A 111389-nucleotide genomic window follows, 5' to 3' on the forward strand; every position below is an offset into this window, starting at 1 on the left:
GTCCCACGACGTGGGCCTCGAACCCACCGCGCAGAAGTACTTCGTCATCGCCGCGCACGCGGCCCGCGAGGGCGGCGACCGGCCGCGCGCCGGCGAGGCGCTCTCCCGGGCGGCCCGCCAGATGGTCCACCTCGGCAAGCCGAACGAGGCCCTGGACCTGATGAAGCTGGCCCAGTCCGGCTCCGGTGAGCAGACCCTGCCGCGCACCCGCGCCATGCTGCACACCATCGAGGCCTGGGCGCAGGCCGCCATGGGCAAGGGCCAGGCCATGCGGCGCACCCTGGGCGAGGCGGAGGAGCTGTTCGTCTCCGACAAGGGCGATGTCCCGCCGCCGAGTTGGATGCAGCACTTCGACGAGGCGGACCTGCACGGCATGCAGGCGCTCGCGTACCGGACCCTCGCCGACCACGACGCCACGGCGGCGCCCGTCGCGGCCCGCCACGCCAGGGAGGCCCTGCGGCTGCGCGGCGACGGCTACCAGCGTTCGCAGATCTTCGACTACATCTCCATGGCCTCGGCCTGCTTCATCGCCGACGACCCGGAACAGGCGGACCGTTACGCCCGCCTGGCCCTCGTGTCCATGAACGAGACCTCCTCGCACCGGACATGGGACCGGCTGCGCGAGATGTACCGGCTCACCGGCCAGTACGCGGGCTACGCGCGCATCGAGGACCTGCGCGAGGAGATCAAGCTGGCCCTGCCCGACAGCCCCGCGCCACGGGCACGGGGTACGGCCGTCTGAGCCGCCCGACCGGCCGGCCCGCCCCGCGGGTGCGCCTCCACGGCACGGACCGGCGCCCCGCCGCACGAACACGGGAAAGGCCGCGCCCAGTGGCGCGGCCCTTGGCCCCCGACCGATCGGACTCCGGTCACCGTCCCGAGGGACGCGACCTCGATCTCACCCGCCGACCCGTGCGACCAGCACGCACGCGTCGTCCTCGCGCTCGCTCTCCCCGAACTCCTCGATGACCATTCGTACGCAGTCCTGCGCCGACCGCGCCGCCGAGAACCGCGGCGCCAGCGCCAGCAGCCGCTCGGTTCCGTCCGCGCGGCTGAACTCGATGCTGCGCGGCGTCAGTCCGTCCGTGTGCAGGACGAGTACGTCACCCACTTCGAGCCGTTCCTCGGCCTGCCCGTACGAGGCCCCGGAGGTGGCGCCCAGCAGCACGCCCTCCGGCGGCAGCAGGGAGCGCCCGGATCCGCGGCGGAACAGCAGGGGGGCCGGGTGTCCGGCCTGCGCCCAGGACAGGACCCGGCGCGCGGGATCGTAACGGCAGCACACGGCCGAGCCGAGCGCGGGCTGTACGGAGGTCTCCAACAGCTGGTTGAGCCAGCCCATCAACGGGCCCGGTTCGATGCCGGCCATGGCCATGCCGCGCAGGGCGCCGAGCATCATCGCCATCCCGGAGGTGGCGGTCACCCCGTGACCGGTCAGGTCGCCGACCGTCAGCATCGAGCGGCCGTCGGGGAGTTCGAGCGCGTCGTACCAGTCGCCGCCGATCAGCGCGCTGGTGGCGGACGGCAGGTAGTGCGCGGCCAGGTCCAGGGTGCCGGTGCTGCCGTGCGGGAACCGCAGGGAGCCGCGCCACGGGGGGAGCACGGCTTCCTGCAGCTCGACCGCCAGCCGGTGCTCGGTCTGCGCGATCTCCCGCTGGCGCTGCAGCGAGTCACGGGACTCGCGGACCGCCCGCTGGCTCCGGCGCAGTTCACTCACGTCCCGCAGCACGGCCCACATCGAGGCCGTGCAACCGTCGGAGTCGAGTACCGGCTCGCCCCTCATGTGCAAGGTCCGGACCCGGCCGTCGGCCCGGACGATGCGGAACTCGCCGTCGATCGCCTTGCCGTCCACCAGGCAGGCGGTGACCCAGGCGGTGAGCAGCGGCTGGTCCTCGGAGAACAGGGTCGAGCCCAGTTCGTCGAGCGGGAGCGCGCCCGCCTCGGGGGACCGGCCGAAGATCTGGAACAGCTCGTCGGACCAGCTGACCTCGTCGGTCAGCAGGTTCCATTCGGCGCTGCCGACGCGCGTCTGTGCCTCGGGTCCGGCCTCGGGGGCCGCCTGGGGCAGCTCGATGGCCTCGGGCGCCGGCGGCAGCCCTTCCTTGAGCTGGCCCAGGTGTTCGCGGAGGTCGTCGAGGTGGTGCACGGCGAGATCGCACAGCGCGCGCTGCCAGCGGCCCTGGGCGTCGTCGTCGTCCACGACGGTGTCGCGGCGGACCGCGTCCACTTCTCCCCGCAGCCGGCGGGTCTGCGAGATCAGCGCGTCCACCGACCCTGGCTCTGGAGGCTGCGCGGGACGGTCCGCGAACAGGTGGGACGGCATGAGAACTCCGATACAGGCGCGGCACGGCCAAGTCTGAAGGAAGGACCGGTTACGACTGTTGCACAGGCGGCGACGGCGTGTAAGGCGTTTGGCAACATCCGTAACGGTCTTGCTTCTGGCATATGCCGCAGGCCTCCAGGCCTCCCTTCCATGTGCGAATGAATCCGGTCAGCGGCTGTAACTACACGCTGAGCGGCACCGGGTGGATCTCGTCCGCCGGGTGTCCGGTGCGCTCGTGGATGCGCCGCACCGCGTCCGCGGACGGCCCGGTCGACAGGCAGTAGACCGTACCCGCCTCGGGGTCGGCCCATGCCTTCTCGAAGTGCACGCCCTCGTCGGCCTCGATTGCCAGGTCGGCGCGGTGCGCTTCCATCAGCTGTTCGGCCGTGATGCCTTTCATGCCCGTGTGGACATCCATGAAGGTGGCCATCAAGGCGCCTCCTTCCGTTTCCTCCATCGTCCGCCCGCGGCCGGAAACCGGCCTTTCGGCGGAGCCGGATCGATCGTACGGCCGAGGTGTACGAGGCGTCCCCGCCGCTGTACTCGCGTAAAGGCCGAATCAAGGCGGCGCCCTCCGGTACCCCCGAACGAAGGACCCACGCTCTCGTCTGACGGCATGTCGGCCAACCGGCGGCCGTCCGCGGGCTTCCCAGGTCACCCCCTGATCGCTACTCTACGTGCCGGTAACGAGCCGGGGGAGGTCCGCACGAGCGCGGGCCCGCGCAGGGTGGGGACACGACGACATGACCGGGCAGCACCACCCGGAGGGGCACAGCCGCCGCTCCTTCCTCACCTACCTCGTCGCGGCGCCGACCCTCGCCCTGGTCACCCGCGCCGGCGCGGACGTGCTGACCCCGCAGCCCGCCCACGCCGTGGTGCCGACGCTGCCCGCCATCGCCGACGTGATCGACCTCGGCGACCTGTTCATCCTGGCCGGCGCGCCCACCTCGGCCCTGCTGGCCCTCGCCGTCGAGGCGGACGGCACGATCCGCTTCCGGCTGCCGCGCGAGGAGGTCGGCCAGGGCCTCACCACCGCCGTGGCCATGCTGGTCGCGGAGGAGCTCGACGCACCGCTGGCCGATGTACGGGTGGAACTGGACGACGCGCGCCCCGAGCTGCTCTTCAACCAGCTCACCGGATCCTCCAACTCCATCCGCTCCCTCTACGGGCCGGTCCGGCAGTGCGCCGCCACCGCCCGGGCCCGCCTCGTCGCGGCCGCCGCCGCCCGCTGGGGCCTCTCCCCGGCCACGCTGACCACCGCCGACGGGGCCGTCCGCGCCCCCGACGGCCGCACCGCCGACTACGGAGGCCTCTCCGCGGCCGCCGCCGACCCGGGCCTCGTCGTGCTCGGCGCCGCCCCCAAGAAGACGGCCAAGCACACCCTCGTGGGGAAGCCGACCAGCCGCGTCGACGCACGGGCCATGGTCACCGGCGCCCAGCGCTACACCCTCGACCTCGACGTGCCCGGAGCCAAGCCCTGCGTGGTGCGCCGCCCGCCCACCCTCGGCGGCGGCGTCCGCACCGTCGCCAACCTCGCCGCCGTCAAGGCCATGCCGGGCGTCCTGCACGTGGTGACCGTCCCGACCGGGGTCGCCGTCGTCGCCGAGACCTTCGGGCAGGCCCTCGACGCCAAGGCGGCCCTCCAGGTCACCTGGGGCCCCGGCCCCGCCGACCAGCTCTCCGACGCGCAGATCCGTACAAAACTGCGCGCCGCCACCCCGCCGCTGCTCGTGCCGCCGCTGCTGACCCCGTACGTGGACGCCGAATTCGACTTCGCCTTCGTCAGCCACGCCCCGATGGAGACCAACTCGGCCATCGCCGACGTACGGGACGACCGCGCCGAGATCTGGTCCGGCCTCAAGTCCCCGATCGTCGCCCGCGAGACCATCGCCGCCGACCTCGGCCTGCCGCTGGACAAGGTGAAGGTGCACGTGGTCCAGGCCGGCGGCTCCTTCGGCCGCCGGCTCTTCTTCGACGCCGCCCTGGAAGCGGCCCGGATCTCCAAGGCCTGCCGCCGCCCGGTCCGGCTGATGTGGACCCGCGTCGACGACACCCGGCACGGCCGGATGCGCCCCGCCACCCACCACAAGATCCGGGCCACGCACCTCCTCGGCGAGGTCCTCAGCTTCGAGCACCGGGTCGCCGCCGCCGAGACCGACTTCCGGCACGGCCTCGGCGAGATCATCACCGCCACCGCGGCGCACCTGCCGCTCGGCATCGGCAACGCGACCCTCGCCCAGACCCTGTTCCTGACCACGGTCAAGTCCCCGTACCACTTCGGCCTCACCACCCAGGCCCTCACCGAGGTGCCGACCGGCATCCCCACCGGCTCCTGGCGCTCGGTGTACTCCGCCAACACGCGCGGCGCCGAGGAGATCGTCGTCGACGAACTCGCCGCCGCGACCGGCAAGGACCCGTACCGCTTCCGGCGCACCTTCCTGAAGACGGACGCGCAGCGCGCCGTACTCGACAAGGTGGCGCAGGAAGGCGAGTGGGGGCGGCCGATGCAGCCGGGGTGCGCGCAGGGCATCGCCTTCCACGAGGAGTACAAGTCCCGTACCGCGTGCCTGGTCGAGATCGACACCCGCGATCCGGAGCACGTCCGCGTGACCAAGGCCGTCATCGCCGTGGACGTGGGTCTGCCCGTCAACCCGCGCGGGCTGGAGGCCCAGATGATCGGCGGCCTCACCGACGCCATCTCCACCACCCTGCGCGCCGGCATCCACATCGACAAGGGACTGCCGATGGAGGGCAGTTACAGCCAGTTCCACTGGGCGAAGCAGCGGGACACGCCGCGCGACGTACGGGTCTTCGTGCTGCCGGCCACCGGCGAGGAGCCCGGAGGCGCGGGCGAGCTGGGCGTCCCCGCGGCGGTCGGCGCGATCGCCAACGCCTGGGCCCGGGCGACCGGCTCCAAACCCCGCAGCTTCCCGCTCGACTTCGACGTCGACTTCACCCCCTACCCCCGATAGTCCGAACCGGATCCAGGAGTACGCCGTGCCCTCGCACACCTTCACCGTCAACGGGCAGAGCGTTACCGTGGACGCCCCCGACGACCTGCCCCTGCTGTGGGTGCTCCGCGACATGCTCGGGGTCCGCGGCCCCAAGTACGGCTGTGGCGTGGACGTCTGCAAGGCCTGTACCAGCCACCTCGACGGTTCCGACATCCGGCCGTGCGTGGTGCCCGTCTCCGCCTGCGCGGGCAAGGCGGTGACCACCATCGAGGGGCTGGCGAACGGGGACGACCTGCACCCGGTGCAGGAGGCCTGGCTCGAACAGGACGTGGCCCAGTGCGGTTTCTGCCAGCCCGGTCAGATCATGGCGGCCGTGGCCCTGCTGCGGCGCACGAGCGAGCCCACCGACGAGGACATCGACGCCATCGCCAACATCTGCCGTTGCGGAACCTACTTCCGCATCCGCGAGGCCATCCGCAGCGCGGCGGCGAAGATGTAGCGGAGGCGGGTCCGCCGCGTTGCCGGAGCGCTGGTCGGGGTCGGCGGGGAGATGCGCCCGCGGGCCGCGCCGAACGGCATGCCCCGTTCGGGGGCCCCGAGCCGGAGCCCGCCGCCCACGGGGTCGGCACCGGCTGGGCCCGGGCGGCGGGCCGAGGGGTTCGCCGGGTGACACAGCCGCCAAAAGGGGCGAATCACGTAAAGCGTGCACGATCATGCCTGGATGAGGCGTATCAATGTGAAACGCGTGCTGGTCGGTGAACCTCTCGACACCGCCAGGATGGGCGAGACCCTGCTGCCCAAACGGCTCGCCCTGCCGATCTTCTGCAGCGACCCGCTCTCCTCGGTGGCATACGCCACCGAGGAGATCCTGCTGATCCTCGCCCTCGGCGGTGTCACGCTGCTCCACCTCGCCTGGTACGCGGCCGCCGCCATCGTCTTCCTGCTCGTGGTGGTCATCGCCTCCTACCGGCAGACCTGCCACGCCTACCCCAGCGGCGGCGGCGCGTACGTCGTGAGCAAGGAGAACCTCGGACCGACCGCCGCGCTGACCGCCGCCAGCGCCCTGCTCGTCGACTACGTGATGACGGTCGCCGTCTCCGTCGTCTCCGGCGTCTCCGCCATCACCTCCGCCATCCCCGCGCTGAGCGACCACGAAGTGGCCCTGTCCGTCGGCTTCGTGGTGCTGCTGACCGTGATGAACCTGCGCGGCGTCCGCGAGTCGGGCCGGATCTTCGCCATTCCCACCTACGGGTTCGTCCTCGTCATCTACCTCATGTTCGCCTTCGCCGCCGTACGGCTGGCGACCGGCGAGACCATCCGCGCCGAGTCCGCCGACCTGCCGATCACCGAGGCCGGCACCTACACCGGAATCGCCCTCGTCTTCCTCGCGCTGCGCGCCTTCGCCTCCGGCTGTACGGCCCTCACCGGCGTCGAGGCGATCAGCAACGGCGTCCCCGCCTTCCAGAAGCCCAAGGCCAAGAACGCGGCGACCACCCTCGCCGCGATGGGCGTGCTCTCGGTGACCATGTTCGTGGGCATCACCGCCCTCGCCATGACGTACAAGGTGCACGTCGCGGAAGACCCCACCGAACTGGGCCTGGCCCCCGGCACCCCGATGTCCACGGCCCTCGCCCAGATCGGCCGCGCCAGCTTCGGCGACTGGCACGTCCTCTTCTACCTGCTCCAGGCCGTGACCGCCGGCGTGCTGGTCCTCGCCGCCAACACCGCCTTCAACGGCTTCCCGATGCTCGCCTCGATCCTGGCCAAGGACCGGTACGCGCCCCGCCAGCTCTTCAACCGGGGCGACCGGCTCGTCTACTCCAACGGCGTCGTGCTCCTCGCACTCGTCGCGATCGGCCTCATCGTCGCCTTCGACGCCAACCTGACCCGCCTCATCCAGCTCTACATCATCGGCGTCTTCGTGTCCTTCACCCTCTCCCAGGCGGGCATGGTCCAGCACTGGCGCAGGGAGCTCGCCTCACCCGCCACCCCGCAGGAGGAGCGCGTCCACATCCACCGCCGGCTGGCCATCAACGCGGTCGGCGCCGTCATGACCGCCCTGGTCCTGGTCATCGTCCTCATCACCAAGTTCACGCACGGGGCCTGGCTGGTCGTCATCGCGATGCCGCTGCTGTTCCTCGGGATGAAGGGGGTGCGCCGCCACTACGACCAGGTGGCGCAGCAGGTCGCCATCGCCCCCGACGCGAAGCCGCGCAAGCCCGCCCGCCACCACGTCCTCGTCCTGGTCGCCAATGTGCACGCCCCCACGATGAAGGCCCTGGGCTATGCGCAGGGCCTGCGCCCCGACACCCTGACCGCCGTCACCGTCGCGGCCGACGAGGAGGAGGCGGACCGGCTGCGCGAGGCCTGGACGGAGCACGACCCGGGGATCCCCCTGAAGATCCTGCACTCCCCGTACCGCGAGGTGGTGGCCCCGATCCTGGCCCACGTGGAAGAACTGGCCGGCGACTCCTCGACGGACGTGCTGTCGGTGGTCATCCCGGAGTACGTCGTGGGCAACTGGTGGGAGCAGCCGCTGCACAACCAGAACGCGCTGCGGCTCAAGGCGCGGCTGCTGTTCACCCCCGGGGTCGCGGTGATCGACGTACCGTACCTGCTGGAGTCGGCGGGCAAGGAGGGGTAGGGGACTGCGCCGCGGCGCCCTGGACCACCGCGGCGTGAGCCAGCGTCAGCTCCACCACGTGCCGCGGGTCGGCGAGGGAGCGGCCGGTGAGCTGTTCCAGGCGGCGCATCCGGTTGGAGACGGTGTTGCGGTGGCAGTACAGCCGCTGCGCGGCGGACGTCGTGGAGCCGCGGCAGTCCAGCCAGGTGCCCAGGGTGGTCAGCAGCAGCCGGCGGTCCTCCGGGGGCAGCGCCAGTACGGGCCCCAGCACCACCCTACGCAGCCGGCCCGCGAGTTCGGCCTGGGCCGCGACCAGCGCCGCGGGCAGCCCCTCGTCGAGCAGCGCGGTGCGCGGGCCGCCGGACGCGGGGGCGGTGCGCAGCGCCAGGGCCGCCAGCCGGTGCGCCCCGGCCAGCTGGTCCGGCGCCTCCACGACGGGGCTGACCCCCGCTCGGACTGCGAGCGGCGCGAGCAGGTCCCGTACGGATTCCAGCGGATGGTGGCCCAGCACCACCAGGCCGGTCTCCCCGTCGGCGCGGACCCGCCACAGCACGCGCGGCGCGCCGGTGGCCCCGGGTCTCTCCGCGGGCCGGGAAGGATCGTCCGGGGCGGCCACCACGACCACCGCGAAGCGGCCCCGCTCGGGCAGCCCCAGCCGCGCCGCGGCCTCGGAGGCGGTGGGCCCGTCGGTCGCGGCCGCGCCGTCCAGCAGGGCGTCGAGCAGGGCCGCGCGGCGCTCCCGGTCGCGGTCGGCGCGCGCGGCCTCCGTACGCCGGTAGGACTCGGACACCGCGTCCGTCATCTGGTCCAGTACGTCCCACAGTACGGGCGCGCCCGGCAGCAGCCGGGGCAGCGCCGCCCGGTCGTAGGAGGCCACCGCCTCGGTGAGGGTCTGCCAGAGCAGCCGCCCGCCGCGGCGGTAGGCGCGCAGCAGCGAGGTGAGCGGCAGCCCCTGCTCGGCCCGCAGGGTGCCGGTGGCCCGGGCGTCGGCGAGGTCCACGGGCAGCCCGCGGGAGGTGCGGACCAGGCCCTCGACCCCCTGGCGGAGGGCGTGGTGGATCCGCTCGCGCAGTTCTGTGCGGCCGAGCAGGGCGGCGTACGCGGGATCCTCGGCCAGCGTCCGGTCGGCGAGCCGGTCCGCCGCCACGGCGATCCGGCGGGTCAGGTCCTCGCGTATCTCCTCGATGATCCGCTCCATGACGGGCAGCGTGACACGGGGGAGGGCACGGTGGGGAGGGCCCGGAGCGGGCGCATCCGTTACCGTAGACGAAGCACTGCACCTGTAGTGCTTCGTCGTGTGCAGTACTCACCTCCGATCCCCAGGGGCCCGCCCATGCGCCAGAACCCGCAGCGCCGCGCCGCGCTGCTCGACGCCGCGATCGAAGTCCTCGCGCGCGAGGGCTCGCGCGGCCTGACGCTGCGCGCGGTGGACGCGGAGGCGGCCGTCCCGACGGGCACCGCCTCGAACTACTTCGCCAACCGGGCCCAGCTGCTCGTCCAGATCCTGCACCGCACCAGGGAGCGACTGACCCCGGACCCCGCCGACCTGGCCGGCCCGCTGGACACCAAGGTGCTCCTCGGCCGGCTGCTGGAGCGGATGCGGCGCGAGCGCAGCGTGCACATCGCGATGCTGGAACTCCGACTGGAGGCCACCCGGCGCCCCGAACTCCAGGCGGAGCTGGCGGGCTTCCAGCGCGCGGAGCTCGACGCGAACGTCGCCTGGCACCTGGAGGCGGGCCTGCCGGGCGACCCCCAGGGCGTGGTCCTGCTCTACCTCGCGATGCTGGGCCTGATCGTGGACGACCTGACCGCGCCGACCATGCTCGACGGCTACCCGGAGGAGACCCTCATCGACGCCATGGTCGAACGCCTCCTCCCGCACCGCCCCACCCCCTGACGCCGCGCCCGCCGCTCAGCCGGCCAGGTCGCGGATCACCCGGCGGGCCAGGGAGGTGCGCGCCGGGGCCAGTTCCGCTGCGATCGCGGCGGCCCGGGGGCCTTCGTAGACGACCTGTGCCGGATGCGATCCGCCCGAGGCGGCGACGCGGCGGCGCAGGTGGGTCGGCGGGTGGGTGCTGTCCACGCTGTGCCCCCGCCGGGCGGCGACCCGGCGCAGCCGCTCGTACTCGTGCTCCGGCACGGCGCCGGCATGCAGGGCGAGCCGCTCCCACAGCCCCTCCTCAGCCCGGTCGCGCGCCTCGCGGCCGCCGCGTCCGCCCAGCATCTGCGCCGCCACCGACTCCCGCCGCAGCTCCGCCTCCACTGAGCCCAGGATCAGCAGCCGGTCCATCAGACCGACGGCCGCCTCCGTGGACCCGGCCCGGGCCGCGCTCGCGTCCGCCAGGTACTCGGCACGCTGCGAAGCGCGCAGGGTGAGCCGGTCGAGCAGCAGGAGCAGCCCGTACACGGCCCAACGGGGCACGAAGGTCGCCGCGTTCACGAACCGGTCCAACAGCCGCACCGCGGGCATCGGCGCCAGCACGTGGAGCCAGACCGACAGGGAGTGGAGCGCCCCGTGCGTGAGCCGGGCGCGCCGGATGTCGCCGTGGGCGAAGTGGCCGAGCTCGTGCCCGAGGAGCGCCACCCGCTGCTGCGGCGGCAGGATCTCCCAGAGCCCGAGCCCCAGGAGCAGCATCCGCCGCCCTCGCAGGCCGTAGCCGGTCACGGCCGCGTTGGCGTCCGGCGCCACCACCACGGCGTCCACGCCGGTGGTCCCGATCGCGGCCCCGACCTCGTCGATCAGCTCGAACAGCCGGGGCGCGTCCGCCCGGTACAGCACCGGCGCGTCCTTCGGCAGCCGCACCGGCCGAGGCCGCAGCACCGACGCGGTCCCGAGTAGCAGGACGCCGATCACCGGCTGCACCCCGGTCTCCCAGCCGAGGACGACCAACAGCACGCCGGTCACCACCAGGAGCGCGGTCATCCCGTGCACCAACAGCGAGATGCCAGAGGCCAGCACGGTCGCCGTGTCCCGCGCCGGCGGCCCCCCGCCGTCCGCCGCCCGCTCCATCTCGGCTGCCAGCTGATCCCCGTACTCCTGAGCGAGGCGCCGTCGCGCGGCCGCGATCCGCCCGGGCTCCGGGTCGGCCGCGCCCGGGTCCACGTTCCAGTCGCAGGCCGAGCACCAATCGGCGTACCGCTCGTCCACGGGTACGGCGCTTCCGCACTCCGGGCACTTCCGCGTCTCCGGCGCGGCCACCCCACTGCTGATCTCCACGATCCCCTGCCGCCGCGGTCCTCGTGGATCCGCGGTCCGGGAAGGATAGGCGGCGCCCCGGCACCCGTCACGCTTGGGCGAGGTCCGGTGATCTTATGCTCAGGTTTACGCGAGTCAGCTGGTTTTGCGGCCGGTGAGCGACTTTGATGGGTTTGTCAGGACTCGTACCGGAGCAGGGGGACTACTCATGGGCAGCGGCGACAGTCAGAAGGACAGCACACCCACCCTGATCGGTTCCGTGCAGCGCGCGCTGCGTCTCGTGGAAGCGATGTACGCCGAGGGAGGGGCGACCGCCAAGCGGCTCGCCCGGCTCACCGGGATTCCGCTGCCCACCGTCTACCACCTGCTGCGCACCCTCAGCCACGAGGGCTACGTCCAGCGCGAGGGCGGGTCGTTCCGGCTCGCGGACGATCTTCCGCTCGCTTCGTGATCAAAAGTCGACGGGTTCCGGCCAAGGAGCCGCGTTGTTCCGTGCATGTTCCAGCGGAAAATGCCAGAACGCCCTTCCGCACTGTGGAAGTTGAGTAAGTTCCCTCCTGTCGCGCCGTACGACCGTGCACTCAGCACGTCCGGCCGGGAGGGGAGCCCGCGTGCCCGGGATCGACGAATGCCTGCTCGAAGCCATGGCCCTGCCTGGTGCGCGGGGGGCCGCGCTGGTCGACTGGAGCAGCGGACTGGCCCTCGGCACCGCGGGGGACTCGCCCGTCGGGGACCACGAGACCACCGCCGCCGAGACCGCCGAGCTGGCCCGCGCGGCCGCCGAGTACGAGTCCTTCGCCCCGGCGGACGACGCCCCCTTGCGGGGTGACGCCGGCCCGCCCGTCGAGGACCTGATCGTCACCACCCGCACCGGCTACCACGTCCTCCGCTTCGTCGAGACGAGCTTCGACAGCAGCGTCTTCCTCCATCTCTGGCTCGACCGCGCCGACGGCAACCTCGCCCTCGCCCGTCACAAACTCCGGGCCCTCGCCGAAGGGCTGGTGCTCAGATGACCGGCCCTGTCGCCGCCACCGCCGTCTCCCCCCTCCTCACCCGGCTCGCCGCCGAGCGCGCCACCGGCGCCCTGCTGCGCGACCGGGGCACCCTCTTCCTCGAGGACGGCCGCATCGTGCACGCGGAGAGCCCGGCCACCCCCGGCCTCGACGTCCTGCTCACCACCGGCGGCGCCCTCGCCCCCGAGCGCTGGCGCGAGGCCGTGGACCGGGCCGGAGCCCGCCGCCAGGTGGCCCGCTTCCTCGTGGACAGCGGCGGCCTCGCGGGCGGCGAGCTGGAGATCTGCCACCTCGCCGCGATCTTCGACGCCGCCTTCTTCGCCCTGTCCCCGGGCAGCGGCCCCTCCCGCTTCCGCCGCGGCGCCACCCACTGGATCGGCTCCGTCCGCTCCGTCCCGGCCGCCGCCGTGGAACGGGAGACCCGCCGCCGCCGGGAACTGCTCGACGCGGTCTGGCCGTACCCGCGGCTCGACACCGCCCCGGTGGTGCCGCGGCCCGCCGCGCCCGGCCAGACGGTCACCGCCCGGCAGCGGATCCTGCTGCGCCAGGCGGACGGCGTCCGCACCCCCGCGGACCTCGCGTGGGTCCTGGGCCGCCCCGCCTTCCACACACTGCTCGACGTACGGCGCCTGGCAGCGGCCGGACTGGTCGAGACCCCGCACGCTCCGGCCCCGCAGCCGGCCGCGGAACCCCTGCCCGACTGGATGACCCAGACCCAATCCCCGGACGTGGCGCTGCTCCGCCGGTTACGCGACGCACTGGAGGCAAGCCTGTGAGGCTCCCGCTGCGACCGGCCCTGCGCGCCGACCGCTCCGAGCGGAGGCAGCCCGAAAGGAGAAAGGCCGACATGAGCACGGTGCCCGCCGAGGCCGAAGCCGAGATACTCGCCGAGCTCCGCAGGCTGCGGGCCCGGGTACCCCAGCTCACCGGCGCCCTCGCCGCCAGCGCCGACGGCCTGGTGCTCGCCCAGGACAGCGCCGCCTCCGAAGCCGAGACGGTCGCCGCACTGACCGCGGCCGCCCTCGGGGTCGCCCAGCGGCTCAGCGACAGCACGGGCCAGGGCGGATTCCGGGAGCTGCTGGTGCGCGGAGAGCACGGATACGTCGCCACCTACGCCGCCGGCGAGACGGCCGTCCTGACGCTGACGGCGGAGCCGCGCGTCAACGTGGGGCGCCTCCACCTGGAGGCCCGGCGCTCCAGTCTGCGCATAGCCGAACTCATCGACCACACCCTCGGGCGCCGGGGCGCAGATGTCCCGCCCGCCTGAACCCCGTACAGCCAACCCCGCAGGACCGAACCCGAACCGAAAGAAAGAGGGACTCCTCATGGCAAACGTCGAGACCGCGCTGAAGGAAACCATGACCACCATCGAGGGTGCGCTCGGTGCCGCCCTGGTCGACTACGGCAGCGGCATGGCCCTCGGAACCGTCGGCGGCAGCAAGGACCTCGACCTCACCGTCGCCGCCGCCGGCAACACGGACGTGGTGCGCTCCAAGGTCCGCACGATGGAGCTGCTCGGGCTCAAGGACGAGATCGAGGACATCCTCATCACCCTCGGCAGCCAGTACCACCTGATCCGCCTGCTGCGGGGCCGGGGTGCCTCGGGCTTCTTCCTCTACCTGGCCCTCGACAAGAAGCGGGCCAACCTCGCGATGGCCCGCCACCAGTTGATGAAGATCGAATCGGAGCTGGAGGTCTGACCGGGAATCGCGTGGGTGGCGGGCGGCTTAATTCTTTGCCGTCCGCCCCGGCGATCAGCCGCTGTATGTCCGAAATGAGGGGAATTCATGGTTCCGTTACGGAGTAAGATGCTCCGAGTAGCTGATCATCGATAAAGCATAAAACGCTGGAGAACCCGCCACCCATGCCCCCGCGCCTGAGCATCGTCGTCCCCGTCTACAACGTCGAGCTCTACCTCGACGAGTGCCTGGAATCCATCGCAGCTCAGACCTTCGACGACTTCGAAGCCATCCTCGTGGACGACGGCTCCACGGACACCAGTGCCGTCATCGCGAAGGCCTTCGCGGCGCGGGACAAGCGCTTCCGGGTCGTCCTGCAGGAGAACGCCGGCCTCGGCGCGGCCCGCAACGTGGGTGCCCGCCATGCCAACCCGGACAGCGAGTACCTGGCCTTCGTCGACAGCGACGACACCATGCCGGACTACGCCTACGAGCGACTCATCGCCGCGCTCGACGAGACCGGCTCGGACTTCGCCGGCGGCAACGTGAAGCGGTTCCGCTCCGTCGGCATGCAGCAGTCCTGGGGACACCGGGCGGCCTTCGCCAAGACCCAGCTGAAGACCCACATCTCCAAGTTCCCGGCGCTGGTCACCGACCGCACCGCGTGGAACAAGGTCTACCGGCGCACCTTCTGGGACGAGCACGGCTTCCAGTACCCGGAGGGCATCCTCTACGAGGACGCCCCGGTCAGCATCCCCGCGCACTACTTCGCCTCCAGCGTCGACATCATCAGCGACTGCGTCTACCACTGGCGCGTCCGCGAGACCGGCGAGCGCTCCATCACCCAGCGCTCCACCGACCCGGTCTCCGTCATCGACCGCGTGCAGTCCGTACGCCTGGTCCGCGAGTCCCTCAAGGCCAAGCAGGGCGCCAAGTACGCCCGCTACCTGCGCGACTACGACCACAACGTACTGAGCGAGGAACTCCCCCTCATCTACAAGTACGTCGGCGAGGGCGGCCCCGACTTCCGCGCCGCCTTCGTCAAGGAGGTCGGCGGCCTCATCCGGGAGATCGGCACCGGCCCCTGGTCCGGCCTGACCGTCGCCGACCGCCTCAAGGCGTACCTGGCGAGCGAAGGCCGCGTCGAGGACTTCATCGCCCTCCTGCACCACCAGCGCGACTACCAGTACAGCGTGCCGGTCAAGGGGCTCGCCCGCCCGCAGGCCGACTACCCCTTCCTGCAGGGCCGCCCGCCGGTCCCCGCCAAGATCCTCACCCTCGGCCCGCGCGAGCGCCGCGTCGTCAGCCGCCTGGAGCAGGCGGCCTGGGCCGACGGCAAGCTGCTCCTGCGCGGCTACGCCCTGCCCGGCCACCTCGGCGCGGAGAGCCGCCTCGGCTCCCGCAAGATGCTGGTCTTCCGCGAGGGCGGCAAGCGCCGTCGCTCCGTCGTCGGCACCCGTACGGTCGCCTCCCCGATGGCCACCGTGAAGTCCCCGCACCTCGCGCTGCGGCACGCCGACTGGGCCGGCTTCACCGCCGTCGTCGACCCGACGATCTTCCAGTCGGGCGGCAAGTGGCGCGATGGAATATGGACCACCTCCATCGCCGTCACCGGGGCCGGCGGCCTGCACCGGGCCCGCCTCAAGGGCGGCGAGCACGACACCGGCCAGAACCCGCCCGCGCACTGGGTGGCCCCGGACGTCCGGGTCATCCCGGCCGTCAACGGCGCCCTCACCGTCCAGGTGGAGATCGTCCGGGCCCGCGCCCTGGACGTCCGGCCCGCCGACGACGACACCGTCGAGATCAGCGGTGAACTCTCCGCCGAGGCCGGCAGCGCCGCCGCCACGCTGAACGCCGTGCACCTCAGCACCGGAACCATCGTCAACGTCCCGCTGCAGACCGGCGCCGCCGCGGCCGGCGGCCGGATCCCGTTCACCGCCAGCGTCCCGCTGGCCGACCTGGCCGCCGTACCGGACGCCCCCTGCGAGCCCGGCGAGTGGACCCCCGAGCCGTGGAGCCTGTCCGTGCTCGGCGCCGACGGCACCGAACACCGCCTGGTCCACGACGAGCGCGGCGGATTCGACGGCCTCGTCCTCCCGCTGCCCGGCCAGGAGTCGGACCGCGCCCTCTTCGCCAAGCGCGGCAACACCGGCCACCTCACCTTCTCGGTGCAGCCCTCGCCGCCGCTGATCGACGCCGTCGAGACCGCGGACGGCACCGTCACCCTGCGGGGCCGGTTCGTCGCGCCCGCCGACGAGCCGTACGAGCTCGTCCTGCACAATGCGTTCGGCGTGGAGTTCAGCTACCCCGTCACCCGCGACGGCGACACCTTCGAGGCCGCCTTCGAGCCCGTGCTCCCCGAGGCGTACGCGGGCCTCACCACCCTCCCCGAGGGACGCTGGTGGGCCACGATGCGCCCGGCCTCCCAGGGCGGAACCACCGCGGGCCTGCTCGGCGTCGACCGCGGCGCCCCCGTGCAGATGGGCACCGGCATGCTCTGCGCCGGGCCCCACGCCTTCACCACTCAGGGCCGCCGGATGCGGGTCGAGACCCGCCTCTACGACCGCATGGTGCTCGTCGCCGACCCGCTGCTCAGCCCGCACGACCGCTCCCGCTACGCCCAGCGCGTCGCCCGGTTCGAGACCTACCCGGCGCAGCGCGCCCTGCCGGTCAAGGACGTCGTCGTCTACGACACCTTCAAGGGGACGGGCGCCGGCGACTCCCCGCGCGCCATCCACGAGGAGCTGGTGCGCCGCGGCGAGAAGCTGGAACACCTCTGGCTCGTCCGCGACGGCCGCACCGAGGTCCCGGACACCGCCCGCGCCGTGCAGTACGGCAGCCTGGAGTACTGGGACCTGCTGGCCCGCGCCCGCTACTTCGTGACCAACGACAACGTCCCGATCCGCTTCCAGCGGCGCTCCGGCCAGGTCGTCGTGCAGACCTGGCATGGCACGCCGATCAAGCAGATCGGCCACGACTTCGTGCACGACTACTACACGAGCCCGGAGATCCTGGAGGGGCTGGCGCACGACAGCGCCCAGTGGTCCCTGCTGGCCTCCCCGAGCTCGTACGCCACGCCCCTGCTCAAGCGCGCCCTCGGCTACGACGGCGAGGTCATCGAGGCGGGCAGCCCGCGCACGGACGCGCTCGTACGGCCCGACGCGGAGCGCGTCGCCGAGGTCCGGCGGCGGCTCGGCCTCCCCGAGGGCAAGAAGGTCGTCCTCTACATGCCCACGTGGCGGGAGAACTGCGAGGCCTGGACCGGCGGTTACAAGCTCGACCTGCGGATCGACCTGGAGGCGGCGCGCCGCGAGCTCGGCGAGGACCACGTCCTGCTCATCCGCGGCCACCACCACGTGACCGAGCAGGTCCGAGACAGCGTCCGCGACGGCTTCGTCGTCGACGTGTCCCGCTGGCCCGACGCGGCCGACCTGCTGCTCGTCGCCGACGTGCTGATCTCGGACTACTCCTCCGCGCTGTTCGACTTCGCGCTCACCGACCGGCCGATCCTGCTCTTCACGTACGACCTGGAGCGCTACCGGGGCACCCTGCGCGGCTTCAACTTCGACCTGGAGGAGAAGGCGCCCGGCCCGCTGCTCGCGGACTCGGCGAGCCTCATCGAGGCCGTGCGGGGCGCCGACGCCCTCGGCGAGCAGTACGCGCAGGCGCGCGCGGCCTGGCGCGAGGAGTTCTGCGACCTGGACGACGGCCGCGCCACCGAGCGCGTCGTCGACCGCATGCTGGAGCTGGGCGCGGGTCCCGCGAAGTAGCCCGAACGGGCGAAATCCCGGCTGAACGCACACCGGCCCCGGGCCCACCGATGAATTTCGGGTCCGGGGCCGGTCTGTATGTGAGGAACGGCAACCACCGTCCACACACCGGCCTGGAGGCAGAGATGAGCGGCAACGGTTTCACGACGTGTCTGTGGTTCGACGGCAAGGCGGAAGAGGCCGCGCACTACTACGTGTCCGTCTTCAAGGACGGCAGGATCGGCCGGATCGGCCGCTACACGGATGCGGGCCCCGGGCGGGCTGGCTCGGTGATGATCGCCGAGTTCGAGATCAACGGACAGAAGTTCGTCGGCCTCAACGGCGGACCGCAGTTCCCCTTCACCGAGGCGATCTCCTTCCAGATCCACTGCGCCGACGAGCCCGAGGCGGACTACTACTACGAGGCGCTGACCAAGGACGGCGGCCAGGAGTCCGCCTGCGGCTGGGTCAAGGACAGGTTCGGGGTGTCCTGGCAGGTCATCCCGCCCGGTGCCATCGACCTGGTCAGCGACCCGGACCCGGAGCGGGCGGCCCGGGCCACCGCCGCCATGATGAGGATGAAGAAGCTGGACGTGGCGGAAATGCGCCGGGCGGCCGACGGCTTCTCGGGCTAGACCGTCTCCCGGCCGAGGCTAGCCGCCGATCCGCGCGAGCAGCGCCGGCAGGGCCGTGCCGATGGGTTCGCGGACGACCTCGTCGGCGAGGGAGTCGTACGGGGTCTCCTCCGCGTTGACGATGATCAGCCGGGCTCCGGCCTCCGCGGCCATCCCGGCCAGCGACGCGGCGGGCTGCACCTGCAGGGTGGACCCCACCGCGATGAAGACCTGGCAGCCCTTGGCCACGGCCATCGCCTGTCCCAGCACCTCGGGGTCGAGCCGCTGGCCGAACATCACGGTCGCCGCCTTCAGGATCCCGCCGCACGCCAGGCAGGCGGGATCCGGCTCGCCGGCGGCGAGCCGGGCCAGCGCCTCGTCCATGTCCGAGCGGGCGTGGCAGGCGGTGCAGACCACCGACCGGGCGCTGCCGTGCAGCTCGAACACCTTGCGCGCGGGCATCCCGGCGAGCTGGTGCAGCCCGTCCACGTTCTGCGTGATGACCCGTACCGGGGTTCCGCCGCGTTCCAGCTCGGTCACGGCCAGGTGCGCGGCATTGGGCCGGGCCCCGAGGGCGCCGAGCTCGGCCCGCATCAGCCAGGAGCGGCGGCGGATCTCCGGATCCGCCATGTAGTACTCGTAGGTCACGAGCTTCTCGGCGTCGGGCTCCCGACGCCACAGCCCCTGTGGCCCCCGATAGTCCGGAATCCCGGAATCGGTGGACATCCCGGCCCCACTGAACACTGCGACGAGCGGCTTTCCCATGGGGCGACCGTACGCACGGGAGCCGCCGGTCCGCGACCGAATTCAGCGCTCGGCCGTGCGGACGGCCGTGTCCGGATCCGTCACTCCTTCGGTCCCGGGCGCCCCGGTGGTCTTCTGTCGACCACGCCATCGCGGGCGGGTGCCGGTGGGGACGGGGTCCGGGCGGGGGCGGAGGGTCGTTTCTGCGGTGAATCCCGCCCCCCACAGGAGTGAGATCCGGGTACCCGCCCTCCCGCGGGGCCGGGAGGGCGGGTACAAAGCGGACATGAAGCTCATGACGCACCGCCTCGGCGCCCTGCTGCTCACCCTGCTCGCAGGGCCGGCCCCGCTGTCCGTCGCCGCTGCCCACGCCGCCCCGGCCGCGGCCCCGCAGCCGCACGACGCCACCAAGATCAGTGCCTTCCTCGCCGGCTTCTACGGTCACCACGGCCCGTCCGACTACGACCGGGAGAACAAGGTCTCGCAGCTCCTCAAGGACAGACAGCGGGAGCGGGCCGACGCCGACGTCCTGCTCTGCTCGCAGAACGAGCCGCGGGACATCGCCATCGGCCCGGTCACCGTCGCTCCTGCGGCCGCGGTCGGCTGGGCCACCGTCACCACCCACTGGGAATCCGGCACCACCGACACCTTCACCGCGTACGTCCGCCTCGACTCCCAGCCCATCCGCCTCGACGACGTGATCTGCGCGGGCTGAGGCTCCGTAGGGTGGGGGCACGACGACCACGCCCACCGCCTGGAACCGGTCCGCGCGGACGGGGTGCGGCGGGCGGTCGAGGTGGGCGACGGGAAGGTCGGCGACCTCCAACCCGAGGCCGATCGCGCCGCGTTCGCCAGGATGCCGACGGCTGGTTGGGCACGGCTGTGCGCCTCCTCCCCGTCTGGTACAACACGGGGCATGACGGGATTCGAGATCACCGGCGCGAGCGCCGCCGACATGGCACTGATCCGCGACTGGGCCGATGAGGAGGGCTGGAATCCGGGGGATTCGGACCGGTTCGCCTTCGCGGTCGCCGACCCGGAGGGGTTCCTCATCGGCCGGCTCGACGGTGAACCGGTGGCCAGCATCTCCGCCGTGCGCTACGGGGCGGGCTTCGGGTTCATCGGCTTCTACATCGCCCGGCCCGCCTTCCGCAGCCAGGGCTACGGCATCCGGCTGTGGAACGCGGGGATGGACCGGCTCGACGGGCGGCTGATCGGCCTGGACGGGGTCGTCGAGCAGCAGGACAACTACCGCAAGTCCGGATTCCGTTCGGCCTGGAACAACGTCCGCCACGAGGGCGTGCCGCAGGGCGGGGACGGGCCGGCCGAAGGCGTCGAGTTGGTGGACGCGGCCACCCTGCCGTTCGGGCAACTCGCCGCCTACGACCGGCTGTTCTTCCCCGCGCCGCGCGACGCCTTCCTCTCGGCCTGGACTTCACTGCCCGGCCGGACGGCCCTGGCCGCCGTCCGCGACGGCCGGATCGAGGGGCTCGGGGTCATCCGCCCGTGCAGCGGCGCCTCCCGGATCGGCCCGCTCTACGCCTCCACCCCCGGCGTGGCGGCCGGCCTGCTGCGGCGGCTCGCGGAGCACGCGCCCGGCGGGCTGGTCTCGGTCGACGTCCCGGACGCGAACCCCGGCGCCGTCGAGCTGTTCACCGGCCTCGGCCTGGTCCCGACCTTCGAGGCCGCCCGGATGTACACGGGCCCGGCCCCCGAGGTCGACCTGCCCGGGATCTACGGGGTCACGAGTCTCGAACTCGGCTGACAGCTCCGGGTGATTGGTGACCGGGGCCGCCGGGCGGCAGCCGGCGCGCCGCCCGGCCCGCCCCGTACGCCTCGCGGGGCGTCAGAAGCCGAACAGCGCGCCCGCGGTGTGCCGCAGGCCGCACGGGTTGGCGAAGGTGTACGAGTAGTTCAGCCGGCGGCCCTGCCACACCCCGTCGGCCGTGACCGTCATGGGATTCCACTCCCGGGTACACGCGGTGCCGGCGCCGGGGGCCGCGACCGCGTCCAACCGCGCCGCGTTCGCCCGTAAGTCGGCACAGGCGGCCGTCGGGTTCGGGTGCGTCCCGCCCGGCTTCGGCGCGCACACCAGCGTCACCGCGCGCATCACCGTTCCGGTGGCGGCGTCGTCTCCGGGGGTCACGCCGATGACGAGCGCGGAGGGCGCGTACAGGCTCGCCGTACCGGACGGCGCGGCTCCGGCCGTTCCGGGCCAGGCCAGCGCGGTGAGCGCGGTGAGCGCCATGGCGGCGGAACCGAGCCCGAGACCCTTTGCGATGGACCGCATTGCGAACACTCCTTTGGGTTGGTGTTTCGGATAGCGGACAGAGTCTTGCCCACCCGGGCCGCGAACGCCCGTTCGCACCGCCATTTTTCGTCACCGATCGTGTACGGATGAGCGCAGACCGCAGCGGTGCGAGGGGTGCTGACCAGTGGGGGAGCGGGCCTCCGAATCGGCCGAACACCGACCGGGAGACACGCGCGAAACCTTTGCGGCGGGCGGCGGGGCGGCCCCGGTGGAGTGCCGCGGCGGGCCCCGGAGCGGGCTCCCGGAGCGGTTCCGCTTGGCCTCCCGGTGGGTCTGGAGCCCCCTCCGGGGTAGGGCCGGCCCGACCCCCGGAACTCGCTCTGACCCCGCTGTGCCGGGCCGCTCGCCCCGGTTGGCTGGACGCATGCCAATCCACGCCATCCACCTCACCGACGTCAGCCGGATCCACGGCTCCGGCGACCACGCGGTCACCGCCCTCGACCGGGTCTCGCTCGGCTTCCCCCAGGGCACCTTCACCGCCGTCATGGGCCCCTCCGGCTCCGGCAAGTCCACCCTGCTCCAGTGCGCGGCCGGACTCGACCGGCCCACCTCCGGCACCGTCACGGTCGGCGGAACCGAGCTCACCGGACTGAGCGAGACCCGGCTGACCCTGCTCCGCCGCGACCGGATCGGCTTCGTCTTCCAGGCCTTCAACCTCCTGCCCTCCCTGACCGCCGAGCAGAACGTCGCCCTGCCGCTGCGCCTGGCCGGCCGCCGCCCCGCCCGGGCCGAGGTCCGCGAGGCCCTGGCCCGGGTCGGGTTGGGCGACCGGGCCCGGCACCGCCCCGCCGAGATGTCCGGCGGCCAGCAGCAGCGCGTGGCCCTGGCCCGCGCCCTCATCACCCGCCCCGAGGTGCTCTTCGGGGACGAACCCACCGGAGCCCTCGACTCCAGGACCGGCCGCGAGGTGCTCACCATGCTCCGGGACCTGGTCGACACCGAACGCCAGACCGTCGTCATGGTCACCCACGACCCGGTGGCCGCCTCCTACGCCGACCGCGTCGTCTTCCTCGCCGACGGCCGGCTGAACGGCGAACTCGTCGGCGCGCGGGCCGAGGACATCGCCGCGCACATGACGAAGCTGGAGGACGCGCCGTGCTGAGCACCGCCCTGCGCACCGTGCGCGCCCGCTGGGTCTCCTTCGTCGGCAGCTTCGTCGCCCTCGCCCTCGGCGTCGGCCTGATCGCCACCATGGGCCTCGGGCTCGCCGCCACCCTGGAAGCCCCGCCACGCGGGCCGGAACGATTCGCCCGGGCCCCCGTCGTCGTCAAGGGCAACGACGTCCTGCGCGTCCCGACCGCGATCGGCGACCGCACCGGGAAACTCGCCCACCCGAGAGCCGTGTCCCCCGAACTCACCCGGCGGCTCGCCGCCCTCGGCCCCACCACCGAGGACCGCTCCTTCCCCGTACGGGCCGAGGGCGGCCCGAAGCGGCTGGTCGGCCATCCGTGGTCGGTCGCCGCCTTCGCCCCCTACACCATCGACGCGGGCCGCGCCCCGCGGTCCGACGGCGAGGTCGTCACCACCGGCTGGGCCCGGCCCGGCCAACGGCTCGCCACCGACCGCGGCCCCGCCACGGTCGTCGGCACCGTCAAGGCCCCCGGCGGCCACCGGTTCGAGGAGGCCGTCTTCTGGACCGACGCCAGCGCCGCCCGGCTGTCGCCCGCCGTCGACCAGCTCGCCGTCGCCGCCGACCCGGACGCCGTACGGGCCGCGGTCGGCCCGGACCCCTCGGTGCGGGTCCTCACCGGCCGAGACCGCCGCTACGCCGACCCCGATCCGGAGCGCGACGGCGAGGCCCTGCTCGCCGTCAACGCCGCGCTCGGCACCGCGGGCGGGATCACCGGCTTCGTCTCCGTGTTCGTCGTCGCCTCCACCTTCGCCTTCGCCGTCTCCCAGCGCCGCAAGGAGTTCGCCCTGCTGCGCACCGCCGGCGCCGGCCCCGGCCAGATCCGCCGCATGGTGCTCACCGAGGCGCTGGTGTTGGGCGTGCTCGCGTCCGCCGCCGGCTGCGTCCTCGGGGCGTACGGGGCGCCCGTGCTCGCCGAAACCATGGTCGAGGGGGAGCTGGCACCGCACTGGTTCGCCATCGGGGGCGCCACCTGGCCCTTCCACCTGGCCTTCTGGACCGGCCTGTTCGTCTCCCTCGCCGGAGTCGTCGCCGCGTCCTGGCGGGCCGGCCGGGTGGGCCCCGCCGAGGCGCTGCGCGAAGCCGCCGTGGAACCGGGGACCATGACCGCCGGCCGCTGGATCCTCGGTGCCGGACTGCTGCTGACCGGCCTCGGCACCCTGGCCCACGCGCTGTTCGCCGACCCCTCCGACCTGCTCCACCGCAAGACGTACATCAGCCGGCCCATGCTGCTGATCGTCGCCTTCGCGCTGCTGGCACCCGTGCTGGTCCGCCCGCTCGTCCGGATCGTCGGTTGGCTCCCGGCCCGGCTGCCGGGCGCCGGCGGGATGCTGGTCCGCGAGAACGCGGCCGCGGGCATCCGGCGTACCGCGGCCGTCGCCGCGCCCGTCCTGGTCACCGTGGCCCTCGCCGGATCCCTGCTCGGCACCACCGCCACCCTCAACGAGGCCAAGGCGGCGGAGGTCCGGCAGCGGACCACCGCCGACTTCGTGATCACGGGGGGCGCCGGCGGCTTCGGCCCGGCCGCCGTCGAGCGGGTGCGCGCCGTCCCCGGAACCGAGGTCTCCGCCACCGCCGGCACCACCGTCCACGTCCTGGAGGAGGGTGTCGCGCTGATCCGTTCCGAGGGCCGCGCCGTCGATCCCGCCGCCCTCGCCAGGACCGCCGAACTGCCCCTGACCGCGGGCAAGGCCACCGATCTCGACGACGACTCCGTCATCGTCAACGAGGAGTGGGAGCGGCACGAGGTCGGATCCACGGTGGACGTCTGGCTCGGCGACGGCAGCCGCAAACGGCTGCGGATCGCCGCCGTGATGAGCATCGGCACCGGCAACAACGGGGTCTACGTCACCCCCGCCAACGCCCCCGGTGCGACCGTGGACCGGATCGACGTACGGCTCGCCCCGGGCGCCGACGCCGCCGTGGCCGGCCGGGCCCTGGCGGAAGCCGTGCGGCAGGCCGGGGGCCGGGTCCTCACCAAGGAGCAGTGGATGGCGGCCGGGTACCCCGAGACCAAGCGCACCACCCGGCTGGGCCTGCTGCTGGTCCTCGGCATCGCCCTCCTCTACACCGGCATCGGACTCGCCAACACCCTGGTCATGGCCACCTCAGACCGGGCCCGCGAGCTCGCGGCGCTGCGGCTCGCGGGCGCCACCCGGTGGCAGGTGCTGCGGCTGGTGGCGGGGGAGTCCCTGATGGTCGTCATCGTCGGCGCGGTCATGGGCACCCTCGTGGCCGCCCTGAACCTGGCCGGCATCCAGGGCGCCCTGGCCCTGCTGGGCGTCCGGAGCGGCCTCGTGATCCCGTGGGACGTGACGGGCGCGACCGCCGCCGCCTGCGCGGCCCTGGCGGTGGTCTCCGCCGTCTCCTCGGCCGCGGTCGTACTGCGGCGCCGTGCGGTGGAGCTGGGGGGCGTACGCGAGTAGGCGGTGAACGCGAGGAGGGCGTGTCCGAATGTGACAGGGAATCGTCATTGCGGCCATCGGCCGCACCCGTGAAGATCGGTTCATGCCCACTTCGCACCGTGTCGTCATCGCGGTCTTCCCCGATGTCGATCTCCTCGACGTCACCGGCCCGGCCGAGGTCTTCGCGCTGGCCAACCGGGAGACCGCGGGCCGCGCCGGCTACGAGGTCCGCCTCGCCGGACCGGTCGCCGGCGCGGTCCGCACGTCGGCCGGCGTCCGACTCCTCACCGACCTGGCCTTCGACGAGGTCGGCCGGGAGGTGGACACCCTGCTGGTGCCGGGCGCGGTCGACATGACCGACGACGGCCCGGTCGCCCGGATCGACAGCACGGTCGTGGCCTGGGTGAAGGAGACCGCCCCGCACGCCCGGCGGGTCGCCTCGGTGTGCGTGGGCGCCCACCTGCTGGCCGCGGCCGGGCTGCTGGACGGGAAGACGGCCACCACCCACTGGTCGACCGCCGCCCAGCTGGCCGCCGACCACCCGGAGGTCACCGTCGACCCCGACCCGATCTTCGTCCGGACCGACCGGGGCCGGGTGTGGACGGGGGCGGGGATCAGCGCCTGCCTGGACCTCGCCCTGGCCCTCGTCGCCGAAGACCTCGGCGAGCAGGTCGCCCTCTCCGTGGCCCGGCAGCTGGTGATGTACCTCAAGCGGCAGGGCGGCCAGAGCCAGTTCTCCGTACCGCTCAGCCGCCCGGCCGCCGAGCGCCGGGACATCGACCAGCTGCGGCTGTGGATCGCCGACCACCTCGACGAGGACCTCTCCGCGCCGACCCTGGCCGCCCGGATGTGCCTCAGCGAGCGGCACTTCGCCCGCGTCTTCACCCAGGAGACGGGCACCAGTCCCGCCGCCTACGTGGAGGCGGCCCGCATCGAGGTGGCGCGGCGCCTGCTGGAGACCACGGACGGCCGGCTCGACCAGATCGCGGCCGCCGCCGGACTCGGCTCGGCGGAGACCCTGCACCGGGCGTTCCGGCGGCAGCTGGCCACCACCCCGGCCGCCTACCGCCGCCGCTTCCGTACGCAGGCGGGCTGACCGGCCGCCTGCCCCACCCACCACCCGTTTCCCCTGGCACGGAGCGAGGCGGACTGCTTCGCCCTGCCCTTTTCCCTGATGAGAGGCATCCGATGAGCAAGAACACCGCGTCCAGGACCCTGCGCGACGTCAGCGGCCTGGACAACGAGCCGCCCCGGCTCGGCGACTCCGTCCTGATCCTGATCGACTTCCAGAACACCTACCGCACCGGCGTCATGGCCCTGGAAGGTGCCGAGGAGGCCCTCGCGGCCGGCGCCCGCCTGCTGGAGCGCGCTCGCGCGGCGGGCACCCCGGTGATCCACGTGATCAACGACGGCGGCGAGAACACCCCGTACGACATCCGCGCCCACATCGGCTCGATCAGCGACGAGGTCGCGCCGATCGACGGAGAACCGGTCGTGGTCAAGCAGGTCCCCAACGCCTTCCACGGCACCGAGCTGGAGAAGACCCTCGCCGACCTGGGCGCCGCACCGGGCAGCGGGAAGGACCTCGTGCTGGCCGGTTTCATGACGCACATGTGCATCACGTTCACGGCGGAGGGGGCCTTCTACCGCGGCTACCGGCCCACGGTCGTCGCCGAGGCCACCGCCACCCGCTCCCTGCCCGCCCCGGACGGCAAGGCCCTGCCCGCGTCCGCCCTCCAGACCGCGGCCCTGACCACCATCACCGACGTGTTCGGCCTCGTGGTCCCGACCGTGGACGGCCTGCGCGCCTGACGGGGGTGGGCGCGGGGGCAGCCAGGAGGGGGCGCGGCCGGAACCCCGGCCGCGCCCCCGCCGGGATCGCCGGGACCGGCGGGCTAGCCCGCCGCAGCGCGCGGGGCGTACAGCTCCAGGAGCCGGGTGCGGGTCTGCTGGAGCCGCAGGGCGAGGACCCTGCCCACCCAGTGCCCGATCGCCGATCCGAAGGCGGGATCGGCGTCCATGAGCATCCGTACGCCCGCGCCGTCGAACTCGTACGCACGTACGGGTGTCATCGCCTCGGCGCCCAGCTGCCACACGAAGGGCGGGAACAGCCACGACCAGCCCACCAGCTCACCGGGACCGAGGTTCTCCACCGGCGCGGGCCGGCGGCCGGGCACGGGGATCTCGAGGGTCACCGTGCCGGAGCGCACGATCCAGAAGGACTCCGCCTTGGTGCCTTCGTCGAAGATGCGGGCACCCTCGGGGAAATTGACCTCGCGGGCCTGGGACATCAGCCGCCCCCGGTGCTCGGTGGACAGCATGGCAGCGATTCGTACGGGGGAAGGTGTGCTCACGACGGCCTCCGATCGGACCCCCCACGACGCGACTGCTATCCCCAGTGTCGCCGACGGCCGCCGGATCCCGGCCGGGTCGGGCGGGGCTTCTTCCGGATCGGCCCGATCCGGCCCAGCACCGACCGGACCGTCCCCCTCCACGCCCCGCGTCGCCTATTCCTCGGCATTGGCCTCCAGGCAGGCCAGCTCCATCGCGTCCAGCACCGCCTCGTGGCTGCGCCCGCTCAGCTCGGCGACGTTCTCGATCTGGGCCGTGGCCCAGGCGGCGAGGGTCATCACCAGCACGCGGAGCCCGTCGGTGCCGTGGTCGGCCAGGATCGCGTCGGCGACGACCATGGCGTCCTCGGGCACCTGTTCGGGCGGCTCCAGGCCCGCGAGACCGCGCAGCATGGTGAGGGTGCGGCGGGAGATCTCCGGCGTCATCCTCGCCAGCCGCATGTCCTCTTCGTCGTCCATCAGCCCCACCCCTCCGGTGCGCGTGCCCATCACCTCACGGCACGGTAGAGGGGCCCGGCTCCGCGCGGGGCGGTTTCGCCAGGGTGACCCTGTGTACACGGACGGCCCCGGTGCGATTTGGCATCCGATGCGTCAAGTGGCGTGAACGGCGCCTTGATTCACTCTAGGGTGCGGCCGTACGGCCACACCGCACATCGAACTGGGGGGTTCATGCGTAGATCCCGAGGGGCGGCCGCCGCTCTCGCCCTGTCCCTGGTCGGCACCGGCGCGGGCATCGGCCTCGGCCTCGTCGCACCGGCGGCGGCCATCACCCCGCCCGTCGCGTTCACCGCCGACGCCCTGCCGACCTGGCAGCCCGACGGAGTCGTCTGGGCCCTCGCCGAGGCGGGCGGCCAGGTCTTCGTCGGCGGCACCTTCTCCGCCGTACGCCCGCCCGCGGGCGGCGCCGGCAGCGAGCGGCCCGCCGTGAACTTCGCGGCGCTCGACGCCGCGACCGGCGCCCCGACCTCCTGTTCCCTGTCCTTCACCGTCGGCTCGGGCACGGCCACCGTCCGCGCGCTGACCCTCTCGCCGGACAAGAAGACCCTCTACGCCGGCGGCTACTTCGGCGCCGTCAACGGCACCCCGGTCTCCAGCCTGGCCGCCATCGACGTGGCGAGCTGCACGGTCAAGGCCTCCTTCCGTCCGGCCTTCGCCGCCACGGTCCGCGCCCTCGCGGTCACCGCCGACACCGTCTACGCGGGCGGCGACTTCCTCACCGTCGCCGGGCAGCCGCGCGAGCGCTTCGCCGCGGTCGCCGCGGCCGACGGGGCGCTGCGGCCCTTCACCGCCGACGCCGACGAGCCGGGGCGGGCCGTCGAGGTCACCCCGGACGGCAACAACGTGGTGCTGGGCGGCGACTTCTTCACCGTCAACGGTACGAACACCCACGCGCTGGCCGTCGTGAACGCCACCAGCGGCGCCCTCACCAAGGCGTACCCCGGCTTCATCGAGACCAACTCCGTGGTCAAGGACATCGCGACCGACGCGACCGGCTTCTACACCGCCAACGAGGGCACCGGCGGCGGGGTCTTCGACGGCCGCATCGCGCTCGACCTCGGCGACCTGGGCCAGCGCTGGCGCGACACCTGCCTGGGCGCCACCCAGGCCGTACTCCCGTACCGGAACGTGCTCTACAGCGCCTCGCACGCGCACGACTGCTCCAGCGTCGGCGAGTTCCCCGACGGCCAGCGCCACCACCTGCTCGCCCAGCCCACCACCAGCACGGGCAAGCTGGGCTGGGCACCCGACACCAACGACGGCATCGGGGAGGGCATCGGCCCGCGCGTGATGACGGTCGGCTCCAAGGGCGGCGTCCCATACCTGTGGGTCGGCGGCGAGTTCACCACCGTCAACGGCACGGCGCAGCAGAGCCTGACGCGCTTCGCCTCCACCGGGGACACCGGCGCGCCCACCGTGCCCGTCGCGAGCGCGGTCAGCTTCAAGCCGGGCGAGGCCCAGGTGCGCTGGCGCACCAGCCTCGACCTGGACGACAGCGCGCTGACCTACAGGATCTACCGCAACGGCGCGGCCACGCCGATCGCCACGGTCACCGCCGACTCGCTGTTCTTCCGGCGCCCCCAGGCCTCCTGGACCGACACCACCGTCACGCCCGGCCAGACGTACACCTACCGGGTGACCGCGACCGACGCGGCGGGCAACACCAGCGCCCTGTCGGGGACGGCGAGCGTCACGGTCCCGACCTCGGCGGACGCCTACCCGAACCAGGTCCGCGCCGACGGAGCCCAGCAGTACTGGCGCTACGACGAGTCCGCCCTGCCCTTCGTCGCCGACTCCTCCGACGGCGGCAACCGCAGCGGCGTGCACCTGAACGCCCCCGCCCTGCGCCAGACCCCCGGCGCCGTCTCCGGCGGCAGCACGGCGATCGGCTTCAACGGCACCGACACGAAGGTGTACGGGGACCAGCGGCAGACGGTGGGCAGCGCCTACACCATCGAGACCTGGTTCAGGACGAACACCACCCGGGGCGGCAAGCTCTTCGGCTTCGGCAGCAACCAGGCACGCGGCAGCAACCAGTACGACAAGCACCTCTACATGACCAATGACGGGCGGCTGGTCTACGGGGTCTACACCGGCGCCACCCGCACCATCACCACCACCGGCTCCTACAACGACAACCGGTGGCACCACGCCGTCGCCACCCAGGGCCCCGGCGGGATGACCCTCTACGTGGACGGCGTCCAGAAGGGCACCCTCGCCGTCACCACGCACGAGAACTTCGCGGGCTACTGGCACGCGGGCGGGGACAGCCTCGGCGGCTGGCCCGACCGCCCCACCAGCGAGTACTGGGCGGGCCAGCTCGACGAGACGGCCGTCTACCCGACCGCCCTGAGCGCGGCCCAGGTGCAGCGCCACCACGCCCTCGCCACCGCCCCGGCCGATGCGGTGGTCCAGCTGACCGCCGCGGAGGACACCTACGCCAACGCGGGCGCGCCCGACGGAAATTACGGGAGCTCGGGATCGCTCGCCGTGCGCGGCAGCTCGTTCTACGCGAGCTACCTCCGCTTCGACCTGCCCGCCGCGCCCGCGGGCACGGTGTTGAAGTCGGCCGTGCTCGCCGTCAAGACGAACACCATGAGCGGCGCCGGAACGACGGACACCGTCTCGGTGGTCCCGGTCACCGGAGCGTGGACCGAGGGCGGCACGACGTACAACAACCGCCCCGCACTGGGCGGTCCGGCGCTCGGCGGTTTCGCGGGGATCCCGGAGGGCTCGGCGGTGCACACCACCGGGCTGACCACCCAGACCGTCGCCGCGGCGCTCGGCGGCCCCTACGGCCTGGCCCTGACCAGCGCGGGTACGGACGCCCTGTGGCTCTGGTCCTCGGAGGCCCAGGCCAACGAGGGCACCCCGCGGCTGACACTGACCTTCGGCGCGCCGTAGCCGAGGGGGATCCGGGCGCGCCCTACCCCTCGCCGTGGTGGACGTGCGCCAGCACCTGCTGGAGCAGGGCCGTGACGTGCGCGTCGTGGAGTTCGTAGACCACGCTGCGCCCGTCGCGGCGGCCGGTGACGAGGTCGAGGTGGCGCAGCAGTCGCAGGTGGTTGGAGACCGTGGGCTGGCCGAGGCCGAGGGACTCGGCCAGTTCGCCGACCGAGCAGGGGGCCTGGAGCAGGCGGGCCAGGATGCGGATCCGCGCGGGTGAGGCGAGGCCCTGCATGACCTCGGCCACCGCGGCGGCGTCCGGCTCGCTGAGCGGGTGGGCTGGGTGGGCTTCCATGACGGCAGCGTAGAACAGCAGATCAGGATGTGCACAGGTTCACATATTTCAAAGTCTTGATATATTGATGTCATGAATGCAGTGATGAAGAAGATCGGAGCGCGCGCGGAGCCGGTCAGCGCACTGCTCGCGCTCGCCGTCTACCTCACCGGCCTCATCCTCCAGCTGACCGGCCACGACGGGCCCGCCACCCGGGCCCTCTTCATCGGCGCCTACGGATTCGGCGGGTTCTTCACCCTGCGCGAAGCCCTCGCGGCCGTACGCCGGGGCCGCTTCCAGGTGGACTTCCTCATGCTCGTCGCCGCGGCCGGAGCCGCCGCCATCGGCCGCTGGGAGGAGGGCGCGGTCCTCCTGGTCCTCTTCAGCCTCGGCCACGCCCTGGAGGAGTACGCCATGGGCCGTGCCCGCCGCTCCATCGAGGCCCTCGGCGCCCTCGCCCCGCGCACCGCCCTCGTCCAGCGCGGGCCGGGCGCCCCCACCGAGGTGCCCGTCGAGGAGCTGGCCCTCGGCGACACCGTCCTGGTCCGCCCGCACACGCGCGTCCCGGCCGACGGCTTCGTCGCCGCGGGCAGCAGCAGCGTCGACCAGTCGCCCATCACCGGCGAGAGCGTGCCCGCCGACAAGGTGCCCGTCGCCGACCGGACCGCCGCGCTCGCCGACCCCGGCGCGGCCGGCCCCGACAGCCGCGTCTACGCGGGCACCGTCAACGGCTCCGGAGCCCTGGACGTGGTCGTCACCCGCCTGGCCGCGGACAACACCCTCGCCCGGGTGGTCCGCCTCGTCCAGGACGCGGAGCAGTGCACCTCGCCGACCCAGCGGTTCACCGACCGCTTCCAGAAGGTCTTCGTACCGGGCGTGCTCGCGCTCGTCGCCGTGCTCCTGGCCGTCGGCGCCCTGACCGGCGAACCCTTCACCGACACCTTCTACCGGGCCATGGCCGTCCTCGTCGCCGCCAGCCCCTGCGCCCTCGCCATCGCCACCCCGGCCGCCGTGCTGAGCGCCGTCGGCGGCGCTGCCCGCGGGGGAGTGCTGGTCAAGGGCGGGGCGCCGCTGGAGGAGTTCGGCCGGCTGCGCACCATCGCCTTCGACAAGACGGTCACCCTCACCGAAGGCCGCCCCCGGCTCACCGAGATCGAGCCCGCCGACGGGGCCGGCCGCCAGGTGCTGCTCCGTACCGCGGTCGCCGCGCAGCGCCTCAGCGACCACCCGCTCGCCCAGGCCGTGGTCCGGGACGGGGCCGGACTCGTCACCGGAGCACCGCTGCCCGAGGCGGGCGCCCTGCGGGCCGTCATCGGGCGCGGGGTCACCGCCGAGTTCGAGGGCGAGCCGGTCCACATCGGCAGCCTCGCCTACGCCGACACCCTCGCGGGACCGCCCGTACCGGCCGGACTGCGCGACCGTACGGAGGAACTCGCACGCACCGGCCGCACCACGATGCTCGTCCGCCGCGGCGACCGCTGGCTCGGCACGCTGGGCCTGATGGACGCCCCCCGGCCGGAAGCCGCCGAGACCGTCACAGCCCTGCGCGAACTCGGCGTGGCCCGGACGGTGATGCTGTCCGGCGACGACCAGCGCGTCGCCGACGCGGTGGGCCGCGCGGTCGGCATGGACGAGGTCCGCGGCGGCCTCATGCCGCAGGACAAGGTCGCCGAGGTCACCCGGCTGCGCCGGACGGCCCGCACCGCCATGATCGGCGACGGCGTGAACGACGCACCGGCCATGGCGGGCGCCACCGTGGGCGTGGCGATGGGCGCGGCCGGCTCGGCGGTGGCCCTGGAGACGGCGGACATCGCCCTCATGTCCGACGACCTGCGCCGGCTCCCCTTCATCACCGGCCTCAGCCGCCGCGCGAGCCGCGTCATCCGGCAGAACCTCTGGCTCAGCCTCGGCATCGTCGCCGTCCTCGTCCCGGCGACCGCGCTCGGCCTGGGCATCGGGCCCGCCGTCCTGGTCCACGAGGGCTCCACCCTCGTGGTGGTCGCCAACGCCCTGCGGCTGCTGCGCCACCCGGACCGATCCCGCTAGGCGCGGGCGTACGTGAACACGTACGCGACGGAGGTGTCGCCGTGGTGGTAGGTGAACCCGCCGGAGCCGGTCAGCCCGGCCAGGTCCCCGGTCCCGGAGCCGGAGACCACCTCGAAGCGGCAGGTGGTGCCGGTGGCGTCGAAGCCGCCGCGCTCCTCCAGGACGAAGGTGCCCTTGCGGCCGTCGACGCTGCCGGAGAGCAACTCCATGCCGGAGTAGGTGCCGACGTTCTCCCCCGTGTAGGCGATCACGTACGAGCAGGTGGTCGCGGCTGCCTCGATCCCGCCGGAGAAGGCGTTGGTGACGGTGGCGTGGGCGAGGCGCGGGGCGGAATCGGGGGAGCCGACGGGGTGCTCCTGCCAGTCCGCGAAGGTGAAGCGGCCGGTGGTCTCGGCGGGGGTGGTCGGCGTGGGCATGCTCGTCCTCTCGGCGGGCCGGACGGTCTCCTCCGTCCGGCGTGAACCCAGGCTGGCAGCCGTACCTGACACCTTCTGTCAGGTACGGCGACAATGGGCGTCATGCGCGCCGACCGCCTCCTCTCCCTGCTCCTGCTGCTGCAGAACCGCGGCCGGATGACCGCGCCCGAGCTCGCCGACGAGCTGGAGGTGTCCGTCCGTACCGTCTACCGGGACGTCGAAGCCCTCGGCGCCTCCGGCGTCCCCGTCCTCGCCGACCGCGGCCCCGCCGGCGGGTACCGGCTGGCGGACGGCTACCGCACCCGCCTCACCGGCCTCACCGACACCCAGGCCGGCTCCCTCTTCCTCGCCGGCGCCCCCGGCCCGGCCCGGGAGCTCGGCCTCGGCGCCGACCTGACCGCCGCCCAGCTCAAGCTCCAGGCCGCGCTGCCCGCCGCGCTCGGCGACCGGGCCCGGCGGATCCAGGAGCGCTTCCACCTCGACGCCCCCGCCTGGTTCCGGGACGCCGACCCCGTACCGCACCTCGCCCGGATCGCCCAGGCCGTCTGGGACCAGCGGGTCCTGCACACCCACTACCGCCGATGGCGGGGCGAGGTGCACCGCACGCTGCATCCGCTCGGCCTCGTCCTCAAGGGCGGCATCTGGTACCTCGTGGCCCGGACCGAGGGGACGCCGCGGACCTACCGCGTCTCCCGGTTCCTGGCGGTGGACGTCGCGGAGGACGGCTTCGAGCGGCCCGCCGATTTCGAACTCGCCGCGTACTGGCGGGAGTCCACCGATCGGCTCGACGCGGCCCTGCATCAGCAGACCGCCGAGTTGCGCCTCTCGCCCCGCGGACAGCGGCTGCTGCCGATGCGGTTCGGCGCCGCGGGCGCACGGGCCCTCGCCGAAGCCGACCCCGCCGACGCGGACGGCTGGGTACGGCTCCGCCTCCCGGTCGAATCCGAGGCCGTCGCGGTCGGCGACCTCCTCCGGCTGGGCACGGACGCCGAGGTGCTCGGACCGCCCGAACTCCGCGCCGCCCTCGCGGAGACGGTCGCGTCCCTCGCGGAGCGGTACCGGTCACGGCCGTCCTAGGGTGGGGCGGCACAGGACGTACGAGAGTGAGGGGGAGCAGCGAGTGGAGATCGAACTGCGCGAGACCCGGGACGACGACCTGGCCGTCTTCTGGGAGCAGTTGACCGACCGCAGGCTCCAGCGGATGGCGGCGGTGACCAGGGAGTACCACTACGACCGGGGGCACTTCGACGCCCACTGGGCGAAGGTGCGCAACGATCCCGCGGTGACGCTGCGCACGGTGCTCGCGGACGGGGTCGTGGTCGGGCACGCCGCCGTGTTCGGGCCGCCGGAGGAACGCGAGGTCACGTACGTGATCGGGCCCGAGCACTGGGGACGGGGCATCGCCACCCGGGCGCTGGCGGAACTGATCCGGCTGGAGGGGACCCGGCCGCTGCACGCCGGGGCGGCGGCCGACAACGCGGGCTCGGTGCGCGTCCTGGAGAAATGCGGCTTCTCGGTCACGGGCAGGACCCGGGAGTTCGCCCGGGCCCGCGGCGAAGAGGTGGAGATCGTCCTGCTCACGCTGAGCTGAGGCCGTCGGACTCCCAACGGACCTCGCCGTCCTGGCGGTACGGGGTCGGCCGCAGCCCGCAGGCGGCGGCGACCGCCGCCGAGGCGGCGTGGTCCGGGTGGATGTGCGCGACCAGGCGGCCGATCGGGACCTCGGCCAGCCAGCCGGCCATCACCCGGGCGGCCTCAGTGGCGAATCCGTGGCCCTGCCACGGGGTCCCGATGACCCAGGCCAGCTCGGCGAGGTCCCGCTCCGGGGTGATCGTGGCCTGCACGGTGCCGATCAGCCGCCCCGACCCGCGCAGCCGCACCACCCAATTGGCCCACACGACCCCGGGATCGGGCGACCCGCCCGCCAGCCGCTCGTACCGCGCCCGCAGCGCATCGGCCGCCAACGGCACCCCACCGATGAACCCGTACAACGCCGGGTCCCCCAACACCCCGGCCATCTCCCCGGCATGCCCCGGCTCCAACGGAACCAACTCGACCCGAGCCCCGGCGAGCGAGACGGGCCGGATCGCGGGCCGTCTGACCTTGCGAGCGGCCCGGGGGCGGGGGACGCCGTCGACCTCCAGGCAGATGCCGACCACCCGGTCGCGGCCGGTCCAGCCGTTCACGTGGCCGCGGTTGTTGCTGATCTGGACGCGCCGGCGGGAGCCGTCGACCGCGGACACCAGGTGGAGGTACACCGTGCCGGATACACGAGCCAGGACGATGTCGCCGACCTCGATCAGCGTCGGGTCGGCCGGTGCGACCCGGACCAGCTGCCGGTTGTGGATCAATGGCGCCATGGATCCGCCGGTCGGCCGGAACTCTACGGTTTGGCCCCGGCCGATGCGCTCCGCCAGCGTGCCCAATATGCCCATCGGGCGAGTCTCCCCTGGTGGGGGTGGCCCGGCCAGCGGATTTTGGGGGAGCGGGGGTCAGTGAGGGGGTTCCACCTCCAGGAAGCGGCGGTGGCGGGGGCCGCGGTAGAGGAGGCATACCCAGCCCAGGCGTTCCAGTGCGGCCGCGCAGGCCGTCAGCCGCTCCTGTTCCTCCTCGGCCGCGCCGCCGCCGCGGGGGCCGACCCAGGTCACCTGCGCGCGCCCCGGCTCGGCGGCGGCGCTCACGCGGTAGCCCGTCCGGGCGGGCAGGCCCTGTGCGTCCACCGCCGACGGCGGGATGCCCGAGGACTCCAGGGCGAGGGCCACCGCGCGGGGCAGTTGCCGTACCTCCCAGGGCGCGGGAACCGCCGTCCCCGCCGGACCGTTGACCAGTCGGCGGATCTGCAACAGCCCCTCGTACGCCGTGCGCAGCTCCGCCGCCCGCCCCGCATCCGGCGGCCCGGCAGGGCCGTCGCCGGTCGCCGCCTCGAAGCCCTGCCCGGGTACCGGCATCACCCACCCCCGCCCGTCTGAGTACCTCGTGCCCAACGGCCTGAGTATCCGCCCCGATTCCCCGCCGCGCCGCCGCTGATGGAATGACGGCATGACCTCAGCGACGCCCCGCCCCCGCATGCAGCACGTGACCACCGCCGGTTCGGCCCTCGCCGTGGCCCTGGTCCCGCTCGTGGTCGGCGTGCTGCTCGCCAAGGCCATGGCCACCGACCCGATGACCCCGGTCAACGCCCTGATCGCGGGCGGCGGCCAGCGCGCCTCCCTGCCCCGGGGCGAGTGGCGCCGGCGCGGCCACACCACCCTGCGCCGACTGCGGACCGCCCGCCGCGACACGGCCCGCCGCTGCCGCTACGCCTGCGGGGGCCGCCCCTGAGGGCCCCGGCGGGCGGTCAGTGGCCGTACTGGCGCAGGCACAGGTCCACGATGGACGGCGGGATCGTGCCCTCCGCGGCCGCGCACAGCTCCTCCACACCCGGTGGCGGCGCCGGTTTCCGGCGCGGGTGGGGAGGGGCGGGCTTGGCCGCGCGCGGGCGGCGGGCCGTCGCCGCCGGTTTCGCCGGCCGGGCGGCGGGCGGCCGGGCGGCCTTGCCCGGGGGCCGCGCGACGGACGGCCTCCGGTCGGGCTCCGCCCCCGGATCGGCGGCGTCCGCCACGGAGGCACCCGGCAGCATCCCCAGGGGCAGCGGCTCGGGCACGTCAGGCGCGCCCACGGACGGTACGGAACCCCGTACGGGAGCGGGAACCGGAGCCGAATCCTGCGGGCCGACCGAGACACAGCCGGCGCCCGTGAGGAGCGCGAGGAGGGAGAGGGGCACGGCCCGGCGTAACAGCATCCGACCACCTTGCCGCACGGCCCGGCCGACACAGTCCCCCGGCTCACGCGTCCGGGTGAAGCGGGCCGGAGCGGAATCGATTCGCCGCCAGGGTGTGGACAGTGGGTAGGCCTGGATCCGCCGGTATGGCAGGGTCGCGGGAACGGCAGTACGGGCGCCGGGGGAGGCGCGACCCCCGACACCGCGTCCTGCCGCGCCCTGCCCGCCGATCCGCTCGTACGGAGTACCGATCCATGACCGCAGCTGCCGCGCCCGGCAACCCCGCGCCCGGTCCGGAGCCCGTGCCGACCCCCGTTACCGGGCCCGGCCGCGCGCCCGAACCCGGTGAGCCCGGCTCCATACCGGGAACCGTCTCCGGGTCCGGCCCGGGGCGCGGGCCGGGTTCCGCCGCGGGCCCCGGCCCCGCCTGGAAGGGCTGGGCGGCCGTCTGCGCCGTCGGGCTCGGGATCTTCTGCCTGATCACCTCCGAGCTGCTGCCCGTCGGCCTGCTCACCCCCGTAGGCGCCGACCTCCGCGTGTCCGACGGGACCGCCGGGCTCATGGTCACCGCCCCCGGGCTGGTCGCCGGCTTCTGCGCCCCGCTCGTCACCGTCGGCGCCGCCCGCCTCGACCGGCGGCTCGTGCTCTGCGTACTCATCGCCCTGATGGCCGCCGCCAACCTCGCCGCCGCCTTCGCGCCGAACTTCGCCGTCGTCCTGGCCGCCCGCCTCCTCGTCGGAGTCAGCGTCGGCGGCTTCTGGGCCATCGCCGGCGGGCTCGCCGTACGACTCGTCCCCGAGCGCCGCGTCGGCCGGGCGACCGCGCTCGTCTTCGGCGGCGTCCCGACCGCCTCGGTGCTCGGCGTCCCCGCCGGCACCCTGCTCGGCGAACTCGGCGGCTGGCGCAGCGCCTTCGCCGCGGTCGGCGCCCTCGGCCTGCTCACCCTGACCGCGCTGCTCCTCCTGCTGCCCCCGCTGCCGCCGACCCGGCACATCGCCTTCCCCGAACTCCCCGCCCTGCTCCGCGAGAACCGCGCCGTGCGTGCCGGAGTGATCGTCACCTTCCTCGTGGTGACCGGGCAGTTCGCCGCCTACACCTTCGTACGGCCCATCCTGCAGGACGTCTCCGGCATCGACGCCGCGTACGTGAGCACCCTGCTGCTCGGCTACGGAGTCGCCGGGGTCGCGGGCAACTTCCTGGCCGGGGCGCGCGATCCGTACCGTACGCTGCTCGCCGTCAGTACCTGCCTGGCCGTGATCCTCGGCCTGATCGCCGTCCTGCCGGGAGCGGTCGCCGGTTCCGCCCTGCTGCTCGCCTGGGGGCTGGTGTACGGAGGGGTTTCGGTGACCGTCCAGAGCTGGATGATCAAGGCGGCCCCGGCCGCCGCCGAGGCGGCCTCCTCGCTGATGGTGGCCATGTTCAACCTGGCGATAGCCGCGGGCGCGCTGTTCGGCGGCCTCGCGGTCGACGGCATCTCCGTCCCCGCCGCCCCGCTCGGCGGAGGCGCCCTGATGCTCCTGGCGGCGGTCACGGTGTGGGTCACGTCCGTCCGCGGCCGGCCCGGCCGACCCTGTGACCCCGAGTGATCGGCGGGCAGAGAGCGGATGGACGAGGGCAGATCGGACATCCGGCTTGACCCGGCCCTGCCCGGAGGGAAAGAGTGCGCCGGTCGAGAACCACCGCTTGAGCCGCACTTCGGAGATACCCCAGATGCGCATGTCCGTCCGCTCGTTGCCCGAACCGGGGCCCGCCCAGGCCACGACCGGCGGTTCCCTCGCACTCGGCGATGCGCCCGGCCGCGCTCCCGGCGGAGCCGCCGCACGCGCGGTGACGGCCCCGCCCGCCCGGCGGCGCAGAGCCTGACCGGCCGGGTGGGGGCCGGCACCGCACCGCCGCGCCGGCCCCCGTCCCAGCCGGGGAGACACATGTCCCACGACTTCGATGAGAGCGGGATGGTCCCCGACGACCGCCTGTTCGTACGCCCGTACGCGCCGCCCTCGGGCGGGCCGTCCCCCGCGACGGCGACCGGGCCCGCCTGGCCGCAGAGCGGGCCCGCCTCCTACCCCGGGCCGGTGCCGGACCGCGAGCCTCCGCCCGTGGCCGCCCGCGCTGCCGCCGGGCCCGTGGCCGCTGCTCCCGGTGCCGGGACCGGCGAGGCCGGTCGTCACGTGAGGGGTCGTGGCGGGCGCGGGATCGGACCTGCCGTCGTCATCACCCTGACGGTGGTCGCCGCGGCCGGGGTGCTGGTGTTCCTGCTGGCCGGCCCCGATCCGCAGCCGCCGCCCCGTGCCTCGCTGCGGCCCGACCTGTCCCTGCCCGTACTCCCGGCGCGCAGCCCCGACGCGTCCGCGACCGGTGCGCCCTCGGCGCGGGCCACCACGGGTTCGCCCACGCCGGGATCGTCCGCCTCGTCCGGTCCGGCCGTGAGCCAGAGCGTCAAGCCGACGCCCGCGCCGAGTGCCACCTCCGCGCAGCCCTCGGCGGCCGCGGGCGGGACGCTGCGCCCGGGGGACCGCGGGCCAGAGGTGCGCCGGCTCCAGGAACTCCTCTTCGGTCAGGGGTTCACGTACGTCACCGTCAACGGCGTGTACGACGGACAGACCCGGCGCGGTGTGGCCCAACTGCAGAGCGACCGGGGCATCACCGGTGACCCGAAAGGTGTCTACGGCCCGGCCACGCGGGCGGCGTTCGGCTGAGCACGGGGGCCGTGCGCGGGCTCACTCCTCCCGCTTCCGCGGGCCGAGTTGGTCCACCAGCTCGGCCAGGTCCTCGCAGACCTGTTCGATCTTCAGCCGGATGTTGTTCTGCTCGGTGACGAGCGCCGCCAGCAGCAGTCCGGTCAGGGCCGCGGCGCCGTTGAGGGCCTGGAGGTTGACCATGACCTCGAAGAGCGTGTGGTGGGCGAACGGTCCGGCGTGCTCCGTCGCCGCCGAGTTGGCCAGGACGGAGACGAGCAGGGCGCACGGCGCGCTGCCGGCCAGCTGGAAGCGCACCGCCGCCCAGATGAGCAGCGGGAAGACGAGGAAGAGCACGGAGAGGGAGCTCCGGGTGGCCACGACGGCGACGGCGACGGCGGTGACCGCCAGAGCCGCCGCCTCGCCCAGGCGGTAGGTCTCGCGGGGCAGCCGGGCCCTGCGCAGCACGAGCAGGAGCGGGGTCACCACGAGCACGCCCATGGTGTCCCCGGCCCACCACGCCGCCCACACGGGCCAGAAGCGCGCCGGGGCCATGTCGCCGGCCAGGACGAGCACCCAGGTTCCGACGGACGCGCTGATCAGCATGGGCAGCAGGCCGCCCAGGAAGACCAGCGCCACCCCGTCGCGCAGCCGGTCCAGCTCGACGCGGAACCCGACCCGCCGGAGCAACAGGTACGCGCACACCGGAGCCAGGGTGTTGCCCGTCATGATCCCGAGGTCGGCGACGTGGAACGAGCTGATCCGCTCGATGACGAAGTACGTGCCCAGCGCGATCCCCGGCCAGATCCGCAGGCCCGCCCAGAGCAGGCAGGCCAGGGCGATGCCCGTGGGCAGCCACAGGGGGGTGACCGCCGCCCCCTCGACGACCACCTGCTGGAGCAGACCGATCCGCCCGGTCACGTAGTAGGCGACGGAGACGCCGAGGATCCAAAGGGGGGTTCCGGACAGCCGTCGCCATTCCTCGGTGCGCACCAGAGCATCAGACAACAGCCCGCGCGTCGCGGCGGAACATGACACGCGTTACGGGTGCGGGCGCCGTCAGGGGCCGGCCGCGTCGTGGCGGAGCACGAGCACGGCGGCGTCATCGGCGTGGCCGGTGGAATCGGCCACCTTCATCACCTCGGCGGCCAGCTCCTCGGGATCGGCGCCCGCCGCCTCCCTGACGACGCGGGCCACCCGCTCCAGCCCCACTTCGATCGGGAACCTCGGCCCCTCGACCACCCCGTCGGTGAGCAGGACGATCGCCCCCGCCTTCGTCAGCCGGCGCCGGGTCACGGCATAGCCCGCCCCGGGCAGCATGCCCAGGGGCAGCCCGCCCTCGTCGTCGGAGATGCCGTACGCGCCGTCCACCGTGGCCCAGACGGAGGGGACGTGCCCGGCCCGGGCGCTCTCGAGTTCCCAGGTCTCGGGGTCGAAGCGCAGCAGCACGCAGGTGGCGAAGAGGTCGCCGTCCGTCGAGAGCAGGACGTCATTGGTCCGGCTCAGCACCTCGCCGGGGTCCTCGACGACCGACGCCACCGCGCGCAGCCCGATCCGGACCTGCCCCATGAACGCGGCCGCCTCGACATCGTGCCCCTCCACGTCGCCGATGGAGAAGGCGAGCGCACCGTCGGGGAGCCGGAAGCCGTCGTACCAGTCGCCGCCGATGTCCAGGCCGTGCCGGGCGGGGGAGTACCGGGCCGCGGTCCGCAGCCCCGGCACGACCGGCAGCGAGGCGGGCAGCATCTCGCGCTGCAGCACCTCGGCCAGCTGCACCCGGGCCTGCTGCATCTCCGCCCCGGCCCGAGCCAGGGCGGTGAGCCGGCCCAGCCTGGACAGGAGGTCGGCGCTCGCGGCCCGCGGCTGACGATGCGGGCTCATGTGCCACTCCTTCCGCTGAGCGAAAGGCCCGTGCTCATCATATTTCCGGTCGGCGCGGTGCGCGCAGGCAGCGGCCGCCCGGCCCCGCCCGCCGGGCGCGTGCGGCCCCGTACGTACCGGGCGTGCGCCGGGCCAGCAGTGCCTTGCCGACGCGCCACCAGAAGTGCGGGGTTTCCAGGGCGGCGGGGTGGCGGCGCATGTTGACCACGTCGAGGAAGCGCTCGTTGACCCAGGCGTCGGTGACGGAGGCCTCGCCCATCCGGTCGGAGAGGGCCTTGGAGATCCGGTAGCCGGGCGGGTAGGGGCCGGTGACGTGGGGCTGGGCGAGGTCCGCGAGGGTGGAGACCTTCCAGGCCGCGTCGACGACGACCCGTACGTGCTCGAAATAGCCGACGGCCGGTGCCGTCAGGTCGGAGCCCTTGCGCAGGTAGGCGGCGAGACAGGAGGCGTGCAGGAAGGCAGAGGTCATCCCCTGCCCGTAGACGGGGTTGAAGGAGGCGACGGCGTCCCCGACGACGAACAGGCCGCCGGGCAGCCGCTCCGTCCGGGACCAGTTGCGCCGCATGGAGTGCGCCATCGTGTACGTCTCGACCTCGCCCAGCAGCTCGCACCGGCGGGCGACCACGCCGAAGGGTTCGGCCTCCATCTCGCACATGCGGCGCAGGAAGGCGTCCCGGTCGCGGGTGAGGCGCCGGTCGGCGTAGGCGGCGATGACCACCATCCAGCGGTCGCCTTCCACGGCGGCCATGGCGCCGGTGTCCGGCTGCCGGTCCAGGGTGCCGACGGCGACCGGGAGTTGGTGGGCGACGCGTACGCCGGGGAGTTCCGGGCCGCGGCGGAAGAGTCCGGTGGCGTAGCCGAGGTCGATCCGCATGCGGTCGACGGGCGGCTCGGGCCAGCCGCCGTCCCGCAGCCAGGAGGTCAGACGGCTGGAGCGGCCCATGGCGTCGACGACGGCGTCGACCGGCAGGCAGGACTCCGGCCCGCCGTCGGCCCCTTGGTGGAGTACGCCGGTCACGCGCCCGCCCTCGAATCGGAGGCCGCAGGCCCGGGCCCGGACCACCGTGACGTGCTCGTCGGCGAGGGTTCGGCGGCGGACGCGTTGCTCCAGGAGGCGGCGCGTGGTCCCGATGAGCTCGTTGCCGGGGACGGCGACCTTGCGCGTGCCCCCCGCGAACAGCTGGATCTCGCTCCCGGAGCCCAGCACCGCCCCGTGGCCCACCAACTCGTCCGTCAGACCGGGGAACCAGCGCTCCGCCTGCGTACGCCCCATGTCGAGCAGCGCGTGCAGCTGACCGCTCTGCGGCACCCCCTTGCGGCCGTCCCCCTGGCCGCCGCCCAGGTCGTCGGGCTCGACGAGGGTGACCCTGACCCCGAAGCTCCGTAAAGCCCGAACAGCGGCGAGGCCCGCGATACTTCCGCCAAGGACCGCGACGTGCTGCATGTGCATCCCCTTCTCCGGAGCCTCGAATGAGACTTCCCGTCAGCACCCTACGGCCGCTCCGTTACGGGCAGGCAGCCCCCCAGGGGGCAGGATGGGGCGGTGGACATGACGGAACTGGAGGCCCGGGCCCGCGCGCTGGCCGGCCGGGACGGACGGCGGCTCCTGGGGATCGCCGGCCCGCCCGGGGCGGGGAAGTCGACGCTGGCCGGGCGGCTGGCCGAGGCGCTGGGGCCGGAGCTGGCGGCGGTGGTGCCGATGGACGGGTTCCACCTCGCCCAGGCCGAACTGGCACGGCTGGGCCGGGCCGACCGCAAGGGCGCCCCGGACACCTTCGACGCGGCCGGCTACACGGCCCTGCTGCGCCGGCTGCGCGAACCGGGCGACGGCACGGTCTACGCACCGGCCTTCGACCGCTCGATCGAGGAGCCGATCGCGGGGAGCATCCCCGTCGGGCCCGCCGTACCCCTGGTGATCACCGAGGGGAACTACCTGCTCCACGACGCGGGGGAGTGGGCGCGGGTGCGGCCCCTGCTCGACGAGGCGTGGTACCTCGCCCCCGACGACACCCTGCGGATCCGCAGCCTGGTCGACCGCCACGTACGCCACGGCAAGGCCCCCGCGCACGCCCGTGCCTGGGTGGCCCGCTCGGACGAGTCCAACGCCCGCCTGATCGCCCCCGGCCGCGATCGGGCGGACCTGGTCATCGGCTGGTGAGGGCGAGGGCGTCGAGGATCTCGGGGACCGCTTCGCGCAGGGTCGTGAAGTGGCGGTGCACGCCGTCCACCGGGACCGGCGCGTTGACCCCCCACACCGTCATCCCGGCACGGAGCCCGGCCTGCACGCCGGACGGGGCGTCCTCGATCACCAGGCAGTCCCGCGGATCGGCGCCGAGTCGCGCCGCGGCCTGCAGGTAGGGCGCGGGCGACGGCTTGCCCTCCTCGACCGCGGCCGCGTCCACCAGGACCTCGGGGACCGGGAGACCGGTGCGGGCGAAGCGGCCGCGCACCCGGTGCTCGTAGTTCGACGTCACCAGGGCCCAGGCGCCCGGGGGAAGGGCGGCGAGCAGTTCCGCGGCGCCGCCGAAGGCCCCGTAGACACCGGACCGGACGTCCTCGTCCTCCAGCTCGTGCAGTGCGGCCAGGCACTCCAGCGGGTCCCGGCCCGGGGCGACCTGCGCGAAGGTCTCGACCGGCCTGGTCCGCAGGGCCACGCCGTAGACCTCGTCGGGATCCAGGCCGTGGCGCTCCGCCCATGTGTGCCAGACCCGGCGCTGGTTGTCGACGGCGTCGATCAAGGTGCCGTCGACGTCGAACAGGACATACCGCTTCGGTTCGCTGATCATGGCCTGATCATGTCATCGCCGGGCGAGGGGCCCTGGTCCGGGCGTGACCGCCTGGACCAGGGCCCCTTCCGCGGGCCGGAGGTCAGACGCCGAATCGCGAGAGCTGCGCGCCGACCACCGGCGCCTCGGGCGTGATGATCTGGTCGAACGTGCGTGTGGTAGCGCGCGAGGGGTTGATGTGCGGGCAGACCATCGGTCCTGTCTGCCCGTTGACTCCGCCCTCCTTGAGCCACCGGCCCACGCAGTACCCGTCCGGCGCGCCCCAGCCCCGCCGGGCAGCAGGTCCTCCACCCAGCCGGTGAGCCGGACGTTCCCCGACCGCCACGCTTCTCGGGACGGGCGCGGCCCGCGTGGTGGGATGGGCTCGGGGGCGGGTCCACCAGCTCACGGAGAGGTCGGGAACATGGCCGAGGCCACCATGCGGGCGATGGCGTACGAGACGTACGGCGGGACGGAGGTGCTCTCCGAGACGCGGCTGCCGGTGCCGAAGTTCGGACCCGGCGAGGTCCTCGTCCGGGTCAAGTGCGCCGCGGTGAATCCCGTCGACTGGACGGTCATGGCGGGCAAGCTCGACGGCCTGATGGACGTCTTCTTCCCGGTGGTCCCCGGCTGGGACGTGTCCGGCACCGTCGAGCGGGTCGGCCTCGACGTTCCCGAGTACTCCGAGGGCGACGAGGTCATGGCCTACGCCCGCAAGGACTACATCCGGGGCGGTACGTTCGCCGAGTTCGTCACCGTGCCCGTACGGGCCCTCGCGCACAAGCCCGCCTCCCTCGGCTGGGCCGAGGCCGCCGGGCTGCCGCTCGCCGGGCTCACCGCCTACCAGCTGCTCACCCGCCTCGGCACCGGCAAGGACGACACGGTGCTGATCCACGGCGCGGCCGGCGGCGTCGGCTCCCTCGGCGTGCAGATCGCCCGCGCGCTCGGGGCGCGCGTCATCGGCACCGCCTCGCCGCGCAACCACGACCGGCTGCGGGAGCTCGGCGCCGAGCCCGTCGCGTACGGGGACGGCCTCGCCGAGCGGGTGCTCGCCCTCGCCCCCGACGGCGCGACCGTGGTCGCGGACTTCGTCGGCGGTGTCCTCGACGTCACCCGCGCCGTGCTCCACGACGACGGCCGGCACGCCTCGATCGCCGACCCCACCGTGCTCGGATCGGGCGGGGAGATGATGTGGGTCCGCCCGGACGGCAGCGACCTCGCCGCACTGGGCCGGCTCGCCGACGCCGGGCAGCTGAAGGTGCCGCTCGCCCGGACCTTTCCGCTGGCCGAGCTGGCGGCGGCCTTCGAACTGAGCCAGGGCGGGCACGCCTCAGGAAAGATCGTCATCGAGCTCTGACGGGACCTCGCCACAGGCCGCCCAGGTGACCTCGACGCCCGCCAGACCGCGCGACCACGGCGCGGACAGGGCGGCGAGACGGGCCGCGTCCGGCGGGGTGGCGCCGAGACCGATCGCATACCGGACCCGGGTCGGGGCGGTGTCGAAGGGGCGCGGCCAGGCATGCGCGTCCGACACGCCCGCCTCCTCCAGGGCGCCGAGCAACGCCCGCAGCCGGCCCCGCACCCGGCCCCGGACCTCCTCCAACTCCCCCTCCCCGGGCGCCCGTACGGTCACCACCGCCCAGGCCGCGTGCCGGCGGTGCGGCGGTGGCGCGGCCAGGGCGGCGCCGAAGCCCTCGGGGTCCGCGTCCAGCAGCTCCCAAGCCCGGTACAGCTCCCGCCCGAGCAGATCGCGCATCCCGGGGCCCACCTGGGCCGTGCAGCTGCGGACCGGCTCGGAGGGGGTGAGGACGGTCACCGGGTCCGGCCCCGGAGCCGCGGGGGTCAGGCCGACCGGGTCCCGCCAGTCCCAGGCCGCCCAGGTCCCGAAGAACTCCAGGCGCAGGGCGGCGGGGGAGAGGTCGGCGGCCCCGCGCACGGTCCGCGCGGCGAGCACCGCCCAGGCCAGCCCCGGCAGCCCGCCGAAAGGCGCCGAGTCCAGACCCCGGGCCCGGGCCCAGGCCTTGACCTCCCGCGCCAGACGGGCGAAGGCGGCGAGCTCCGCGCCCACGTGGCCCCGTACGGCTTCCGCGTCGCTCACCGCGCTCAAGGCGACGGCGGCCGCATCGCCCAGCTCCGCCCGCCGCGCCACCGCCCGCGCCGGGTCCAGCGCGCCGGTGGCGACGACCACCAGGTCCACTTCCAGTCCGGCCACCCGGAACCGCAGCCCCGGCACCCGCGCGCCCGTCACCTCGCGCATGCCCACCGCGTCGGGCAGCGCGGCCGCCACCCGGTCCCGTACCCCGGCGATACCGGCCGCGCCCGGCAGCGCCGCCACCAGGTCGAGGTCCGCCCCCGGCAGCGCGCAGCCCATGCGGCGGGATCCGACCCCGTGCACCACGCCGTCGGCCAGTGCCCCGGCGATCCGCGCCGTGACGGACGCCGCCGCGCCCGGCGGCTCGACCCCGCCCCGGGGCGCGGGTTCCGGCAGCCACCGCACCCGGCCCGTGCCCAGTTCCACGACCGCCCGCGGCCGCATCGGGCCGTCCCCGCGCCGCGAGAGCACGGCCAGTTCCCCGACCCGCGCGGACACTCCGCCGCCGAGCCGGGCCGCGAACTCCCGGGCCGCCCGCTGCGGATCCCGGCTGCGCCCCAGCGTCAGGTGCGGGGTGTAGCCCTCGGCGCGCACCGGGCACCCCGGGAACCGCCGGGTCAGTGCCCGCCGCAACTCCTGCCACGGTGCGTCGCCGGCCGCCGCCGGATCCAGCCACAGGGTGGCGTCCTCACGCAGGCCGAAGCTGTGCACCCCCTCCATCCGTGCGGTGAACGCCGCCGTCTCCGAGGCCACTTCGGCCAGCAGCGGCACGGCCGCCTCGAAGGAGGACTCGGGGACGAAGCCGAACAGCAGGTTCACGTGCGGGGGCCAGCGGTCGGCCGCCGGGTCGTGCTCCCGACGCAACTCGCCGACTGGCTCCGGGAGTTGTGGCGGCAGCCAGGCAACCGCCGTACGTGCCGTCGCCGCCGCGTCGAGCCGCGCGGGCGGCCTGCCGCCTTCCGCCCCGCAGTCCAGCGTCGCCTCCACCCCGTAGTGGTCGGAGATGAACAGCCCTTCCGGGCCCGGGGTGTTCCCGCGCAGCGCCGCCTCCGTCACCCGCGCCCGGGAAGGCGACAGCAGGATCCGGTCCAGCCGCGCGGCCCGCCCCGACAGTGAGCCCACCGCGGCCAGCGGATTGGCCCCCGGATCGAAGGTGGGCGTATCGTCCGCGGGCCCGTGTACCTCGCTCCAGGCGTCCCGCATGCCCAGGGCGCCGGCGGGCCCCTCGGCCCCGGACCGGCCGTCGTTGAAGTCGCCCAGCAGCGCCACCCCGGCCTCGATCCCGCCCAACCGCTCGGCGAGCCCCGCCAGTTCGGCCTGCCGGCGAACCTCACCGTCCTCGGTGTGATCGCTCGTCAGGTGGGTGGCGGCGACGACCAGGGGCCCGGCCGCGGTGTCCACCGTCACCGCGGCGACCGCCTTGTGCGGGCCGAGCCGGTGCAGCCCGGCCTCCCGCACCGGCAGCCGGCTCAGCACCAGCAGCCCGCACTCGGCTACGTCCCGGCCGGCCGGATCCGCGGCGACCGTGTACCGGGCCCGGACCCACGGCGCTTCCAGCAGCATGGCCAGCAGCGCGGGCTCGACCTCCTGGAGCGCGATCACATCGGCGTCGGCGCCCGCGAGATCGGCCAGCAGGAGCGGCCTGCGCCGGGCGGTGGCGATCCGCGGGGCGTCGTAGCGGTCCCAGAGCGTGTTCCACGTCAGCAGCCGTACCGTGGCCGGTGCCCCGGCCCCGGCGGGCCCGGGTGTCGGCGCCGGACGCCAGGATCCGCCGCCTGCCGGATCCCACGCGTGCGGGGTCCGGGCGGTGAAGAACGGCGCCCGCAGCAGGCGCGGTTCGCGGACCCGCCCCGCCCCGGTGACGTCGATCCGGTCCACCCCCGTGGCCCGGTCCCACACCAGCTCGCCGTCCGCCTCGACGAACAGCACCCGGTGCCAGGGAATGTCCCCGCCGGGCACGAAGGAGGGCAGCGGGACCCGCTTCGGGGCGGCCCCGCGCTGGAGCAGCCCGAGCACGAACCGCGCCGGATCGAAGCGGGGGTCCCAGCGGACCTGGTGGTAGAGCTCCTCACTGGTACGCATCGGAATCAGAACCCCCCGCCCGCCGGACCCGGATCGCCCGGGCCGCCCAGAACCCCCGCCGTGTCCTCCACGCTCCCGCCCGCCCCGACGTACCAGGTCCGGTGCGCCTGCCCCGCGTACGGCGGGCCGAACCGGTGCAGCTGCGTGGTCAGCACCCGGTCCGGCACGGGATGCGCCCGCACCGTGTTGCGCCGCCGCAGCTCCGCCTCCTCGACCAGCACCACCGCCTGGGTGACCAGCGCGTCGTGGCGCCGTGCGACCGAACCGGCCAGGCCGCGCTGCTGCTCGTTGAGGGAGGTGGCGTCCCACACCACGGTCCCGCCCGAGGCCAGGGCGGCGTCCAGCCGGTCCAGTCCCTCGCGCAGCACGTCCGCGTTGGCCCGCTGGTCGGCGCGGGACCCCCGGGCGGCCCGCAGATCGTCGAGGCTCACGTAGGCGGACACGCCGGGCAGGCTCCGCGCGAAGGTGCTCTTGCCGCTGCCCGAGGGCCCGCACAGCTGTACCAGCCGGGGGAACGCCCCCTCCCGCCACCGCCAGGTCGCCGCGACGGCCTCCTCCGGGGTGGAGATCCCGCCCCGCGCGAAGGCCTCGCGGGCCTCGGCCCAGCAGCGGTCGGCGGCCTCCGGCCCGAGACCGGCGAGGGCCTCCCGCAGCCCGCCGCGCAGGGGTCCGAGCGGATCCGCGCCGAGCAGCCCCGCCTCCTCGGCGCACAGCGCGGACCATTCGACGCACTCCCGCGCCGCGGGGTCGTCGGCGGTGGCCCCGGCGAGCGCGTGTAGCACCCCCAGGTCGGCCGCCACGGCCAGCCGTACGAGACCGGCCCGCCGCTCCGTGTCCGGGAACGGCCGCTGGAGTGCCCGGTACAGCCCGACCAGGTCGGCCACCCGCCGCGCGAGGGGCATCCCGGCCGGGCCCGCCGCCAGCCGCGCCCCGATCCGGGCCCGCGGCGCACGGCGCAGCAGCGCGGCCAGTACCCCGGCCAGCCGGTCCTCGCCCGTCCGGCCCGATCCGTCGATCCGGGCGGCCACTTCGGCGACCACGGCCGCCGTATCGGCTGCGGCCGCCGTGTCGGCCCCGGCTCCGCCCGCGAGGTCGGCCTCGATCCCGAGGGCGGCCGACAGCCCCGCCACATCGGGGTCCGCGCCCGACCGCACCGCCCACAGCGGGGCCCGTGGCCCGAGCCCGTTGGGCACGACCTGCGCGAACATCCAGTGCGTGTCGGTCTGCACGTGCCCGCCCCGCACCCACTTGGCCACGCACCGCCCGAAGTCCGGGAGCGCGAAGCCGTCCACGGTGCGGACGACGTAGCCCTCCTGGCGGGTGGTGTCGACCCGCAGGCGGCGCAGCGCCCGCTCGTCGAAGACGCCCCGCCACAGCACGCGGGGGGCGGGTACCCCGAGCCCGCGCAGAAACGTTACGGTCCGGTCCCAGTCGAGGCACCGGTCGCCGTCCCACACCGAGAAGCCGTAGAACCAGCTGTCCAGGTCCTCGTACGGGAGGGAGTGGCGGGCGTACAGGTTCTCCCCGCACACCCGCTGCCCGGCCGGGATCCCCGCGCCGATCCGCCCCTGCAACCCCTTCACCCAGGCGCGCGAGGGGTGGTGGCCCGAGTCGAGGGAACGGGCGTGCAGCCCGTCGGCGTACAGCGTGGTGTTCTCCCCGTCGAGCTTCTCCGTGACCACGACCTCCCGGCCGACCAGCCCCGCGAGCCCGGCGGCGGCCCGGACGTCATCCCCGCCCACCCCGGGTGACCAGGGGAGATGTGGGGTGCGGGGATAGTGGGTGCGCATGGTCCGCTCCTGGTCGACGACGGGGGTGCCCCGTCACTGTAGGTATCCGGAGCAGGCGCATCCACCCAATAACGGCCGGCGGGGCCTAACGGCACAGGGCCACGATGGACGGCGAGACGGTGCCGCGGGCGGCCTCGCACAGGGCCGACATGTCGTACGAATGCCCGGGCGCGGGGCGGGACTTCGGCTTCGTGCGCGTCTTGGCCTTGGCCTTGGCCTTGCCCTTCGCCCCGGCCTTTGTCTTCGCCTTGGCCTTCGGCTTCGCAGGGGTGTGCTGATGGGGCCTCGGCGGGGCGGCCGGGCGGGCGGGCTCGGCCCGGTGGGGGTGCGGGGGCGCGGCGGGACGTTCCGGAACCGCCGCCGGTTCCGCCGCTACGGGTGCCACCGGGAGACGGCCCAACGGCCGGGCGGGAGGCGTCGGTTGGCGGGGCTCCGTACGGGCCGCCGCCGGTCCCAGCCGTGGCGATTGCGGCGGGGCGGCGGGGGTCACGGTCACGCATCCGGTGGCCATCGCGAGTGCGGCAAGGGTCAGGGGCAGGGCCCGGCGCAGCTGCATCCGCCCACCCTGCCGTACCCGGGGCGCCGGAGTCGCACCCCCGTCACGCGGACGGGTGACCCGCAGGGCGGGTGGGCGACTCCCGGCGGCTCCGCCCGTGCGTCGCCAGCCGGAGCGCGTGCTCGACCGGGCCGCGGCGCAGCGGGCTGTGCGCCCAGACGCGCTGCCAGCCCCACGTCAGGGCAAGTGCCGCGGTGCTGAAGGCGATCCACGCCGACCAGGACCCGGCACCGTGGGCCGGGCCGGCCAGCACCAGCGCGTGGACCACGTACGCGCTCAGCGCCATCGCCCCGAGCACCGCGAGCGGCCGCAGCAGGCGGGCGCCGACGCCGTGCCGGGCGGCGAGGGCGCACAGGCCGATGAGGGCGGTGCCGACGCCCGCGTTGCCCAGCGTCTCCAACGGGGTCTGGCTGTAGGGGTCGGCGACCAGGAGCCAGTCCCACGAGGTGCTCGGCACCGCGCCGTACTGCGCGCGCAGCACCTCCCGTACGGGGTCGGCGGCGGCCATGGCCTCCGGGTGGTGGACGGCGATCGCCGCGAGCAGCCGTTCCCGGGCGCCGGACACGTGCGTGGCGAGCCAGGCCGCGCCGTAGCCGGCCACGGCGGCCGCCGTGCCCCACACCGCCATCCGCCGGGCCACGGCACGCTCCCGGACGTCGCACAGCCGGGCGAGGGCCATTCCGGCCAGGACGTACGGGAAGTAGGTGGCCAGCGGGTACGCGCCGGTGAGCAGCAGCTCGCACAGCACGTCGCCCAGCCCGGCAGGGGTGGTCAGATCGGCGGCCTCGGGGACCAGGCCGCGGCCGGAGGTCCCGTAGCCGAACGGGGGCCCCAGGAGGAAGGACAGCAGCGGGCCCGCCACCACCGAGACCGCGGCGACGGCGGTGAGCGCCGGTGTGGAGAGCCGGGTGAAGGGCTCGGCGGCCAGGAAGTACACGGCGAAGAAGGCGAGGATGACCAGGATCCCGGGCCACAGTGAGGCCAGGGCCAGCCCGAGCACGGCCAGGACGCCGCAGCGGATCAGCAGTGGGCGGTAGCGCTCCGCCCAGCCTGCCCGCCTGTGCCGGGCGAGGACGAGGGAGAAGCCGGCGAGGAGGGTGAACAGCGCGGGCGCGCGTCCGTCGGCCGCGACGATCAGCAACCGGGCACCCTCGGGCCGCGCTTCGGGCCCGACGTGCACGGCGAACATCCCGAGCACAGCGACCCCCCGCACCGCATCCACCCCGACCAACCTCCCGAAACCCCCGCCGCGCCCGACCGACGTCCCGGAACCGGCGCCGCGTCCGGCCGACGTCCCGGAATGGCCGCCGCGCCCGACCGACCTGCCGGAGTCGGCTTCCTGCCCGGCGGGCTTGCCGGTACCGGCGTTCCGCCCGACCGACCTGCCGGAGTCGGCTTCCTGCCCGGCGGGCTTGGCGGTATCGGCGTTCCGCCCGGCGGGCTTGCCGGTATCGGCGTTCCGCCCGGCGGGCTTGCTGGAGTCGGCGTTCCGCCGGGCTGGCTTGCCGGCAGCGGTGTCGTACCCGGCCGACCTGCCGGAGGCGGCTTCCTGCCCGGCGGGCCCACTGGTATCGGCGTTCCGCCGGGCTGGCTTGCGGCACGGCTCCCGCCGCGCCCCCGCGGGGCTCACCGGCACGTGACGTGGTCGCGCGGCGTGTAACGGGTTCTGATCGTCTCCCGTTTGACCTCCTCGCCGCCCTGGACGAACACCCGGTCCACGGCGACGTCGAAGCCCTCCAGCGGGGGCTGCGGCTCGCACTTCGGGCCGCTGCCGGTCCGGGTGGCGGGCTGTTGGACGTTGGTCCGCGGGCCCTGGGTCGCGCGTATCTCGTCGTACCTCTTCGTGCCCAGGAACGTGATGGTGATGGAGGTGTCCGTGGCCTCGGCCTGGATGTAGAGGGCCTTCCCCGAGTCGTTGGCGAAGCGGAGGTCGAGGCTGCCCCACGCCACGGTGGCCTCGCGGCCCTCCGGGTACCGCTCGATGTAGAAGGAGTGGGCTCCGTACTCGACGGGCTTGACGCCCGCGAAGAACATCGCGTTGAAGACGGTGGTCGCGACCGCCGAGACCCCGCCGCCCGAGGCCTTCTCGTACTGGCCGTTGTTGATGATCAGGCCGTCGACGAAGCCGTTCTCCTTCGTGCGCTCGCCGACCGTCCGGTTGAAGCTCCACGTCTCGTCGGGCAGCACGAGCGAGCCGTCGATCAGCTCGGCGGCCCGCCCGATGTTGGTCGTCCGGTAGGCGGCGGGCTCGAAGGCGACGGTGAAGGAGGACACTTTCTCCCTGATGCCGAGCTCCCGCACCGTGTCCTTGGTGAGCCGGGGCCGGGCCTCCTCGGTGGCGACCTCGCCGGTACGGGCGGCGGCGTCGGCCCCCGTCAGCAGCGGCAGCACGGCCGCGCCCAGGGCCCGCTCGGTGACCTGGCGGCCGGCCCTGCCCTCCTCGGCGACCACGACGCCGCCCGCGCCGTCAACCCGGAGCCGCGCCTCGGAGGGGCCCGGGGTGGCCTGCCGCAACGGCCCGGCGAGGGCCGGGTCGGCGAGCAGCCCCTCGGCGTCGAGGCCGGGGGCGAGGCGGCCCTGGCCGTCGTCCTTCAGGGACAGGTGCTTGGAGAGGACGGCGGGGCCGACGGGTATGCGCCGGCCGCCGACGGCGAGGGTGACGGGCGCGGACATCGCCGGCTCGGCGAACTCCTTCAGGGCCCGGTCCGTCTCCTGCTGCCCGACGCGGGGTTCGGTCCGCCGGACGGGGAGCGCGAGCGGCTCGGCGGCGGTGGTGCCGGTGTCTCCACGGAGGTATCCGGCGCGCAGGGCGTCCAGGGAGCGGTCGACATCCACGGCGATGCCGGTCACCGGGGCCACCGCCTTGGCCTTGCCCTTCTCGAAGCCGACGGACCCCTCACGGGCCTCCTGCCCCGCCTTCCTGCCCAGGCCGTCCAGCGCGGCGCGCGCCGCCTTCTCGTCCAGGCGGACGACCGGCTCGACGTCGGGGTCGCCGGAGGAGAAGAGCCGGCCGATCACAGTGAGCGGGCCGGACCCGGAGCGGGCGGCGCGCTCCGCCGTCGCGGCGGTGTCCAGGGACAGGCCGAGGGCCCCCGGGTCGGCCCGCTCGGTGCGCTCGCCGACGCGCAGCCCGACCGGGGCCGCGGCGGCCGGGCCCAGCCCCCGGTCCAGGGCCCGGCGGGCCTCGGCCCGGCTCATCCCGCCGATGTCGACGCCGCGCACCTTCGTGCCGGGGGCGACGTCCTCGCCGGCCCAGAGCAGCCCGGCGGCGTACAGCCCGCCGAGGCCGACGGCCACCGCCCCGCCGGCCACCCCGACGAGACCCGGCACGGACCACCGCTTCCCGCTGACCGCCGTCCGGGTGCCCGTGCCCGTGTCCGTACGGGAAGCGCGTCGCATGTCTGGGTCTCTCCTCGGGCGGCCGGTGACGTGGTCGGACCGGCGGTTTCCATGCCGCCAGTCCGCCCCGGGACCGTAGCAAGATCTACATAACCAGGTAATAAGGAGGTATAGGAACGGCAAAGGGGCTCGGGTGATCCGCATCGCGAGGCTGCCGTAACCAGGTGGACCCGCCCGCTGTTGCACAGCCGGCGGGTCCACCCACGGTGAACGGAGTTCCGATGCCGCAGCTGACCGACAAGGCGGTGTCCGAGGAATCCCGGCCCGACGAGACCGGTCCCGACGAGACCAGGCCCGACCGGGCGGGGACCTGGATGACCCCGGAGGCGTACGGCGCCTCCCGCGCCGCCCTGTGGACGGGGGCCGTCGTCCTCGTCACCGACCCCGACGGCCGGGTCCTCGTCCAGAGCGTCGACTACCGCTCCGACCGGCTGCTGCCCGGCGGGGCCGTGGACGCGGGGGAGGCGCCGTGCGCGGCGGCGGCCCGCGAGCTGCGCGAGGAGCTGGGCGTCGACGGCCGCTACCCGCGCGGGCTCGCAGTGGACTGGATCCCCGCCGACACCCCCGGCTTCCCGCCCGGGATGCGCTTCCCGGGCGAGATCCTGTTCGTCTACGACGGCGGCACCTGGACCCCGGACCGGATCGACTCCGTCCGCCTGCCCGACCAGGAGGTCACCGGCATCCAGTTCGCCGAGCCGGCCGACCTGCCCGCCCTGATGGACGCGGGCGACGCCCGCCGCGCCCTGTCCGCCCTGCGCGCCCGCGTCAACGGCTCCGGCACCGCCCTGCTGGAGGACGGCCGCCCCACCGTGCCCACCGCCCTGGACCGGCTGGGCGTCCTGCGCACCCGGCGGATCCCGCAGCACGGCGCCTGGCACGCGGGCCCCGTCCCCGCGCGGCTGCCCGTACGGGACCACGCGGGCTGGCTGTTCGCCCCCGACGGCCGGGTCCTGCTGCTGATCGCCCGGGCCAGCGGCGCCGCCCACCTCCCGCCCCCGTCGGCCGGACCCACGACCGGCGCCGTCCCGCTCGGCTACCGGTACGGCGACCAGGGCGCCCACGTCCGCACCGCGGCCCGCCTCACCGCCCTCCCCCCGGCCACCGACCCGGCGTACGCCCGCCTGCTGGCCACCCCCGAGCAGGTCCGCGAACTCAGCGACTGGGGCCCCGCCGGCGCGGACGAACTCGCGGCGGTCCACACGGCCCGCACCCGCCTCTGCCTCCCCGCCCCCACCCGCACCCCACCCACCGAACTCCCGGACCCGGGCACCCGCTGGTAGCCCACCACCGCTGTCGGTGGCGCCCTCTACCGTCAACGGCATGGGATTCACCAGTGTCTGGTCGATCAGCAGCCACGAGGACCGCACCATCAGCGCCCTCACGCCGCGCATACGGCCGGCCCTCGCGGCCGACGCGGCCGACCCGGAGGCGCGCCGCCGCTGGGCATCCTGGCAGCGCGCCCCGCTCCCGGACCAGCGCACCTGGTGGACCGACCCGGCCCATCACGACGCCATAGGTTCCTTCCAGCGGCTGACCGGCCCCGGCAGGCACGTCGACCACCTGTGCGACGGCGATTCCGGCTTCGACATGGGCTACGACGTGTGGGACCACCAGGCGGACCCGGGGGCGGCGTTCGCCTCCGTCCACCGCAAGGACTACGCCGTCGCCGCGCTCTTCCACGCCATCGGCCCGGAGCGCGCCGCGCTGCTGCCGGGCTGGTGCGGGAACTTCCTGCTGGACGCCGCCGAAGTGCGGCGGGCGCTGCCGGGCGTGGAGCGGGCCCTGGATCTCGGTCCGGGGGAGCGGGAGCGTGCGGAGGCGCAGGACTGGCTGGACTACGGGCCCCGCCAGGAAGGCGTGCTGGAGGGGCCGCTGCGCGTCTGGCGGGTCGCCGCGGTGGCGGGGCACGGGCTGTGCGGGCTGGCCTTCCACGTGTCGTGAGGCTGTCCCGCCGGTGCGGCGGGGGTGGTTGTGGTGGTCGCCATGATCGGGAAATCCGGGATCCGGGGTTCGCGGTCCCGCAGCATGGGGCCATGAGCGACAGTGCGATCACCTACACCCTGTACATCCAGGCCGATCCCGACCGGGTCTGGCAGGCCCTGACCGACCCGGCCTTCACGCGCCGGTACTGGGGCCTGAGCTTCGAGACCGACTGGGCGGTGGGGTCGCCGATGGACTGGGTCGAGCGCGGGGCCCGCACCAGCGACCCCGAGCAGGTGGTCCTCGACTGCGTCCCGGACCGGCTGCTCTCCTACACCTGGCACACCTTCACCCCCCAGTGGGCGGCCTCCGTGGGCATCGACGAGGAGCTGCGGGCCGAGCTGGCGAAGGAGCGGCGCACGAAGGTGACGTACGAGATCGAGCCGGTCGGCGAGACCCTTGCCCGGCTGACCATCCTGCACGAGGGCTTCGAACCGGACGGCACCCTCATCGGCATGTGCGGCCGGGCCTGGCCGATGCTCGCATCCAGCCTCAAGACCCTGCTGGAGACCGGGGCGCCGCTGCCCGAGCCGGGGCAGGACACCGCATAGGGCTCGACCGAGCCCTGCGGAGGGATGCCGAGAGCCGGAACCCGCCCGCTTCGCGGCGCCCGGCTCTCCGCACCCCCTGCCCGAACAGCCCCGCGGCGCCCCTGAGATCATGTGTACCGACCACGAATCGGGAGCGTAGCCATGGCAGTTGAGCACCACCGCGCAGGTCCGACGGTCACGGCAGCGGGCCGGACCCTGACGGAGATCCTGGACGCGGCGGCCGAGGGGCACTTCCCGCCGGCCGACGGCGGGACCACCGTGGTGCCGCAGGAGCACCCGCGCGACGCCGGCGTCATCGCCTTCACCGCGCACTCCGTGGTGTTCACCGACGAGGACCCGGACTGGGTGCGGTCCACCCTCGCCTCCCTCACCTGCGACGCCCTCGCCGCCGCCATGAACGCCCGCTTCCTGGCCGCCCTGCTCGACCGTACGGGGCGCACCACCGACACCGTCGACCTGCTGACGGTCGCGGACCCGCTGCCCGGCGATCCCCCGCTGGAGCTGCGCGAGATCGTCGACCCCGACCACCCCCGCGTCCGGCGCGCCCTGCACCGGCGGGACGACGTACGGGTCTGGGCGGCGGACGGGGGAGTGGTCATACTCGGCCGGGGCGTCGCGGGCCGCTGGGAGACGGCGATCGAGGTGGACGAGGGCGTTCGCGACCGGGGCCTGGGCCGGGAGCTGGCCGTCGCCGCCCGCCACCTCGTCCCCGGCGGCGCACCGGTCTGGTCCCAGCAGGCCACCGGCAACGCCCGCAGCGTCCGCGCCTTCCAGGCGGCCGGCTACCGCCCGGTCGGCGCGGAGGCGCTGCTGCTGCCGCCCGCCCGCTGAGCCCCGCCCGCTCGCCCCGACACCACCCTGGCCGCCGGCCGCTCCCGCCGGTCGTGTGGAATGGGTGCCATGGGGAGAGGGAAGAAGACGAGTCGGCCCGCCACGGGCATACCGCAGAGCGTGCTGGTCATGCCCACGGCCGGGGGCTGGGCCCGGTCGATCGCCGGCGTCGGCTGCGGACGGCCGGACCCGGAGATCGTGGACGCCGCCCAGGCCAAGGCCGCGGCGGCCGAGTCCGTGACCTGGTTCGCGGGCCGCCACGGCATGACCGTCGAGATCGACTGGGAGCCGTTGCCGGAGGGTGCCTGGAGGGGCCACGTCCGCGAGGGGGCGGCCCGATGAGCCGGTCCGGGGCAGCCACGCCGCCCGAGCACTGGCGCTACGGCCGGCACCTGGAGTCCCTGGCCGTGGTGCCGGGCGGTTCCGCCGAGGCGGAGGCGGAGGTGGTGGCCGCCGTGTTGCGCGACCCCGATCCCGTGATGGCCGAGAGCGCGGTGGTCACCCACCTGAACCGCCGGGCGGCGCGGCTCCTCGCCGACGAGGGGTTCCCCGCCTGGGCGCAGGCCATGACCGCGGCGCTCGCCGGCCGGGCCTTCCCCGAGCGGCGGCTGCGCGAATGGACCCTGCTCAAGGCCATCACCGACGGCGAACCCTGGTCCGCCGCGGAGCTCACCGCCGCCTCCGACTGGTGCCAGCGCACCGCCGCCCAGTCCCTGACCTCGTACGAGGCCCTGAGCCTGCTCGCGGCGGCCGCCCGCACCCGCCGCGTCCGCAACGCGGCCGCCGAGCGGCTGCGCCGCCGTACAGCGCCCGCACCCGGCTGATCCGGATACGTCACGGCCGCCCGGCCGCAGCCTGCCCCGGCGCGTGCCGTGGACACGGACCGGCCGGGCGGCTCGGCGGCGGCACCGCCACCAGCGGCAGGTCCCACGCCGTCCGGATCGCGGTGAGCAGCGGCCGGGCGCTGTACGGGGACACCGCGAGCTCCCGCCGCGCCTCGGCCAGCAGCTCCGGATCGCCGTCCGGGCCGCGCCCCGCCGCGCTGTCGCGGCGGCGGCCGAAGCCGTCGGCTCCGAACACGTCCAGCAGGGTGAGGGCGAAGTACGAGTACACCGACGCCTCCTCGATCAGCTGCCGGGCGGTGTCCGTCAGCTCCGCGTCGCCCGCGCCGGTCGGACCGTACGGGGTGCGCAGCGCGAACTCCTGCAGTGCCCAATGGAGTTCGTGGGCCTGGGCGGGGCACGAGCACGCCGTGCGCAGCCGTCCGGCCAGGGTCCGGAAGGAGCCGAGCACGACCCCGGTGTCCGCGGTCCACTGCTGCTTGCCCAGCAGCGTGCGGAACCCCGCGAGGGTCTCGGAGAGCTCCTGCAGGATCATCGCCCGGGAGATGTCGCGGAGTTCGGGGTAGCGGGTGGCCTCCTCCGCCTCGATGATGCGCCGGCCGTAGCGGATCAGATCGCGGGGCAGTCCGCCCGAGAGGGCGTGCGCGAGCAGCACGTACGGGCCGGACATGCCCGGGGCCCGTTTCTCCAGGATGGCCTTCGACTCGGCGAGCGTGCCCGGCTGGACGTGCACGACGTCGTCGAGGGAGCTGTCGGTGACGTCCCGGTGCGGCAGGCCGCGGCGGACGAAGGCGGCGCCGACGTCCTCGGCCACCGAGATCAGGTAGTGGACGTGTGGAACGCCCAGGATGGCCTTGATCTCGCCGAGGAACTCCAGGGCCTTGGTGTCCGAACCGAGCCGGTCCACCTCGTCGATGGCGATGACCACGCTCTGCCCGCGCGCGTGCCGCTCCGCCGCGATCCGCACGAGCAGTTCCCGGAAGTCGGCCACCAGCTCGGGGAACTTCGGCGGGACGGTGGACAGCGAGGTGGTGTGCGAGGTGCCCAGGGTCAGCAGTTGGGTCCCGCTCGAGGTCACGCCCGCCGAGGAGCTCTGCACCGTCCGGAGCCGGTACAGCTGGTCCCGGCACTCCCGTACCAGCGGCGGCTCCACCGGGCGGGGCCGCCAGACCACCAGCTTGGCCAGCAGCAGCCCGCAGACGAACGCCGCCAGGCGCGCCGGGTTCCCGCCGTCGGTGAGGGCGGCCCGCATCTCCCCGGACGCGAGCAGCACGACCACGAGCCCGCAGCCGAACGCCAGCTGCAGCGGCGGGTACACCTTCGCGCTCGGCAGGTTCCACCGCCACACCCGGACCGGTCGGGCGGCCGCGGCGAGTTCCACGAGCTTGCCGCAGGCCGCCACCATCAGCACCAGCAGGACGGTCCATCCCCAGTGGGAGAAGGCCGCGGCCGCGTGCCCCCGCACCTCGGCGTCGAGGAGCAGCGACACGAACGGGCCGATCAGCAGTACCAGTGCACCCGCCGCGAGCAGCCCCCGCGCGAGTTCCCGGACGTACTGCCGGGCCCCGGGGCTCCGCCGCAGCTGCCACAGCAGGATCCCGGCGGCCGTCACGGCGAGCCCCACGCCGAGCTCCTCGCCCCGCCACACCCGAGGCACCCAGTCGCCCACGAACCCGGCCGCCGTCCCGTACGCGCGCCGCAGCGGCGACCCGGGGCGCACACCGAGCGAGCGGACCGTCGCGAACAGGCTGAGCACCACCAGCGCGGCCGCCGGCAGGGCGGTGGCCAGCCAGCGCAGCCCCCGCCCCGCGTACGGCCGCACCCCGCGCAGCGCGCGGCGCACCGGTGACAGCCGGACCAACTCCGGCGCCTCGAACCCCTCGTCCTCGATGTGACGCCGGCACAGGGTGATGAACAGCGACAGGAGGAAGTCATGGGGCGCGTACGCGGCGGGCGCCGACACGAACACCGAGAAGCCGGCGCTCTCCGTGCAGCCCCTCAACAGGGTGGTCTTGCCCACGCCCCTGGGGCCGCAGACGGCGATCGTGCCGCCGTCCATCCGGTCCATCCTGCGGCGCAGCCGTTCGGCGGCACTGCCCGCCACCAGGAATCCCGGCCCGTCCGAGGACCGCAGCCCGTCGTGGTGGACCGCCAGCAGCAGTGCGTCGGAGTCCTCCCCGAGCAGGGTCTCCACCACCCGGAGCATCACCGGCGCGGTGCCGTGCACGCGCAGTTCGTAGTACCAGCGCTCCTCCAGCAGATCGGCGCGGAACCCCAGCAGCGGTGTGCACAACCGCCCGAAGAAGAGCACCAGTCGGTCGGCGAGGACACGCCGGGAGGCGCCGTCCCATACCGCCGCCACGAGCGAGGCCGTGAACACCAGGGCGCACACCACGGTGGTGCCCGTGGTCGAGCCGAACGAGACCGCGAGGAAGATGAGGGAGCAGGCCGCGATGTAGACCCGCCAGGTCGCGTCGGGGAGGGAGCCGGCCGCCTCGGCCCGGTTCCGGGCGAGGTCGAGGCGCAGCAGCGAGGCCCGGAACGCGGTGTGCGCGGGCTCGCACGGCTCCAGCGCGCGGTGCACGTTGGCGGCACGCCACATGGCGCGCCACACCGCACGCTGGGTCACACCGCGGCGGGAGCCCAGCCGTCTGCTGATCACGGGATCACGCAGACAGGCGTTCACGCTCCGGCGGTAGACCTCCCGCTCGCGCTCGGACTCCCAGACGCGGAGCGGGAGTTCGAGCAGCCCCGCCAGGTCGGTCGGGTCGGCCCCGGTCCCCCTCTGCATCCACCGATGCTAGCCCGGCGTGCGCCGCCAACGCCACGCGATCGGAGGCGAGTTGAGGAGCCCGCAGGATCAGATGCCGCGCCGCACCCGGGCCGCGCGGCGGGCCTCGGCCTGCTGCCTGGCCTCCAGCGTCTTGCGGGACTCCTTGCCCTTGCCGCCCGGCCGGCCCGGCCGGGTGCCCATGCCGCGGAATCCGAGCTCCGAGCCGGAGGGCCTGCCCTTGGCGTCGGTCGGTGCCGCACCGGACAGTGGCACCCCGGAGGGCGCCTTCGCGCCCGTGATCCGGCTCAGGGCCGCCTCGCCGGACCGCACCTGGGTGATGGTCGGCCGGATCCGGGCGTCCGACATCAGCCGGACGATGTCCCGGCGCTGGTTCGGGGTGACGAGGGTGACGACCCGGCCGGACTCGCCGGCCCGGGCGGTACGGCCGCCCCGGTGCAGGTAGTCCTTGTGGTCGGCCGGCGGGTCGACGTTGACCACGAGGTCGAGGTCATCGATGTGGATGCCGCGCGCCGCGACGTTCGTCGCGACCAGGACGGTGACGGCGCCGGTCTTGAACTGCGCCAGGGTCCGGGTGCGCTGCGGCTGCGACTTCCCGCTGTGCAGCCCCTCCGCCCGTACGCCCATGGCCCGCAGGTGCTTCACGAACTGGTCGACCCCGTGCTTGGTGTCCAGGAACATCAGCACCCGGTTGTCGCGTGCCGCGATCTCGGTGGCCGCCGAGTACTTGTCGGCCGCGTGGATGTGCAGCACGTGGTGGTCCATCGTGGTCACCGCGCCCGCCTGCGGGTCGACGGAGTGCGCGACCGGGTCCTTCAGGTACGAGCGCACCAGTTGGTCCACGTTGCGGTCCAGGGTGGCCGAGAACAGCATCCGCTGCCCCGCGTGGTGCACCTGGTCCAGGATCTCCGTGACCTGCGGCATGAAGCCCATGTCGCACATCTGGTCGGCCTCGTCGAGCACGGTGATCCTCACGCGCTCCAGGTGGACGTCACGCCGCCCGACCAGGTCGCTCAGCCGCCCCGGCGTGGCCACGACGACCTCGGCGCCGGTGCGCAGCGCGCTGACCTGCCGCCCGATCGACAGCCCGCCGACCACCGTGGCCATCCGCAGCTTCAGGGCCTCGGCGTACGGGGTCAGCGCCTCGGTCACCTGCTGCGCCAGCTCGCGCGTCGGTACGAGGACCAGCGCCAGCGGCCGCTTCGGATCGGCCTTCCGCCCCGCCGTACGCGCCAGCAGCGCCAGCCCGAAGGCGAGCGTCTTGCCGGAGCCGGTCTGCGCGCGGCCCAGGACGTCCCGCCCGGCCAGGGCGTTGGGGAGGGTCGCCGCCTGGATGGGGAACGGCTCCTTCACCGCCCGATCCGTCAGCGTCGTCACCAGCTCAAGGGGCAGGTCCAGCTCGGAGAACGAGGTCACCGGCGGCAGCGCCGGCTCCTTCGGCTCGGGCATCGCGAACTCACCCTGCGGCCCGATGGTCCGAGGGGTCTTGGCGGCGGCCTTGGCACCGCCCTTCACACCGAAGCGCCCATGAGCTGACGGGTTCCTCATGCAGGACCTTTCGAAGCGGAGAGAAGAATGGGAAAGAAGATGGTCAACCGCCCATGGTACCAGCGGGGGCTCATGCCTCCGCGGGGTCCAGTTCACCGGCCCGGACCTGTGCGCAGTGGTCGCGCACCTCGACGGCCGCGCGCTGGAACCAGTCGGCGATCACGGCGATCTCGTCGGGGGTGTAGTCGGCGAACAGGGCGCCGAGCCGGTCGTAGAAGGGCTGGTAGACCGCGACCACCCGGGCGGCGGCCGCGGGATCGGCCACCACCCGCACCCGCCGGCGGTCGGCGGGGTCGGGTCGGCGCCTGGCGTACCCGGCCCGCTCCAGGCGGTTGAGCACCCCGGTCACGGCGCCGGTGGTGAGGTCGAGCAGCTCGGCGAGGTCGCCGGCGGCGAGCGGGCTGTCCCCGGCGCCCAGGATGTGCCCGAGGCAGGTCAGGTCGGTGACGTTCAGCCCGAGGCGTTGCGCCACCTCCTGCTGGCCGACGATGCCCAGGGCGACGTACTGGTCCATGCGCGCAAGCGCTTCCTGGGCGGTGGCCGGGGGGCGGGGCTTGCCCTGCACGTACAGACTCCTTAGTCTCTAAGTTACTTAGCGAGTGAGATACTTATCTTGCGAAATAAGTGTCCTGCTCCGAGCGTACTGCCGTCGACCGCCCGACCGGAGGGGAAGCATGAGCGCGCAAGGACACGAAGACCACGGCCACACGGTGGCGGGATGGACCGGAACCGCGATAGCCGTCGTGGGCTTCGGCGTATCGGGCCTCGGGGTGGTGGCGAACTGGATCCCCGGCGTCTTCGTCGGCCTCGGCGTCGTCGCCGTGGCGGCGGTCGTCACCTGGCTCCTGCACCTCGCGGGCTGGGGCAAGCCGAGCGGGCCCCGGCCCGCGTCCGAGTGGGACTGGCGGGTACGGGACACCGCCGCGCACGCGGGTCACGCGGACTGCCTGGGGTGCCGGATCAGCGGACCGCGGCGAGCCGCCGCAGCAGCCCCTCGGCCTCGATCCGCCGTGTCGTTGCCCGCTCCGGATAGCAGCGCATGAACATCCGGGTGAAGTGCTCCCCGTAGTGGATCTCGTCGGTCCCATCGACCCCGGAGTCGTCACCCGGCCCGCGCCGCAGCGGGCGGACCCGGGCGTCGAACCGCGGCTCGTGGAAATAGGCCAGCGTGTAGCGCTCCCGGTCCGCGAGCCGCACCTTGTGCGGGGTTGACAGCAGGGCGCCGCCCGTCAGGAACTGCAGGATGTCCCCCGGAAACACCGTGAGCACCCCCGGCACGGGGGTCACGTACGTCCACCCGGGGGAGTCCTGGGCGAAGCCCGCCGTGCTCTCCCGGGGAAGCCAGTTCCGCGGGCGGCGCTCTCCGGCGAGGGGCGGCCGTACGAAAAGCCCGCCCACCTCGTCCTGGGCGGCGATCACGAGGAGCCCGTAGTCGGTGTGCGCGCCGATCCCGCGCTCCGTCGTCCGCGAGGCGGCCGGGAAGCGCAGCACGCGCATGTGGTGCCAGCCGTCCCGCGTCGGTCCCGCGAGCCGCTCGATGCCCGCCGGGCCGAGGCCGAGCCCGAGCGCCACGAGGCGCAGCAGCCGCTCGCCGAGCCCGCCCACGCCGGCCAGGTAGGCCTCCATCGCCGCGCGGTAGGCGTCGTCGGGCCAGGGGACGGGCCCGTGGCACGGCAATCCGCCTGATCCCCGCGCGGCCGGCAGGTCGGGGGTGATGGTGAAGATCTCCGACGCGTCCTGCTCGCCCGCCGTGACCTCCTCGCCCGACGCGATGTACCCGCTGTACGAGGTGTCGTTGACGCACGCCGTCTTGTGGGCCAGGGGGCGGGCGAAGAAACGGCGGCTCGCGGCGAGGGCCTCCCGCGTCCGCGCCCGCATGCGCGCGTCGGCCTCGACCTGGAAGATCCCGTCGCGCTGCCAGGCCGCGGTCATCGACCTGCCGAGCGCCTCGTCCGCCGCCGTGCCGGTCACCCGGTCCGGCACCTCGAATGTTGCGAAACCGCCCATGTCCGCCCCTCCCGGAGGCTCTGCCGAAGGCACTTCTCCCCCGTTTCACGGACAGGACGGCCAGAAGTTCGAATTCGCGGCACGCCCCGGTTGGCCGCGTCCGGCGTGTGCTGTGCGGGACCGTTGGGCAGGATCGAGACGGCCGCGCGTGCGGCCCGCAGTGGAACGTTGAGAAGGATCAGCCAGATGGCAACAGGCACCGTGAAGTGGTTCAACTCGGAGAAGGGGTTCGGCTTCATTCAGCAGGACGACGGCGGGCCGGACGTGTTCGTGCACTTCTCCGCCATCGACACCCCCGGCTTCAAGTCGCTGGAGGAGAACCAGAAGGTCGAGTACAACGTCACCCAGGGCCCCAAGGGCCCCCAGGCCGAGCGGGTGGTTCCCCTCTCCTAGCACCGCTTCACGAGCCCAGCCCGTGATGTGAGCCCCGCCGGTCCACCCGGCGGGGCTCTCGCGCGTTCAGGGGGCTACACGGCCCGGTGGAGGGCCAGCAGGAGCGGCCACAGGAGGTCCGCGAGGCCTGCCGGATCGGCGGGGACGGTGCCGTGGAGCCAGTCGGCCAGGACGCCCGTGAAGGCGGCGGCCACCGCCGAGGCCACGAGGTCCGGGTGCGGGGCTCCGACGGCCGTGCGCTCGGCGCGGGCGCGGGCCCGCAGCTCCCGGTGGAGGCGTTCGCCCAGCGGGCCGCCGCCGCCCGGGAGGAGGAGCGTGCGGTAGAGCGGCGCGCGCTCGGCCGCGTCCGCGAGGAAGCCCGCCAGCGCGGCGGGCGGCCGGGCCGGGGGGACGGCCGCGGGGCCGGTCTGCCAGGCGTGCAGGGCGTCGACCGCCGCGTGCACCACATCGGCACAGGCGTCCACGGCGAGCGCGGTGAGGTCCTCGTAGTGCAGGTAGAAGGTGGCGCGGCCGACCCCGGCCCGGCGGACCACCGCCGAGACGCCGACCTCCGCGAGCGGTCGGACGGCGCACTCGGCGAGCAGGCTCTCGCGCAGCCGAGCCTTCGTCCTGGCCGTACGGGGGTCCGGCGCGCGCGACTCCTGCGGGCTCACGAGGCCAGCAGGGCCGCGCCGAGGGCGAGCGCTCCGGGCAGGGCCTGGGCCACGAGGATCCGGCGGTTGGCGGTCGCGGCCCCGTACACCCCGGCGACGATCACGCACACCAGGAAGAAGACCTGCGTGGCGAGCGAGTCGACGATCAGGGACCAGACCAGGCCGGCGGCGAGGAACCCGTTGTAGAGGCCCTGGTTGGCGGCGAGCGGCGCGGTGAGCCGGGCGGTGTCCGCGTCGAAGCCGGACAGGGCGCGGCCCGGCGGCCGCTGCCACAGGAACATCTCCAGCACCAGGAAGTACGCGTGCAGCGCGGCCACGAGGCCGATCAGGATCTGAGCGACCGTGTGCATGGCCGCCTCCATTTCTCGGGGGATCGTCAGGGCCGGATTTCCTGGACAACTGTACAGGAACTCTTCCGGCGGCTGTCGGGCCCCGTCGCCGCGCCGCTCGCAGGCCCGTCCGCGCCGACGGGCGTCAGGCTCCGGTGCGGACGGAGATGGCCGAGACCGGGCAGGCCCGGGCCGCCTCGCGGACCAGTGCGCTGCCGGCGCCGTCCGCACGGCCCGGGAGTACCGTGCCGAAGCCGTCGTCGTCCTGGGTGAACACCGCGGGCTCCGTCAGCGCGCACTGGCCCGCGCCGATGCACACCCCGGTGTCGATCTCGATGTGCACGGCCCTCACCACGCCACGGGGAGTTCGACCATGCCCTGGATGGTGTCGCCGGGCTTGAAGGGGATCCGGTCCGGCTCCGCGGCCAGCCGCAGCCCGGGCAGCCGCGCGAACAGGGTGCCCAGGGCGATCTCCATCTCGGCGCGGGCCAGGTTCTGGCCGAGGCACTGGTGGATGCCGAAGCCGAAGGCCACGTGGTGGCGGGTCGGCCGGTGCCAGTCCAGCGCGTCGGGCTGCTCGAAGACGGACGCGTCGCGGTTGATGACGGAGGTGGAGAACACCACGCCGTCGTCCGGCCGCACCGTGACCCCGCCGATCTCGATGTCCTCGGTCGCCACCCGCAGCATCCCGTCCGCGATCGACAGGAACCGCATCAGCTCCTCCACCGCCGCCGAGATCAGGGAGGGATCGGCCCGCAGTTCGGCGAGCTGCTCGGGGTGGCGCAGCACGGTGAACGTGCCGAGCGAGATCATGTTGGCCGTGGTCTCGTGCCCCGCGACCAGCAGGATCACGGCGAGCGCGACCAGCTCCTCGACATCGACCTCGCCGGTCTCCAGACGCTGCTCGATGAGCTCGTCGAGCAGACCGTCCCCGGGCTCCGCGCGCTTGTGTTCGATCAGGTCGTGGAGGTAGGCGTCGAGTTGCCGTCGGGCCTCCTCCACATCGGCCGGTTCCGGCCCGCGCAGCAGCCGGCGCGACTGTCCCTCGAAGAACTCGTGGTCCTCGTACGGCACCCCGAGCAGGTCGCAGATCACCATCGACGGCACGGGCAGGGCGAAGGCACCGACCAGTTCCGCCCGCGGTCCGGCGGCCGTCATCTCGTCGATCAGGCGGTCCACGGTCTGCTGGATCCGCGGCCGCAGGGCGGCGGTGCGCTTCAGGCTGAAGCGCGGGATCAGCATGCGGCGCTGCGCGTTGTGCTCGGGATCGTCGAAGCCGAGGAGCGCGGCGCGCCGGTTCTGCAGCCCCGCGAACCGCTTGGTGGGCGCGGGGAAGGAGGCCTTCGTGCGGTCGGCGGAGAGCCGGCCGTCGGAGAGCAGGGCGCGCGCCTCGGCGTGCCCGGTGACCACCCATACGGAGCGGCCGTCGAAGAGGGTGACGCGGGAGAGGGGTCGCCCCTCCCGCAGGGGCTCGTAGCCGGTGGGCGGGTGGTAGGGACAGGTCCGGTCCTGGGGAAAGGCAACGGTCTCTGACGTGAAGGACATGAAGCACCTCGCGAGCGATGGTTCCGTCGTGCCGGACTCCATTACATGCCTAGGGCACCTATCCCACCTATGCCACTTTCGGCCAGATCACCCGAGTTCGCCCAGGTGGGTGTCCAGGAACTCCCGGAGCTCCTCGCGCGTCATCGGCCCGGCGTGGCTCGCGACCGCCTCGCCCCCCTTGATGAGGACGGCGGTCGGGGCGCCGGTCACCGCGAAACGCCTGGTCGGCCCGGGGCAGCGGGTCATGTCGGTGCGGACGGCGGTGAACCGCGTCCCGTACTCCTCGGCCAGCTCGCCGACCACCGCGTCCATGGCCCGGCAGGCCTCCAGGGCCTTCGGCCAGCTCCCGCAGAAGTAGGCGAGAACCGGCCCCGGCGCCATGGAGAGGATGAAGTCGAACTCCTCGTCCTCCAGTGGCTGGTGTGCCCTGCGTGCCATCCGTACCGCTCCTCGCTCCCGCGCCCGGCCCGTGATGGGAGGGCGGGCACCATCATCGCCGCCCGCAGGGGGCCCGTTGTCAGTGGCGCCTGTGAAGCTGGGCGGTATGGACGACAGGATGCTCCGGCGCCGGGTCTACGGCGCCGACCACGACGACCCCGACCCGGGCCCGCGCCCCGGCCACGTCTACGGCGAACTCGTGGGCGGCCCCCTCGACGGGCTCCTCCTCGACATCACCGGCTGGAGCGCCCCGCAGATCGCCGAGGAGGCCAGGCTCCCCACGGAGATAGGGCGCTACGGACCGGGCGGCCGCGCCCACTACCGCCGCCGCGCGGGCGATCCGAACCGCTGGGACTGGACGGGAGACAGCCGCTGACCGCGTCCGGTGGCCGGTTCCGAAGATTCTTCGAAGAATTTTCCGGGGAGCTGTCGATCCGGGCGTCTCCCGTTCGACGCAGGGGTGAGAGGCGGGGAACGTCCCCGCCCTCCCGACCGAGGAGTCACCATGCCGCGCTTCCTGACGATGATCCGCATCGATGAGCAGGAGCTGACCCCCGACACCGAGTTCCCGTCCGAGTTCCTGCGGAACATGGGTGCCTACATGGAGGAGATCACCAAGGCCGGGGTCATGCTCGACACGGCCGGACTGCTCCGCACCCCCGAGGGGACCCGCGTCAACTGGTCGGGCGGGAAGATCAGCTACACCGACGGCCCCTTCACCGAGACCAAGGAGGTCGTCGGCGGCTACTCCCTCATCCAGTGCAAGGACAAGGCCGAGGCCCTCGAGTGGACCAAGCGGTTCCTCGAGATCCACCCGGCCGAATGGAACGTCAGCGCCGAGGTCCGGGAGATCCAGGAGATGTGATCCGCGCCGCGTTTGCCCTGCCTCGTCGCGGCTGCTCTGATGGGTGGCCGTGACGGCAGTGACCACGGCCCAGGCGGTCGAAGCGGTGTTCAGGATCGAGTCCGCGCGGATCATCGCCGGGGTCACCCGGATCGTGCGGGACGTCGGCATCGCCGAGGAGCTCGCGCAGGACGCGCTCGTCGCCGCGCTGGAGCAGTGGCCGCGGTCGGGTGTCCCGGACCGGCCGGGAGCCTGGCTCATGGCCACGGCCAAGCACCGCGCCGTCGACCTCGTCCGCCGCAGGGAGACGTACGCGCGCAAGCTCGCCGAGGTCGGCCGGAGCCTGGAGGACGTGCCGCCGCCCGCCGAACCGGCGGACCCGGAGGACATCGACGACGACCTGCTCCGGCTGATCTTCACCTCCTGCCATCCCGTCCTGGCCACCGAGGCCCGGATCGCCCTCACCCTGCGCCTGATGGGCGGGCTCACCACCCAGGAGATCGCCCGCGCCTTCCTCGCCTCCGAGTCCGCCGTCGCCCAGCGCATCGTCCGGGCGAAGCGGACCCTGGCCGCCGCGGGGGTGCCCTTCGAAGTCCCGTACGGGGCCGACCGCGAGGCCCGGCTAGGCTCCGTCCTGGAGGTCATCTACCTCGTCTTCAACGAGGGTTACTCGGCCACCGCCGGCGACGACCTCGTCCGCCCGGCCCTGTGCGAGGACGCCCTGCGCCTCGCCCGCGTCCTGGCGGCCCTGATGCCCAAGGAGCCCGAGGTGCACGGCCTCACCGCCCTGCTGGAGTTCCAGGCGTCGCGCCTCGCCACGCGCACCGGACCCGACGGGGAGCCGGTGCTCCTCGCCGACCAGAACCGGTCCAAGTGGAACCGCATGCTCATCCACCGGGGCGTCCAGGCCCTGAGCCGCGCCGGCAGCGGACCCTACGCGCTCCAGGCCGCGATCGCCGGCTGCCACGCGGCCGCCGTGCGCTACGAGGACACCGACTGGGCCACGATCGCCGCGCTGTACGGGAGGCTGGTGCTGCTCGTCCCCTCGCCGGTCGTCGAGCTCAACCGGGCGGTCGCCGTCTCCATGGCCGAGGGCCCGGAGGCGGCCCTGCCGCTGGTCGACGCCCTGGCGCGGGAACCGGCCCTGCGCGCCTACCACCTGCTCCCGAGCGTACGGGGCGACCTGCTGGAACGCCTCGGCCGACCGGCCGAGGCCCGCGCCGAGTTCGAGCGCGCGGCCACCCTCACGCGCAACGAGCGCGAGCGCACCCTGCTCCTCCAACGCGCTGCCCGCCTGTGATCCCTCGTCGGGCCCCGGCCCCCTGGGCCGGGGCCCGGGGTCAGCGGCGGCGGGCGAAGGCCGCCACGTCGAGCGGCGTGTGGAGCGGCCGGCGCGGCGCGGTCAGGGCGATGGGGCGCCGGAAACCGCCGGAGCGGGCGATCTCCTGGACCGTCAGGCGCAGGGCCTCCTGGAACTCGCCCATGGTGCTGCGGGCCGCCGGGGTGTCGACGTACAGGGAGTTCATGTGCATCCCGGCGGAGTCCCGCTGGAACCACGAGCAGGCCCCGTTGGCGCGCGCCGACCACACGTGGGTGGCGGGCCGCCACTCGTGGTGGCGCTCGGCGCCCGGGCACTTGCGCATGTCGAGGTACGAGAAGAAGTTGACCGGGTACGGCCAGGAGCGGGCGGCGAACTCCTCGGGCGCCAGCAGCTCCCACGCCCGCACGAACGGCACGTCGATATGGCCGATCATCTCCGTGAACCCGGCCCGGACCTCACCCATGACCTGCGCGAAGTCCCGCCCGGGGGAGGCGTCGAACTCGATGGGCATGGTGTTGACGAACCAGCCCACCGAGTCCGCCCACGTGCCCCGGCCGCGCTCGCTGACCGGCATCAGGCCCCGGTAGACGCCGGGCCCGCCGGCCTCGCGCAGACACACGGCGACGGCGGCGAGCACCCCCATGAAGGGCTTCCCCCCGACCGTCATGCAGGTCTTCTCGAACACCTCGGCCTCGGCGGCGTCCAGCAGCGTCGAGGCCTCGTTGACGATCGGGTACATCCGGCCCGGCTCCACGCCGAGGTCGAGCGGGAAGCGGGGGAAGAAGGCGCCGCCCCGGTCGATGAAGGCCTTCCAGTAGTCCAGGCGCTCGTCGGCGGCGTCGATGGAGAGGTAGCGGCGGCGCTGCTCGTCGGCGAAGTCGAGGTAGCTGGGGGCGGGCGGCAGTTCGACCTCCTCGCCGCGGCACAGGGCCTCGTACGTGCTCAGCACCTCGTTGACGACGATCGGCATCGACATGCCGTCGCACACGATGTGGTCGAAGGCGAGGTAGACCGTCGCGGAGTCCTCGCGCAGCACCGCGCCCATCGTGAACAGGGGCCAGGACAGGGTGTCGATGGACCGCTTGAACCGCTCCACGAGGAAGCCGCGCAGCAGCTCGGAGGTCTCGAAGTCCCCCACCTCCTCGCTGTCGAGGGCGAGTTCGGCCGGGTCGAAGGGCTCGCAGGCCAGTTCCCCGGCGAGGCGGCGGAACGCGCACCGCAGCACCTCGTGCCGCTGGACGAAGGCCAGCAGGGCCTGGGCCAGGGCCCGTTCGTCCAGCCGCCCGGCCACCTCGAAGGTGACCGCCAGCCACGAGGCGACGGGGTCGTCCGCGGCCCGGCTCTCCTCGGCGACGGTGAAGTGCTTGTCCTGGTTGAAGGACGCCCTCCTGCCCGTCGGATCGGCCGGGTCGTCGGCTTCCGCCGCAGCCGTGGACCGCAACCGCCACTCGACCACCCGACCGGGTGCCACGTCGTGCATCTCCAGAGGAAATTGCCGCATTCCGTCATCCCTTCGCCCCCGAGTCAACCCCCAGGCCCTAACGACCCCCGGGGCGGGGAAGTGACGGAAGGACTTGCGGGCTCAGGATCCGCCGGACTCCGCGTCGTCCTCTGCCCAGGGCTCAGCGTCGCCCTCTGCCCCGTCCTCCGCATCGTCCTCGGCGTCGTCGCGGCGGACCTCGATGCGGTCCGTGGCCAGGTCCACCGCGACACGGTGCTCCATGCCCAGGGCTTCCAGGAACTTCTGCGGGAGCTGCACGCGTCCGGTGCGGTCGAGCATCACGTACTCGCGCTCGCTCACCGACTCCGTGCCGTGCTCGTCGGTGACCGTGCGGCGCAGCACCTCGCTGCTCGTACGGCCGTCGCGGATGGCCACCGTACGGCGGACCTCGCCCGCGACGAGCGGGTCGTGGGTCACGATGACCACGGTCGCGCCCAGGTCCCGGTTCACGGTGCGGAAGGCCTCGAAGATCGCGGCGCCGGTCTCGGAGTCCAGCTCACCGGTGGGTTCGTCGGCCAGCAGCACCTGCGGGTCGTTGGCCATGGCCACGGCGATGGCCACGCGCTGCTGCTGGCCGCCGGAGAGCGCGGCCGGGCGCCGGTCCGCGAGGTCGCCGATCTCCAGGGCCTCCATGAGCTCGGAGACCCGGGCCGTGCGCCTGGCGGTGGCGCCCCGGGAGGCCCGGCCCTTCAGCTGCATGGGGAGCGCGATGTTCTGGGCCGCCGTCAGGAACGGCAGGAGGTTGCGGGCCGTCTGCTGCCATACGAAGCCCACCGCCTCGCGGCGGTAGCGCAGCCGCGCCTTGGCTGACATCTCCAGCAGGTCGTAGCCGCCGACGGTGGCGCGGCCCGCCGTGGGCACGTCCAGTCCGGCCAGGATGTTGAGCAGCGTGGACTTCCCGCTGCCCGAGGCGCCGACGAGCGCCACCAGATCGCCCCGGGACACGGTCAGTTCGAGCCCCTGTAAGGCCTGCACCTCGACGCCGTCCGCGCTGAAGATGCGTACCAGGCGGTCGCAGACGATGGCCGTGTCCGCCCCGGGCGTACGGGGTGCCGCGGCGGCCAGGGCCTGCCGGCGCAGCTCTTCGAAGGTGGGCTGGTCGGTGTTCACCGCTGGTCTCCCGCTCTCAACTCGGTGGTGATCTGTCGCCTGCCCGCTACCGCCGCCTCCGCGAGCACGACCGCGACGACGAGCGCCGCCAGGCCCAGCGCCTGGGTCAGGACCGGCCGCGCGGCGAGGTCCACCCCGGCCGGCACCTGAGCGCCGACCAGGGAGGACAGGTCCACGGCCGGGCCGAGCAGGGCCACGGCGGCCGCCGCGGACAGCGCGCCGCCGACCGCGGCGACCACGGTCTGCGGCAGCGCCTCGGCCAGGATCAGCGCCAGGCCCTGGCGCGGCCGCAGCCCCATCGTGCGCAGCCGGGCCAGCAGCGCGGCCCGTTCGGGCGCGGCCCGTACCAGCGTCAGCAGGACGGCCAGCAGGGCGAAGCCGACGGCCCCCGCGACCGATGCCCAGAACAGGCGCCCGGCCGAGTGCTGGAGCGGGTCGGCGGCCAGGTCCGCGACCGCGGTGGCGCTGGTACGCACCTCGTACTTCTCGGCGACCCCGGTCGGCAGCGCCGCCCGCACCAGCTCCTTGAGCCGGTCGGCGTCGACCTGCCCGGTGGCGAGCCAGCGGTTCGGCAGCGCGGCCTTCGATCCCAGGGAGCTCATCTGCCGGGCGGGCAGGACCAGGACGGCGCCGCCCCAGTCCGGCAGGGCCGGCGTTCCGTCGACCACGGCGGCGGCCCTGACCTGGAGGTCCTCGCCGCGGACCCGGAGCCGGAAGGCCCGGTCGCCGGCCTCGGCACCCAGGTCCCCGCTGAACAGCGCGGGCACGGGGTCGTCGAGGCTGCTCCCGCCCCCGACGAGCACCGCCGGATCGAAGCTCCCGCGCCCGACCGTCCTGGCCAGCTCCGCGTACGCGGGCGGATCTACGACGACCACCGTGACCTGCCGCGAGCCCCGGTCGATGCCGAAGATGAAGGCGTCCTCCTCCGTCCGGGCGGACACCGACGTCCGCACACCCGGCAGGGATCCGGCCGCCCGGACCAGCTCCTCCGGAACGGCCTGGTCCCGGGGCGCGGTGATCTGCGCGTCGCCACCCACGGACTGCCGGGCCACCTGCAACCGGTCGGCGTCCACGGAGCCCAGCACCGCCGCGCCGAAACCGCCCGTGGTCACGGCCAGCAGCAGTGCGACCAGCGGCAGCACGGAGGGCCGGGCCCCCTGCGAGGTACCGCGGGCGGCCCGGGTCAGCCCCACGAAGCCGATCACACCGGGCCGCCGGCCGGCCGCCCGGGCCAGCGCCCCCACCAGGGCGGGCTGGAGCCGGGCCAGCAGCAGCGCCCCCGACAGCGCCAGCAGCAGCGGGGCGGCCACCAGCAGCGGGTCGAGCCCGGCCGAGGCGGAGACCCCGCGCCGGCGCAGCTCGAAGACGGCCGCACCCGTGGCGGCGAGGACGAACAGCTCGGCCACGAGCCGACGCCGGGGCCGCGCCCCGCGCGGTGGGGACAGCAGTACGAAGGCCCGTACGGGGAAGGCCAGCAGGGCGAGCAGGGCCACGGCCGCGGCGGCGGTCAGCGAGGCGGCCGCCCGCGGGGAGGGCAGCAGCACGAGGGCGAGCCAGGCGGCGGTGACGGCCGCCGGCAGCACGGTGACCGCCCCCTCACGCAGCAGGCGCCCGACGATCGAGAGGCGTGATCCTCCGCGCGCCAGCAGCAGCCGCAGCTCGCCCTCGCGCCGGTCGCCCAGCAGCGCGGCGGCCAGGCAGAACACGACCGCGGCGACCCCGGCCACCCCGGCGGGACCGATCGCGGCCAGCGGGGCCGCGCCCCGCTGCCGGGCCTGGGCCCGCTCGAACAGCTCGGGCAGCCGGGAGGCGATGCGCAGGTCCGGCCGGTTGACGGCGAGGCCCAGTTCGGAGGCGGTGGGGCCGGCGACGAAGGAGGCGATGTCGTGGGCCACACCGGGCAGCAGGTCGGCGCGCAGCACACCGGTGTCCACCGGCAGCCGCCAGAAGTACTCGGTGCCCTCGCCCCAGGACTCGAGCCGGGAGACGCTGTCCGCGTCGATGAGCGCGGCCGTGTCCAAGTACCGCCGCGGCGGCCCCGAGTTCGAGGTCGTCAGGGTCTGGCAGGCCGTGGTCAGGCAGGGCAGGTCGGTCCAGTAGACGTCCTCCGGGTCGGCGTCGTAGATGCCGACGACCTCGGCCAGCCCGGGGCCGGCGATGGTCGCCCTCGACTCCAGCACCGTGCCCAGCGGAGCCTTGAGCTTCTCGGAGGCCTTGCGCGACAGCGCCACCTGGATCGGGGCGTCGGGATCTCCGCCGCCCGGCCGTCGGCCGGCGACCAGCGTGGTGTGCGCGGCGGCCTCCGGCAGGTAGACCAGGCCCAGCCGCGGATCGACACCCTCCGGCCGGCTCAGACCCGGGTTGGCCAGAAAGCGGGGTTTGGCGCTCTGCGCGCCGTGCACGGGGCCGCTCGCGTCGAGGCGGAAGGAGCCGCCGGTGCGCGAACGCAGCGTCTCCAGTACGGAGTCCAGCTGCCGCGGCGTCAGCGCCCCGTTGCGGGAGTACGCCGTGGCGGCCAGGCTCGTCGGACCGGGGCCCTGCTCCCGGAGGAAAGAGCGCAGGGCGCCGTCGGCGCCGCGGTCGACGGCGCGCGGCAGCGCGGCCGCGAGCAGGACGGCGACGAAGGCCAGGGCGGCGGCGAGCAGCGCGGCCAGCGGGGCCGCGCGCAGCCGGGTCCGCACCCAGGGAGCGGGCCGCAGCGCGCGGGAGCCGGCGGATTTCGGGGCCGGGCGGGTCACATGTCCTCCAAGTGCCGCAGCCGGTCGCCGGTGCCCCGGGCGCCGCGGTCGCGGAAGCCGCCGACGACGGCCGACAGCAGCGGCACCGCGGCGATCGCGGCGACCATCAGCAGGGTTTCGGCGGCCGGCAGGTCCACCACGACCTCCGGCACCGGGCGCTTCGCGGCGGGCGTCAGCACCAGCAGCGGAACCACCAGGTGGACGATGACGGCACCCAGCCCCAGCCCGACGAGGGCGCCGAGCCCGACCAGCACACCGCTCTCGGCGGCGGCCGTACGGGCCAGCTTCCGCCGGGTCGCCCCCAGGGCCAGCAGCACCGCGAACTCGACTCCCCGCTCCCGTGCGGCGGCCGCCGCGGCGGCCCCGAAGCCGATCGCCGCCAGCAGGGCGCAGACCACCGCCAGGGCGGCGAGCGCGCTCTGCGGGCCGGCGCTCAGCGGATCGTCCAGCAGCCCGGCGGCCACCTCCTCGCGCAGCTCCACCTGCTGGGACCCGGCACCGGCGCGCAGTTCGGCGGCCGCGCGGGCCGGCACGGGGTCGTCGGCGGAGGCGGCGGGCAGCCACCATTCGGTGGGCGGCGGGAGTTCCCGCCCGGTGTCGGCGGCCAGCAGCCGGCCGGCCGTGGCCAGGTCGACGGCCAGCGCGGTGTCCCCGGCGACCGGGAGCGAGTCCACGGCCGCGGTGATCCTCACCCGCAGCGTGGAACCGCCCAGCGGCACGGGAACCAGGCCGCCGACCTTCCCCCCGACCGCGTCGAGGTAGCCGCGCGTGGCGATCCCGGGAATGTCGGACGGGGGCGCCTGCCCGGCGAGCACACCGAGCTGGACCCCGCCGACGGGCGGCCTGCCCCCCGGGAACCGCAGCCGGAGCAGAGCCCCCGCGTCCGGGCCGTCGGGCGCGGCGGGCAGGACCTCACCGGCGGGCACGCTCCCGCTCTCAGCCGGTCCCTTCAGGACCCAGTCGGACGCGGGCGGCGTCACGGGCGCGCCGGGACCGCCGGGCTCCGCGGCGACGGTGATGCGGCGCACCGTCAGCTCCCCGGTGCCGTCGGAGGCGCCGGGACGGTCGGCGCCGCCCGGCCTGCCGCCACCCCAGTCGTCCGTCCCGTACGAGACCACGAACCCGGCAACGCCCAGCGGTACGGCGGCGGATCCGAGGGGGCCCCCGGTGAGCGCGTCGACGTCCACGGAGACGGTGGTGTCCCCGGACTGGGGGAGGGGCACCATCGGCGCGCGGAAGGTCTGGCCGAAGCGGTCGCGCAGCAGCAGTCCCAGGCCGGGACGGCCGCCCGGGGCGCCCCGTACGCTCACGTCGAGGTCGATCCGCCGCGGTTTTCCGGGAAGTTCGATGCCGGCGTCCTCGTCGGGGGTGCGGCCCGGGGCGAGCGGGGCGAACAGCCGGCGCATGGGGCGGTCGTCCCGCAGGTCGGCGCGGAGGGGCACCCGTTCGGCCACTGCGGCGGCGTCCAGGGCGAGCAGCTGCCCGGTCCGTCCGCCCGGCAGGCCCTGCGCCGTGCGTACCACCGGAACCACCCGCTCGCCGCCGGGCAGCGAGGCGTAGCGCCCGTTGCGGCCGGGCGGGGCCAGGTCGCTGCCGGAGATCCGCAGGCCGCCGGCGGTGACGAAGTCGGCCTGGTCGCGCTGGGAGCCGGACCACGCCGTGTGCTGCCCGAGCGCCAACACCCCGCTGGACACGGCGAGGACCAGCAGCAGCACCGGGCCGGCGGCCCGCCCCGGGCGGCGGGCGAGCTGCCAGCCGACGAGCGCGGGACCGAGCCCGCGGCCGCGTGCGGCCAGCCGGCCGCCCAGCCGTGCCGCGAACGGCAGCAGCCGCAGCACCAGCAGCGTGCCCGCGCACAGCGCCAGGGTCGGGGCGGCCACCAGCACGGGGTCGATGCCGAGCCCGCCCACGTCGGCGGCCACCCCGTTGCCGCTGTACTGCGCGAGCTGCTGGTACGCGAGGACGGCCAGCGCCACCAGCGCCAGGTCCGCGCCCGACCGGGCCGCGCCCGCGACCACGGCCTGGCGGCGGCCGCCGCGCCGGAGCGCGGCGGCTCCCGCGCCGCGCAGCACGGCGGGCAGCGAGGTCAGCAGGACGCACCCGAGCGCGCACGCCGCCGCGACCGGCCACATCAGCCGGTTCCCGGACGTGTTCAGCGGCACCTGCGAGAGCGGGCCGAAACCGCTGAGCAACTCCAGCAGGAGCGGGGCCAGCAGTGGCGCCAGGACCGCGGCGGGCAGGGTGAGCAGCAGCGCTCCGGCGGTGCCGAGGGCGCCGAGCCGCGACCGGGAGGCGCCGCGGGCGGTGAGCAGGACGCGCTCGGGCTCCTGGCGGTCCGTCAGCAGGTGTGCCACCAGCAGCAGGGCGGCAGCGGCGAGGACGGCGAGCTGGAGCGCGCCGACCAGCAGCGTGGACCGGGCGACGAGCGCCCCGGACCGCACCTCGCCGAGCAAGTCGGGGAGCTCGGTGCGGACTTGGAACCCGGTGGGTGCCTTGAGACCGGCCGAGCCCGCGGAGCCCACCAGTCCGACCGCGCGGCCGTGGACGGCCTCGGCCTCGACGGCGTGCACGGCGGCGAAGTCGGGGATCAGCAGCGAGGCACGGCTGTTCTGCGGGAGCCCGCCCGTGGTGAAGGCGCTGTCGTCGACGAGCAGCGGTCCGTACGTGGTGAAGCTGCCGACCTGGAGCTCCCGTCCGCCGAGCGGGTCCAGCCGCCAGTAAGGGGACTCTGGGTCGGCCGCTCGGTACACGCCGGTGACCAGCACGGTCAGCGGGGCGCCGCCGTACCGGTCCTCCAGGCGCACCTCGGCCGGGAGCGCGGTCTCGGCCAGCCCCAGGCGGGTCAGCGCGGCCCGGGGCACCGCCGCCTGCAACGGGGCGCCGCCCGGACCGGCCGCCGCCTGCGGCCACTGGCCCGCGAGGAGCCGTACGTGTCCCCGGTCGAAGGCGGCCAGCAGGGTCAGGTCCGCGTCCCTGCCCGGCGTACGGGCGCCCGGCAGGCCGTAGGAACGGCTGCGGGCCACCTGCTCCACACCGAACGGGAGTTGGTCGAACAACTCGCCCGCGAAGGCCCGTACGGTCGCGTCGTCCCGGTCGCGGGAGGCCGTCGGGTGCTCGGTGGTGACCAGGACCGTGGCCCGGGTCCGGCCGGGGCCCTGGAGCGCCTGGCGCAGCCCGGCCTCGCTCACGTCCCGGGTGAAGGCGAACAGCGCCGTCAGGACGGTCGTGGTGATCAGCACGGTGAGCAACACGGCGGCGGCGAGCGGCAATCGCCCGCGCAGCCGGCGCATGACGAAGCCGAGCATGTGCTGTGTACCTCCCCCGTTCCGGACCATCGGTACCGGATAGCGGACGATGCTGTCAGATTCGAACGCGCAGGGGAAGGCACTTGCGTGAAGGATGCGACGGATGAGCAAATTCGAAAAGGGGCGCGTTCGGCGGCCCTGCCCGGCCGGTCAGGTTCCGAGGGGGAGACGAAGATGACGCAGGATCAGAACGCCGCGGACGCACCGCCCATGGTCGTGGTGGACGACGTCCACCGGAGTTTCGGCAGCGGCCCCCGGGCCGTGCACGCGCTGCGCGGAGTCTCCTTCGAGGTGCGCCGCGGCGAACTCACCGCGCTCAAGGGCCGGTCCGGATCCGGCAAGACCACCCTGCTCAACCTGGTCGGCGGCCTCGACACCCCGACCTCGGGATCGGTCACCGTCGACGGCACGGGGCTGGAGGGCCTCGACGAATCCGGACTGCTCGCGCTGCGCCGCGACCGGATCGGCTTCGTGTTCCAGTCCTTCGGCCTGATACCCGTCCTGAGCGCCGCCGAGAACGTCGGGGTCCCCATGCGGCTGCGGAAGATCCCCGCCCAACAGCGCGAGGAACGCGCCCGCACCCTCCTCGCCCTGGTGGGCCTGGCCGAACACGCGGCTCAGCGCCCCGGCGAACTCTCCGGCGGCCAGCAGCAGCGGGTCGCCGTGGCCCGTGCCCTGGCCAACGAACCCGACCTGATCATCGCGGACGAACCGACCGGCCAGCTCGACTCCGAGACGGGCCGCTCCATCATGCGGCTGCTGCGCGCGGTGGTGCGCAGCGAGGGCGTCACCATCCTGGTCGCCACCCACGACCCGGCCCTCATCGAACTGGCCGACCGGGTCGTGGAACTGCGCGACGGCCGCATCGTCGACGAGCGGCGCGTCCCCCGGGCGGATCGGGCGGGCCAGGCCCCCGTGGGCTGAACCGGCACCGGTCCCCGTCGCCGAGGCGCCGTTCACCCGGGCGTGCCGTGTCGCCCGTCCGCTGCGGCGATCGCGCGCGAGGATGACGGAGAGTGGGCGGCGTGGATGTGGACGAGGTCATCGACGCCCTGTACGAGCTGCCGCCGGCGCGTTTCACGGCGGCGCGGGACGAGGCCGCGGCCCGGGCGAAGAAGGCCGGGGACCCGGCGGCCGGGAAGCGGATCGCGGGGCTGCGGAGGCCCACGCTGGCGGCGTGGACGTCGAACACGCTGGTACGGGCGAAGCCGGAGGAGGTCGAGCAGTTCCGCCAGCTCGGCCAGGCCCTACGGGCGGCGCACCGGTCCCTCGACGGGGAGCAGCTGCGCGACCTCTCCCACCAGCAGCACGTGGTCATCGGGGCCCTCGCCCGGGAGGCGCAGCGGCTGGCCGACGAGGCCGGGACCCCGGTCTCCGACACCGTACTGCGCGAGGTCGGGCAGATCCTCTACGCCGCCCTCGCCGATCCGGACGCGGCCGAGGCCTGGGCCTCCGGACGGCTCGCGAAGGCCCCGGCCCTGGTGACGGAGTTCCCGGACCTCGATCCGGACGCTGCGCCGCCCGCACCGCGGCCCGTGGCGCGGCCCGCGCCGGCGGTGCGGCGGCCCGACCGCCGGGTGGAGGCGGCCCGCGCCGCCGCCCAGGACGCGGAGTGGGCGGCCACGGCCCGGGAGGACGAGCTGCGGGTGGCCGAGGAGGCGCGGCAGCGGACGGTCGAGGCGGCGGTGGCCGCCGACACCGAACTGGAGCGCGCGCAGGCCGCCCGGGACCGCGCGTACGCCGCCGTGACCGAGGCCGAGGAGCGCCACCGCGAGGCAGGCCGGACGGCCGCGGCGGCCCGTCGCGCCGCGAAGGCGGCCGGCCGCCGCCTGCGCGCCCTGGCGGGCGACGCGGCCGCCGAGCCGGAGGGCGGCGACGGGAGCGGCTGACGGGCCGCGCGGCGCCGGCCATCCGGCGAGGGCCGCCCGGTGCCCGCTACCTGGTGCCGGTCGCTCGGTGACGGCCACCCGGTGACGGTCACCCGAGGGCGGCGGCTCGGCGATGGCTACTCCGTGTGCAGCGCCGAGGCGATCGTCATCCGTGCCGCCGACCGGGCCGGCAGCAGCGCGCCGAGTACGGCGATGGCCACCCCGGCCAGCAGCATCGCCGCCAGCTGCGGGACGTGCCACACGTCCTTCATGTACGCGGGGAACTCCACCACCCCGACGTGGTCGACGACCAGACGGTGCGCCACCATCCCGAGCGGGATGCCGATCAGCCCGGCGACCGCGCCCAGCCCGGCGACCGAGGCCACCGTCATCAGCACCAGCTGCCGCGGCGTCATCCCGATGGACTTCAGCATGCCGAGGTCCCGGCGCCGCTCACGGGTGTTCAGCAGAACCGTGTTGAACACACCGAGCGAGGCCACGATGGTCAGCAGCGTCGTGAACACCGACGAGAAGGTGACGACGGTGGCCGTGCCGACGTTCGTGTAGTGCACCGCCGTCGCGCGCAGGCCCGGATCGAGCGCTTCGACCGCCTCGGCATAGGCCCCCGCGTCGGAGCCGGGAGCGAGCCGCACCGAGTACTCGGTGGCGTGAGCGTCCGGGTCGAGTTGGCCCAAGGTCTCCCAAGTGCCCTCCAGGGACCTGGCGTTGCCCTCGATGAGCTGGCCCACGACGGTTGCGGAGACCTGCCTCGCGTTCAGCTCGACAGTGACCCGGTCTCCGACCCTCAGTCCGCGCTCGGTCAGGAACGCCGGCCCGGCCACGACCTCGCCCGCCCCGCGCGGCGCGCGGCCCTTGACGATGATCATGTCGTACAGCGAATTGTCCCCACGGTAGAAGTCGGCGTAGACGGGCTGCGTCTGCCCGACCAGATTCGCCTGGGAGAACGCCCTGGCCCGTACGCCGACGGCACCGGGGAGCGACCGCAGCCGTTCTTCGATCTGCGCGTCGCCGAGCCGGGGCGCGATCCGGTCGCTGCCCGGGCCCCCCGCCTCCACCTGGACCCGGGGACCCCCGTCCCCGCGGCCGATGCTGCTGAACGCGACCATCGTGCTGGTCAGTCCGGTGGCCAGGGTGGCGGTGGTGACGCCGAGGATGATCGCCGCCATGGTCAGCAGGGTGCGTCCGGGGCGGGCGAACGGCTGGCCCAGACCCAGGCTGATCGGGCGCGGCAGCCTGGTGGAGCCGAGCAGCCGTTGGACGCGCAGTCCGCGCCCGGTCCGCGGCGAGCTCCCGGCGCTGATGGCCTCGGAGGCGGGCTGACGGTGCGCCCGTAGCGCCGGTACCAGCGCGGTCAGCAGGACCAGGGCGGGCACGCCCAGCAGGCAGACCGCCGACACCCACGGGCCGACCTCGCCGACCGTGGTCCTGCCGGTCTCGATGCCGGTGAACGCAACCTTCAGGAACGGGCCCGCCAGGGCGTTGCCGGCCACCGTGCCGAGGACGCTGCCCGCGACGGCCGGTACGCAGAGCATGGTCAGGTAGACGGCGACCACCTGGTTCGGGGTGAAGCCCAGGGCCTTGAGCACCCCGATGTGCCGGTATCCGGAGACGACCGCTCCGCTGACCACGTTGCCGACGATGACGACGGAGACCAGCAGGCCCAGGATGCCGAAGAATGTGATGAACGGGAGGTAGGAGTCGGCCAGCGCCGAGTAGGCCTTCTTCAGGGTGAAGAAGGTCTGCACGCCGGTCACGGATTCCCGCGGGAGCCCCGCGGTGGCCCCGGCCAGCCCGGCGTCCACCCGCGCCCCGGTCGACGCGTCCGTGAACCGGTAGAGCATCTGGGCGGCGGACGGGTGCAGCGCGTCCAACTGCTCGGGGGTGACCCAGGCACTGGCCGATTTGCTCATGCTCGTGGCGAAACCGACGACCGTCAGCTTCGGCGATCCGGGGTTTTCCAGTGTGGTGCCGAGCAGCTCGGGTCCGGGGGAGCCCTGGACGGGCCAGGCGACGACGATGTCGCCGGGCCCGGTGGCCCAGCGGCCCTCCAGCAGTTCGATGCGGTCGACGGGGCCCGCCGGATCGGCTCGGCCCACCACCGTGAGGGTGCCGCCCGCGGTCCAGAGCCAGCCCTTGGGGATTTCGACCACGGCCTGCGCGAAGGGCCCCGCGGCGGACTCCACACCCGGCTGCCGGGCGGTCCGGGCCAGTTGATCCGGCGAGACCTTCGTGGTGTCGAAGGTTGCCACCGCGTGCGCGCCGCGCTGCTTCGTGTACGCCTTCTCGAACGGGGCCGAGGCCGCGTCCAGCAGCGCCAGCGCGAGCAGCACGGTCGTGGTGGAGCACAGGACGACCAGCCCGATGACGAACGTCTGGACCCGGCGGCGCTTCACGGCCGCGCGCGAGGCCCTCCACACGGCGCTCACGCGGTCGCCTCCAGGGCGCTCTCGCGGGCCACCCGGCCGTCGGCCATCTCGACGAGCCGGCCGGCGCAGCGGGTGGCCAGGTGCCGGTCGTGGGTGACGATCAGGAGGGTCTGGCCGATCTGGTTGAGGTCGATCAGCAGGTCCATCACCTGCTCGCCCGAGCGGCTGTCGAGGGCTCCGGTCGGCTCGTCCGCCAGCAGCAGGGCCGGGCGGTTCATCAACGCCCGGGCCACGGCGACCCGTTGGCGCTCGCCGCCGCTCAGCGTCGCAGGGTAGCTGTTGCGGCGGTCGGCCACGCCCAGCTCGTCGAGGAGCTCCAGGGCCCGGCGGCGCGCCTGCCGGGCCGACGTGCCGGTCAACTGGGCGGCGAGCGCCACGTTGTCGAGCGCCGGCAGATCGTCGATGAGGTTGAAGAACTGGAAGATCATGCCGACATCGCGGCGCCGGAAGAGGGCCAGCCCGGTCTCGTTCAGCCGCCCCAGGTCCTGGCCGTGCACCTCGACGAGGCCCGAGGTCGGCCGGTCCAGACCCGCCACCATGTTGAGGAGGGTGGACTTGCCACAGCCCGAGGGGCCCATCACCGCGACCGCCTCGCCGGCCCGGATCTCCAGTGACAGCCCGTCCAGGGCCTTCGCGTCGCCGTACTCCTTGTGGACGCTCTCCAGTCGCACCACCGGGTGCCCCGCACTTCCGTGATCAGTTGTCATGGCTCGAACCTAAGACGGCGGCCACGGAGGGTGCGTCAACCCCCGGATGTAAAGGTCCGGGCAGGTCATCCTGGGGATGTACGCGGGCCGTCCGGCAGAATGAGGCACAAGCGGACGGGGGGATGCGACAGTGGGAACGATGATCGCGGCGGCTGTCGCCTGCGTGGCCGCGGTCGTGGCCGCGGCTCTGGGCGTGGCCCTGGCACGCGCCCGGCGCGGGCACAGGGCGGCCCTGGGGGAGCGCGGCTGGCTGCTGGAACGGGAACGCGAGAGCGCGGCCCGTACCGCCGTGGACGCGGAACGGGCCAGGATCGCCGCCGAACTCCACGACATCGTCAGCCACAACGTGAGCCTGATGGTGGTCCAGGCGGGTGCCGCACGGGAGGTGCTGAGCACCCTTCCGGAGGAGGCCGCGGCTGCGATGGGCGCCGTCGAGGCCGCCGGGCGGACCACCATGACCGAACTGCGGCACCTGCTGGGGCTGTTGGCGCCCGCGCAGGACGGCAGCGAGGAGCCGTACGCGGCGGCCACGGAGCCGCAGCCGAGCCTGACCCGGCTCGGCCCGCTGATCGACCGGTTCGCCTTCGCCGGCCTGCCGGTGGAGGTACGGGTCTCCGGGGACCCGCGTCCGCTGCCGGCCGGGATCGACGTCACGGCGTACCGGATCATCCAGGAGGCGCTGACCAACGCGCTCAAGCACGGAGACGGGGGCAAGGTGGAGGTGACGGTGCGGTACGCGGAACACGCGCTGCGCGTGGAGGTCCTCGACAGCGGGCCGAGCGTGTTCGCGGCGGGCACGGGCGGTGAGGCGGGTCCGGCCCGTGCCGCGGCACAGCCCGCGGTGGACGGAGCCGGGCGCGGACTGCTCGGGCTGCGCGAGCGTGTCGGCGTCTACGGGGGCGACTTCGACGCCCGCCGCCGGCTCGGCGGCGGCTACCGGGTGCGGGCCCGCCTGCCCTTGGACCGGCCGTGACCGCGCCCGGGCCGGGGCCCGCGCCCAGGGTGGTGATCGCCGACGACCAGGAGCTCGTCCGCACCGGCTTCCGGATGATCCTGACCGCCCGCGGGATCGACGTGGTCGGCGTTGCCGCCGACGGGGCGGAGGCCGTCGCCGAAGTGCGCCGGCTGCGCCCCGACGTGGTCCTGCTCGACATCCGCATGCCGAACCTGGACGGCCTGGAGGCCGCCCGGCGCATCCTCGCCCAGGTCCCCGAATGCCGGGTGATCATGCTGACCACCTTCGACCTCGACAGTTACGTCTACGCCGCCCTCGCCGCCGGGGCCAGCGGCTTCCTGCTCAAGGACGTCACCCCCGAACACCTCGCCAACGCCGTCCGCCTCGTCGGAACCGGCGACGCGCTGCTCGCCCCGTCGATCACCCGCCGCCTGGTGGAGCGCTGCGGCCCGGGCGCGCCCGGGCCGGACCGCCTCGCCACGGCCGCCACCCACCGGGAGCTGGCCGCGCTGACCCCGCGCGAGCGCGAGGTGCTCACGCTGATGGGCCACGGCCGCTCCAACGCCGAGCTGGCGCGGCAGCTGACCCTCAGCGAGGCCACCGTGAAGACCCATGTGGCCCGGATCTTCGCGAAGTTGTCGCTCCGCGACCGCGCCCAGGCCGTGGTCCTCGCCTACGAGACGGGCCTGGTGACCCCCGGCTCCGCGGCGCGGCCGTAGCGGGCCGTCAGCTCCGCCATCGCGGCCACGGGGAGCGACGGGTTGCCGGCCGCGGCCTCGGCGAGCCGCTCGTCGCCGCCGTCCAGCAGGTCCACGAGGAGCGCGGGCGGCAGCGCCGGGTGGGCGGCGGCGATCGGTCCCGCCTTCGGGTCGGCCAGGCAGGGCCGCAGCGCCTCGGCCGTCGCGTGCGGATGGGCGGCGATCGCCCGCAGGACCTTGCGTACGGGCGGCTCCCGGCGGGCGAGTTCCTCCAGGAGGGCGCCCGGCGCGTCCGGGTTGGCGGCCACCCGGGCCACGACCCGTCCCCCGTGGGCCGCCACCATGGAGCGCAGCCGCTCCTCGGCCAGCCCGGGGTGCGGGGCGACCGCCGAGACCACCGCCGCGTCCGGATCGGCGGCCAGCGCGTCGCGCAACTCCGGTTCCAGGTCACGGTGGTGGGCCACGAGCATCCGTACGGCCGCGTGCGGCGAGGCGGCGAGCCCGGCCAACTCGCCTGGGGTGGCCGCGGCGATGCGGGGCGGCAGCACCGATCCGATACGGGTGCTCCGGGCCAGCCCGGCCAGGACGTCGAGCGGCAGGCCCGGGTGGCGGGCGAGGGCGCGGCGGACCTCGTGCGAGGGGTCGGCGGCCAGCGCGCGGACGAGGTCCTCGCCGATGGCGGGATTGCCGGCGACCGCCTCCCGGACGCCGGGCACGGGATCCTCGGCGAGCCGGGCGTAGACCTCCCGCGGCAGATCGGACCGTTCGGCGAGCGTCCACCGGACGAGCATCGAGGGATCGCCGGCGAGGGTGGCCGCGGCGGCGGCCGGTGTCGCCGGATTGCGGGCCGCCCGCTCCCGGGTCTCCTCGACCGTGGAGCCGTGCGTACCGTCGCAGGCGGCGCCGGAACGCAGCTCGCAGTCCGGGTCCGGGCAGTACGGGTGGTGGGTGAACGGCACGTCCTTGATGTCGCAGACCAGGCAGGACACGGCCGGATCGAGGCCCACGCCGGTGATCAGGGCCGCCAGCGCGGCGGGTGCCGCGGCCTCGTTGAGGGCGGCCGCGTAGCGGACCTCCGCGTGCGGATGGCGGGCGAGGCGGGTGGCGACCTCCGCCGTGGTCCACAGGGCGAGTTCCGCCACCACACCCGTGTCCGGGTCGGCGGCGAGGGTCTCCGCTACGTCCGTCGGCAGCCCGGGGCAGGAGGCCAGTCGCCACCTGATGCCGGGGTCGGGGTGCGCGGCGAGGAGGCGGGCCCAGGCGGGCCGGTCGGCGCCCGCGTCGAGCAGCGCGACGGCGGCGAGGGGCCAGGCCCCGGGATCGACGTCGTCGGCGTGGAGCTGCCCGCCGTACGCCAGTCCGACGGCGGTGCTCTCCGCCCGCGCGGCGAGCACCCGCGCCCGCGCGCGCCCGAGGTCGGGACGGTCGGCCAGGGCGAGAGCGAGCTCCTCGGTGTCGAAGTCGAACGGTCCTTCGGCCGCCTCCGGACCCCCGGCCACCGCCAGTGCCAGCAGCCGGTCGAGGAGCCCGGAGGGCAGCGCCGGATTGGCGGCGAGCCCGAACAGGCGGTGGCTCACGGGCGGACTCCGTCCCCCGCCGAGGCGGCGGCAGCGGTCAGGGCCCCGGTCAGGGCGTCGGCGTACGGGTGGGGGCGGCGTCGGCGCGGGACGACGACCCCGATGTGCCGGGCGGGGCACGGCGGTTCGACGCGGATGACGGCCGGCCCGGGTCCGGGGGCCGGCGCCACGTGCGGTACCAGGGAGACCCCGACCCCGGCAGCGACCGGCGTCTGCCCGAAGAAGTGGTCGGTGGTGGACGCCCCGACCACGAGGTCGAAGCCGGCGGGCTCCCGGTAGCGGCGCAGGAAGGTCTCCGTCTTGAGGCAGCCGAGCACCCAGCGGTCGGCGGAGAGTTCGGCAGGGCCGATCGAGGACCGGCCCGTGAGCCGGTGCCCGCGCGGCAGGACCAGCCGGAGCGGATCCTCCATCAGCGGGGTCCAGTCGAGCTCCGGACGTCCGCCCGGCCGCACCGGAGGCGGCCCGTCGAAGTGGTGGGTCAGCGCGAGGTCGGCCACGCCGGCGCGCACCACCGCCACCGGGTGGCCGACCGTGCGTTCCAGCGAGGCGATGTGCTGGGAGACGGCCGACGGGGTCAGGAGCGGGGCGCCGGCCGCCTTGTTGAAGCTGCCGTGCTCGGCCACGGCGCGCAGGACGCGCAGCCGCTGCACGTCGATCACCAGTTTTCCTTCATACGCGCTCAGTCGATGGTCAGTTCCGCCGGGGACACTACAGCGGCAGAGTCGGACGCATGCGAAATATCCTTGTCATCGGCGGGAGCCGCTACTCCCGAAAGCGCCTGGTCACGCGGGCCCGCGACGCGGGCGGCCCTGGGCCCGCGCACCTTCGGCGTCGTCGTCGGCCAGGTCTGCTACACGCCGGCCCAGGCGGCGGGCGGCTGGCCCGAGCTTCACAGGTCCCCCGAACGTGGCGGCGGCGCCCCTCGCCTGACGGACCGTCGGCCGCCCGTGCGGTCCGCCCGTGTGAGAAGGAGGCCCGGCGGTTGGGTAGGGTGCCGGTCGTCGGGAGAGATCAGCGTGGGAGACATGAGTTGATGAGTGGTCAGCAGCCGGGCCGGGCCGGTAATCCGCAGGTCTTCCAGCCGCTCGCGGCGGACGACCCGACCACCATCGCCGGATACAGGCTGGCCGCCAAGCTCGGCGCCGGCGGCATGGGCAAGGTGTACCTGTCGTACACGCCCGGCGGTCGGCCCGTCGCCATCAAAGTCATCCGCCCCGAATTCGGTGAAGACGCCGAATTCCGCCGCCGGTTCGCCCAGGAGGTGCAGTCCGCCCAGCGGGTGCAGGGCCTGTTCACCGCCCCCGTCATCGACGCCGACACCGAAGGCGCCCAGCCCTGGCTGGCCACCGCCTACGTGCCCGGACCCTCGCTCGCCGACGCGGTCGTCGCGCACGGGGCGCTGCCGGTCGAGGCGGTGCTGCTGCTGATCGCCGGCATGGCGGAGGCCCTGCACGTCATCCACGGTGCGGGCATCGTGCACCGCGACCTCAAGCCGTCCAACGTGCTGCTCGCCGCGGACGGCCCCCGCGTCATCGACTTCGGCATCGCCTACGCCGCCGACGCGACCTCGCTCACCGGCAGCGGAGTCACCATCGGCACGCCCTCGTTCATGGCCCCCGAGCAGGCGGCGGGGCGCAAGGTCACCCCGGCCACCGACATCTTCGCCCTCGGCCAGGTCGCGGCGTACGCGGCGACGGGCACCCCCGCCTTCGGCGAGGGCACTTCGCACGGGGTGCTCTACCGGATCGTGCACGAGGAGCCCGACCTCACCGGTGTCCCCGAGCGGCTGACGGCGCTGGTGACCCGCTGCCTCGCCAAGGACCCCGAGGCCAGGCCGAGCATCGCCGAGATCATCACGCTGTGCCAGACCGCCAACGCGGAGACGGTGCTGCGCCGGCCGGAGGACTGGCTGCCGGTCTCGGTCGCCGCGGACATCACGGTCCGCGCGGCCGCCCCCGCCCCGGTCCAGACCCCGCCGCCCCCGGCGACCGCCCCGGCCGCCTACTCGCCGACCACGCCGGCGGCCCCGGCCACACCGCCGCCGGGCTTCGGGCCGGCGATGCCGCAGCAGCCCGTACAACAGCCGGTACAACAGCCCGTGCAGCAGCCGGTGCAGCCCGTGCATCAGCCCGTACCGCCCGTGCAGCAGCCCCCGACGCCGTACCCCGCGCCGCAGGCCCCCGCCCACGCCTACGCACCGACCCAGTTCCCGGCACAGCCGCATCCGCACCCGCACCCGCAGCCGTACCCCGGAGCGCCGATGCCGCCGAAGGGCAAGGGCAAGCGGGGCGTGCTCATCGCCCTGGCGGCCGTGCTGATCTTCGCCGTCGCGGGCAGCGCCACGGCGTACGTGCTGCAGAAGGACGACGGGCAGAAGGCGAAGGGCAGCGCCGGCTCCGCGCAGGGCTCGGACCAGGGCAAGGCCGACGACAAGCCGGCGGGCGGCGGGACGGAGGCGGGCTCCTCGAACTCCTCGAAGCCGAGCGCCAAGGCCGACCCGAAGCCGGCCGACTTCAAGGGGATCAACCTCACCGCCGGCTACCACCTGACCCTCGGGGACGACGACGTCCGCCCCCAGCAGGGCGAGGACGGCGGCTACGAACTCTCCTACGACTCCGGCGGATACCTCGACGCGGAGGTCTCCGAGGGCAACATGGTGCTGCTCGACCCGGGCCAGGAGGGCTCCCTCGCCGTCTGCCGCGCCGAGACCCGCTTCGCCAAGAACATCTATCTGACCAAGCTCGCGAAGGGCCGGCAGGTCTGTGTCATCACGGGCACCGGGCACGTGGGACTGGTCACCGTGCAGGGCTTCTCGCCCGAGGGCTCGCCCAGCAAGTACATGACGCTGGACGTGACGATCTGGCGCAACGCCGTCGGCACGGGATCCGGCACGCGCAGCTGAGCCCGGTCCCGGGCAGCAGGCACAGGCACCGGAACCGGATCACCCGGGGGGTCGTCTGAGACCCCGTGTGGATGAAACGAAGAATCGCCGTGCTGCTCTTCGCCCTGCTCGCGACCCAGGTGGGCGCTCTGGTCAACCCCGCCTACGCGTGCGGCTGCGGGGCGATGGTCCCCGACGGGCAGTCCCGGATCGGGGTCGACCGGGAGACCTCCGTCGTGCGCTGGGACGGCCGTACGGAACAGATCGTCATGCGCTTCACCGTCGGCGGGGACGCCCACCGGGCCGCCTGGATCATGCCCGTGCCGGGACGGGCCACGGTGGAGCTCGGCGATGCCGACATGTTCCGTGAGCTCACCTGGCTGACCCGGCCCGAAAGCAGGAAGCGCAGCTACTTCTGGCCGCGCGACGGCGACTGGCCCTTCTCCTCGCGCACGGGCGACAGCGCCGGAGCCGCCCCGCCCCGCAGCGCCGAGGCGGGCGTCGGCGTCGTCGGCCGCGAGCAGCTCGGCGACTTCGACGTCGCACGCCTCACCGCCACCGACCCCGACGCCCTGAAGAACTGGCTGGAGTCCAACGGCTTCAGGCTCCCCGACCGGCTCGCCACCGAGGTCAAACCGTACGTCGACCAGAAGTGGGAGTACGTGGCCGTACGGCTGGCCCCGCGACAGCAGGGCACGGCGCTGCGGGGCGACCTGGACCCGCTGAAGATCCGCTTCGAGAGCCCGCGGCTGGTCTACCCCATGCGGCTCTCCCGGATGGCGCGCACCCCCCAGTCCCTCGGCCTGTACGTGCTGGCCGATCACCGGATGGAGCCCGGCTCCGCGATCGGCGGGTCCGCCCCCGAGGTGACCTTCGCCGGTACCGTCACCCCGAAGGACGGCCCGCTGGCCGAACTCGCGGGCGGGAAGCAGGTGTTCCTGACCGCGATCGACCAGCGCTTCCCGGAGCCGGGCCGCATCGACGGCGACCACGAACTGCGCGCGACCGCCAAGGACACCCCGTACCGCCGGGTCGTCTACCACGGCGAGCTCCTCACCGTGGGAGACGGCATCCCGGTCTGGCTCCTGACGGTATCCGCCGCCCTGGTTGCCCTGGCCGCCTCCGCGTTCGCGGTACTGCGCCGCCGACGCCGCCGCGGGTGCTGACCGATCCGGGCGAAGATCCCGTTCGCCGAGCTTCGGGTGGGCCGGGCACCACATCAGCGGCACACCCCGGCAAGCGCGCCGTGATCACCAGGGCACGACGCCGGCGTCGTTGAAGAACTTGCCGGTCGGGCCGCCATCGGGCAGCGTCGCGAGCTTGACGGCGATCAGCGCGCCCTGCTCCGCGGTGCGGTCCCCGAAGAAGCCCGTGAAGTCGGTCGCGACCAGGCCCGGGCAGGCGGCGTTGATCAGGATGCCCGTGCCTGCGAACTGCCGGGCGTACTGCACGGTCACGGCGTTCAAGAACGACTTCGACGGCGCGTAGGCCGACATGGCCGCACCCAGCTCGACATCCGGGTCGGACTGCAGGGTCACGGAGCCGACGCTGCTGGACATGTTGACGATGCGCGGCGAGGATGAGCGGCGCAGCAACGGGAGCATCGCGTTCGTCACCCGGATGACGCCGATCACGTTGGTCTCCACGACCGCGCGGACCACATCGAGATCCAGGGTCGTCGGGTCCTGCGCCCAGTCCGGGCCCATCGGCCCGGAGACACCCGCGTTGTTGACCAGCACGTCCAGCCGTCCGGCCTGGCGCTCGACCGATGCCGCGGCGTCGGCGGCGCTGCGGTCGCCGGTCACGTCCAGCAGCACGCCGAACGCGTCGGCCCCGCCCGCGCGGAGCTTCTCGACGGCGGTTTCCAGCCGGGCCGCATCCCGCGCTCCCACGGCCACCCGGTACCCCAGGGCGCCCAGGCCCGCGGCGATCTCGTAACCGATTCCCTTGTTCGCGCCGGTGACCAGCGCGACCTTCGTTTCGCTCATGCGGGCCATGCTGCCCCTGGAATCCGGGTGCGGTCCAAGACCGATCGGGTGGGCGACGATACCTTCAGGGTATGGACTCCGATAGCGTGGCCGCATGGAGACCCGGGAACTGCGCTACTTCGTCGCCGTCGCCGAAGAACTGCACTTCGGGCGCGCCGCACAGCGGCTCGGGATCGCCCAGCCGCCCCTGTCCCGCGCGATCCAGCAGCTCGAACGCCGGCTCGGAGCAGTGCTGCTGGACCGGACCAACCGCACCGTCACGCTGACCGAGGCCGGCTCGGTGCTGCTGGACGAGGGCCGGGCGGCCCTGGACGCGGTCGCCGCCGCCGAGCGCCGGACCCGCCGCGCGGCCGGGAGGGCGACCGGCCGTCCCGGCCTGGTCCTGGCCGCCAAAGCCAGCGCCTCCCGGGAACTGCTGGCGAAACTGCTCGACACGTACGCCGCCGAAGCCGGTGCGGTCCCCGTCGACGTCATCCTGTGCGGCCCGGCCGAGCAGGAACGGCTGCTGCGCGATGGCCGGGCCGACGTGGCGCTGCTGCACCGGCCGTTCGACTCGACGGCCGGGCTTCACACCGAAGAGCTCAGCGAGGAGAGCCAGGTGGCGGTCCTGCCTGCCGGACATCCGCTCACCGCTCGGGCCCATCTGCACATGGCCGACATCACCGGGCTGCCGGGCCTGCCCCTGCCACGCTGGCCCGACTCCGACGGCACCTACCCGCCGGGCCCCGGCCCGCAGGTCCGCGACCACGCCCAGTTGTTGCAGCTCGTCGCGCTCGGCCGGGCTTGCGCGGTCTCACCGGAGTCGTGCCGAGCCCAACTGCACGGCGACCTCGCCGCCGTGCCCGTGCTGGACGCGCCGAAAGTCACCACCGTGATCGCCTGGCCACCGCACAGCCGGTCCAGAGCCGTCGCCGACCTTGTCCGAACTGCGACACATCTCCAGTAGTTCCACCATGCCTGGCCAGGTCTAGGTCGCCCGAGCCCGCCAGAACGCGCACTGGTGGTCCTCCCCGAACGACGTACTCGCCCGCGTCGCCAGGGGGTTGAGGGTGAGCACGGTGCCGGTGCCGGCGCCGGTACGGGGCCACCCGGGCTGGTCCGGCACGGCGGGGGCGCCCGACCGGGCGAAGGCGCCCCAGTAGCGCTTCATCCGGGTGGCCAGTGCGACCTGGACCGGAGTCAGTGGCCGCTCGCCCATCGTGAAGTCGTGCAGGTACGCCAGCTCCGCACTGTGCGCGTTCGACTCGTCCAGCCCCGGCACCTGCGCGCCCGCCAGCGTCGGCGAATCAGGATCGTCGAACTCGTAGGCGTACGTCGGCACTTGGGCGGCGAAGAGCTGCGCCGTCCACGCCGTGTGGCAGCCGAAGGTCGAGTCGGTCAGGACGGCGGACAGCGCCAGGTAGGGCGAGCCGTGGGCGGCCACGGGATAGCGGGCGAGCACCTCGGCGCCCGCGTCCCCGTACTGCGCCAGCACCTGCGCCGCGTACTGCTCCGCCGACAACTGCGGCTGGGTCAGGGCGACGAACAACCGGGACTCGGAGCGCGTGCTCCCGATCAGGACCGGCACCTTGTTCCACGCCCCGCTCCCGATGGCCCGCGCCGGGTCCACCGGCAGCAGCCCGTCGCCGGACGCAGGACCCGAGGTGGGCAGCGTACGGGCGGCCTCGACCAGAGCCGCTCCGGGGACGCCGCGCAGGCAAGCGGCCACGCCGGCCGGACCGGCGCACCCCGCCTGAGCGGCGAAGGCCCGCGCCTCGGCCTCGGCCCGCGCGGGGTCGGGAGTGCGCAGCAGGGTGCACGGCCCGCTCTGCAGCACGGCCCGGTGGAACAGGCCGGCGGCGGACGGCGCGGCCAGCAGCGCGCAGACGGAACCACTGCCCGCGGACTGCCCGGAGACCGTGACGCTGCCCGGATCGCCGCCGAACGCGCCGATGTTCTCCCGCGTCCAGCGCAGGGCCGCGACCTGGTCCATCAGGCCGAAGGACCCGGAGCGAAGGGCGTTCTCCCCGGCCACCTCGGGCAGTCCCAGATAACCGAGCTGCCCCAGCCGGTAGTTGATGCTGACCACGACGGTCTGGGTGAGATCGGCCATGGTCCGCCCGCCGAACTGCGTGCCCGTCCCCTGGCTGTACGCACCCCCGTGCATCCACACGATCACGGGGAGCCGGGACCCGGGCCGGGCCGTCCGCGGCCGGTACACGTCCAGGTACAGACAGTCCTCGCTGACGTTCCGCGGATCACGCAGCCCGAACGGCGAGAACTGCAGACACGCGGGGGCCTGCCGCACGGCGTCCCTCACCCCGGTCCACCGGGGCGGCGGCTGCGGAGCCCGCAGCCGCGCGTCCCCGACCGGGGGAGCGGCGTACGGGACACCGAGGAACTCCTGCGCCCCGTCGTGCGCCTGCCCGCGCAGGGCGCCCTGCGCGAGGGTGACCACCGGGCGTGGTGTCTGGTCGGCGGCCGCCGGCGGCACCGACACGACGAGCAGGGCCGCGAGCGCAAGGGCCGTACCGATCAGGGGTCTTGCCGAAGCCGGCGGCCTTCCGGGCCACTTCATCCGTCCTCCTGGGGGTGACCGTGGGCCGGGGGCGTGTGTGGCGCTCGCCCCCGGCCGTCCGGTGGGGTGGGTTTACGGGCGCAGTCCAGCGATCAGGCCGGTGATCAGGGCCTGGTCGGCCGGGCCGGTGTTCCAGTCGGCGTTCATCGGGCTGACGGCGATCCGGCCCTCGCTCACGGCCTCGACGTCGCTGCCCTTGGCCGCCGGCCGCAGGGCCACCTTCACGGAGACCTTCCACGTGCCGTCGCCGGAGTCGGTGAAGTCGGGCTGGAGGAAGTTCTGCGGATCCTGGAAGGTCGTGGCCACACCGGCGGCCGTGCCCTTGCCGTCCGCGCCGACGACGGGGTGGTTGACGTTGAGCCCGACCCCCTGCGGCAGCAGCCGCCCGGACCGGGCGCGCGCCCGCAGCCGGTCGATCAGCCGGACGGCGAAGTCGACCGTGGGGTCCATCGCGTTGACGGTGGTGACCGGATCGGGCGCGCTCACGCCGCCGGTGCTCAGCGCGATGGCCGGCACACCGGACTCCAGCGCGGCGACGGCGCCGCCGACCGTACCGGAGTGGGTGGCGAGCCCGGCGACGTTCGGGCCGAAGTTGGTCCCGGAGACCACCAGGTCGGGGGCATTGCCCGCGAAGACCTCGGCCAGGCCGAAGGCGACGGAGTCGCCCGGGGTGCCGTCCACGGCCCAGACCTTCGGCTCGGGGTGCTTCACCGTGATCGAGGACGCACTCATCATCTTCGTACCGGTGCCGCTCTGGTTGGTGAGCGGGGCGACGATCGTGACGTCGTGCCCGGCGGCGGTCAGCCGGTCGAAGGCCTTGCGGATGCCCGGCGCGTTGTAGCCGTCGTCGTTGGTGAGCAGGATCCGCAGCGGGCCGGCGGGCGCGGTCCGCGGCGTGGCGGCGGCCGGTGCCGTGCCGGCCAGGGCGGGCGTGCACAGCACCAGGGCGGCCAGCGGCAGAACTCGCTTGCGTCTCACAGAATGCTCCTTCACAGAGGAGAGGGTCGGAAGGACGACCGGCGGGCGCGCGACCCTCGGCGCGCGCCCGCCGGAGCTCAGCGCACGCTGCGGATCGGGAGGATGGCGAGCGCTCCGATGAGGGAGAGGGCCCCGCCGACGAGGAAGAGCGGGGTGTAGCCGCCCAGAGAGGTGACGACGGCGGAGGCGACGAAGGGGGCGATGACCTGCGGCCCGGCGTTGGCGATGTTGAGGACGCCCATGTCGCGGGCCGCGTCCTCGGAGCGGGGGAGGACCAGGGTGACGAGCGCGGTGTCGACGGCCATGAAGCAGCCGAAGGCAAGGCCGTTGAGCGCGCTGAAGACGAGCATGCCGGTCCAGGTCGGGCTGACCACGGGGACGACCATCACGAGCCCGGCGAGTGCGGCCGAGACGCCGACGAACACCTTGCGGCGGTCCCACCGGTCGGACAGCAGCCCGCCCAGCAGCGTCGACACGGCCATCGCGACCATGGAGACCGGGGTGAGCACGGCCATCGCGGCGGGCGGGGTCAGCCCGGCGGGCAGCGCGATGTGGTCGTCGAGGATGTACAGCTGGTAGCCGACGACCGAGAAATAGCCGAGGACCATCAGCGCCCGCCCGATGAAGGCCCACCGGAAGTCGTGATGCGCCAACGCGGAGAGAAACAGCGCGAGTTGACCACCCTTGGGCCGCTCGGAGACGACAGGGGCGCGCGGAACGTCCCGGCAGAAGGCGGTGAGCAGCATCGCGGCGAGGGCGATGACCGCGCCGAAGACGAGATAGCCGGTCCGCAGGTGCTCCGAGGTCTGGGAGGCGATGAGCACACCGGCCGTGCCGCCGATGGGCAGGCCGAGCCCCACCAGGGCGGACGCGGTACCGCGGCGGGCGGCGGGGATGCGGTCGGGCACGATGGCGGTGACGGCCGCCTGATAGATGTTCATCGTCGCCTGGACCAGGCACCAGCCGATGCCGACGAGGAGCGCGGTACCGACGCTGCCGAGCAGGGCCAGACCCGCGAGGGAGCCGAGCGCTCCGCCCAGGATCCAGGGGCTGCGGCGCCCACTGCGGTCGGAGAGGGCGCCGGCGACCGGGTTGAAGGCGGTCGCGAAGATCGAGCTGATCCCGCCGATGAGGCCGAGGACGGCGACCTTGCGGACGGGGTCGATGGCGGCGATCTGCAGGGGCAGGAGGACGGAGCCGACGCCCATGTAGACGGCCATCATCGCGGAGTTCGCGAAGAGCAGGAGGGGGAGCAGCCCTCGATGGCGGGGAGTTTCGGGAACCGCGGGAACGGGCGGGCCGGCGGTTTCGGGCAGGGCCATGACGACTCCTCGGGGGACCGAGCGGGAGGGGAGGGGGCGGTGTCGCCGAAAGGGTGCGCCGAAAGGATGGATGGAGGTGGTGCGGTGTTGTTACACGTGTCACCTCAGGCGCTGGGACACTGTGTAGCACCCATTTCCCGCGCTAGCTAGAGGTTGAGCACGGACGTTGCGCAGATCGTGACCGAGTCTGCGATGGCGTGTAACCACTCTCCCAAGGCCACTGAACTGGGCAGATGTGTCGGAAAACCGTCTTGCCCTTGTGGCGGCCGTCACGCATCGGCCATACTCCGTGCCGCCGGCCGGACCCGGCTCCAGGCAGGGCCCTGCCGCCCGCCCGGGGGCGCCACCCCACGCCTCAAACGCCGGCGAGGCTGAGGGATCACCATCCCGGATCCCGTGCCTCAGATGCCGGCGGGGTTGAGGGATCGGGGCGCGGCCCCGCACCCCAGGCCTCGCAGGTCGCCGAGGCTGAAGGACCGGGCGTTGCTGCGGACCCCGCGCCTCAAGAGACGCCGAGGCCGGGGTGGTGCGCGGGGCCGCGCGAACGCAGCCGACCCCCGACGGGGCCGGGTGTGTGCCGGGGCGCCCCCCGGCGCCGAACGCAGTCCCGCATCACTGTCCGACCCCTGGCCATGTTCGGCGCCCGAGCGGGCCCCGGCGAGCGGCCGACCCCGTCGGCCCGCCCGCCTGGCCCCGGCCGAAGCCATCCCGGGCTGTCCATCCCCGGGTCGGTCAAGCCGCTGGCTCCGCCGGTCCGGGCAGCCCTGCCCACCCCGTCCCGCTTCCTGCCTCCGCTGCCCGCTCTCGCTGCCGCTCCCCGCCCCTGCCGCCCGCTCCGGCTCCCCGTCCCCCGCTCCCTGCGCCTGCTGCCCGGTCCCGCTTCCTGCTCCTGCTCCCGCTGCCCGTTCCTGCTCCCCGCACCCCCAGCCGCTTCCGCTCCCCGTCCCGCTCCCGCTCCCGCCCGCCGCATGCCCCCGCTCCCCGTCCCCGCTCCCCAGCCGCCCCGCCCAGGGGATGGCCCCGGGGATGGCCCGGGGCGGCCATCACGAAAGGCTCGTCATGCCGACCCACCGGCAACCGCACCACCTCCCGGCCGCCCCGCCCCGCCGCGCCCTCGCGTACGGCCTCGGTCTCCTCCTCGTATCGCTCCTGGTGGCGCTGTGGCTCCGCCTCGTCCCGCGCCCCGCCTTCCAGGGCCTCGACGATGACTGGGCCGCCTCCGTGAACGCCAACTCCACCGGCGGCGGCGAGGGTTGGGCCATCGCGCTGGACCGGCTCGGCGGCCCGTTCGGCCTCGTGCTGCCGCTCGCGCTCGTCGGCTGCCTCTGCGTCTACGGGCGCTGGCGCTCCGCCCTCTTCGTCTTCACCGGCGCCGTCGCCGCCAACGTCCTGGTGGTCCTGCCCCTCAAGCAGCTCGCCGACCGGCCGCGCCCCCCGCACCCGTCGGTCCTGGTCAACGACGGCTCGTACCCCTCGGGCCAGGTGTTCAGTGCCGTGATCCTCGTGATGGTGGCCGCCATCGTGGTGTTCCCGCCGCGTGCGCGCCGCTGGTGGTGGCTGTTCGGCGCCGCGTACGTGGTCGCCATGGCGTGCAGCCGGACCTGGCTGCACGCCCAGTGGCTCAGCGACACCTTCGCCGGCGCGGTGCTCGGCGTCGGGACCGTCCTGGTCCTGTGGCGGGCCTTCGGGCCGCTGCTGCGTACGGAGTCCGAGCGCATGGCCTCGGACAGCCTGTGGCTGTAACGCCGTCGCCCATCGCGAATGATTGACGATCGCGAAAATTACGCAATATGCTGGTCTCGGCGCGCACCCTCGTGCGCACCCAGGAAGGATCGAGTCATGGCCCAGGCGCACCCTCCACGCGAGGACGGAACGGTGGTCGACCTGCCCGCAGGCAGCCTCCGCGGCGCGATCGAAGGCGGCATCGCCGTCTTCCGCGCCGTCCCCTACGCCGCACCCCCGGTCGGAGACCACCGCTGGCGGCCGGCCCGCCCGCACCCCGGTTGGTCCGGCGTACGGGACGCCACCGCCGACGGCCCCAGTGCCCCGCAGATGTACCAGGAGGGCGGCGACCCCGTGCTCGGCGGGCACGGATCACCCCCCTTCGACGAGGACTGCCTGACCCTCAACGTCTGGACCCCCGCCGCCGACGACGCCCGCCGCCCGGTGCTCCTCTGGATCCACGGCGGCGGCTTCGTCTCCGGCTCCGGATCGCTGCCCGGCTACTCCGGCGAGACCTTCGCGCGCGACGGCGACCTCGTCGTGGTCAGCATCAACTACCGCATCGGCCCGCTGGGTTACCTCTACCTCGGCCCGCAGGACGGCACATCCGACCCGGGAGGCGACGACCCGGGCGACGCCAACCACTGGCTCACCGACCAGCTCGCCGCCCTCCGCTGGGTACACGAGAACATCGCCGCCTTCGGGGGCGACCCGGACCGGATCACCGTCGCCGGACAGTCCGGCGGAGCGGTGTCCACCGCCGCCCTCGCCGGCCACCCGGAGGCCCGCGGCCTGATCCGGCGGGTGATCCTGCAGAGCCCGCCCTTCGGCCTGGACCTGCCCGACCCCGCCACCTACCTGGAGCGCACCGCCGCCTACCTGGAGCTGGCCGGCGTCAAGGACGCCGAGGAGCTGCGGGCCCTGCCCTGGCCCGCGCTGATCGGAGCGGGCGGCGGGCTCTTCGCGCAGACGATGCGCTGGGGCTACTGGCCCACCCCCTTCCTGCCCGTGATCGACGGGACCACCCTCCTCCGGCACCCCGCGCAGTCCCTGCTGCACGGAGCGGCGGCCGACCTCGACGTGATGATCGGCTGGACCCGCGAAGAGGCCAACTTCGGCTTCGCGCTCGACGAGGGGTACGCCGCCGCCACCCCCGAGCAGGTGACGAGCCGGATCGCGGAGACCTTCGGGGCCGAAGCCGCCCCCGGGGTCTACGCGGCGTACGCGGCCGGCCGCCCCGGTGCCCGGCCGGCCGATGTGCTCATGGACCTGATCACCGACGAGCTGTTCCGGATCCCCTCCGTGCGACTGGCCGAGGAGCGCGCCGCATTGGGCAGGCCCGTCTGGGCCTACCAGTTCGACCTGCCCACACCCGCCTACGAGGGCAGGCTCGGTGCCGCGCACTGCCTCGAGCTTCCCTTCGTCTTCGACAACTTCGACCAGTGGTCGCACGCACCCTTCCTCGCCGGGCTCGATCCCGCCGTACGCGACGGCCTCGCCCATGCCATGCACCAGGCCTGGATCGCCTTCGTCCGCACCGGCGACCCGAACCACCCGGACCTGCCGCACTGGCAGCCGTACGACACACCGGCGCGCACCACGATGCGCTTCGACTCGGTCATCGCCCCGCTGGGGGACCTCGCCGGCACCTCCCGGCTCCTGCACCGGCCCACCCGCCCCTGACCTGACCTAACTCGTGTAACCTGAAAAGGAGGGTACGTCGAGCAAGAGGAGTGTCGAGGGACGTCATGGCCAAAGACACGCACGTCCGCGCGTCCATCACCAGCGCTGACGTGGCCCGCCTCGCGGGGGTCTCGCGCGCCACCGTCTCCTTCGTGCTGAACGACACCCAGGGCCACCGGGTCAGCGACTCCACCCGCGCCCGGGTGCTCGACGCCGCCGAACAGCTTGGTTACGTACCGCACGCCGCCGCCCGTTCCCTGCGCGCCGGCCGCAGCAACCTGGTCCTGATGCCCGCGTCGATCTCCGCCATCGGCCGGCTCGTCAGCGACTGGGTCGACGACCTGCACAGCGAGCTCGACCGCCACGGCTACACCGCCGTCCTCCACGCCGGCCGCTTCGCCGACCCCCTCGACGCCGCCCGGGCCTGGGCCGAACTGCGCCCGGCGGCCGTCGTCGCCCTCGACGGAGACCGTTTCACCGCCGAGGCGGCCCGGCTGCTGAGCCGCGCCGGGGTGCGCGGCCTGCTCGCCTTCGCGGCCCGCCCCGTCGAGGGCGTGTTCACCATCGGCTTCGACCACGCCCGGATCGGCGCCACCGCGGCCGAGCACCTCATCGCCCGCGGCCGGACCCGGATCGGTGTGGTCATGCCCACCGAACGCGGCCTCGGCACCCTGGCCCGGCCGCGCCTCGCCGGCGCCGAGTCCGTCGCCGCCCGCCACATGGCCACCGTGACCCCCGTGGAGCTGTCCTACACACGGGAATCCGCGACCGCCCTCGCCCGCCGGTGGCACGGCCTCGGCCTGGACTCCGTCTTCGCCTACAACGACGAGTACGCCGCGCTGCTCCTGCACGCCCTCCAGGCCGAGGGCATCGCCGTGCCCGACGAGGTCGCCGTCGTCGGCTCCGACGACCTCGTGCTCTCCGCGCTCCAGCAGCCCGCGCTCACCACGGTCCGCCTGGACCTGCCCTCGGCGGCGACGATCGCCGACGCACTGCACGCGCTGGTCGAAACCGGCACGGCCCCGCCCGTACCGACCATCGAGGCCGTGCTCGTAGAGCGCCAGACGTCCTGAGGGGCCGGGGAGCAGTCGCTTCCCCGACCCCTTGGACCGACCGCCCCCCTTACGCGGCGGCGCGTTCCGGGGTGTCCGCGGCCGCCCCCCGGCGATCGTGGAGACGTACCCGCTCCCGGGCCAGGGCGCCCCGGCAGAGCCACCACGCCAGCAGTCCCGCGCCCGCGCCCGCGGCGGCCCCGGCCGCGGTGTCGCTGAGCCAGTGCGCGTGCAGCCACGTACGGCTCCACATCATGGCCAGGATGAAGACGGTGCCGGTCAGCCACCACGCCCGCCGCCGGGCCGCCGGGACCAGCAGCACTCCGACGAGGACGACGAGCAGCGCCGCCCCGGCCGCGTGGCCGGACGGGAAGGACCCGTGGTCGACGCGGACCAGGGGGTTCGCCGGGCGCGGCCGGTCCACCAGGTGCTTGAGCCCCTGGACGACGGCCATGTTGGCGCCGACGTAGACGAAGAAGAGGAAGGTGGCCGAAACCCGGCGCCCGCGCACGAGCAGCAGGACCAGCAGGGCGATCGGGACGACGACGCCGAACGGCCCGCCGAACCAGTTCAGGGCCGAGGCGAGGGCGGCGTACGGCCCCTCGTGCGGGCCGCCCATCAAGGCCAGCCAGCGGTCGTCCAGGGGCTGGAAGGGCGGATCGGCGACGTCCGAGCGGACGACGAGGCCCGACAGCCCGGCGGCCCCGAGGAGCAGGAGTCCCAGGACGGGGACGAGGGCGCCGGGGCCGTGCGGGGCCCCGGCGCCGTGGCGCGGGCCGGGCGCGCGGGATGCGCCCGGTGCGTCGGGTGCATCGCGTGTGTCGGGCGCGTCGGGTCTGTGGGGCGGGGTGGTGGCGTGGTTCATTGCTGCCTCTCGCGGCGGTGCGTGTGCTGAGGGGACGCGGGGCGCGGGCCCGGCGGGGAGGGCGCTGCCGCACGGTGGAGGCGCGGGCCCGCCGGGCGGCCGCGCCCCCGCGCGGTGGAGCCGGGAGCGAGGTCAGGCGCTCGCGCCGAGGTGACCGGCCAGGAAAGCGACGCTCTCCGCGACGATCCCGGCGATGTCCGGGGAGCCGAGGAAGATGTGGTCCGCGCCGTCCACCGGCCGCAGGGTGACCTCGCCCTCGCCGCTCCGCAGCGCCTCGGCCAGCGCCTCGCTCTGGCTGTACGGGACCAGGCCGTCCTGGGTCCCGTGCACGAGCAGGAACGGCGGCAGGTGCGGGCCCCCGGCGTACGTCACCGGGCTGGCGACCCGCGCCAGGGCCGGACGCTCGGCCTCGGTGCCGCCCAGCAGGGCCGCGTACGGGTCGGGGAACTCGACCCCCGACGGCATCGGAGGCATGGGGTGGGCCGCCAGGGCTTCGAGGTCGGAGCAGCCGTACCAGTCGACGACGGCCAGGACCCCCGTCTCTCCCGAGCCGACGCCGGCCGTGCCCTCCAGCGCCGCGCCGTCGGGCGTGCCGGGGCCGACGAGCCCCGCGAGCGCGGCCAGGTGGCCGCCCGCCGACTCCCCCCAGACGCCGATCCGGTCCGGGTCGATCCCCAGGGCGTCGGCGAACGCGCGGACGTACCGGATCGCGGCCTTCACATCGTGCAGTTGCGCCGGGAAGGGCGCTTCGAGGCTGTGCCGGTAGTCGATGGAGACCAGCGCGAGCCCGGCCGCGAGCACCGCCCCGTGCAGCAGCGCGGCGGGCACGGTCGGCGGCGGGTAGCGGCGGTCGCCCTCCAGCCAGCCGCCACCGTGGATCCACACGACCGCGGGGAACGGCCCTTCTCCGGCCGGCAGCTGCACGTCGAGCAGCCGGGGGCGGTAGCCGGGCGTGGTCGCGTACGTGACCCCGTCGAAGCGGCGGACGCCGTCCGGGCCGGTCACGGGAGGCACGGGGGACTGGTACGGCGGGGGCGGCCAGGTCATGTCGGAGATGTCGAACGCGGCCGGGGGAGATTGCGTCATTGCGGCCCTTTCGGATCGGAGCGGCCAGGGTGGCCGACGAGTCCACGTGCGATCACAGGTTTGTGCGCTTTGTCCGAAATCCTTGCGCGAGTCGCCCGGTCGGACTTACGGTACTGAAGCACTGTTACACGTGTTACCAAGACTCTAGCGACGCGTTTCCGCTGACTACAAGACCAGCGGCGGTCCGACTTCCGGGCCGGTTACACGAGCCACCCCAGTGGGAGCGTCGCCCCTTCCCCATCGGGAGCGCGTCATGCTCACCACCGCCACCCCCGCCGTCAGGGCCACCGCCGAGGCCGTCGCCCCCGCCCGCAGCGGCAGCAGGAGCTTCACCCACTGGGTCACCGATCCCGTGGCGGCGACCGTCCCGCAGGTCAGGGCCCGGGTGCGTGCCGCGCTCCACGGCTGGCGGGTCTCCGCCGAGGAGGTTGACGTCCTGCTGCTGGCCGTGAGCGAGCTCGTCGGCAACGTCGTCCGGCACGCGGGCGCCGGCCGGATGCGGGTGGGCGTGGCCTCGGGCGGCGGCTGGCTCCGGCTGGAGGTCGCCGACCAGAGTGCGGCGCTGCCCCGGCTGCCCGCACCTTCCTCGGTGATCGACCCGGACTCCGAAGGCGGCCGCGGACTGCTGCTCGTGCAGCTGCTGGCCGCCGACCTGGGGGGTGAACTCGCCCTGATCGTGGACGAGTTCGGGAAGTCCGTCCGGGTGCGCATTCCGGCGGGGTCGCGGGTGCCGTAGCGCAGGGGTGCCGCCGCCCACGGCGACGCCGCCCACGGCGACGCCGCCCCGGCACAGGCGACCTCTTCCGCTCCCGTCCCCCGCTGCCGCTCCCTGATGGAGGTGCCGCCCCATGGAGCTGTCCCCTTCCGCGCACACCGATCCCTTCTGCCGTGACCGGCTGCCGCCACCCTCCCTCTGGCCCGAACTCCACTTCGACCTACCGGAGTTGAACTACCCCGACCGGCTCAACTGCGCCCGCCGACTGCTGGACGACGCCGTCGAGGAGCGGGGTCCGGACCGCCCCTGCCTGCTCACCCCGACGGAACGCTGGACCTACGGCGAGCTGCGGCTCCGGGCCAACCAGGTCGCCCAGGTGCTCACCGAGGACTTCGGCCTCGTCCCCGGCAACCGCGTGCTGCTGCGCGGCCCCAACAACCCGTGGCTGGTGGCCGCCTGGTTCGGTGTCCTGAAGGCCGGCGGGGTGGCCGTCACCACCATGCCGCTGCTGCGCGCCGCCGAACTCGCCGAGCTCCACGACATCAGCCGGCCCGCCGTCGCGCTCTGCGACCACCGCCACGCCGGGGAGCTCGAAGCGGCCGGCCTCGCCGGGCTGACCGTCCTCACGTACGGAGGCCCTGACCCGGCGGACCTGACCGTGCGCTGCGCCGCCAAGGACGGCCGGTTCGCCACCGTGGCCACGGCCGCGGACGACGTGGCGCTGATCGCCTTCACCTCCGGCACCACCGGCCGCCCCAAGGCCACCCTGCACTTCCACCGCGACGTACTCGCCACCGCGGACACCTTCTCCCGGCACGTTCTGCAGCCATGCCCCGACGACGTCTTCAGCGGGACGCCGCCGCTCGCCTTCACCTACGGGCTCGGCGGACTCGTCGTCTTCCCCCTCGCGGTCGGGGCCGCGACCCTGCTGATCGAGCAGGCGACCCCCGAGCGGCTGGCCGACCTCGTCGCGGAACACGGGGTGAGCGTGCTGTTCACCGCGCCCACGGCCTACCGCGCGATCCTGGCGGCCGGGGCCGCGGACCGGCTGGCGGGCCTGCGGCGCTGCGTGTCCGCGGGGGAGCCGCTGCCCGCCGCGGTGTGGCACGAGTTCCACGAGGCCACCGGGCTGCGCGTCATCGACGGCATCGGCGCCACCGAGATGCTGCACGTCTTCCTCTCGGCGGCCGACGAGGACATCCGGCCGGGCTCCACCGGGCGCCCGGTGCCCGGATACCGCGCGGCCGTGGTGGACGAGCACGGGGATCCCGTCCCCGACGGGCGGCCCGGCCTGCTCGCGGTCACCGGACCCACCGGCTGCCGCTACCTCGCGGACCCGCGCCAGGCCGCGTACGTCCGTAACGGCTGGAACGTCACGGGCGACACGTATGTCCGTGACGGGGAGGGCTACTTCCGGTACGTGGCGCGCAGCGACGACATGATCGTCTCCTCCGGCTACAACATCGCGGGTCCGGAGGTCGAGAAGGCCCTCGCCGCCCATCCGTACGTCGAGGAGTGCGGGGTCGTCGGGGCGCCGGACGAGCGGCGCGGCACGATCGTCAAGGCGTACGTGGTGCTGCGCGAGGGCGTGCCGGTGGGTGAGGCGACGGTGCGCGAGCTGCAGGCGCACGTGCGGGGGGCCATCGCGCCGTACAAGTACCCGCGCGCCGTCGAGTTCGTCCCGGAACTCCCGCGGACGGGCTCGGGAAAGCTCCGGCGCGCCGAGCTGCGCACACGAGCCCGCGCGGACCGAGAACCGGGTCCCCGCCCCGCCCCCCGCGCCTCAATCGCCGGCGAGGCCGGGCCTGACCACCACTGAGCGGTTCCGCCCGCCTCAACGACCGGGGCTCGGCCCCGTTCCCCGCGCGGCTCCCCGCAGCGGCAGACCCGCGCCGCCGGTCAGGGCGCCGCCCCGGTCTCGGACCGGGCGAGGGCGAGGACGCCGGTGCAGATCAGTGCGATGCCCAGCAGCTGGGGGAGTACCCACCACCCCGTCCGCAGGTGCTCCTCGTACAGCACCACGCCGAGCGCGACGCTGACGGTCGCGTCGCCCAGGGTCAGGGCGGGCTGGGAGGCGACCAGCGGCCCGCCCTGCATGGCGTGTTCGAGCAGCAGCAGGGCGCAGATCCCGGACGCGGCGAAGGCGTACGTCTGCCACGCGCTCAGGAACGGGACGAGGCCCCCCTCGTCCAGCAGCTTGACCGAGTCCTTCATCAGGGCGGCGGTGAGCGCGTAGCAGACGGCGGTGGCGGCGCCCAGGCAACCGGCCCGGGCCCGCCCCGGCGGGCGGCGCAGCCCGGCCACCGCCAGGGCCAGGGCGACGACCACGCAGGAGGCCAGGGCCGGGGCCCACCGGTCGGGCGGTACGTGCGTCCGGTTCCCGGCGGGCGCGGCAGCGGCCAGCGTGAGGCCCAGCCCGGCCACCACCCCCGCCACGGCCAGCCACAGCGGCCCGGCCAGTCGCCGCCGCGCCGCCGCGGAGGCGATCAGCAGGGCGAGCGGCAGCTCCAGTACGAACAGCGGCTGTACGAGGACCAGCGCACCGGTGGCGAGGGCGACCGCCTGCCCCACCCCGGCCGCGATCACGGCCAGGATCCCCGCGATCCACACGGGCCGCCGCAGCAGGTCCAGGACCAGCCCGAAGCGGAAGCCGGAGCTCTGCGGCACGGTGAGCGCGGCGCGCCGCTGGAGCACGGTGGCCAGCGCGTTGCTGAAAGCCGCGAACAGCGCGCAGAAGACCGGCAGGACGAGGCCCATCCGCCGATCGTCGTCGGCGGCTCGCCCGACCGCCCCGGCGACACGCCCGCCGGGGCGGAATCCCCCAGTCCGGCCTCAGCTCCCGCCGTCGGCGCCGCCGGCGGCCCGGCCGAGGGCCAGGGCCGCCAGGGCCCGCGGCGCGCCGGCCTGGCCCCGGATCCCGGGGAAGGCGTTGATGTCGACGATCAGCGGGGTGCCGTCGCCGGTGTCGAGGATGTCGACGCCGTACACGTCGAGCGAGAACACCGCGCCGGCCCGGCGCACCAGATCGGCCCACCCCGCGGGCAGTTCGTCCACGGCGAGCGGCCGGGTGGGACCGCGCCCCTCGGGCGACAGCTCGGAGCGGCGCAGGGCGGCGAAGACCTGGTCCCCGATCGCCCACAGCTTGTGGTCCCAGCCGTCGTTGGGGGCGAACTCCTGGACCACGACCGGCTCCCGAGGCCAGTCCGCCGCCAGCTTCCCCAGCCCCACCGGATCGTCGACGCGTGCCACCAGATCGCCCCGGTGGCTGAACCGGCTCTTGACCACCGCCGGCCAGGCGAGCGGGGCGCCGGACGCGCACGCCGCGAGGGAGTCGAAGGTACGGGTCGGGGCGAAGGGCAGACCGGCCCGCAGCGCGAGCTCCGCCATCTCCGTACGGTCCTGGCACAGCCCGGTCGCCGCCGCCGAGTTGACGACGGGAACGCCCCGCCGCTCCAGATCCCGTGCCAGCCCCAGCGCGCGCGGGGTCTTCGACTTCAGCAGGTACACGTCGGCCGGCGAGCGGGGCGCGTCCCCCGGCGCGAGCGGATCGAGCACCTCGACGGCGTGATCGGGCGCCAGCAGGGCCGCGGTGGCCGCGAGCAGCGGATGGCCGGGTTCCGGCGTGATCAGGCCGATCCTCACGCGCCTTCCCCCGCCCGGGCCGACGCCTGCGCCGGGACGGACACGGGCAGCGCGTACGACTGCGCCGACCGCGCGGGCGGGGGCGGCGAACCGCCCGTGCGCGCCAGCCCCAGCACCGCCCGGGCCACCCGCGCCGCCGCGTCCGGCACCTGCCGGAAGCTCGGGAAGTCGTTCACGTCGACGACCACGGGCCCGTCCGGGCCCAGCAGTACGTCCACCCCGTACAGGTCGAGCCCGTACACCGCGCCCACCTGCGCGGCGATCGCCGCGACCTCGGCCGTCAGCGGCACGCGGCGCTCCCGCACCGAGGGGTCCGGGTGCAGCGGGGAGCAGCGCTCGGTCGCGAACAGCTCCCCACCGACCGCGTACACCTTGATGTCGGTGCCCGAGTTGGGCACGTACGGCTGGGCGATGAGCAGGCCCTCGCCCGCGAGCGAGGGGAGCATCGCCGCCAGCCGCTCCGGCGAGGACACCAGGTGCACGGCCCGCCCGGAGCTGCCGTCGGCGGGCTTCACGACCAGCGGGTACTCCGCCGCCGGTATCTCCCCGAGCAGTTCGGGGCGGGCCGCCGCGTAGGTCGGGGGCAGCGGAAGCCCCCGGGCGCGCCCGATCGCGGCGGCCAGCGCCTTGTCCCGTACGCCCCGGATCGACCGGGCGTCGTTCACCGTGGTCAACCCGGCGGCGGCAGCGGCTTCGAGGAGCGTCAGCCCCGGGCCGCCGGAAACGGTCTTGAGCACCCAGGCGTCGTGCGTGCCCGCGTGGACCGCCTCGGTCATGCACAGCAGCGAGCCGCCGGGCCGCACCACGTCGACCCGGTGCCCCCACGCGGTGAGCTGCCGGATCACCTCGTTCGGCATGCCGTCGTGGCGGTAGTGCTCCTCCACCAGGAAGCAGAGCCTCATGGACCTTCCCCATATTCCCCGGACGTCCGCCGATCCCGCCCGGCGAGTTGTGACGTCACAGGATGTCATGGACCGCAATGCGATGATCGTCCTACCCGGGCCGGGTGGGACATCCCGGTCGCCCGGCATGGCGCACGTCTCCTCCGACCGCAGGAATCGCTCGATGGAGGGAGTCCATGCCCGCCGGTGCCTCCATGGGCATCTGCTCTGCTGTGCTTGCCGCATGACTGAGTTGATCTCCGACAAAGCGCACCGGTTGCTGTTCGCCCCGATGCGGGTGAAGTTCCCGGAACCGGCGACGCCGCATGCCCTCAACGTCCTGGACCCGCTCGTCGAGCGGGACCACCGGGCGGAGAGGAGCCGGGTGACGGACGTATTCGGCCCGAAGGGGCTTGGCACGTCGGCGGCTCGGGTCGGTGGACGGAGCCGAGCGGTCTCCGTGGCGCCCGCCCGGTTGGACGTGCTGTGGACCCGTGATCGTGCGGCCGGGTCGCGCCTGGCGGATCACGTCGCGAGGGTGCACCGCGCGACGGTCGGGGGTGTGGCGCCGGCGGAGCGGCAGGGCGGGTGGGTCTGTGATCCGGAGGCGACGCTCGCGGCCATGTCACAGGACCCGACCGCATGGGGAGAACGGTTCGCGCCCTGGATGCGCGGTTGCGCCGAGATGGTCGAGCACGGGCGGACCCTGCTCGCCGAGATCCGATCGATCCGCCGCGGCGGTGCCGGGGCGACCGGACAGGGGCGGGTCGGGCTGGTGCCCGTGGTGGTGGGCGCGGATCCGGTGGGCGCGCTCATCGCCCGTGCCCGGCTGGGGGAGAACGCGGGCCGCTCCACGAAGTCGAAGCTCTCCCCGTGTGATGCCGTGGAGTGGAGCGCCGTCATGGCGGAGTTCGGACTCCGCGGGGTGGCGGAGTACCCGAACTTCGCACTGGGCTCCTGGTGGATGGGCCTGCTGTCGGACGACCAGGGTGACTGGCGCCAGGACTACATCGCCGTCCTCGACTACTCCTTCTACGTCGAATACAACGTCGACACCGCCTACGGGGACCGCAAGGACCGCCTGAAGAGCGAAGTCCTGGCGCTCTGGGACATGCCGGATCTTCCCGTCGAACTCCAGGCGCGCCGAGCTCATGTGGCCGCCGATCTCGCCTATTTCGACACCAAGCGTCGGGACGAGGCGGATACCAGCGAGGTGCCCACGACGGGCCTCGTCGCCTGGGTCTACCGAGACCGTGACCACTGGCGTGACCTGAAAGCGGTCGACAGCGGAATTTTCGGGCACTACCAGTCGTTTGTGGCCGGCCCGGCAGGGCGGGACGACATGATGCTGACCGGCCTGACCAACGACTGGGTCGACATCGGACCCGACTTGCGTCATCAGGAATGCGGCCAGTCGGTCCTGGCGCTGACCCGCGGATCCCTGGTCATGGCCGACCTGCTCGACTGCTACGAGCGGACCCTGTGGATGCTCAACACCCAGTGGACGGACGGAGGCGGCATCCGCACGGAACGCTACGCCGCGTGCATGGAGACCTTGGGTACCTGCCTGTGGCAGATGGGGAACCACCGCCAGGACCTGTGGCGCTACTACGCGCTCGCCTTCGACCTGTGCCGGGCCGCGCAGGAGCGGGACCTGTACGCGGCGGGCCAACTCGCGGACTGTTACGCCGAGGACCTCACCCCGCTCACGCCGGCTGGCGCGCCGCGGGTGCACGTCCCACGGCGGAGCCTGCCCTTCACGGTCGAGGTCGGCGGCATCCGGCACACCGGCTCGGTCGACCTCCACACCGCCGTCTGCGATGCTGTGGAGAGCGGCGTCCTCCCCATGACCCTCGTCGATTACCAGTTCGTCATCCCCTGGCTGCTCCGGGAGGGCAGGGTCGCTCCCGCGGCCTTCCTCGAGCACATGGACCGCGCCTACTGCCGGCACTTCGCGCAGGTCATGCGGTCCGGGCACGCGAACGGCTTCGGGCGCTCCTACGGTGAGCCGATCGCGGCGCTGGTCATGGAGCAGTGGTGGCACGGCATGTACTTCGCGATCGGAGCGGGGAGCCTGGTCGAAGCCCAGCCCGGCAGGGTCGCGGGCGACCGGGCGCACCCGGGGGAGCGGAGCCGCGGTGTCCAGCCGGCATCGGCCGTCGCTTCCCGGGGCCCCCGGTGATATTCGAATGTGCGGTCGTCCCGGCTGCTGTTAGGTTCATCGCGTGCCGAAGCTGAATCAGATCATCGCAGTGGAAAAGGGCGTCAAGTCCAAGTCCCTCCAGGAGCTCACCCAGGCTCACCACGACGTCCAGAAGCCCGCCCTGCTGGCCGGCATCTCGCGGACCTACCAGCCCAAGGACGAGGAGGGCGAGCAGCTGCCGCCCGAGTCCACGCGGGTGCAGGTCAAGGCGGAGGACGTGCTGCGGGCCACGGCGGGGACCCTGACGCGGCTGTTCGACGTGACGGCGACCAAGGACTGGGCGAACCGCACGGCGGCCGCGGACGTCGTCGTGGACGGCAGGGTCCTGCTGGCGCAGGTGCCCGTTCCCTACCTGCTCTTCCTGGAGAAGCAGCTGACGGACATGCACACCTTCGTACGGAAGCTGCCGGTGCTGGACGCCTCCGAGTCGTGGAGCCTGGACCCGTCCACGGACTCCTGGCGGACGGACCCGGTCCGCACCATCCGTACCAAGAAGGTGCCGCGCAACCACGTCAAGGCCGAGGCAACCGAGAAGCACCCGGCTCAGGTCGAGGTCTACTACGAGGA

Annotated in this window: 100 protein-coding genes (2 of these 100 running past the window's edge); 52 read left to right on the top strand and 48 right to left on the bottom strand. The window is 74.2% G+C overall.

The window, feature by feature from the left end; translation table 11 throughout:
• Nucleotides 1-742, top strand: partial view of a hypothetical protein gene (locus tag ACGFYU_RS05190; protein ID WP_393825861.1) — the end only. It extends 752 nt beyond the left edge of the window; only the last 742 of its 1494 coding nucleotides appear in the window; its start codon lies off the left edge, out of view; it ends in the stop codon at nucleotides 740-742.
• Nucleotides 743-898: 156 nt separating this feature from the next.
• Here the strand turns inward: ACGFYU_RS05190 and ACGFYU_RS05195 are convergent, their stop codons facing one another.
• Nucleotides 899-2320 carry a PP2C family protein-serine/threonine phosphatase gene (locus tag ACGFYU_RS05195; protein WP_393825862.1) on the bottom strand — a complete coding sequence of 474 codons (1422 nt, stop codon included), beginning with the start codon at nucleotides 2318-2320 and terminating at the stop codon, nucleotides 899-901.
• A 181-nt stretch (nucleotides 2321-2501) separates the two neighbouring features.
• Nucleotides 2502-2750: an SCO4226 family nickel-binding protein gene (locus tag ACGFYU_RS05200; RefSeq protein ID WP_393825863.1), complete on the bottom strand. Its 249-nt coding sequence runs from the start codon at nucleotides 2748-2750 to the stop codon at nucleotides 2502-2504.
• A gap of 313 nt (nucleotides 2751-3063) precedes the next feature.
• Between ACGFYU_RS05200 and ACGFYU_RS05205 the strand changes: the two genes are divergently transcribed.
• The 3 genes from ACGFYU_RS05205 to ACGFYU_RS05215 all read left to right on the top strand — a co-directional run bounded on the left by ACGFYU_RS05205 (nucleotide 3064) and on the right by ACGFYU_RS05215 (nucleotide 7918).
• Nucleotides 3064-5292 (top strand): molybdopterin cofactor-binding domain-containing protein, encoded by a 2229-nt coding sequence (locus ACGFYU_RS05205; protein ID WP_393825864.1) that lies wholly within the window; start codon nucleotides 3064-3066, stop codon nucleotides 5290-5292.
• 25 nt (nucleotides 5293-5317) lie between these two features.
• The gene (locus ACGFYU_RS05210; protein WP_393825865.1) at nucleotides 5318-5773 is read left to right on the top strand and encodes a (2Fe-2S)-binding protein; all 456 of its coding nucleotides are present in this window, start codon (nucleotides 5318-5320) and stop codon (nucleotides 5771-5773) included.
• 222 nt (nucleotides 5774-5995) lie between these two features.
• Nucleotides 5996-7918 carry an APC family permease gene (locus ACGFYU_RS05215; protein WP_393825866.1) on the top strand — a complete coding sequence of 641 codons (1923 nt, stop codon included), beginning with the start codon at nucleotides 5996-5998 and terminating at the stop codon, nucleotides 7916-7918.
• Here ACGFYU_RS05215 and ACGFYU_RS05220 read toward each other — a convergent pair.
• Nucleotides 7854-9095 (bottom strand): PucR family transcriptional regulator, encoded by a 1242-nt coding sequence (locus ACGFYU_RS05220; RefSeq protein WP_393825867.1) that lies wholly within the window; start codon nucleotides 9093-9095, stop codon nucleotides 7854-7856. The genes ACGFYU_RS05215 and ACGFYU_RS05220 overlap by 65 nt on opposite strands.
• Nucleotides 9096-9230: 135 nt before the next feature.
• Here ACGFYU_RS05220 and ACGFYU_RS05225 point away from each other — a divergent pair, with 135 nt between their 5' ends.
• Nucleotides 9231-9794, top strand: coding sequence for a TetR/AcrR family transcriptional regulator (locus ACGFYU_RS05225; protein ID WP_393825868.1), 564 nt, complete (start codon nucleotides 9231-9233; stop codon nucleotides 9792-9794).
• A gap of 15 nt (nucleotides 9795-9809) precedes the next feature.
• On the opposite strand, the gene ACGFYU_RS05230 is transcribed toward ACGFYU_RS05225, so the two are convergent.
• Nucleotides 9810-11114: a M48 family metallopeptidase gene (locus tag ACGFYU_RS05230; RefSeq protein WP_393825869.1), complete on the bottom strand. Its 1305-nt coding sequence runs from the start codon at nucleotides 11112-11114 to the stop codon at nucleotides 9810-9812.
• 187 nt (nucleotides 11115-11301) lie between these two features.
• Between ACGFYU_RS05230 and ACGFYU_RS05235 the strand changes: the two genes are divergently transcribed.
• The 7 genes from ACGFYU_RS05235 (at nucleotide 11302) to ACGFYU_RS05265 (ending at nucleotide 18169) form a co-directional block, all read left to right on the top strand.
• Nucleotides 11302-11544: a helix-turn-helix domain-containing protein gene (locus ACGFYU_RS05235; RefSeq protein WP_393825870.1), complete on the top strand. Its 243-nt coding sequence runs from the start codon at nucleotides 11302-11304 to the stop codon at nucleotides 11542-11544.
• Between the two features lie 160 nt (nucleotides 11545-11704).
• Entirely contained in the window at nucleotides 11705-12106 is a 402-nt protein-coding gene (locus tag ACGFYU_RS05240) for a hypothetical protein (protein WP_393825871.1), read from the top strand.
• Nucleotides 12103-12882 carry a transcriptional regulator gene (locus ACGFYU_RS05245; RefSeq protein WP_393825872.1) on the top strand — a complete coding sequence of 260 codons (780 nt, stop codon included), beginning with the start codon at nucleotides 12103-12105 and terminating at the stop codon, nucleotides 12880-12882. Before ACGFYU_RS05240 ends, ACGFYU_RS05245 begins: the two co-directional genes overlap by 4 nt.
• A gap of 71 nt (nucleotides 12883-12953) precedes the next feature.
• Complete coding sequence (locus ACGFYU_RS05250) at nucleotides 12954-13373, top strand: roadblock/LC7 domain-containing protein (protein ID WP_393825873.1); 420 nt, start codon at nucleotides 12954-12956, stop codon at nucleotides 13371-13373.
• 58 nt (nucleotides 13374-13431) lie between these two features.
• Nucleotides 13432-13806 carry a hypothetical protein gene (locus ACGFYU_RS05255; RefSeq protein ID WP_393825874.1) on the top strand — a complete coding sequence of 125 codons (375 nt, stop codon included), beginning with the start codon at nucleotides 13432-13434 and terminating at the stop codon, nucleotides 13804-13806.
• A 164-nt stretch (nucleotides 13807-13970) separates the two neighbouring features.
• Nucleotides 13971-17555 carry a CDP-glycerol glycerophosphotransferase family protein gene (locus ACGFYU_RS05260; protein ID WP_393825875.1) on the top strand — a complete coding sequence of 1195 codons (3585 nt, stop codon included), beginning with the start codon at nucleotides 13971-13973 and terminating at the stop codon, nucleotides 17553-17555.
• 125 nt (nucleotides 17556-17680) lie between these two features.
• Entirely contained in the window at nucleotides 17681-18169 is a 489-nt protein-coding gene (locus ACGFYU_RS05265) for a VOC family protein (RefSeq protein WP_393825876.1), read from the top strand.
• An 18-nt stretch (nucleotides 18170-18187) separates the two neighbouring features.
• On the opposite strand, the gene ACGFYU_RS05270 is transcribed toward ACGFYU_RS05265, so the two are convergent.
• The gene (locus tag ACGFYU_RS05270) at nucleotides 18188-18913 is read right to left on the bottom strand and encodes an NAD-dependent deacetylase (RefSeq protein WP_393825877.1); all 726 of its coding nucleotides are present in this window, start codon (nucleotides 18911-18913) and stop codon (nucleotides 18188-18190) included.
• Nucleotides 18914-19178: 265 nt separating this feature from the next.
• Here ACGFYU_RS05270 and ACGFYU_RS05275 point away from each other — a divergent pair, with 265 nt between their 5' ends.
• Both ACGFYU_RS05275 and ACGFYU_RS05280 read left to right on the top strand, forming a co-directional pair.
• Nucleotides 19179-19607 carry a hypothetical protein gene (locus ACGFYU_RS05275; protein WP_393825878.1) on the top strand — a complete coding sequence of 143 codons (429 nt, stop codon included), beginning with the start codon at nucleotides 19179-19181 and terminating at the stop codon, nucleotides 19605-19607.
• Between the two features lie 201 nt (nucleotides 19608-19808).
• Nucleotides 19809-20657 carry a GNAT family N-acetyltransferase gene (locus ACGFYU_RS05280; RefSeq protein ID WP_393825879.1) on the top strand — a complete coding sequence of 283 codons (849 nt, stop codon included), beginning with the start codon at nucleotides 19809-19811 and terminating at the stop codon, nucleotides 20655-20657.
• 81 nt (nucleotides 20658-20738) lie between these two features.
• On the opposite strand, the gene ACGFYU_RS05285 is transcribed toward ACGFYU_RS05280, so the two are convergent.
• The gene (locus ACGFYU_RS05285; RefSeq protein WP_393825880.1) at nucleotides 20739-21182 is read right to left on the bottom strand and encodes a subtilase-type protease inhibitor; all 444 of its coding nucleotides are present in this window, start codon (nucleotides 21180-21182) and stop codon (nucleotides 20739-20741) included.
• Nucleotides 21183-21567: 385 nt separating this feature from the next.
• Here ACGFYU_RS05285 and ACGFYU_RS05290 point away from each other — a divergent pair, with 385 nt between their 5' ends.
• The 4 genes from ACGFYU_RS05290 (at nucleotide 21568) to ACGFYU_RS05305 (ending at nucleotide 26549) form a co-directional block, all read left to right on the top strand.
• The gene (locus tag ACGFYU_RS05290; RefSeq protein WP_393825881.1) at nucleotides 21568-22305 is read left to right on the top strand and encodes an ABC transporter ATP-binding protein; all 738 of its coding nucleotides are present in this window, start codon (nucleotides 21568-21570) and stop codon (nucleotides 22303-22305) included.
• Nucleotides 22299-24758, top strand: a complete 2460-nt coding sequence (locus ACGFYU_RS05295; protein ID WP_393825882.1) for an ABC transporter permease — start codon at nucleotides 22299-22301, stop codon at nucleotides 24756-24758. Before ACGFYU_RS05290 ends, ACGFYU_RS05295 begins: the two co-directional genes overlap by 7 nt.
• An 82-nt stretch (nucleotides 24759-24840) precedes the next feature.
• Entirely contained in the window at nucleotides 24841-25833 is a 993-nt protein-coding gene (locus tag ACGFYU_RS05300) for a GlxA family transcriptional regulator (RefSeq protein ID WP_393825883.1), read from the top strand.
• 92 nt (nucleotides 25834-25925) lie between these two features.
• Nucleotides 25926-26549, top strand: coding sequence for an isochorismatase family protein (locus ACGFYU_RS05305; protein WP_393825884.1), 624 nt, complete (start codon nucleotides 25926-25928; stop codon nucleotides 26547-26549).
• 83 nt (nucleotides 26550-26632) lie between these two features.
• On the opposite strand, the gene ACGFYU_RS05310 is transcribed toward ACGFYU_RS05305, so the two are convergent.
• Both ACGFYU_RS05310 and ACGFYU_RS05315 read right to left on the bottom strand, forming a co-directional pair.
• Complete coding sequence (locus ACGFYU_RS05310; RefSeq protein WP_393825885.1) at nucleotides 26633-27091, bottom strand: Crp/Fnr family transcriptional regulator; 459 nt, start codon at nucleotides 27089-27091, stop codon at nucleotides 26633-26635.
• 153 nt (nucleotides 27092-27244) lie between these two features.
• Nucleotides 27245-27547: a hypothetical protein gene (locus ACGFYU_RS05315; protein ID WP_393825886.1), complete on the bottom strand. Its 303-nt coding sequence runs from the start codon at nucleotides 27545-27547 to the stop codon at nucleotides 27245-27247.
• A gap of 210 nt (nucleotides 27548-27757) precedes the next feature.
• Between ACGFYU_RS05315 and ACGFYU_RS05320 the strand changes: the two genes are divergently transcribed.
• Nucleotides 27758-30490, top strand: coding sequence for a DNRLRE domain-containing protein (locus tag ACGFYU_RS05320; protein WP_393825887.1), 2733 nt, complete (start codon nucleotides 27758-27760; stop codon nucleotides 30488-30490).
• Between the two features lie 22 nt (nucleotides 30491-30512).
• Here the strand turns inward: ACGFYU_RS05320 and ACGFYU_RS05325 are convergent, their stop codons facing one another.
• Nucleotides 30513-30827, bottom strand: a complete 315-nt coding sequence (locus tag ACGFYU_RS05325; RefSeq protein ID WP_393825888.1) for an ArsR/SmtB family transcription factor — start codon at nucleotides 30825-30827, stop codon at nucleotides 30513-30515.
• 72 nt (nucleotides 30828-30899) lie between these two features.
• On the opposite strand from ACGFYU_RS05325, the gene ACGFYU_RS05330 reads away from it, so the two are divergent.
• Entirely contained in the window at nucleotides 30900-32852 is a 1953-nt protein-coding gene (locus tag ACGFYU_RS05330; protein ID WP_393825889.1) for a heavy metal translocating P-type ATPase, read from the top strand.
• Here ACGFYU_RS05330 and ACGFYU_RS05335 read toward each other — a convergent pair.
• Nucleotides 32849-33268, bottom strand: coding sequence for a DUF3224 domain-containing protein (locus ACGFYU_RS05335; RefSeq protein ID WP_393825890.1), 420 nt, complete (start codon nucleotides 33266-33268; stop codon nucleotides 32849-32851). The genes ACGFYU_RS05330 and ACGFYU_RS05335 overlap by 4 nt on opposite strands.
• A gap of 102 nt (nucleotides 33269-33370) precedes the next feature.
• Between ACGFYU_RS05335 and ACGFYU_RS05340 the strand changes: the two genes are divergently transcribed.
• Both ACGFYU_RS05340 and ACGFYU_RS05345 read left to right on the top strand, forming a co-directional pair.
• Entirely contained in the window at nucleotides 33371-34345 is a 975-nt protein-coding gene (locus ACGFYU_RS05340) for a helix-turn-helix transcriptional regulator (RefSeq protein ID WP_393825891.1), read from the top strand.
• A 43-nt stretch (nucleotides 34346-34388) separates the two neighbouring features.
• A complete protein-coding gene (locus ACGFYU_RS05345) occupies nucleotides 34389-34859 on the top strand; it encodes a GNAT family N-acetyltransferase (protein ID WP_393825892.1) in 471 nt (156 codons plus the stop codon).
• On the opposite strand, the gene ACGFYU_RS05350 is transcribed toward ACGFYU_RS05345, so the two are convergent.
• Nucleotides 34846-35628, bottom strand: a complete 783-nt coding sequence (locus ACGFYU_RS05350; RefSeq protein WP_393825893.1) for a GNAT family N-acetyltransferase — start codon at nucleotides 35626-35628, stop codon at nucleotides 34846-34848. The two genes, ACGFYU_RS05345 and ACGFYU_RS05350, sit on opposite strands and share 14 nt — an antisense overlap.
• 132 nt (nucleotides 35629-35760) lie before the next feature.
• Nucleotides 35761-36216: a hypothetical protein gene (locus ACGFYU_RS05355; protein ID WP_393825894.1), complete on the bottom strand. Its 456-nt coding sequence runs from the start codon at nucleotides 36214-36216 to the stop codon at nucleotides 35761-35763.
• Nucleotides 36217-36307: 91 nt separating this feature from the next.
• On the opposite strand from ACGFYU_RS05355, the gene ACGFYU_RS05360 reads away from it, so the two are divergent.
• A complete protein-coding gene (locus ACGFYU_RS05360) occupies nucleotides 36308-36589 on the top strand; it encodes a hypothetical protein (RefSeq protein ID WP_393825895.1) in 282 nt (93 codons plus the stop codon).
• Nucleotides 36590-36605: 16 nt separating this feature from the next.
• Here ACGFYU_RS05360 and ACGFYU_RS05365 read toward each other — a convergent pair whose 3' ends face one another.
• A complete protein-coding gene (locus ACGFYU_RS05365) occupies nucleotides 36606-37049 on the bottom strand; it encodes a hypothetical protein (RefSeq protein ID WP_393825896.1) in 444 nt (147 codons plus the stop codon).
• A gap of 233 nt (nucleotides 37050-37282) precedes the next feature.
• Here ACGFYU_RS05365 and ACGFYU_RS05370 point away from each other — a divergent pair, with 233 nt between their 5' ends.
• Complete coding sequence (locus ACGFYU_RS05370; RefSeq protein WP_393825897.1) at nucleotides 37283-38614, top strand: MFS transporter; 1332 nt, start codon at nucleotides 37283-37285, stop codon at nucleotides 38612-38614.
• A 339-nt stretch (nucleotides 38615-38953) separates the two neighbouring features.
• Entirely contained in the window at nucleotides 38954-39724 is a 771-nt protein-coding gene (locus tag ACGFYU_RS05375) for a peptidoglycan-binding protein (protein ID WP_393825898.1), read from the top strand.
• A 21-nt stretch (nucleotides 39725-39745) separates the two neighbouring features.
• Here the strand turns inward: ACGFYU_RS05375 and ACGFYU_RS05380 are convergent, their stop codons facing one another.
• The 3 genes from ACGFYU_RS05380 to ACGFYU_RS05390 all read right to left on the bottom strand — a co-directional run bounded on the left by ACGFYU_RS05380 (nucleotide 39746) and on the right by ACGFYU_RS05390 (nucleotide 43028).
• The gene (locus tag ACGFYU_RS05380; RefSeq protein ID WP_393825991.1) at nucleotides 39746-40699 is read right to left on the bottom strand and encodes an MASE1 domain-containing protein; all 954 of its coding nucleotides are present in this window, start codon (nucleotides 40697-40699) and stop codon (nucleotides 39746-39748) included.
• Between the two features lie 63 nt (nucleotides 40700-40762).
• On the bottom strand, nucleotides 40763-41584 hold the full coding sequence (locus ACGFYU_RS05385; RefSeq protein ID WP_393825899.1) for a PP2C family protein-serine/threonine phosphatase: 822 nt from the start codon (nucleotides 41582-41584) through the stop codon (nucleotides 40763-40765).
• A gap of 37 nt (nucleotides 41585-41621) precedes the next feature.
• Nucleotides 41622-43028: an FAD-dependent oxidoreductase gene (locus ACGFYU_RS05390; RefSeq protein WP_393825900.1), complete on the bottom strand. Its 1407-nt coding sequence runs from the start codon at nucleotides 43026-43028 to the stop codon at nucleotides 41622-41624.
• Between the two features lie 105 nt (nucleotides 43029-43133).
• On the opposite strand from ACGFYU_RS05390, the gene ACGFYU_RS05395 reads away from it, so the two are divergent.
• Nucleotides 43134-43742: a nucleoside/nucleotide kinase family protein gene (locus ACGFYU_RS05395; RefSeq protein WP_393825992.1), complete on the top strand. Its 609-nt coding sequence runs from the start codon at nucleotides 43134-43136 to the stop codon at nucleotides 43740-43742.
• On the opposite strand, the gene ACGFYU_RS05400 is transcribed toward ACGFYU_RS05395, so the two are convergent.
• Nucleotides 43729-44370: an HAD-IA family hydrolase gene (locus tag ACGFYU_RS05400; protein WP_393825901.1), complete on the bottom strand. Its 642-nt coding sequence runs from the start codon at nucleotides 44368-44370 to the stop codon at nucleotides 43729-43731. The two genes, ACGFYU_RS05395 and ACGFYU_RS05400, sit on opposite strands and share 14 nt — an antisense overlap.
• A gap of 418 nt (nucleotides 44371-44788) precedes the next feature.
• Here ACGFYU_RS05400 and ACGFYU_RS05405 point away from each other — a divergent pair, with 418 nt between their 5' ends.
• Nucleotides 44789-45706 carry an NADP-dependent oxidoreductase gene (locus ACGFYU_RS05405; RefSeq protein ID WP_393825993.1) on the top strand — a complete coding sequence of 306 codons (918 nt, stop codon included), beginning with the start codon at nucleotides 44789-44791 and terminating at the stop codon, nucleotides 45704-45706.
• Here ACGFYU_RS05405 and ACGFYU_RS05410 read toward each other — a convergent pair.
• The 5 genes from ACGFYU_RS05410 to ACGFYU_RS05430 all read right to left on the bottom strand — a co-directional run bounded on the left by ACGFYU_RS05410 (nucleotide 45680) and on the right by ACGFYU_RS05430 (nucleotide 54268).
• Complete coding sequence (locus ACGFYU_RS05410) at nucleotides 45680-48523, bottom strand: poly(A) polymerase (RefSeq protein ID WP_393825902.1); 2844 nt, start codon at nucleotides 48521-48523, stop codon at nucleotides 45680-45682. The two genes, ACGFYU_RS05405 and ACGFYU_RS05410, sit on opposite strands and share 27 nt — an antisense overlap.
• A gap of 5 nt (nucleotides 48524-48528) precedes the next feature.
• Complete coding sequence (locus ACGFYU_RS05415; protein ID WP_393825903.1) at nucleotides 48529-50313, bottom strand: RNA ligase family protein; 1785 nt, start codon at nucleotides 50311-50313, stop codon at nucleotides 48529-48531.
• An 85-nt stretch (nucleotides 50314-50398) separates the two neighbouring features.
• Entirely contained in the window at nucleotides 50399-50869 is a 471-nt protein-coding gene (locus tag ACGFYU_RS05420; RefSeq protein ID WP_393825904.1) for a hypothetical protein, read from the bottom strand.
• 43 nt (nucleotides 50870-50912) lie between these two features.
• Nucleotides 50913-52505, bottom strand: a complete 1593-nt coding sequence (locus tag ACGFYU_RS05425) for a DUF418 domain-containing protein (RefSeq protein ID WP_393825905.1) — start codon at nucleotides 52503-52505, stop codon at nucleotides 50913-50915.
• Nucleotides 52496-54268 (bottom strand): VanW family protein, encoded by a 1773-nt coding sequence (locus ACGFYU_RS05430; RefSeq protein ID WP_393825906.1) that lies wholly within the window; start codon nucleotides 54266-54268, stop codon nucleotides 52496-52498. The genes ACGFYU_RS05425 and ACGFYU_RS05430 overlap by 10 nt, the downstream gene beginning before the upstream one ends.
• A gap of 221 nt (nucleotides 54269-54489) precedes the next feature.
• Here ACGFYU_RS05430 and ACGFYU_RS05435 point away from each other — a divergent pair, with 221 nt between their 5' ends.
• The 6 genes from ACGFYU_RS05435 to ACGFYU_RS05460 all read left to right on the top strand — a co-directional run bounded on the left by ACGFYU_RS05435 (nucleotide 54490) and on the right by ACGFYU_RS05460 (nucleotide 58454).
• Nucleotides 54490-55548 carry an NUDIX domain-containing protein gene (locus ACGFYU_RS05435; RefSeq protein WP_393825907.1) on the top strand — a complete coding sequence of 353 codons (1059 nt, stop codon included), beginning with the start codon at nucleotides 54490-54492 and terminating at the stop codon, nucleotides 55546-55548.
• Nucleotides 55549-55588: 40 nt separating this feature from the next.
• Nucleotides 55589-56209 (top strand): hypothetical protein, encoded by a 621-nt coding sequence (locus ACGFYU_RS05440; protein ID WP_393825908.1) that lies wholly within the window; start codon nucleotides 55589-55591, stop codon nucleotides 56207-56209.
• 92 nt (nucleotides 56210-56301) lie between these two features.
• Entirely contained in the window at nucleotides 56302-56799 is a 498-nt protein-coding gene (locus ACGFYU_RS05445) for an SRPBCC family protein (RefSeq protein WP_393825909.1), read from the top strand.
• A gap of 141 nt (nucleotides 56800-56940) precedes the next feature.
• Nucleotides 56941-57630: a GNAT family N-acetyltransferase gene (locus ACGFYU_RS05450; protein ID WP_393825910.1), complete on the top strand. Its 690-nt coding sequence runs from the start codon at nucleotides 56941-56943 to the stop codon at nucleotides 57628-57630.
• A 69-nt stretch (nucleotides 57631-57699) separates the two neighbouring features.
• Complete coding sequence (locus ACGFYU_RS05455) at nucleotides 57700-57972, top strand: hypothetical protein (protein WP_393825911.1); 273 nt, start codon at nucleotides 57700-57702, stop codon at nucleotides 57970-57972.
• On the top strand, nucleotides 57969-58454 hold the full coding sequence (locus tag ACGFYU_RS05460; protein ID WP_393825912.1) for a hypothetical protein: 486 nt from the start codon (nucleotides 57969-57971) through the stop codon (nucleotides 58452-58454). The genes ACGFYU_RS05455 and ACGFYU_RS05460 overlap by 4 nt, the downstream gene beginning before the upstream one ends.
• 10 nt (nucleotides 58455-58464) lie before the next feature.
• Here ACGFYU_RS05460 and ACGFYU_RS05465 read toward each other — a convergent pair whose 3' ends face one another.
• The 3 genes from ACGFYU_RS05465 to ACGFYU_RS05475 form a co-directional block, all read right to left on the bottom strand.
• Nucleotides 58465-61263: a hypothetical protein gene (locus ACGFYU_RS05465; RefSeq protein WP_393825913.1), complete on the bottom strand. Its 2799-nt coding sequence runs from the start codon at nucleotides 61261-61263 to the stop codon at nucleotides 58465-58467.
• 69 nt (nucleotides 61264-61332) lie between these two features.
• Nucleotides 61333-62811, bottom strand: a complete 1479-nt coding sequence (locus ACGFYU_RS05470; protein ID WP_393825914.1) for a DEAD/DEAH box helicase — start codon at nucleotides 62809-62811, stop codon at nucleotides 61333-61335.
• 70 nt (nucleotides 62812-62881) lie between these two features.
• Complete coding sequence (locus ACGFYU_RS05475) at nucleotides 62882-63376, bottom strand: MarR family transcriptional regulator (RefSeq protein WP_393825915.1); 495 nt, start codon at nucleotides 63374-63376, stop codon at nucleotides 62882-62884.
• Between the two features lie 109 nt (nucleotides 63377-63485).
• Between ACGFYU_RS05475 and ACGFYU_RS05480 the strand changes: the two genes are divergently transcribed.
• Nucleotides 63486-63854, top strand: a complete 369-nt coding sequence (locus ACGFYU_RS05480) for an HGxxPAAW family protein (protein ID WP_393825916.1) — start codon at nucleotides 63486-63488, stop codon at nucleotides 63852-63854.
• Here the strand turns inward: ACGFYU_RS05480 and ACGFYU_RS05485 are convergent.
• Entirely contained in the window at nucleotides 63772-64818 is a 1047-nt protein-coding gene (locus ACGFYU_RS05485) for a 2-oxoglutarate and iron-dependent oxygenase domain-containing protein (protein ID WP_393825917.1), read from the bottom strand. The two genes, ACGFYU_RS05480 and ACGFYU_RS05485, sit on opposite strands and share 83 nt — an antisense overlap.
• A gap of 186 nt (nucleotides 64819-65004) precedes the next feature.
• Here ACGFYU_RS05485 and ACGFYU_RS05490 point away from each other — a divergent pair, with 186 nt between their 5' ends.
• The gene (locus ACGFYU_RS05490; protein WP_393825918.1) at nucleotides 65005-65211 is read left to right on the top strand and encodes a cold-shock protein; all 207 of its coding nucleotides are present in this window, start codon (nucleotides 65005-65007) and stop codon (nucleotides 65209-65211) included.
• A gap of 74 nt (nucleotides 65212-65285) precedes the next feature.
• Here the strand turns inward: ACGFYU_RS05490 and ACGFYU_RS05495 are convergent, their stop codons facing one another.
• The 5 genes from ACGFYU_RS05495 to ACGFYU_RS05515 form a co-directional block, all read right to left on the bottom strand.
• Entirely contained in the window at nucleotides 65286-65864 is a 579-nt protein-coding gene (locus tag ACGFYU_RS05495; RefSeq protein WP_393825919.1) for a TetR/AcrR family transcriptional regulator, read from the bottom strand.
• Nucleotides 65861-66214 (bottom strand): DUF1304 domain-containing protein, encoded by a 354-nt coding sequence (locus ACGFYU_RS05500; RefSeq protein WP_393825920.1) that lies wholly within the window; start codon nucleotides 66212-66214, stop codon nucleotides 65861-65863. Before ACGFYU_RS05500 ends, ACGFYU_RS05495 begins: the two co-directional genes overlap by 4 nt.
• Nucleotides 66215-66338: 124 nt before the next feature.
• A complete protein-coding gene (locus ACGFYU_RS05505) occupies nucleotides 66339-66536 on the bottom strand; it encodes a ferredoxin (RefSeq protein ID WP_393825921.1) in 198 nt (65 codons plus the stop codon).
• Nucleotides 66537-66541: 5 nt separating this feature from the next.
• A complete protein-coding gene (locus tag ACGFYU_RS05510; RefSeq protein WP_393825922.1) occupies nucleotides 66542-67738 on the bottom strand; it encodes a cytochrome P450 in 1197 nt (398 codons plus the stop codon).
• A gap of 87 nt (nucleotides 67739-67825) precedes the next feature.
• Nucleotides 67826-68176: a thioredoxin family protein gene (locus tag ACGFYU_RS05515; protein ID WP_393825923.1), complete on the bottom strand. Its 351-nt coding sequence runs from the start codon at nucleotides 68174-68176 to the stop codon at nucleotides 67826-67828.
• Between the two features lie 106 nt (nucleotides 68177-68282).
• Between ACGFYU_RS05515 and ACGFYU_RS05520 the strand changes: the two genes are divergently transcribed.
• From ACGFYU_RS05520 to ACGFYU_RS05530, 3 genes are all read left to right on the top strand, one after another.
• A complete protein-coding gene (locus tag ACGFYU_RS05520) occupies nucleotides 68283-68552 on the top strand; it encodes a hypothetical protein (RefSeq protein ID WP_393825924.1) in 270 nt (89 codons plus the stop codon).
• A gap of 129 nt (nucleotides 68553-68681) precedes the next feature.
• The gene (locus ACGFYU_RS05525; RefSeq protein WP_393825925.1) at nucleotides 68682-69041 is read left to right on the top strand and encodes a YciI family protein; all 360 of its coding nucleotides are present in this window, start codon (nucleotides 68682-68684) and stop codon (nucleotides 69039-69041) included.
• Nucleotides 69042-69099: 58 nt separating this feature from the next.
• On the top strand, nucleotides 69100-70320 hold the full coding sequence (locus ACGFYU_RS05530; RefSeq protein ID WP_393825994.1) for an RNA polymerase sigma factor: 1221 nt from the start codon (nucleotides 69100-69102) through the stop codon (nucleotides 70318-70320).
• A gap of 40 nt (nucleotides 70321-70360) precedes the next feature.
• Here ACGFYU_RS05530 and ACGFYU_RS05535 read toward each other — a convergent pair whose 3' ends face one another.
• From ACGFYU_RS05535 to ACGFYU_RS05550, 4 genes are all read right to left on the bottom strand, one after another.
• The gene (locus ACGFYU_RS05535; RefSeq protein ID WP_393825926.1) at nucleotides 70361-71842 is read right to left on the bottom strand and encodes a condensation domain-containing protein; all 1482 of its coding nucleotides are present in this window, start codon (nucleotides 71840-71842) and stop codon (nucleotides 70361-70363) included.
• An 81-nt stretch (nucleotides 71843-71923) separates the two neighbouring features.
• Nucleotides 71924-72952 carry an ABC transporter ATP-binding protein gene (locus ACGFYU_RS05540; protein WP_393825927.1) on the bottom strand — a complete coding sequence of 343 codons (1029 nt, stop codon included), beginning with the start codon at nucleotides 72950-72952 and terminating at the stop codon, nucleotides 71924-71926.
• Nucleotides 72949-75690, bottom strand: coding sequence for a hypothetical protein (locus ACGFYU_RS05545; RefSeq protein WP_393825928.1), 2742 nt, complete (start codon nucleotides 75688-75690; stop codon nucleotides 72949-72951). Before ACGFYU_RS05545 ends, ACGFYU_RS05540 begins: the two co-directional genes overlap by 4 nt.
• On the bottom strand, nucleotides 75687-78995 hold the full coding sequence (locus ACGFYU_RS05550; RefSeq protein ID WP_393825929.1) for an FtsX-like permease family protein: 3309 nt from the start codon (nucleotides 78993-78995) through the stop codon (nucleotides 75687-75689). Before ACGFYU_RS05550 ends, ACGFYU_RS05545 begins: the two co-directional genes overlap by 4 nt.
• Before the next feature lie 174 nt (nucleotides 78996-79169).
• Here ACGFYU_RS05550 and ACGFYU_RS05555 point away from each other — a divergent pair, with 174 nt between their 5' ends.
• Together ACGFYU_RS05555 and ACGFYU_RS05560 are read left to right on the top strand one after the other, a co-directional pair.
• The gene (locus tag ACGFYU_RS05555) at nucleotides 79170-79919 is read left to right on the top strand and encodes an ABC transporter ATP-binding protein (RefSeq protein WP_393825930.1); all 750 of its coding nucleotides are present in this window, start codon (nucleotides 79170-79172) and stop codon (nucleotides 79917-79919) included.
• Nucleotides 79920-80011: 92 nt separating this feature from the next.
• Nucleotides 80012-80884, top strand: a complete 873-nt coding sequence (locus tag ACGFYU_RS05560) for a hypothetical protein (protein WP_393825931.1) — start codon at nucleotides 80012-80014, stop codon at nucleotides 80882-80884.
• Nucleotides 80885-81000: 116 nt separating this feature from the next.
• Here the strand turns inward: ACGFYU_RS05560 and ACGFYU_RS05565 are convergent, their stop codons facing one another.
• Nucleotides 81001-83310: an FtsX-like permease family protein gene (locus ACGFYU_RS05565; protein ID WP_393825932.1), complete on the bottom strand. Its 2310-nt coding sequence runs from the start codon at nucleotides 83308-83310 to the stop codon at nucleotides 81001-81003.
• The gene (locus tag ACGFYU_RS05570) at nucleotides 83307-84017 is read right to left on the bottom strand and encodes an ABC transporter ATP-binding protein (protein ID WP_393825933.1); all 711 of its coding nucleotides are present in this window, start codon (nucleotides 84015-84017) and stop codon (nucleotides 83307-83309) included. The genes ACGFYU_RS05565 and ACGFYU_RS05570 overlap by 4 nt, the downstream gene beginning before the upstream one ends.
• 139 nt (nucleotides 84018-84156) lie before the next feature.
• On the opposite strand from ACGFYU_RS05570, the gene ACGFYU_RS05575 reads away from it, so the two are divergent.
• Nucleotides 84157-84990: a sensor histidine kinase gene (locus ACGFYU_RS05575; RefSeq protein WP_393825934.1), complete on the top strand. Its 834-nt coding sequence runs from the start codon at nucleotides 84157-84159 to the stop codon at nucleotides 84988-84990.
• 74 nt (nucleotides 84991-85064) lie between these two features.
• Nucleotides 85065-85691, top strand: coding sequence for a response regulator (locus ACGFYU_RS05580; RefSeq protein WP_393825995.1), 627 nt, complete (start codon nucleotides 85065-85067; stop codon nucleotides 85689-85691).
• Here the strand turns inward: ACGFYU_RS05580 and ACGFYU_RS05585 are convergent.
• A complete protein-coding gene (locus ACGFYU_RS05585) occupies nucleotides 85646-87247 on the bottom strand; it encodes a hypothetical protein (RefSeq protein WP_393825935.1) in 1602 nt (533 codons plus the stop codon). The two genes, ACGFYU_RS05580 and ACGFYU_RS05585, sit on opposite strands and share 46 nt — an antisense overlap.
• A complete protein-coding gene (locus tag ACGFYU_RS05590) occupies nucleotides 87244-87906 on the bottom strand; it encodes a LysR family transcriptional regulator (RefSeq protein WP_393825936.1) in 663 nt (220 codons plus the stop codon). Before ACGFYU_RS05590 ends, ACGFYU_RS05585 begins: the two co-directional genes overlap by 4 nt.
• 374 nt (nucleotides 87907-88280) lie before the next feature.
• Here ACGFYU_RS05590 and ACGFYU_RS05595 point away from each other — a divergent pair, with 374 nt between their 5' ends.
• Together ACGFYU_RS05595 and ACGFYU_RS05600 are read left to right on the top strand one after the other, a co-directional pair.
• Nucleotides 88281-90149, top strand: a complete 1869-nt coding sequence (locus ACGFYU_RS05595; protein ID WP_393825937.1) for a serine/threonine-protein kinase — start codon at nucleotides 88281-88283, stop codon at nucleotides 90147-90149.
• A gap of 71 nt (nucleotides 90150-90220) precedes the next feature.
• Nucleotides 90221-91294 (top strand): DUF2330 domain-containing protein, encoded by a 1074-nt coding sequence (locus tag ACGFYU_RS05600; RefSeq protein WP_393825938.1) that lies wholly within the window; start codon nucleotides 90221-90223, stop codon nucleotides 91292-91294.
• Nucleotides 91295-91378: 84 nt separating this feature from the next.
• On the opposite strand, the gene ACGFYU_RS05605 is transcribed toward ACGFYU_RS05600, so the two are convergent.
• Complete coding sequence (locus ACGFYU_RS05605; RefSeq protein ID WP_393825939.1) at nucleotides 91379-92116, bottom strand: SDR family oxidoreductase; 738 nt, start codon at nucleotides 92114-92116, stop codon at nucleotides 91379-91381.
• A 94-nt stretch (nucleotides 92117-92210) separates the two neighbouring features.
• On the opposite strand from ACGFYU_RS05605, the gene ACGFYU_RS05610 reads away from it, so the two are divergent.
• Nucleotides 92211-93062 (top strand): LysR family transcriptional regulator, encoded by an 852-nt coding sequence (locus ACGFYU_RS05610; protein WP_393825940.1) that lies wholly within the window; start codon nucleotides 92211-92213, stop codon nucleotides 93060-93062.
• Nucleotides 93063-93083: 21 nt separating this feature from the next.
• Here the strand turns inward: ACGFYU_RS05610 and ACGFYU_RS05615 are convergent, their stop codons facing one another.
• From ACGFYU_RS05615 to ACGFYU_RS05625, 3 genes are all read right to left on the bottom strand, one after another.
• On the bottom strand, nucleotides 93084-94673 hold the full coding sequence (locus ACGFYU_RS05615) for a carboxylesterase/lipase family protein (RefSeq protein WP_393825941.1): 1590 nt from the start codon (nucleotides 94671-94673) through the stop codon (nucleotides 93084-93086).
• Between the two features lie 72 nt (nucleotides 94674-94745).
• Nucleotides 94746-95651, bottom strand: a complete 906-nt coding sequence (gene surE, locus ACGFYU_RS05620) for a 5'/3'-nucleotidase SurE (protein ID WP_393825942.1) — start codon at nucleotides 95649-95651, stop codon at nucleotides 94746-94748.
• Nucleotides 95652-95728: 77 nt separating this feature from the next.
• Complete coding sequence (locus tag ACGFYU_RS05625; protein ID WP_393825943.1) at nucleotides 95729-96973, bottom strand: MFS transporter; 1245 nt, start codon at nucleotides 96971-96973, stop codon at nucleotides 95729-95731.
• Between the two features lie 1059 nt (nucleotides 96974-98032).
• On the opposite strand from ACGFYU_RS05625, the gene ACGFYU_RS05630 reads away from it, so the two are divergent.
• From ACGFYU_RS05630 to ACGFYU_RS05640, 3 genes are all read left to right on the top strand, one after another.
• Nucleotides 98033-98716 (top strand): phosphatase PAP2 family protein, encoded by a 684-nt coding sequence (locus ACGFYU_RS05630; RefSeq protein WP_393825944.1) that lies wholly within the window; start codon nucleotides 98033-98035, stop codon nucleotides 98714-98716.
• Nucleotides 98717-98812: 96 nt separating this feature from the next.
• Nucleotides 98813-100378, top strand: coding sequence for a carboxylesterase/lipase family protein (locus ACGFYU_RS05635; RefSeq protein ID WP_393825945.1), 1566 nt, complete (start codon nucleotides 98813-98815; stop codon nucleotides 100376-100378).
• A gap of 65 nt (nucleotides 100379-100443) precedes the next feature.
• Nucleotides 100444-101451 (top strand): LacI family DNA-binding transcriptional regulator, encoded by a 1008-nt coding sequence (locus ACGFYU_RS05640; protein WP_393825946.1) that lies wholly within the window; start codon nucleotides 100444-100446, stop codon nucleotides 101449-101451.
• Nucleotides 101452-101500: 49 nt separating this feature from the next.
• Here ACGFYU_RS05640 and ACGFYU_RS05645 read toward each other — a convergent pair whose 3' ends face one another.
• Nucleotides 101501-102295 carry a phosphatase PAP2 family protein gene (locus ACGFYU_RS05645; protein WP_393825947.1) on the bottom strand — a complete coding sequence of 265 codons (795 nt, stop codon included), beginning with the start codon at nucleotides 102293-102295 and terminating at the stop codon, nucleotides 101501-101503.
• Nucleotides 102296-102427: 132 nt separating this feature from the next.
• A complete protein-coding gene (locus tag ACGFYU_RS05650) occupies nucleotides 102428-103381 on the bottom strand; it encodes an alpha/beta hydrolase fold domain-containing protein (RefSeq protein WP_393825948.1) in 954 nt (317 codons plus the stop codon).
• A 253-nt stretch (nucleotides 103382-103634) separates the two neighbouring features.
• Here ACGFYU_RS05650 and ACGFYU_RS05655 point away from each other — a divergent pair, with 253 nt between their 5' ends.
• Nucleotides 103635-104117 (top strand): ATP-binding protein, encoded by a 483-nt coding sequence (locus tag ACGFYU_RS05655; protein WP_393825949.1) that lies wholly within the window; start codon nucleotides 103635-103637, stop codon nucleotides 104115-104117.
• 112 nt (nucleotides 104118-104229) lie between these two features.
• Nucleotides 104230-105915: an AMP-binding protein gene (locus ACGFYU_RS05660; RefSeq protein ID WP_393825950.1), complete on the top strand. Its 1686-nt coding sequence runs from the start codon at nucleotides 104230-104232 to the stop codon at nucleotides 105913-105915.
• An 80-nt stretch (nucleotides 105916-105995) separates the two neighbouring features.
• Here ACGFYU_RS05660 and ACGFYU_RS05665 read toward each other — a convergent pair whose 3' ends face one another.
• From ACGFYU_RS05665 to ACGFYU_RS05675, 3 genes are all read right to left on the bottom strand, one after another.
• Nucleotides 105996-106853: a DMT family transporter gene (locus ACGFYU_RS05665; RefSeq protein WP_393825951.1), complete on the bottom strand. Its 858-nt coding sequence runs from the start codon at nucleotides 106851-106853 to the stop codon at nucleotides 105996-105998.
• A gap of 75 nt (nucleotides 106854-106928) precedes the next feature.
• Nucleotides 106929-107738: a RimK family alpha-L-glutamate ligase gene (locus ACGFYU_RS05670; RefSeq protein WP_393825952.1), complete on the bottom strand. Its 810-nt coding sequence runs from the start codon at nucleotides 107736-107738 to the stop codon at nucleotides 106929-106931.
• The gene (locus ACGFYU_RS05675; protein WP_393825953.1) at nucleotides 107735-108640 is read right to left on the bottom strand and encodes a RimK family alpha-L-glutamate ligase; all 906 of its coding nucleotides are present in this window, start codon (nucleotides 108638-108640) and stop codon (nucleotides 107735-107737) included. The genes ACGFYU_RS05670 and ACGFYU_RS05675 overlap by 4 nt, the downstream gene beginning before the upstream one ends.
• A 223-nt stretch (nucleotides 108641-108863) precedes the next feature.
• Between ACGFYU_RS05675 and ACGFYU_RS05680 the strand changes: the two genes are divergently transcribed.
• Complete coding sequence (locus ACGFYU_RS05680) at nucleotides 108864-110801, top strand: hypothetical protein (RefSeq protein ID WP_393825954.1); 1938 nt, start codon at nucleotides 108864-108866, stop codon at nucleotides 110799-110801.
• Nucleotides 110802-110844: 43 nt separating this feature from the next.
• A protein-coding gene (locus tag ACGFYU_RS05685; protein WP_393825955.1) for a hypothetical protein crosses the window boundary here: on the top strand, nucleotides 110845-111389 show its 5' portion. Its footprint extends 187 nt past the window's final position; 545 of the gene's 732 nt are visible here — the first part of the coding sequence; its start codon is at nucleotides 110845-110847; the stop codon falls past the right edge of the window.

The sequence above is a fragment of the Streptomyces sp. NPDC048337 genome (assembly GCF_043201175.1).
GTDB lineage: Bacteria > Actinomycetota > Actinomycetes > Streptomycetales > Streptomycetaceae > Streptomyces.

What these genes read in the sequence shown, in the direction of transcription:
- ACGFYU_RS05275 (WP_393825878.1), top strand. Translation starts at nt 19,179, where the DNA reads ATGAAGCTCATGACGCACCGCCTCGGCGCCCTGCTGCTCACCCTGCTC.
- ACGFYU_RS05635 (WP_393825945.1), top strand. Translation starts at nt 98,813, where the DNA reads ATGGCCCAGGCGCACCCTCCACGCGAGGACGGAACGGTGGTCGACCTG.
- ACGFYU_RS05570 (WP_393825933.1), bottom strand. Translation starts at nt 84,017, where the DNA reads ATGACAACTGATCACGGAAGTGCGGGGCACCCGGTGGTGCGACTGGAG.
- ACGFYU_RS05390 (WP_393825900.1), bottom strand. Translation starts at nt 43,028, where the DNA reads ATGCAGCACGTCGCGGTCCTTGGCGGAAGTATCGCGGGCCTCGCCGCT.
- ACGFYU_RS05460 (WP_393825912.1), top strand. Translation starts at nt 57,969, where the DNA reads ATGAGCCGGTCCGGGGCAGCCACGCCGCCCGAGCACTGGCGCTACGGC.
- ACGFYU_RS05555 (WP_393825930.1), top strand. Translation starts at nt 79,170, where the DNA reads ATGACGCAGGATCAGAACGCCGCGGACGCACCGCCCATGGTCGTGGTG.
- ACGFYU_RS05470 (WP_393825914.1), bottom strand. Translation starts at nt 62,811, where the DNA reads ATGAGGAACCCGTCAGCTCATGGGCGCTTCGGTGTGAAGGGCGGTGCC.
- ACGFYU_RS05325 (WP_393825888.1), bottom strand. Translation starts at nt 30,827, where the DNA reads ATGGAAGCCCACCCAGCCCACCCGCTCAGCGAGCCGGACGCCGCCGCG.
- ACGFYU_RS05370 (WP_393825897.1), top strand. Translation starts at nt 37,283, where the DNA reads ATGACCGCAGCTGCCGCGCCCGGCAACCCCGCGCCCGGTCCGGAGCCC.
- ACGFYU_RS05625 (WP_393825943.1), bottom strand. Translation starts at nt 96,973, where the DNA reads ATGGCCCTGCCCGAAACCGCCGGCCCGCCCGTTCCCGCGGTTCCCGAA.
- ACGFYU_RS05290 (WP_393825881.1), top strand. Translation starts at nt 21,568, where the DNA reads ATGCCAATCCACGCCATCCACCTCACCGACGTCAGCCGGATCCACGGC.
- ACGFYU_RS05430 (WP_393825906.1), bottom strand. Translation starts at nt 54,268, where the DNA reads ATGCGACGCGCTTCCCGTACGGACACGGGCACGGGCACCCGGACGGCG.
- ACGFYU_RS05375 (WP_393825898.1), top strand. Translation starts at nt 38,954, where the DNA reads ATGTCCCACGACTTCGATGAGAGCGGGATGGTCCCCGACGACCGCCTG.
- ACGFYU_RS05195 (WP_393825862.1), bottom strand. Translation starts at nt 2,320, where the DNA reads ATGCCGTCCCACCTGTTCGCGGACCGTCCCGCGCAGCCTCCAGAGCCA.
- ACGFYU_RS05270 (WP_393825877.1), bottom strand. Translation starts at nt 18,913, where the DNA reads ATGGGAAAGCCGCTCGTCGCAGTGTTCAGTGGGGCCGGGATGTCCACC.
- ACGFYU_RS05250 (WP_393825873.1), top strand. Translation starts at nt 12,954, where the DNA reads ATGAGCACGGTGCCCGCCGAGGCCGAAGCCGAGATACTCGCCGAGCTC.
- ACGFYU_RS05660 (WP_393825950.1), top strand. Translation starts at nt 104,230, where the DNA reads ATGGAGCTGTCCCCTTCCGCGCACACCGATCCCTTCTGCCGTGACCGG.
- ACGFYU_RS05355 (WP_393825894.1), bottom strand. Translation starts at nt 36,216, where the DNA reads ATGCCGGTACCCGGGCAGGGCTTCGAGGCGGCGACCGGCGACGGCCCT.
- ACGFYU_RS05400 (WP_393825901.1), bottom strand. Translation starts at nt 44,370, where the DNA reads ATGATCAGCGAACCGAAGCGGTATGTCCTGTTCGACGTCGACGGCACC.
- ACGFYU_RS05435 (WP_393825907.1), top strand. Translation starts at nt 54,490, where the DNA reads ATGCCGCAGCTGACCGACAAGGCGGTGTCCGAGGAATCCCGGCCCGAC.
- ACGFYU_RS05265 (WP_393825876.1), top strand. Translation starts at nt 17,681, where the DNA reads ATGAGCGGCAACGGTTTCACGACGTGTCTGTGGTTCGACGGCAAGGCG.
- ACGFYU_RS05645 (WP_393825947.1), bottom strand. Translation starts at nt 102,295, where the DNA reads ATGAACCACGCCACCACCCCGCCCCACAGACCCGACGCGCCCGACACA.
- ACGFYU_RS05285 (WP_393825880.1), bottom strand. Translation starts at nt 21,182, where the DNA reads ATGCGGTCCATCGCAAAGGGTCTCGGGCTCGGTTCCGCCGCCATGGCG.
- ACGFYU_RS05615 (WP_393825941.1), bottom strand. Translation starts at nt 94,673, where the DNA reads ATGAAGTGGCCCGGAAGGCCGCCGGCTTCGGCAAGACCCCTGATCGGT.
- ACGFYU_RS05360 (WP_393825895.1), top strand. Translation starts at nt 36,308, where the DNA reads ATGACCTCAGCGACGCCCCGCCCCCGCATGCAGCACGTGACCACCGCC.
- ACGFYU_RS05385 (WP_393825899.1), bottom strand. Translation starts at nt 41,584, where the DNA reads ATGAGCCCGCATCGTCAGCCGCGGGCCGCGAGCGCCGACCTCCTGTCC.
- ACGFYU_RS05525 (WP_393825925.1), top strand. Translation starts at nt 68,682, where the DNA reads ATGCCGCGCTTCCTGACGATGATCCGCATCGATGAGCAGGAGCTGACC.
- ACGFYU_RS05300 (WP_393825883.1), top strand. Translation starts at nt 24,841, where the DNA reads ATGCCCACTTCGCACCGTGTCGTCATCGCGGTCTTCCCCGATGTCGAT.
- ACGFYU_RS05395 (WP_393825992.1), top strand. Translation starts at nt 43,134, where the DNA reads ATGACGGAACTGGAGGCCCGGGCCCGCGCGCTGGCCGGCCGGGACGGA.
- ACGFYU_RS05655 (WP_393825949.1), top strand. Translation starts at nt 103,635, where the DNA reads ATGCTCACCACCGCCACCCCCGCCGTCAGGGCCACCGCCGAGGCCGTC.
- ACGFYU_RS05415 (WP_393825903.1), bottom strand. Translation starts at nt 50,313, where the DNA reads ATGCGCACCCACTATCCCCGCACCCCACATCTCCCCTGGTCACCCGGG.
- ACGFYU_RS05465 (WP_393825913.1), bottom strand. Translation starts at nt 61,263, where the DNA reads ATGCAGAGGGGGACCGGGGCCGACCCGACCGACCTGGCGGGGCTGCTC.
- ACGFYU_RS05365 (WP_393825896.1), bottom strand. Translation starts at nt 37,049, where the DNA reads ATGCTGTTACGCCGGGCCGTGCCCCTCTCCCTCCTCGCGCTCCTCACG.
- ACGFYU_RS05610 (WP_393825940.1), top strand. Translation starts at nt 92,211, where the DNA reads ATGGAGACCCGGGAACTGCGCTACTTCGTCGCCGTCGCCGAAGAACTG.
- ACGFYU_RS05650 (WP_393825948.1), bottom strand. Translation starts at nt 103,381, where the DNA reads ATGACGCAATCTCCCCCGGCCGCGTTCGACATCTCCGACATGACCTGG.
- ACGFYU_RS05600 (WP_393825938.1), top strand. Translation starts at nt 90,221, where the DNA reads ATGAAACGAAGAATCGCCGTGCTGCTCTTCGCCCTGCTCGCGACCCAG.
- ACGFYU_RS05405 (WP_393825993.1), top strand. Translation starts at nt 44,789, where the DNA reads ATGCGGGCGATGGCGTACGAGACGTACGGCGGGACGGAGGTGCTCTCC.
- ACGFYU_RS05490 (WP_393825918.1), top strand. Translation starts at nt 65,005, where the DNA reads ATGGCAACAGGCACCGTGAAGTGGTTCAACTCGGAGAAGGGGTTCGGC.
- ACGFYU_RS05225 (WP_393825868.1), top strand. Translation starts at nt 9,231, where the DNA reads ATGCGCCAGAACCCGCAGCGCCGCGCCGCGCTGCTCGACGCCGCGATC.
- ACGFYU_RS05200 (WP_393825863.1), bottom strand. Translation starts at nt 2,750, where the DNA reads ATGGCCACCTTCATGGATGTCCACACGGGCATGAAAGGCATCACGGCC.
- ACGFYU_RS05280 (WP_393825879.1), top strand. Translation starts at nt 19,809, where the DNA reads ATGACGGGATTCGAGATCACCGGCGCGAGCGCCGCCGACATGGCACTG.
- ACGFYU_RS05235 (WP_393825870.1), top strand. Translation starts at nt 11,302, where the DNA reads ATGGGCAGCGGCGACAGTCAGAAGGACAGCACACCCACCCTGATCGGT.
- ACGFYU_RS05630 (WP_393825944.1), top strand. Translation starts at nt 98,033, where the DNA reads ATGCCGACCCACCGGCAACCGCACCACCTCCCGGCCGCCCCGCCCCGC.
- ACGFYU_RS05455 (WP_393825911.1), top strand. Translation starts at nt 57,700, where the DNA reads ATGGGGAGAGGGAAGAAGACGAGTCGGCCCGCCACGGGCATACCGCAG.
- ACGFYU_RS05480 (WP_393825916.1), top strand. Translation starts at nt 63,486, where the DNA reads ATGAGCGCGCAAGGACACGAAGACCACGGCCACACGGTGGCGGGATGG.
- ACGFYU_RS05640 (WP_393825946.1), top strand. Translation starts at nt 100,444, where the DNA reads ATGGCCAAAGACACGCACGTCCGCGCGTCCATCACCAGCGCTGACGTG.
- ACGFYU_RS05665 (WP_393825951.1), bottom strand. Translation starts at nt 106,853, where the DNA reads ATGGGCCTCGTCCTGCCGGTCTTCTGCGCGCTGTTCGCGGCTTTCAGC.
- ACGFYU_RS05520 (WP_393825924.1), top strand. Translation starts at nt 68,283, where the DNA reads ATGGACGACAGGATGCTCCGGCGCCGGGTCTACGGCGCCGACCACGAC.
- ACGFYU_RS05440 (WP_393825908.1), top strand. Translation starts at nt 55,589, where the DNA reads ATGGGATTCACCAGTGTCTGGTCGATCAGCAGCCACGAGGACCGCACC.
- ACGFYU_RS05605 (WP_393825939.1), bottom strand. Translation starts at nt 92,116, where the DNA reads ATGAGCGAAACGAAGGTCGCGCTGGTCACCGGCGCGAACAAGGGAATC.
- ACGFYU_RS05220 (WP_393825867.1), bottom strand. Translation starts at nt 9,095, where the DNA reads ATGGAGCGGATCATCGAGGAGATACGCGAGGACCTGACCCGCCGGATC.
- ACGFYU_RS05550 (WP_393825929.1), bottom strand. Translation starts at nt 78,995, where the DNA reads ATGCTCGGCTTCGTCATGCGCCGGCTGCGCGGGCGATTGCCGCTCGCC.
- ACGFYU_RS05675 (WP_393825953.1), bottom strand. Translation starts at nt 108,640, where the DNA reads ATGAGGCTCTGCTTCCTGGTGGAGGAGCACTACCGCCACGACGGCATG.
- ACGFYU_RS05305 (WP_393825884.1), top strand. Translation starts at nt 25,926, where the DNA reads ATGAGCAAGAACACCGCGTCCAGGACCCTGCGCGACGTCAGCGGCCTG.
- ACGFYU_RS05260 (WP_393825875.1), top strand. Translation starts at nt 13,971, where the DNA reads ATGCCCCCGCGCCTGAGCATCGTCGTCCCCGTCTACAACGTCGAGCTC.
- ACGFYU_RS05340 (WP_393825891.1), top strand. Translation starts at nt 33,371, where the DNA reads ATGCGCGCCGACCGCCTCCTCTCCCTGCTCCTGCTGCTGCAGAACCGC.
- ACGFYU_RS05315 (WP_393825886.1), bottom strand. Translation starts at nt 27,547, where the DNA reads ATGGACGACGAAGAGGACATGCGGCTGGCGAGGATGACGCCGGAGATC.
- ACGFYU_RS05575 (WP_393825934.1), top strand. Translation starts at nt 84,157, where the DNA reads ATGATCGCGGCGGCTGTCGCCTGCGTGGCCGCGGTCGTGGCCGCGGCT.
- ACGFYU_RS05335 (WP_393825890.1), bottom strand. Translation starts at nt 33,268, where the DNA reads ATGCCCACGCCGACCACCCCCGCCGAGACCACCGGCCGCTTCACCTTC.
- ACGFYU_RS05485 (WP_393825917.1), bottom strand. Translation starts at nt 64,818, where the DNA reads ATGGGCGGTTTCGCAACATTCGAGGTGCCGGACCGGGTGACCGGCACG.
- ACGFYU_RS05595 (WP_393825937.1), top strand. Translation starts at nt 88,281, where the DNA reads ATGAGTGGTCAGCAGCCGGGCCGGGCCGGTAATCCGCAGGTCTTCCAG.
- ACGFYU_RS05515 (WP_393825923.1), bottom strand. Translation starts at nt 68,176, where the DNA reads ATGGCACGCAGGGCACACCAGCCACTGGAGGACGAGGAGTTCGACTTC.
- ACGFYU_RS05445 (WP_393825909.1), top strand. Translation starts at nt 56,302, where the DNA reads ATGAGCGACAGTGCGATCACCTACACCCTGTACATCCAGGCCGATCCC.
- ACGFYU_RS05215 (WP_393825866.1), top strand. Translation starts at nt 5,996, where the DNA reads ATGAGGCGTATCAATGTGAAACGCGTGCTGGTCGGTGAACCTCTCGAC.
- ACGFYU_RS05580 (WP_393825995.1), top strand. Translation starts at nt 85,065, where the DNA reads ATGATCCTGACCGCCCGCGGGATCGACGTGGTCGGCGTTGCCGCCGAC.
- ACGFYU_RS05205 (WP_393825864.1), top strand. Translation starts at nt 3,064, where the DNA reads ATGACCGGGCAGCACCACCCGGAGGGGCACAGCCGCCGCTCCTTCCTC.
- ACGFYU_RS05535 (WP_393825926.1), bottom strand. Translation starts at nt 71,842, where the DNA reads ATGCGGCAATTTCCTCTGGAGATGCACGACGTGGCACCCGGTCGGGTG.
- ACGFYU_RS05680 (WP_393825954.1), top strand. Translation starts at nt 108,864, where the DNA reads ATGACTGAGTTGATCTCCGACAAAGCGCACCGGTTGCTGTTCGCCCCG.
- ACGFYU_RS05255 (WP_393825874.1), top strand. Translation starts at nt 13,432, where the DNA reads ATGGCAAACGTCGAGACCGCGCTGAAGGAAACCATGACCACCATCGAG.
- ACGFYU_RS05330 (WP_393825889.1), top strand. Translation starts at nt 30,900, where the DNA reads ATGAATGCAGTGATGAAGAAGATCGGAGCGCGCGCGGAGCCGGTCAGC.
- ACGFYU_RS05420 (WP_393825904.1), bottom strand. Translation starts at nt 50,869, where the DNA reads ATGCAGCTGCGCCGGGCCCTGCCCCTGACCCTTGCCGCACTCGCGATG.
- ACGFYU_RS05500 (WP_393825920.1), bottom strand. Translation starts at nt 66,214, where the DNA reads ATGCACACGGTCGCTCAGATCCTGATCGGCCTCGTGGCCGCGCTGCAC.
- ACGFYU_RS05320 (WP_393825887.1), top strand. Translation starts at nt 27,758, where the DNA reads ATGCGTAGATCCCGAGGGGCGGCCGCCGCTCTCGCCCTGTCCCTGGTC.
- ACGFYU_RS05245 (WP_393825872.1), top strand. Translation starts at nt 12,103, where the DNA reads ATGACCGGCCCTGTCGCCGCCACCGCCGTCTCCCCCCTCCTCACCCGG.
- ACGFYU_RS05350 (WP_393825893.1), bottom strand. Translation starts at nt 35,628, where the DNA reads ATGGCGCCATTGATCCACAACCGGCAGCTGGTCCGGGTCGCACCGGCC.
- ACGFYU_RS05450 (WP_393825910.1), top strand. Translation starts at nt 56,941, where the DNA reads ATGGCAGTTGAGCACCACCGCGCAGGTCCGACGGTCACGGCAGCGGGC.
- ACGFYU_RS05410 (WP_393825902.1), bottom strand. Translation starts at nt 48,523, where the DNA reads ATGCGTACCAGTGAGGAGCTCTACCACCAGGTCCGCTGGGACCCCCGC.
- ACGFYU_RS05510 (WP_393825922.1), bottom strand. Translation starts at nt 67,738, where the DNA reads ATGTCCTTCACGTCAGAGACCGTTGCCTTTCCCCAGGACCGGACCTGT.